Here is a 109,736-nt window from a genome sequence, read left to right as displayed (position 1 = left end):
GGCTACCGCTGGTACTTTCGGGAACGGATCCCGCAGGGGATCGCCGCGCTCATCGGCCTGTCGGCCGTCGCGCTCGTCCTCAACACGTTCACGCTCAGCGACGTGATATCCGGGAGCGGGAGCGCCCTCTTCGAGCCGGAGACCGCGCTGGGATACATCGTCGCGTTCGGCGCGGCCCTCGCCGTGACCTCCGTCGGCCTGCGCGTCGGCGACGCGACGGCCACGAACGTCTTCGCCGTTACGGGCGCGAGGGAACTGGAGGGCGAAGTGAGCAGGGTCGTCCGGTCGGTCGGCCGCGTGACGGCGGTGACGCTGCCCGAGGAGATCAGGGACATGGACGACTACGACCCCGTCTCGGACGAGAAGAAGGCCGAGATCGCCGGAAAGACGCTCCTGTTCCCGCGGCGGCTCACGGTCGCGGAGCTCCGCGATCGGCTCGCGACGCGGCTGAAGGACGACTACGGCGTCGGACACGTCGACGCGGACGTCACCGACGAGGGGGTCGTCGAGTACCTCGCGCTGGGGAGCCGCGCGTCCGGCATCGGTCCGACCCTCGCCCCCTCGGACGTCGCGGTCGCGGTCAGGGGCGACCCCGCCCGCGGCGCGAGCGCCGGCGACGCCGTCCAGGTGTGGCGCGGCGGCGCGGAGCCGACGCGGGTGGTGAACGCCGAACTCCGGGCGACCGCCGGCGACGTTGCGACGCTCGTCGTCGACGAGTCCGACGCCGCGAGGCTCGATTCCGAGACCGAGTACCGGCTCGTGACGCTCCCCGCCGAGCCGCCGGCCGACCGGGAGTTCGCCTCGCACCTCCGCGCCGCGGACGAGACGATGAGCGCGATCGTCGTCCAGGAGGGCGGTAGCTTGCAGGGGAGCACCGTCGGCGATATCGACGCGTCCGTCGCGGCGGTGCGGGCGGCGGACGGTGCCGTCGAGGCGCTGCCGCCCCGGAATCGGACGCTCGACGCGGGCGACGCCCTCTACCTCATCGCCCGACCGGCCGCCCTCCGACGGCTCGAATCAGCCGCGCAGGCGCAACCCTCATCACCCGCCGCCGGGGAGTAACTCGCATGGAGTGGAAGCTCTTTGCGGATCTCGCGGAGGCAGCGGACGGCCGTCGGGTGACGGTCGAGGTCGACGGCGGGGCGACCGTCGGCGACGCGCTCGACGCGCTGCTCGAAGCCCGCCCGGCGCTCGCCGACCGCGTGTTGGACGACGAGGGCGACCTCAGGGACCACATCAACGTCCTCCGGAACGGCGAGAACGTGTTCACCGCCGACGGCCTCGACACGGAGCTCGAGGAGGGAGACGAACTCGCGCTGTTTCCGCCGGTGAGCGGCGGCTGAAGTCGGCTCGGCGGTCGGTGCGACGGACGGCGTGACGGGTTACGGGTTGACGGGACGGTTGGACGCGACGGGCGGTGCGACCGTTCGACGCGCCGAGCCCGACGCGGTCGCTCGCGGCACGCGGAATCGAACAGAACGGAGGGAGTCGTCCGCGAGAGGACGGACCGGCTCAGTCGTCGCCCTCGGGGCGGGGACGGGCGACGAACAGCGTCTCGGTGATGCTGAAGGGGTCGTACACCGACTGGTGGCACTGACAGTAGACGCCGTTCGCCGCGCCGTACCTCGCCGCGTCGCTGCTCTGTTTGTAGCCCGGAACGCAGCAGAAGTGCGTGCACTTGTTCAGCCAGGCGATGAAGCCCTCCTGCGTGCTCGCCTGGAGCCACTCGTTGTTCTGCGCCATCTGTTGGATCCGCTCGCTGCGGAGCACCTGGATCGGGATGGTGTCCTCGGCGTCCTGCGACCGCCAGGTGCCGGTCGCGGGCATGCCGACGCCGGCCTCCCCGATGCCGTTACCCCAGCTCTTGTACTCGCTGAAGTCGTCGACGTGGAGCTTGTCGCCCTCGCTGTAGGCCTCCTGCTGCCAGGAGTACGGCGGGTTGGCGTCGGAGTGGAAGTAGTTGTCGCTGTCGTACTCCGGATTGAGGCCCTCGTACGACTCCACCCCGCAGTACTGGAACCAGTTCTGGGAGTACGTCATCCCGCCGAGCTGCATCTCGGCGATCTGGACTTCGACGCCCTCCTGCGTCACCGTCTTGATGTCCGGCCAGACGCCCTTGAGGTAGCCCTCCTCGTCGATCTCGATGGGGATCTGGGGCATCCCCCGCGGGGCGGGTCCGCCAGTGTTCTCGATCGCCATCGCCTGCGTCGAACCCCCGCCGGCCCCGGTGGAAGATGTCGCGAGGTTAATCGCCGTCGCCCCCGTCGCGCCGACGCCGACGAGCGTCGCCCCCCCGACGACGCCCTTTACGAACCGACGACGACCCGAATCGGTGGGGTACTTGTCGCTCTCGCTCATGCCGGAAGGTTGGACCGGCCGATAAAAAGGTTGACGAAGTGCGCGGTCGCCCCGCGCCGGAGAATCACGCGCCGGCGCACCGACGGGAACTGCGCGCCGGAGAGATCGTCGACGGTGCACAGGGATGTTCGTCGACGCCGAGCGAGCGCACCGAACGTCTCAATATCGGTATAGAGGGCACTTAGCGAGATACTTATCCTGCCCGCGAGACGTCTCGACCGGCGTGTGTCCGCCGGCCTTCGGCCGCGTAAGCCTGTCAACCTCACGCCACCAAAGTAGCCTGTCATCCGAGCCATTGTACCCTGTCTCGCGCCGGCGGCGCGCACCGCCGGCGCGCGGCGGTCACGTGCGCGCCGAGCAATCTATCCTCACGATTAACTCAACCCGAAGGCAATTTTTCGAAACGAGTCACGCCCTTTTACGATATGCCACCCGTACACACGGATATGAAGTTACACAACCGAACAGTCAGACAGGACGTTCGGGAACTGGGCGCACTTCTCGGAGACGTGCTCGAAGCGCAGACGTCGACCGAATCGTTCGAAACCGTCGAGGAGCTCCGGACCGCGGCCATCGGCTACCGCGAAGGGTCGCTCCCCTCGCGGGAGCCGTTACACGACGTGCTCGGTCGGCTGTCGCCCGAAAGCGAGAGCGTGGTGGCGCGGGCGTTCACCTCCTACTTCGAGCTCATCAACCTCGCCGAGGAGCGCGAGCGCGTCCGGGCGGTCCGACAGGGCTCGCAGGAGGGGACCCTCGGGGACAGCCTGAAGGAGACGGTCGCGTACCTCTCCGAGTCGGGCGCCGACGCCGACGCCGTCCAGCGGGTGCTGGACGACGTGCTCATCGAGCCGACGTTCACCGCGCACCCGACCGAGGCCCGGCGGAAGACGGTCAAAGCGAAGCTTCGTTCCATCGCCGAACACCTCGAAACGCTCGACGAGCGCCGGCTGACCGATCAGGAGCAGGAACAGGAGTGGAACCGGGTCGACGCCGAGGTGACGAGCCTCTGGCAGACGGCGCAGGTCCGCAACCGGCGGCCGGAGCCCCAGGACGAGGCGCGGAACGTCCAGTGGTACCTGGAGAACACGCTCTTCGACGTCGTCGGCGAGGTGTACAGCGAGGTCGAGGAGCTCGTCTCCGCGGAGTACGACGACGTGACGGTGCCGAAGCTGTTCGAGTTCCGCTCGTGGGCCGGCAGCGACCGCGACGGCAACCCGTACGTGACGCCCGAGGTGACGGAGGACACGCTCGAACGCCAGCGCTCGGTCGTGCTCGCGAAGTACCGCACGGCGCTGAAGCGCTTTTCCGGCCTCCTGAGCCAGGACGGCAACCGGATCGAGACGGGCGAGGCGTTCGACGAGCGGCTCGAAGCCGACCGCGAACGCCTCCCGGGCGTCGCCGCGGAGGCCGAAGAGCGGTACCCCGACGAGCCGTACCGGCAGAAGCTGAAACTGATGCGGGAGCGCCTCCGGCGGGTCGAGGACGTCCGCCCCAACGGCTACGCCGACGAGGGCGAGCTGAAGGAGGACCTCGAATCGATCGCCGAGAGCCTCCGGCGGAACGGCGCCGAGAACGTCGTCGACGCGTACCTCGACCCGCTGATCCGGCAGGTGGACACGTTCGGCTTCTGCCTCGCCAGCCTCGACCTCCGCGACCACCGGAAGAATCACACCGAGGCGGTCGCGGAGGCGCTCGCGAACGAGGGCGTCGACTACCGCGGGCTCGACGAGGACGAACGGATGGAACTCCTCACCGAGGCCGTCCTCCAGGACGAGCCCGTCATCGACCTCGAAGAGCCCGGCGACGTGTCTGACACGTCCGAGCGGGTGCTGACGCTCTTTTCGAAGCTGGGCGACTGGCAGCGCGAGTACGGCGTCGGCGCGATCGACACCTACTGCATCAGCATGACCGAGGAGCCGAGCCACGCGATGGAGGTGCTCTTCCTCGCCGACCAGGCGGGCGTCGTCAGCCTCCCCGACCACTGCGGGATCGACGTCGTGCCGCTCCTCGAAACCGAGAGCGCGCTCAACGGGGCCCGACGCATCATGGGCACCCTGTTCGAGAACGAGGCGTACGGGCGGGCCCTCGCGGCGCGCAGGAACGTCCAGGAGATCATGCTCGGCTACTCCGACTCGAACAAGGAGAACGGCTTCCTCGCGGCCAACTGGGACCTCTACAAGAACCAGCGCCGCCTCGCGGAGATCACCGAGGAGTTCGACGTGACGATGCGGCTGTTCCACGGTCGCGGGGGCTCCATCTCGCGCGGCGGCGGGCCGATGAACGAGGCGCTGCTCGCGCTGCCGAACGAAACCGTGACCGGGCAGGTCAAGTTCACGGAGCAGGGCGAGGCGATCGCCGAGAAGTACGCCAACCCGCGCATCGCGGAGCGAAACCTCGAACAGATGCTCGACGCGCAGATCCGCGCGCGGCACCGCGCGCTCCGGCAACCCGAGGAGGAGGTCCCCGACGCCTGGGTCGACGCGATGGACACGATGGCCGCCGCGGCCCGCGAGGAGTACCGCGACCTGCTCGAAACGGAGGGGTTCGTCGCCTACTTCGAGCAGGTGACGCCCATCACCGTCATCGAGAATCTGAACCTCGGGTCGCGCCCGGCCTCGCGCTCGGGCGAGCGGACCGTCGAGGACCTCCGGGCCATCCCGTGGGTGTTCTCCTGGACGCAGGCGCGCTGTATCCTCCCGGGCTGGTACTCGCTGGCGACCGGGATGCGCGCGTACCTCGACGGGGGCGGCGACGAGGAGACGCTCCGGGAGATGTACGAGGAGTGGCCGTTCTTCCGGACCACGCTCGACAACGCCGCGCTGTCGCTCTCGCGGACGGAGATGGAGATCGCCGCCGAGTACGCCCAGCTGGCCGACTCGGAGCTCCGCGAGCGGTTCTTCCCGCGCATCGACGAGGAGTACCGCGAGGCGGTCGACCTCGTGCTCGACGTGAGCGACCGAAAGCGACTCCTGAAGCGCGACTGGCTGAGCGAGAGCCTGCGCCGGCGGAACCCCTACGTCGACCCGCTGAACTTCCTGCAGACGCACCTGCTCGCGCAGACCCACCGGACGAAGGCGGAGGAGCAGACCCTGCGGCTGACGGTGAAGGGGATCGCGGCGGGGATGAAGAACACGGGGTGAGATTCGGCGAGACGGCACTGAAGCGTCGCGTCACGTCGACCCTTCGATCGTTACGAACCCGGACCGTGCCTTCTGGGCTGTCCAACGCTTCGACCAACTGCTCGAAGTAGACGAACGAGGAGTGTGTGGGTGGGGATTCGTTCACGTTCCGGTCGCAGTGGTTATCCGGAGACCGCCACCGGATTCGATGGAGATTGCAATTTCGTCTCCCGCGAGACCGTCGCCGTACGTGGTCAGTGAGACGTCCACCGAGTCGGACGTACCGTCTTTCGTTTGCGCGGTCACGTTGTATTCCCCCGGCTCGGTGATAAGCTGCTTCGTCGCCGTCTCGCCCGGACCGACCGTGAGTGTGTGGATGCTCTTCGCAGAGTCACTCCCAGAAGCGTTCAGCGGCTCGACAGTTATCGTGACAGCGTGTGCCTTCGAATCGCGATTGGTGATCTCTACGGAGCCAGCGGGGAGCGTATCTGCATTCGAGAGCCGAGCGAGACAGCCCATTCCAAACGAGACACCCCCGAGGGACGCTGCGGCGAGAAATTTCCGGCGGGGACAGTTCATGGTTGTTACCGATGCGCAGATGTGTTCCTATCGCGTCATATTATGGTTATCGACTCATGAACCGCAGATCCCTCCTGAGGGCCGCTGCGGGCACGTGTGCCGCCCTGGAAATTCGACCACATCGAGGAGGCGGACACGTGCGTCAGTGGGATTTCGGCCGACGATACCCACGTACACGTAACTACCGCCGGGAGCCCTCGCGGTCGGCTCTACGCGGTCGGGCGAGACACGGGAGAGATGGCGTGAAAGTTTCACCGCCGACTCTCGGACCGACCACCGCCGTCGTCTCCTTGCAGGGACGGTCCACCGGTGGGCGTGTCCCTCGAAACCGGGGATGTCGTCTGGGAGCACAGCACCGGGCAGGCGACGTCCCTACTCGGCGTCGCCGGGACGACCGCGTACGTCGAAAACGAGCGGAAGGAGCGAATCGACGCGCTCGACGTCGAAACGGGGGAAGTCCGCCACAGCTACCCGGTGGAGACGGCGCTCTCGCAGCCGATGGCCGTCTCGGACGGCGGTCTATAGGTCGTGAGTCGGCCCGACAAGGACTTGTGCGTCCTCTCCTGAGCGGTCGTTCGTACCGCCGAACGAGTTCCTGAGCGGTCGTATCGCCGAACGACTCGTCGTCCCTCGAAGGGTCTACGCCCGATTCCAGGGAGCCTCCTCGAAGTCGACGATCCGCTCCTCGCGGTCGATCCCGTCGATCGCCGCCGCCTCGTCGTCGGAGAGCTCCAGCTCCAGTGCCTCGTAGTTCTCCCGGATGTGCGCCTCGCTCGACGCCTTCGGAATGGGCGCGACGTTGTCCTTCTGCAGGAGCCACGCGAGCGAGACCACCGCCGGGGTCGTCTCGTGGCGCTCGGCGATCTCCTGCAGTTCGGGCACGTCCGCGACCTGGTTCCGCGCGATGGGGCAGTAGGCGACGAGCCAGTGGTCGTGCTCGCGCGCGTACGCGTGTAGTTCCCCCTGCTGGAGCAGCGGGTGCATCTCGACCTGGTGGGCGAAGAGCGGCGCGTCGAGGACGGAGCGCGCCTCGTCGAGCTGCTCCGGCAGGAAGTTGCTCAGGCCCACGTTCCGCACGATCCCGTCGTCGACCAGCTCGTCCAGCGCCGGCAGCGTCTCCTCGGGGTCGTAGCTGTCGAGCGGCCAGTGGACGTACATGAGGTCGACGGCGTCGACACCGAGGCGGTCACAGCTCTCCTTCGTGGTCTCGATCACGTCGTCGTAGCCGAGGTTGTCGGTGTCGAGCTTCGTGGCGACGAACAGGTCCTCGCGGTCGACGGCCGCGCGCTCGATGCCGTCGCCGACGTGCGCCTCGTTGTCGTACATCTGCGCCGTGTCGACGTGGCGGTAACCCACGTCGACGGCCACCTCGACGCTCTTCGCGCACCGCTCGGGATCGGTGTTCTCGTACGTGCCGAGGCCGAGTCTCGGAAGTTCGGCGTCCATACCGGACGGGGGGACGCTGGCACCTGAAAGGCTCGGGTCCCGGCAGGGCGGACCGACACCGGCGACGGGAGGAACGGCGAACCGGGCGGTCGGTCGTCCGGGCGACCGGCCGTTTGGGCGGACGGACGAAACGACCGACGGGGCGACCGACGAGGCGAACGCGACGGTCCTCCCGAGCGTGACAATCGGCGGGACGACAGGGTTTATCCGCCGGCCGGTCAGGTGACGCTCATGCCCGACCTGCTGATCTACGGATCGTACGGCTACACCGGGTCGTTGATCGCCCGCGAGGACGCGCGTCGGGGGGTGGATCCGATTCTCGCCGGGCGCGACGCGGAGGCCGTCTCGGACCAGGCCGGCGAACTCGGTCTGGACGCGCGGACGTTCGGCGCCGAGGACGCCGCGACGCCGCGGCGGCGGACGCGGACGTGACCCTGCTGCCGGGCGTCGGGTTCGACGTCGCCGCCCCCGGCGGTCGCTTCGCCCCAAATCCGGGCGACGCCGCACCCCTACGCGCTCGCCGTCGAGACCGCGCTGCTCGTCGCGGAGCGGACGCTCGACGGCGGCGCGAAGGCGGGATACGGGACTCCGGCATCGACCTTCGGTCCGGATCTGGTACTCGGCGTCGACGGGGTCGAGCGGCGAGACGAACGGTAGCGCGGGGTGCGAACCCGGACCGTGTCGTCCGCTCGGCGTCAGTCGAAGAGCCGAACGGGTTCGATGCCGCGTTCGGTCAGGAAATCCTCGATGAGCGGCGCTCGGTCGCGGATGTCGGCGGGGCGGTGGGAGTCCGAGCCGACGGCGAAGGAGACGCCGCGGTCGAAGAGCGTCTCGAGGAAGGACGGCGCGGGGTGGAACTCGCCGTACTCGCGGAGGACGCGACCGGCGTTCACCTCGGGGACCGTCGACGAGCGTTCGAACGCGTCTGCGACGCGCTCGTGGTGTTCGGGGGTCGTGAGGTCGCGGAGGGCCGGATTCCGCTCGACGAGGTCGACGTGGGCCGCGATCTCGAACAGCTCGGAGTCCACGAGCGCGATCAGCTTCTCGTAGTAGTCGTCGACCGCCGCGCGCCGTTCGGCCGTCGACTTCCCCTCGAAGTACGACTCCGTGTGGACGTTCACGCCCTCGACCGCGTGGACGCTGCCGACGGCGTAGTCGAAGCCCGCCCGATCGAGGAACGAGCGGATCTCGGCCTCGTCGGCGGGGTCGTAGTCCATCTCGACAGCGTCGAAGATCCGGAGGTCGAACTGCTCGCGGAGCGTCCGGATCGCCTCCCGGCGGCGCTCGTAGGTCAGATCGAGGTTGAACCCCAGCCGGTACTTCGCCCGACGCATCGCTTCGCGGTCGGAAACGTTGCAGTGATCGGCGAAGCCGACGCCGTCGAGCCCCGCGTCGGCGGCCGCGCGGACCATCCCCGGGAGAAAGCTGCCGTCCGAGTAGGTCGAGTGGACGTGGTAGTCGTGCGTCAGCGCCACGGTCGGCCGTACGGCACGACGATGGTAGTAGTTACCGCTCGCTCCGGGTTCGGATCGTACCGTTCTCGTCGTCCAGTCGACGCCGCGATCTGACGGACGGTCGTCCGCGCAGCGCCGCTCGCCGGTTCGCGGACGGCGATAAAAAAGGAACGGTCAGGAGAGGTCGATGCCTTCAGATCAGGCGTCGGCTTCCTGGTTCTGCTCGGCGTAGTTCGACGCGGAGGCGTAGCCTTCCTGGTTGTTGTAGTTCACCTGTTCGCTGCTCTGGCTGACCGACTGGTCGCCCTTGTTGAACACGCCCACGGACGCGCCAACCTGCGTGTTCTCGTTAGACTGGTCGACGTCCTGGTCCTGGTCGACGCTCGCCTCGGCGTTCTGGTAGTTCTCCTGGTTCTGCTTGATCGTGGTCTTGTCCTTCGCCTTGTCCTTCATCTTGTCTTTCCAGTCGCTGTGGTCCGCGGCGACGGTTCCCGCGAGACCGGCGCTGAAGACGGTGCCGACGACCACGAGGGCCATCAGGATGCGTAGTGCCTTTTTCATGGGTATCACGAGCAGGAACGCCCGGACGAAGGCCCGGTTCGAGCGTCGTCGGCCGTGACGGGCTGACTCTACCCGGGCGTTCGCTGCCCAGTCGATGTCGTCCACAGTGTCCGTATTCAATCCCGACCACGGTTGTAACAGTGATAGAGGGGGTTACCGTCCGAAGCGACGCTTTTCCCCGAAACGGTCACGGTTTCATCACCATTCACGGTGGTATGTCCTCCGATCGCGAACGCTGGGGGGGGGGGACGCGGAGATCGACCGTTTCGACGGACAGTCGCCGCTACGAGGCCAACGCGAAATCACGGCAGGCGGACACCAGGTCCGATTTGCCCACGTTCCGAGCGCGGGGAAAGGGTAAGCGGGGCTTGTTTCGCGCTTCGCCGGGCGAGACGGGCGATTTTCTGCGGTCGATCAGTCGCCCGGAACTCCCCCGTTTTCCGTCCGAGTAGCCGCCGCTTACGGCGTGAAACAGTTCGTAACGTCGCCCTAATCGGCTCAGTGGCCCCCCCGTCGGTTCAGTCGCACCGGACGTGTCGATCCGCCTGCCCTCGGCGCACGGCTTCGGATCGAGTGGCGAGAAAACGACGCATAGCGTCCGCTCGAACGCGAAGAGAGCGCGGATTTCACGGTCCAAGAGATCGTGCGCCAGGCTTGCCCTCCTCCACGCCGTGACCGACGTCGAATCCGAACACCGGGTGTCGGCTGTCGTTGCCTCCGAGGTTCCGACCCGCACTCGGAGGGAACCGTCGACATGTCGGAAGGCTGTATATTCCGACGAGTCCGCGAGAGCGAAGCTCTCGCGAGACACCGGGGGAACTCTCGTTTCCTCCCACGGAGGGCTGTGGCCCGACCAAAGAGATCCCATCGGAATAGAATCCGTGTCATCGCCGTGCGGACAACGCGGTTGTCCGCCACCCCTTGTGGTTCGGGGACGGCATCGCACCGAGTCCGTCGCACGCTGTGCTACGGAGGGCCACGACGAACCGATTCCGGCGGGAACCGAGCCCGAGCGTCGCTCGACCTCCGCCGGAAGACGGGGGTATGCGCTCGCACTCTCGATCAGCGTTCGGCTCTGGAAGCCGCGGTCGGCGCGTGAACTCGATTTCGTATCGCCGACGACCGGTCGACGCTCCCGACCGCAGTGATTCGCCCCCCGGTCCGTCTCCGAACGGCGGGGCGTTTTCTACCGAACCGTTCCGAGCCCGCGAGGCGTATCGACGCCGACGGGGCAGGCGTCGTCGACGACGGGACCGGGCGACGAAGCGCGCGAGAGGCGGTTCTCCCGCCGAGACTCGGACGGAGAGCGTCAACGGAAAACGCGGCGGAGACGCGCCAGGAGGAACGGGAAGGAGAACGGTGAACGGGGAAAACCGTGAGCGGTAAACGGGCGGAAACGTGGACGGCGAAAGAGGGGGAGTGTGGACGGTGAACGAGGAGGAGTGTGGACGGTGAACGAGGGGAGGCGCGTTCGAGGCGGCGAGAGCGGGGCGCGCGGCATCGGAGATCGGCGTCAGTTCTCGCGCTCGTGCTCGACGACTCGGAGGCCCGAGAAGAACTGCTCGTCCATCGCGTCCGAGAGGTCCATCCCTCCTTCCTCGGTCAGCTCGCCGCACTGACCCGTCGTCCGGTCGGTTTCGCTCACGACCGTCACCGAGCCGTTCCCGTCGTGGGTGGTGTGCTGGGCCGAGCGAGTCACCGACGACTGACACGTCGCACCCTCGCCCGAGCCGTTCGTCGTGACGACGGACGTGTGGCCGTCGGAACTCGTCTCGACGCGAGTGCTGTGCGTCTCCTCGACAGTGCCGTGTGTCTCGACGTGCACGCGCTGTGTGCTCTCCGCGTCGGCGTGCTGCGAACTCTCCTGGTGCTGTACGATCCGTGTCTCGCCGTCGCTGTCGTCCTGTGCGACCGTGGGGGCGGCGACGAACAGACCCGCGACGACAGCGACGACGGCGAGGGCGATTAGCGTCCGGTTCATGCGTGTCTCTCCTGGCCTGCGTCACTCCGCGCCGGCTCCGCTTCGACCGTCGAAACGGACGTCGGCGGACTGAGGGCTCCGTCCCCAACCGCGCCGCCGACTCACTTCAACGACGGACACCGTTTCGGTCAGTTCCGGACACCTTATGCGCGGACCGTCGGAATAAGCCGACGTTTCCCCTCGACCGCGCCGCGACCCCGTCGTCGCCGTCTGTCCGATCGATCTCGGCGGCGATCCGTGACTCCTCCCGGAGCGCGGACGGCGCCGCGTTACGGCCGGAAGATCCCTCCCGACGGCGGGGAGTTTCGCTCGCTGATGCGTTCGTGCGCCGCTTCGAAACGGTTTTCAATCGCCGTGGCGCACACTCGGTATGCCGACGGAACCCGACACGGGATACGACCCCGACAAGGGGAGGAAGTTCATTTTCGTAACCGGGGGTGTCATGTCCGGGCTCGGAAAGGGGATCACCGCCGCGAGCACCGGGCGACTGCTGGCGAACGCCGGCTTCGACGTGACGGCGGTCAAGATCGACCCGTACCTGAACGTCGACGCCGGGACGATGAACCCGTACCAGCACGGCGAGGTGTACGTGCTGAAGGACGGCGGCGAGGTCGACCTCGACCTGGGGAACTACGAGCGGTTCCTCGGGGTCGACATGACCTCCGACCACAACATCACCACGGGCAAGACCTACCAGCACGTCATCGAAAAGGAGCGCGCCGGGGACTACCTCGGCAAGACGGTGCAGATCATCCCCCACGTCACGGACGACATCAAGCGGCGCATCCGCGAGGCCGCCGAGGGGACCGACGTCTGCATCGTCGAGGTCGGCGGCACCGTCGGCGACATCGAGTCGATGCCGTTCCTGGAGGCGCTCCGGCAGTTCGCCCACGAGGAGGAGGACGACGACATCCTCTTCGCCCACGTGACGCTCGTCCCCTACTCGAAGAACGGCGAACAGAAGACGAAGCCCACTCAGCACAGCGTGAAGGAGCTACGCTCGATCGGCCTCCAGCCGGACGTCCTGGTCGGCCGCTGCGAGGACGAGCTCGACCCGGAGACCAAAGAGAAGATCGCCCTCTTCTGCGACGTGCCGACCGAGGCCGTCTTCTCGAACCCGGACGTGCCGGACATCTACCACGTGCCGCTCATGGTCGAAGAGGAGGGGCTCGACGAGTACGTGATGGAGCGGCTGAACCTCGCCGACGAGGCGCTCCCGAAGGTGGAGCGCGACAGCCGCTGGCGCGAGCTCGTCACCCGCGACCGAACCGGCTCGGTCGACATCGCCCTCGTCGGCAAGTACGCGCTGGAGGACGCGTACATGTCGATCCACGAGGCGCTGAAGCACGCCGGCATCGAGCGCGGCGTCGACGTCAACGTGCTCTGGGTCGACTCGGACGAGATGCACGACCACCACGCGGAGCGGCTCCGGGACGCCGACGGGATCGTCGTCCCCGGCGGCTTCGGCTCCCGCGGCACGAGGGGGAAGATCGAGGCCGTCCGCTACGCGCGCGAACACGGCGTCCCGTTCCTCGGGCTCTGCCTCGGCTTCCAGCTCGCGGTCGTCGAGCACGCGCGGAACGTCCTCGGGCTGGAGGGCGCACACTCCACCGAGATCGATCCCGACGCGCCCCACCCGGTCATCGACCTCCTGCCCGAGCAGTACGACCTGCAGGATCTCGGCGGGACGATGCGCCTCGGCGCCCACGAGACGGAGATCGAGCCGGGATCGCTCGCCGCCCGCGTCTACGGCGGCGACTCCTGCGTCGAGCGCCACCGCCACCGCTACGAGGTGAACCCCGAGTACATCGACCGGCTGGAGTCGGAGAACCTCACGTTCTCCGGGCGCGCCGGCAACCGCATGGAGGTCCTCGAACTCGACGACCACCCGTACTTCCTCGGAACCCAGTTCCACCCCGAGTACCGCTCCCGGCCGGACCGCGCGAGCCCGCCGTTCGTCGGCCTCGTCGACGCGGTGCTCGAGCGGACGGAAACCGACGGTCGCCCGGAGGAACGCGAGGTGGAGGCCTGATGGTCGACGCGGAGCGCTTCATCGAGGAGGCGACGGCGGAGATCCGGGAACAGGTCGGGGACGCCCACGCCGTCATCGCCCTCTCCGGCGGCGTCGACTCGTCCGTCGCGGCCACGCTCGCCTACCGCGCGATCGGCGAACAGCTCACGCCCGTCTACGTCGACACCGGCCTGATGCGCAAGGGCGAGACCGACGAGATCCGCGAGACCTTCTCGTTCATGGAGAGCCTGCGCGTCGTCGACGCCGAGGAGCGGTTCCTCGACGCGCTCGCCGGGGTGACGGACCCGGAGGAGAAGCGCGAGGTGATCGGCGAGCAGTTCATCCGCGAGTTCGAGCGCGAGGCCACGGAGACGGCGGCCGACTACCTCGTGCAGGGGACGATCTACCCCGACCGCATCGAGAGCGAGGGCGGCATCAAGTCCCACCACAACGTCGGCGGCCTGCCGGACGTGGTCGACTTCGAGGGCATCGTCGAGCCGGTCCGCGACCTGTACAAGGACGAGGTCCGCGAGGTCGCCCGCGAACTCGGCCTGGAGAGGGTCATCTCGGAGCGCATGCCGTTCCCCGGGCCGGGGCTCGCGGTCCGCGTCGTGGGCGAGATCACCCGCGAGAAGGTCGAGGTCGCCCGCGAGGCGTGCCACGTCGTCGAAGAGGAGCTGGAGGAGTACGACCCGTGGCAGGCGTTCGCCGCCGTCGTCGGCAAGGGAACCGGCGTCAAGGGCGACAACCGCGTCCACGGCTGGATCGTCGCGGTCCGATCGGTCGAATCGCGCGACGGCATGACCGCCCGCGCCCAGGAGATCGACTGGGAGACGCTCCAGCGCATCCAGAGCCGCATCACCGGGACGAACGAGAACGTCGCCCGCGTCGTCTACGACGTGACGCATAAGCCCCCGGCGACCATCGAGTACGAGTGACCGTGACGAGAAAGGCACTCATCGCCGGCGCGGACGAAGAGCACATCGGGGACGCGCTCGCCGCACAGGGCGTCGAAACCGTTCGGATCGACGGACTCGCGACGCGCGCGTCCATGGACGAGGCGGGGTTGGCGGACGCCGACCTGCTCGTGCTGACTGACGTCTCCGACGCGACGGCGATATCGGTCGCGAAGGAGCGCAACCCGCACGTGAAGGTCGTGATCTACGCGCGCGAGTCGCTGCCCGAGTTCGCGCGCGGGCAGGCGGACCTCGCGGTCGATCCCGCCCTGCTCGGCCCCGACGTGGTCGCCGAGGAGCTCGCCTGATTTTCGGGTCGGCTACTCCCGCTCGACGGCCGCCATCGCGCTCTCGACCGCTTCGACCGACGGATCTTCCGACGCGCTGTACGCGCTCATGAACCGGCAGGCGGCCGCGAGCGCCGCCCGCCGATCCGCGAGGCCGGCGAACTCCGTCGTCTTTCTGCGCCCCGCCTCGCGGTCGCGGACGACCGATAAGCGGTACGTCCGGTCCGCCTCGTCGGGCGAGCGCAGGTCGAGCGCGCCGACCTGGACGCTGAGGTCCTGCTCGCCGTGGACGAACAGGCGCACGGACTCGGGGTCGTGCCGTTCGACGCGCGCATCGGGGTCCGCCACCTCGTGCCACCCCTCGGGGGTCCCCTCCTCGCACTTCATACGTCGTGCTCGGCGGCGGCGCGTCCTAAGCTCGCGGGTTGAGAACTCAGGGTCGCTCGCGCGGGCGACCGCCGGCAGGCTTCCGCGCCGGGCGACGAGCGGTCGCCCGGAAAACGAACCGTTAAGCCCGATTTAATCCGGCTTAATTCGGGGAGAGAGCGCTCGAAACGCGGAGAATCGGGTTTCAGCGTGACCACCGTTAATGAGGGCCACCGGGCAACGGGAGGCCGCAATGCGACCGACCAAACTACTCGCAATCGCGCTGGCGACGCTGCTGGTGACCGCCGGGATCGGAGCCGCGGCGGCTTCGAACACGACCGCGACGACGGCAACGGCGACCGCAACCGCGGAGGCGGACGCGGACGGAAGCGCCGAGGCGTCGCTCGACGCCGACGCGACGTACGACAACGGGACGGTGACGGTGACCGTGACGCGGGACGGTGCCGCGGAGGCGAACGTGAGCGTCTACGAGAACGGGACGCTCGTCGGCACCACGGGCGCGAACGGGACGCTGACGTTCCAGACCGACGCGGACGAGGAACTCGAGGTGTCCCTCCGCGGCGACGGGTTCGAGGGCGAACTGGAGTACGCCCTCGACTCGGGCGAGCTGACGCTCGAATCGACCGAGTTCGACGCCGAGGACGGCGACCGCGCCGGTCCGCCGGAGGAGCTGCCCGACCGCGTTCCGCCCCACGTCGAGCGGATCCACGACCTCATCCGCACGTACTTCGCCGGGTTCCTCGACGGGAACCTCGGCTGGGCCGTGAGTGCCGTCGCCGGGGGGGACGACCGCGCCGACGACGAAGGCGGGGACGACGCCGACGACGGATCGGAGGGCCGCGACCGCGCCGACGACGCGCGCGAGCGGGCGAAGCAGGCGCGCGAGAACGCCGACGAGCGCGGACGGGATCACCACGACCGCGCCGACCGCGACGGTGACGACCGGGAGCGCGACGACCGGAAGGGAGACGAGGACGACCGGAAGGGAGACGACGAGGACGAAGAAGGGGAGGAAGACGATGACGACGACGGGGCGACCGCGACCGCCGGCGCGGGCGCGTCGGTGAACGTCGGCGTCGGCCGCTGACCCGGGCGGGCTGGATCGACGTGCAGTTCTGACACCCGACCCGCCGCCCCCGTCGTCCCCGTCGTTCGCCGAAGAACCGACGAGCGGTCGACGAGCGATCGATGCGGCGGGAATCCGGCGACGGAATCGCTTTTGCCGCACGTATCGACGGGGCACTGTTCAGAGACGGAAGTTACCGTCGGCGGTTCGGCGGGGGCGATCAGCCGTGATCCTGGTGGATTGAAAGGGCGAGAGCTTTCTGGTGGCCCCTGGTGGAACTCCTCGCGGCAACCGCGTATCTGAACACTACCTATCCTATCGACGGGGCACCACTGTTAAGCCGAGCGGCCGCCTCGGTCCACCCATGTCGCTCGACCGACTGAAAGCGCTCTCGCCGGAGCCGGGCGAGGTCGCCACCGCCGAGCTGGTCGTCACGGACGACGTGCTGGTGAAGGCGTTCGCGCTCGGCCCCGGCGCGGCGCTCGACCCGCACGAACACGACGCGAGCACGAACGTCTTTCACGTCCTCCGGGGGACGGTCACCGTCGTCCAGGGTGACGAGGAGGAGGAGATCGACGCGCCGGGCGTCGTGCTCCACGAGCGCGGCGTCACGCACGGAGCGCGCAACGACACCGACGAGGTCGCCGTCTTCACCGCGAGTCTCTGTCCGCTGCCGTCTTGAGGGCGGGCCCCGTACCGGGTCGGGGAGCGGATCACTCCTCCGGATCGGAGTCGGACACGGGCTCGGATTCGATCTCCCGGGTCGCCGAGCGGCCGAACGCGTCCGAATAGTCCTCCCACAGGGTTCCGATCTTCCAGACGACCGGGAAGATCAGGAACCAGATCACGACCGCGAAAGCGCGCTTTAGGAGGTCTCCGGCCCCCGCGTCCCACCACTCCCCCGACAGGAGAAACGCCGGATCGGACACCGGAAGGCCGGAATCGATCGCCGCGCGAGACGCGGCGGTCGACGACAGCGCGATTAGCGGTTCGGCGGCCGCGAGATCGACCGTCATCGAAGCGAACGGCGCCGCCTCCGGTGACCCGGCTGCCACTCCTCGACGGCCGAGGACGGTCCGCGTCCCGACGACCGTTGCGGCTCCGATCGCCCGAGCGTGCGTTTCCGAAACCACATGTTACGTTTAAAATATATTCGCGAATAAGGTAAATACTTTGTGCTAAACGAGTTATTCGACAGATTCGGCCGGGCTCGCCCGTTCACCGTTCGGCGTTGCCACCGCCGAAACCGGGATACGGCGGCCCTCCGAACGTCGGTGCATGGTCCGAGTCTCCGCCGGGGCGCGCCTCCACTTCGGCTTCGGGAACCTTAGCCTCTCGCACGAGCGCCTGTACGGCGCGATCGGCGCCGCCATCGAGGAGCCGCGGGTCGCGGTCCGGGCCGAGCCGGCCGACGGGGTCGACTGCGCGGACCCGACCGCGCGCCTGTACGCGGAGCGCGCCGTCTCGCTGCTCGATCTGCCCGGGGCCACCGTCTCGGTGGAGCGCGCGCTCCCCCGCCACGCCGGCCTCGGCAGCGGGACGCAGCTCGCGCTCGCCACGCTCTCGGCGGTCGCGCGGGCGCACGGCCGCGACCCCGGCGTCCGGGACCGCGCGCCCGCGCTCGGCCGCGGCGGCCGCTCCGGCGTCGGCGTCGCCGCGTTCGAGTCCGGGGGGTTCGTCCTCGACGCCGGCCACCCGACCGCGCGCTTTACCACCGCTCGGCCCGCGGACGGCGACTGGACGGTTCCCGCCGTCGCCGCCCGACACGAGATCCCCGACCACTGGCGGTTTCTGCTCGTGGTCCCCGACGCGGATCCGGGCCGAAACGGCGACGCGGAGGACGCGAGCATGCGCGCCGTCGTCGAGCGCGCCGATCCCGCCATCGCCGACCGCGTCGCGGGCGTGGTCGCCCGGCGGCTCCTCCCGGCGGTCGCCGAGGGCGCGGCGGAGCCCTTCGGCGAGGCGGTCGAGGAGATCGGGCGGTTGAACGGCGCGTGGTACGCCGACGAACAGGGCGGCGTCTACCGGCCGCCGGTGGGCGAACTGGTGGCGGCGCTCGCCGCCTCGCCCGCGGTGTACGGGGTCGGCCAATCCTCCTGGGGGCCGGCCGTGTTCGGCGTCACCGACGCGGACCACGCCGACGAGGCGCGTGCGGCCGGCGAGGAGGCGCTCGACGACGCCGGCGTCGACGGCGAGGTGGCAGTCGTTCGGGGCCGCAACCGAGGGGCGGTCGTCGAGGGCGGCAAGGGCGGTAAGGGCGGTAAGGGCGGCGAGGACCGCGAGGACCGCGACGGGGAAAACGGCCCGACGTAGCGCGACGCAGACCGGCTATCGCCGGGAAAGGTCGCTCAGCCGCCCGATCCCCGAGCGGCGTAACGGATAAGGACCCTCCCCGAACACGGGGTGCATGGACACCATCCCCCTCGGCGTCTCGCGGCTGGACTCGATCATCGGCGGCGGCGCGCCGCCGGGGAGCGTCGTCCTCCTCGTCGGCGAATCCGGGGCCGGCGCGCGGGAGTTTCTCCACACCAGCGCGGCGATAAACGCGCTCGCCCGCGCCGCGCCGGAGGAGTTCGATCTCCACTACGGGTCGCTTGCGGAGGGGGCGAGCGTCCCCCCCGAGGTCCACTACCTCTCGTTCACCGCCGACGAGGAGTACCTCGCCCGGGAGATGGCTCACACGATGGACGAAGCCCTCGTCCGGGCGGCCGTCGAGGAGATCCGGTTCCGCGACTTCTCCCCGGAGTACTTCCAGCTCACCCCGGTACCGCGCGACTGGTACGCCGGGGAGGCGTCGTCGCTCTCTGATCTCGGCAGGCGCCACGAGCGGACCGACGTGCTCAACGCCCTCGGCGACTACCTCAGCGAGCACGCGCCCGGCAACCTCGTCCTCGTCGACTCGATCACCGACCTCGTGGGGGCGATCAGCGACGACACGTCGTGGACGGACATCGCGATGGTGCTGAAGGGGCTGGAGAAGGCCTCTCACGGGTGGAAGGGGCTGATCCTCCTTCTCGTGAGCCGGGAGACGCTGACGTCGACCGAACTGGGCCACCTCATGGAGGCCGCGAGCGGAACGCTCCTGTTCGAGTGGGAGACGGGCGGCTCCCGGCGCGCCCGGACGATGGTCGTGAAGGAGTTCCGGGGGGCGCTCTCGCGGCTCGAATCCGAGAACATCGTCCGCTTCGAGACCGAGATCCACGAGGGCGGCTTCGACGTGAGCGACGTGAGAAAGATCCGGTGACGATCGTCCCGACCGACGCCGGGTTCTCCGGTTCGAGCCACGTCCGAGCGAACTGGGACCGCCGCCTGCCGGAGCGGGCGCGGTCGACGGCCGCGCTCACAAATACTTAAGGCGACACGAAAAAATCCTCTGACAGATGGCGGGGGAGCAGTCGGAGGCGCTTCCGGCGGAACTCCGGGAGTGGCTCGACGCGAAGGCGGCGGAACTCGGCGTCGGCCGGAACGAGCTGCTCACCCGGGCCGTCGTCGCGTTCCGCCTCATCGAGGAGGGGAGCGACGCGCTCGCGCGGTCCGAGCGGGAGCGCGAGGCGATCAGGGCGGACGTGGACGCGCTCTCGGCCCGCGTCGAGGCCGTCGAGTCGGACCTCGACGGCAAGGTCGCGGACCTGCGCGAGCGGCTCGTCCGGGTCAAGCGCGAGACCGACGGGAAAGCGCCAGAAGGGCACGAGCACCCGGCGCTGCGCGAGCAGGTCGGTCGTGCCGCCGAGACGGCGGCCGAGGCGCGCGAGCGCGCCGACGCGCTCGACGACAGACTGGATCGCGGCTTCGAGAACTACGAGGAGGTGCTCGAAGGCCTCCGCGACGAGAGCGACGAGCTGGACGAGAAAGCGGGCCGCCTCGCCCGCGCCGTCGTCGACCTCCAGTCCCGGGCCGCGGCGCTCGAAGCCGAGGCGTCGCGCCGTCGCGCGACCGCGGCGTTGCGGGAGGCGGCGAACGGGTGCGGCGTCGACGCCGCGAAGTGCGGGGCGTGCGGCGAGACGGTTCACGTCGGCCTCCTCTCGGAGCCGCGGTGCCCCCACTGCGAGCGCGGATTCGCGGACGTCGAGCCCCCGCGGGGGTTTTTCGGCTCGGCCGCGCTGACGGTCGGCGATCCGCCCGCGCTCGACGGACGGTGCGGTACGGACGCCGATCCCGATCGATCGTCCCGGGAACGGAGTGACCGCGGGCGGGGAGCGCCGAGGGGGGTCGCCGACGACGATGAGTGAGTCCGGTTCGAACGAGGAGTCAGCTCCGCTGGACGGTCTCGCGCGGGAGTTCAGAGCCCGGCGCGAGCGGTCGTCGGACGCGGACGAGAGCCTCTTCGAACGGGTCGAGGCGGGTGAGCGGGACGGGGCGAGGGAACTCCACGCGAGCGAGTCCGGCCCGACGGACCGATCCCTCGGAGATCTCGTCGCCGAAGCGAGCCGGGAAGACGGCGAAATCGCCGACGAGCGGGCGTGGACGGCCCTCGCGTCCGGCGGCGGCGACGGATCGAACGATCCCGGCGCGGAGCGGACGGATCGGGAGCCGTCCGGCGGGCGGGTCGGCGACCTTCGACCCGAACGCGTCGTCCCGAAGCGGGAGTACTGCCAGCGCTGTCGGCACTTCGCCGCGCCGCCGCGGGCGACGTGTGCGCGCGAGGGGACGGAGATCGTCGAGGTCGTCGACCTCGACCGGTTCCGGGTGCGCGGGTGCCCGATGGTCGACGGCGACGTCGGCGACGTCGGCGATGTCGCCGACGACGGCGGTGGCGACGGTGACGGCGACATCGGCGGTGACGGCGGTCCGAAGGGGGGTTGATTCGACCGGCGCGTCGGCCGACCCGAGCGACATTTGTGTCCGGGGCGAGAACGGTTCGGACATGCAATTCTGCGACGAGTGCGGCTCGATGATGGTCAATCGGGACGGAGAGATGGTCTGTCGCAACTGCGGCGCGACGGCGGACCGCGACGAGGACCTCGCCGCGAAGTTCGTCTCGACGGAGGAGCAGACCGACGACGACGTGATCGAAACCGAGGAGGGGGCCGACTTCGAGGGCAAGCCGACCGCGAACGACGTGACGTGCGACAAGTGCGGCCACGGCGCGGCGTGGTACACGATCAAGCAGACCGCCTCCGCGGACGAGCCGCCGACGCGCTTTTTCAAGTGCAAGGAGTGCGGGTACCGGTGGCGGGAGTACAATTAGTCGGATGAGTCGGCGGCCGATCAAGAGTTGGTTGCGTATGAGGGATTACCAGGAGGGCATCGGGTTTTGAACCGACGTACTCGGGCCGAGACGATCGTCCGTAGCGTAACGGGGTACGGACGGAAAACGCCTCGAAAGCCCGCGCGCTCTCGGGTCGCGCGGCTCGCTGCGCTCCTCACTCGCTCCGCTCGTTGCGGTGCTTGCGTCCCCGTGCCTCCCCGAGAGCGCGCCCCCTTTCAGTCCCGCCCGACAGCTCGCCCGCCGAAGCCTCACGCCTCCCCAACCGGGCGCTCGCACCGACGCGCTCGCGTTCCCTCGCGCGCCATCCGTCGCGGCACGGAGGCCGCGACAGCGCGCGCCGGTATCGGTAGTTTCTGCGGAACGACGGCACGTCGGCACGTCGGTACGTCGGTACGTCAGCCCAGGTGTGCGTCAGCCCAGGTGCGGCTCGAAGAACGAGGCCGCCGCCTCGCCCACGTTCCGCCCCTGGCCGACGAAGAAGTGATCCGCGCTCAGTTCGATGACCTCGGCCTCGCGTTCGCGCGCGCGATCGACCACCGGTCCCCAGTCGACGGTGTCGTCGCGGACGCCGTAGACGACCTGGAGGGGCGCGGCGACCTCGTCGACGGCGGCCGCGGCGTCCAGGTCGGCCGCGAGGCGCGCCGCGGGCGCGAGCGCGCTCACGGCCGCGAGGTCGTCGCGGCCGGCGGCGGTCAGGAGGGCGATCGCGGCCCCGAAGCTGAAGCCGAAGAGCCCGACGCGCTCGTACCGATCTGCCGCCCAGCGGAGCGCGTTTCGGGCGTCCTCGCGCTCGCCGTAGCCCTCGTCCCACGGGCCGTAGTCGAACCGGAGGCAGTCGATCCCGCGCTCTGTGAGCGCGTCGCTGACGGCGACGAGCCGGTCGTCGCCGCGGTGGCCGCGGTGCTGCGGGTGCGGCGGGCATGCGACCACGGCCGCGTCGGCTCCGTCGGCGGCGGGACCGCCGGCGTCGTCGGCCTCGCCGCCCGTCCTGCCCTCGGGTCCCTCGTCGTCCTCGACCGAGCCGCCGGTCGCGCGATCGAGCGTCGCCCGCACGTCCCGCCCGCCGGGGATCAAAACGGTGTCGTCGACCATGCCGACCTCTTGTCCGCATGAGGTTTTAAGCCCGAGGTCCATAAGAGGGAGATATGGGAATACTCTCGCGCGCGTCGTACGTCATCCGGTCGAAGATCAACGCTATCCTCAACCGGGCGGAGGACCCGACCGAGACGCTCGATTACTCCTACGAGCAGATGCGGGACGAGCTCCAGCAGGTCAAGCAGGGCATCGCCGACCTGACGACGCAGAAAAAGCGGCTGGAGATCCAAAAGCGACGCCTGGAGGAGAACGTCGAGAAGCACAACGAGCAGGCCCGCGAGGCGGTCAGCCAGGACCGCGACGACCTCGCTCGGCGGGCGCTGGAGAAAAAGCAGTCGAAGATGAACCAGATCGAGGAACTCGAAGGGCAGATCGCCAACCTCCAGTCGACCCAGGACGACCTCGTCGAGAAGAAGAACGAGCTACAGAGCCGCATCGAGGAGTTCCGCACCCGGAAGGAGACGATGAAGGCCCGCTACGAGGCCGCCGAGGCGTCGAGCCGGGTCTCCGAGGCGATGACCGGCGTCGGCGACGAGATGGAGGACGTCGGTCGCGCCATCGAGCGCGCCGAGGAGCGGACCGACGAGATGGAAGCGCGCTCGGCCGCGATGGACGAACTGGAGACGACGGGCGCGTTCGAGGACGCCCTCTCGGACAAGGACGAGATCGACCGGGAGCTCGAAGCCGCCCGGAGTTCGAGCGAGGTCGACACCGAACTGGAGACGCTGAAGGCCGAGATGGGGAAAGGCGAGCCGGAGTCGGCCGAGGGCGAATCCGAACCGGAGACCGAAACCGACGTGAGCGACGAGGAGGTCGAATCGGAGCTGGAAGAGCTCAGGGAGGAAGAGTCCCGCTCCGAGTGAGCGGGCCGGCCCCGTCGGGGGGTCGACGAGTCCGCCACGAACGATTTGTGGGCCGGCGACCGTATCGGACGTATGGAAGACGCTGACGACGGCTCGCCGAGCGACACGATGCGGGGTCGCGCCGCACAGAGTCGGTGGAAATTCTGGCTCCTGATGGACGCGAACAGGTGGATCGTCGCCGGGGCGCTCCTGCTCGGAGTGTTCCTCTCCCTGGTCGCGGCCAGCCTGCTCGACCTCGCCCCGATGCGGGCCGTCGTGGCGAGCCACAACGGCCTCTGGTGGCTCTTCTCGCCGGGTATCAACGCCATCGTCACCGGCGTCACGCTCGTCGTCACCATCAACCAGCTCGTGCTCTCCCAGGAGCTCGGACCGCTCGGAGACCAGCGCGAGCGCATGCGGGGCGCCGTCGACTTCCGCGAGGACGTGGAGCCGTGGCTCGGCACGGAGACGAGCCCGCCGGACCCCGCGTCGTTCCTCGCGGCGCTGGTCGACGCCGTCCAGACGCACGCCAATCGGCTCGGCGAGGAAGTCGAGGGGAACGAGGACGAGAAGCTCCGCGACCGCGTCGAGGATTACGTGGACAGCCTCACGGAGAACGCGCGGGAGGTCGGCGATCGGCTCAGCGGCTCGCAGTTCGGGACGTTCGGCGTGATTTCCACCGCCCTCGATTTCAACTACTCGTGGAAGATCTACGAGGCGCGGCGGCTCAAGAGCGAGCACGCCGACTCGCTCGACGACGCCACCGACGAGGCGCTCGCCGACCTCATCAACGTGCTCGAGTTCTTCGGCCCCGCGCGCGAACACTTCAAGACGCTGTACTTCCAGTGGGAGCTCGTCAACCTCTCGCGGGTGATGCTGTACTCGTCGATCCCGGCGCTCGTCGTCGCGATGGTGATGATGCTGTACGTGACGCCGGACGCGATTACCGGCAGCACGTTCGGCATCGGCAACCTCGTCTTGCTCGTCAGCGCCGCGGCGACGGTGTCGCTCACGCCGTTCGTGCTGCTGCTCTCGTACATCCTCCGCATCGCGACCGTCGCCAAGCGGACGCTCGCGATCGGCCCGTTCATCCTCCGGCAGACGGCGAGGTCGGACGACGTCGACTGGAAGTAGCGTCGTCCGTCCGGACCGCGACCGACGGAACGACTAACCCCTTCGAACGGCAACCCCCGTCCCATGGACGAACTCGTCGAGCGCGTCCGCGACTCGCTCTCGCCGGCCACGCGGGCGGAGTTCGAGCGGCGAGTCGAGCGGCAGGCCGAGCGACTGCTCGAAGACTACCGGTCGGGCCTGCTCGAAAACGCGACCTTCGCCGTCGGGCTCGAACTCGAATCGTACGTCGTCGACGACGGCGGACGGCTCCGACGGGTTCCGGCGAGCGCGTTCGACGAAGCGGGCTGCGAGAAGGAGCTCGGCGTGCACAACGTCGAGTTCAACACGACCCCGGACGTGCTGGACGGCTCGGGGTTCGACCGGCAGGCGAATCGACTCCGGACGCGGGTCGAGCGCGCCCGCGAGGTCCTCGGCGGTGCGGGGCTGCGTCCCGTCCTCGACGGGATGTGGACGATCCCGCCGCCGGAGGGGACCGAGGCGTACCTCGGCGAGCGCGCCGAGCGCGGCGGGGTCGTCGTGGCCGCGAACATGCGGTCGGACCCGCGGTACTGCGCGCTGGACAACGACACGCTCCGCCGCGCCGGCGGCGAGATTCCGCTGTCCGTGCCGGGCGTCGAGCGGACGTTCCCGTCGATCCTCGTCGAGTCCCTCACGGCGTCGATGCAGCCGCACCTCCAGGTGCCGTCGACGGCGGCGTTCCCGCGCTACTTCAACTGCGCCGTCCGGACGCTCGGCCCGGTGCTCGCGCTGGCGGCGAACTCGCCGTTCCTCCCCGCGGACCTGTACGGCGACGCCGACCCGGATCGGGTGTTGGACGCGACGCCGCACGAGCTCCGCGTCCCCGTCTTCGAGCAGTCGATCAACGTCGGCGTGCGTCGGAAAGTGTGCGTCCCGCGCGACATCGACTCCGTCGAGGACGCCGTGAGGCGACTCGTCGACGACGAGACGGTCGCGCCGTTTCTGAGCGACCCCGACGAGGAGTCGGCGTACCCCGAGCCGTACCCCGAACTCGAACACAAGCGCGGGACGTACTGGCGGTGGGTTCGGACCGTGATCGGGGGGCGGACGCCCGCGCCGCCCGGCGCGGGAGGCCGGAACGACGAGGCGTCCGTCCGCATCGAGTACCGCCCGCTGCCGGCCCAGCCGACGGTCCGAGACACGGTCGGGCTGCAGGCGCTCACCGTCGGGCTCCTGCGCGGACTCGTCGAGGCGGACCACCCGATCAAGTCGCTCGCGTGGGCCGACGCCGAGGAGTCCTTTTACAACGCCGTCGACGACGGCCCGGACGCCGAGCTGGCGTGGGTGACCGCCGAGGGGGACCGAACGCACGACCCGGCCGTCGTCCACGACGAGGTGTTCCGGTTCGCCCGGCGCGGGCTCACCGCGTTCGGCGTCGCCGGGGGGACGATCGAGGAGTACCTCGCCCCCATCGAAGCCAGGCGCGACGCCCGGACGACGCCGAGCGCGTGGAAGCGGGCGCGCGTCCGGGAAGCCGTCGAGGGCGGCGCGTCGCTCCCGGAGGCGATCACCGACGCGCAGCGCGAGTACGTCCGGCGGTCGGAGGCGACGGCGTCGTTCGCCGAGTGGCTCTGAGGGCGGGGTCGGTACGACCGTCCGGACGACGGCGACGCGCCGGATCAGTCGAGGCGGTGTGCGCCCGTGCCGCTGCGGTCGAGGTCGGCGAGTCGGATCTCGCCGCCGTCGAGGTCGACGCCGGCGTAGGGGTCCTCCGCGAGCAGCAGCGAGCCGTCGAGGTCGGCGTAGTCGAGAAGCGGAGCGAGGTGGCACGCGGCGGCGATGGCGGCGTTCGTCTCGACCATGCAGCCGAGCATGACTTCGAGGCCGTGGGCCCGGGCGGCGTGGATCATCCGCGTCGCCTCCCGGAGGCCGCCGCACTTCATCAGCTTCAGGTTCACGACGTCCGCGCGGTCGGCGACCGCCGGCACGTCCGGCAGGGCGACGCACGACTCGTCGGCCGCGATCGGGAGGGCGCTCCGCTCGTAGACGAACTTCAGTCCCGCCGGATCCTCGGCCGGGACGGGCTGTTCGACGAACTCCACGCCGTACTCCGCGAGCGTCTCGCACATGCGAACGGCCTCGCGCGGCGTCCAGGCCTCGTTCGCGTCCACGCGGATCGTCGCGTCGGGTGCCTCCTCCCGCACCGCGGCGATGAGTTCCTCGTCGCGGTCGGTGCCGAGCTTGATCTTCAGGATCGGGTAGCCCGCCTCGACGGCCTCGGCGGTCTTCTCGCGGACGCGCTCGGTCGCGTCCAGGCCGATCGTGAACGAGGTGCGCGGGCCCTCGGCGGGGTCGAGCCCCCAGAGGCGGTACAGCGGGACGCCGAGGCGCTTGGCCGCGAGATCGTGCAGCGCGACGCTCACCGCGGTCCGGGCCGCGGGGTTGTCCGCGACGGTCTCCCGGAGCCGGCGCTCGACGCGGGCGAGCGCGTGCGGGTCGCCGACCTCCTCGACGACCGACAGCAGCGACGGCAGGACCGCCTCGACCGTGTCGGCGGTCTCCCCGTAGTGGCTCGACGGGGCGGCCGCGCCGACGCCCGTCATCCCGCCGCCGTCGGTGACCCGGACGACGACGTTCTCGGCGACCTCCTGCGTCCCGCGCGAGATCGTGAACGCGTCCGCGAGCGGGAGCGACACCCGCTCGAACTCGGTTTCGAGGCTCATTCGAGATCGAGCGCCGCCAGGATCTCGTCGGGGCCGAAGCGGACCGGATCGGTCGCGGGCGCGCCGAGGTCGTCGGCGTAGGCGTCCACGGCGGCCCTGGCCGCCTTGTCGTCGTCGACGCCGACGGTGTTCAGCGCGCCCGCGGCCACCTCGGTCTCGTGGACCGGCGCGGCGAGGTCCTCGTAGAGGTCGACGTAGTCCGGGATCGGCGGGAGCGCGGTGTCCTCGTAGCCGTGGATGACTTCCCGGCCGGCCTCGTGACAGAGGACGAGCTTGTCGGGCATCGCGCCGTGGAGGATGCCGCAGGTGACCGCCGAGTAGGCGGGGTGGACGATAGAGCCCTGCCCCTCGACGAACAGCACGTCGCGCTCGTCGCCCTTCTCCAGGATCATCTCCTCGACCGCGCCGGCGGTGAAGTCGCTCACCACGCGGTCGATGGGGTTGCCCCACCCGGAGATCATGATGCCGGTCTGCCCCGTGGGTACGAACTCGGCGTCGACGCCTCGATCCGCCGCCGCGCGGGCGAGTTCGAGCGAGACCGTCATCTTCCCGACGGAGCAGTCGGTGCCGACCGTGAGCACGATCTCGGCGTCCACCTCGTCGGCGATCCCCCGGCTGACCGTGAGATCGTCGCGGGGCTTGCGAACGTCGTGGAGCTCAGCGCCGTGCTCCTCTGCGAGCGCGACGAACTCCTCGTCCTCCGTGAGGAAGTAGTGGAGGCCGGCGACCACGTCGCAGCCGCGTTCGAGCGCCGTTCGCACGTCCGGCCGCCAGGAGTCGTCGAAGCCGCCGCCGATGGGCGCGATGCCGATCAAGAGGGCGTCGCAGTCGGGCGCGTCCGCCATCGACTCAACGACGGGGGCGTCCGGCGCGTCCGGGAGGTGCTCCGAGACGCGGTCGCCCGCGCGGTCGCGGTCGAGGACGGCGACGACCTCGTCCGAGCCGTACCGGATGACCCCGGTCGCGGTTTTCGCCTCGTGGGGGAACTTCTCGTGGGCCAGGATCGCGATGCGCCGCGATCCGTCGGTGTCTGCCGTCATGTGCGTGGAGTTCGTCACCGACAGCATAAAAGAGGGACCGGTCGCGCGCGGCGGGGCGGGTTACGCCGGGCAGAGTACACCGGGCAGGGGTCACACCGGGTGAGTGTCCACCGCGGGCGGAACTGACGCTCCCGGAGCGGGTGCTCTCGCTCCCGGTCCACCCGCACCTCTCGCCGGCGGACCTGGACCGCATCGCCGAGTCGATCGCGGAATACTTCGAAGGGACGGAGGGGACCTAGATCCGGTACAGCCGGGTCGTCCAGAACTCGCGGAACGCGTCGGCGAGGGCGTCGTCCGGGTCGCCCCCGGCGTCCGACGGCGCGACGCGGTCGGCGAGGTCCCGGAGCTCGTGGAGGACGCTCCGCTCGCCGACGAGGACGAGCCGGTCGGGGTCGCGCTCCTCGATCACCTCCCGGCACCTGTCGAGGTGGTCGTCGATCTGCTGGTCGCGGCGGCGCTCGAACCGCGCCTGCGAGAAGCCGCCCTTCGAGTGGCGGTTCATCACGTCGCTCTCGAACCCCTCGGTCGTCTTCCGGTCGCCGCCGTCGTACGTCCCGAGCGCGAACAGGTCCGAGCGGACGAGCGCGAAGGCGAACTCGCCGGTCGGCCGGAACCACGCGTCGTCGAGGGCGAACCCGTCGCCCCACTCGCAGAACGGCTCCGGGGGGTGCGGCGGGGCGAGCGCCGCGCTCACGAGTCCGGCGTCGTCGGCGCAGACGACGCACGGGGCCGCGCGGGAGGCGAGCGCCGCGCGGTCGCCCAGAACGTCGCGGACGGCGTCAGGCAGGTCGAAATCGCCGTCGATCGCCGCCGTCAGCGCGCCCTCCGGCTCGGTTTCCACGCTCCGCAGGCGGGCGCGCACCTCGTCGAGGCGCGCGCCGCGGAGCGGTTCGACGCCGCGGAAGTCGAGGTCGGGCTCGTCGCCGCCGAGGCGCTCGACCCGGTCCTCGAGCTCCGCGATTCGGTCCTCCAGCCGGTTGACCCGCTCCTCGGCGTCCTGTCGGGCGCTGACGGCGTCGGCTCGGCGCTCCTCCTCGGCCTCGGCGCGCCGTTCGAGGTGGCGTTTCTCCTCCTCCAGCTCCTCGATGCGCGCTTTGAGTTCGGCCCGGCCGAGCAACTCGTCGAGCATGGTCGAGAGGCGCGGGCTGGGGACTTCTAGGTTGGGGGTCGGCTCCGGCCTCAGACGCCGGTCGACGGCTCGTACCCCGCGTACCGGAGGAGTTCGTCGGCGCGGTCAGCCTTCGCGAGGAACACCTCGCGCCGGACCGGAAGCGAGTCGTCCGTGAGCTCCCAGGGGACCGTGAGCGTCCCGGTCGGGACGTCGTCGTCCCCGAGCACGGGGAAGTGCAGCCCGTCGAGTTTCATCACGAGCGGCGCGTCGAGTCGCTCCACGCCCTCGCCGGTCGCGTAGAGCTGCTCGTTCATCCGCTCGTGGTCCGCCCGCTGAATGGCGCCGAACCCGCGGTCGCCGTCGCGCGGCTCGACGTACATTTCCCCGAGGTAGTAGCCGCTTGAGAACTGCTCGAACATGCTGTGCGTGTGAATGTCGGGCACGGGAGGACGTAAATGTTACCGGCAACCCTTTTATCGACGCGCAAACAGCGAAAGCGGACGCTCGCCGGGCCGGGGGTTCGTCGGTCGACGCGGCGAGGAGGTGAAAACGCGGTTCGCGCTACCGCTCGACGGTCACGGACTCGATGACGACGTCCTCGCGCGGCCGGTCGTTGCGGTCGGTCGGGACGTCGCCGATCTCGCGGACCACGTCCATTCCGTCGGTGACCTTCCCGAAGACGGAGTGGCGGCCGTCGAGGTGCGGCGTCGCGTCGAGCGTGATGAAAAACTGCGAGCCGTTCGTGTTCGGGCCGGCGTTCGCCATCGAGAGCACGCCGGGGCCGTCGTGGGTGAGTTCGTCGTGGAACTCGTCGTCGAACTGGTAGCCCGGGCCGCCGCGACCGGTCCCGGTCGGGTCCCCGCCCTGGATCATGAAGCCGTCGATCACGCGGTGGAAGATCACGTCCTCGTACAGCGGCTCACCCCGCCTCGTCTCGCCCGTCTGCGGGTCCTCCCACTCTTTTTCACCGGTGGCGAGGCCGATGAAGTTCTCCACGGTCCGCGGGGCGCGCTCCTCGAAGAGCTCGACGGTGATGTCGCCGCGGTTCGTGTGGATCGTCGCTGTCGGGTTGCTCATACGCGGTCCTCGTCGGCGGGAGTGAAAACCCTGGTGATGCGGCGGGCCGGGCCGGCGGGTGGGACGCGTCGGCGGCGGAACTCGTTCGCGCACCGTGATCGACGTTCGACAACATATGAAAAATAGTTAATTTTAATTAGTAAACACGTGATGAATGGTCGATGCCTTCCAGAAGAGACGCACTGAAGTTCGCGGGGACCGCGGGACTGACCGCGGTCGCGGGGACCGCCGCCGCGGGTCGGTACACCGTCGACAGCGACCTGACGAACACCCTCGCCATCACCGGCTCGCAGCTCGACGACGCGATCAGGGGCGTCCGGTCGGACAGCCCGCTCATCGGTCTCGGGGACACGTGGGTGCGCGTCGGGAACGAGCAGGGGATAAACGCCGTCTACATGGCCGCCCACGCCGCGTGGGAGTCCGCCTGGGGGACGAGCAGCATCACCCGGGAGAAGAACAACATCTACGGGTGGACGGCGTACGACAGCTGTCCGAGCGGCTGCGCCACCGAGTTCAGCTCGATGGAGGCGTGCATCGAGTACGTCATGCCGCGGATCAGGGAGAACTACCTGACGCCGGGCGGGACGTACTACACCTCCTACGGTCCGACGCTCCGCGGGATGAACGTCCACTACGCGACGGACGACAACTGGAAGTACGGAATCCGCGACGTGATGAACTCCCTCGACGACGAACTCGGCGGGTCGTCGCCGAGCGGGTGGCCGGTGTACGAGCGCGGCGACAGCGGCCGCGACGTGTACACGATCCAGTACCTCCTGCGCGCGCGCAGCTACGGCCTCAGCGTCGACGGCATCTACGGCTCGGAGACCGAGAGCACGGTCGAATCTTTCCAGTCCGCAAGTGGCCTCGCCGTCGACGGCATCGTCGGTCCCAACACCTGGGAGGCGCTGATCGTCACGGTGAGCTACGGCGATCAGAGCTCGGCCGTGACCGCGGTCCAGGATCAGCTCCGCTACGCCCACGGCTACGACATCGCCGTCGACGGCGTCTTCGGGTCGGGTACCGAATCGGCGGTGGAGTCCTTCCAGTCGTCGCGCGGGCTCGCGGTGGACGGCATCGTCGGCCCCGACACCTGGCAGGCGCTCGTGGCGTGATCCGTCGGGCGCGCTGATCCGCCGAGTGCGATAATCCGACGGATGCTCCGGGTCGCCGACGGTCGCTGCCGAGGTCGACGACCGCGCCGGCCGCAACGTTCAACCGCCGGCCCGACGCTCATTACCCGTCCGCCCGTACCCGGAGGTATGGTCGACACGGAGTACGTCACCGTCCGCGGCGTGGACGTTCCGGCGATCGGGTTCGGCACCGCGCGGATGACCGGCGAGGAGTGCGTGGAGGCGGTCGCCAGCGCCCTCGACGTCGGCTACCGCCACGTCGACACCGCGCAGATGTACGACAACGAGGAGGCCGTCGGGCGGGCGATCCGGGAGTCGGACTACCCCAGGGAGGACGTCTTTCTCACCACGAAGCTGCACCCGAGCAACCTCGCGCGCGACGACGTGCTCGACTCGTTTCACGGCAGCCTGGAGCGGCTCGACGCCGACTACGTGGACCTCCTCCTGATCCACGCGCCGCGGGACTACGTCCCCGTCGAGGAGACGCTCGGCGCGATGAACGAACTCAGAGAGCGCGGCGAGGTGCGGAACGTCGGCGTCAGCAACTTCTCGGTGAGCGAGCTGGCGGAGGCGATGGAGGCGTCCGAAGCTCCGATCCTGACGAATCAGGTCGAGTACCACCCGTACAGGTCGCAGGACGAGCTGCTCGCATTCTGCATCGAGAACGACGTGATGCTGACCGCCTACAGCCCCCTCGACGTCGGCGACCTCGCCGGCGACGACGCGCTCGCCGATCTCGGCGAGCGACACGGCAAGACGCCGGCGCAGGTCGCGCTCCGGTGGCTGATCCAGCAGGACCACGTCTCGGCCATCCCGAAGGCGTCCTCGCGGGAACACCAGCTGGAGAACGTCGAGATCTTCGACTTCGAACTCTCGGACGACGAGATGGAGCGGATCTTCGACGCCCGCGGCGGGCTGACGGACCGGGTCCGTTCGCTCCTCGGGTTCTGAAGGCCAGCCGTCAGCTACAACCCGATCCGGCGCGAACCGTGACCCGTCATGGCGCACGACTTCACCGAGGACGACCTCGGCAAACCGGTCGTCTCGTCCGACGGACGGCGCGTCGGCTCCGTGAGCGACGTCGAGGGCGGCAGGGCGCACGTGCGGGCCGACCCCGACATGCCGGGGGAGCTGAAGGAGGCGCTGGGGGTCGACGACACGCTGACCTCGACGATGGAGCACGAGCACGTTTCCAGGGTGACCGAGGACGAGGTCAGGCTCGCCGATCTCCCGTAGAGCGCTCGGGGGGCGAGTCCGCGTTCGGGCGTCGGTCGCCACAGCCCACATTCGACCGCCCGGTCGCCACAGCTACTTGACCCCGGAGGACCAGGGGAAACCATGCACACGGCAGAGCGGGTGACGCTCGCGCGTCTCCCATCGGGCGTCCCCGTCGAGACGACCGTCCACAGGTACGGCGGCGGCCGGCCGGGGCCGACGGTGTACGTCCAGGCCGCACAGCACGGCCGGGAGATCAACGGCACGGAGGCGCTCCGCCGCCTCCACGACCGGCTCGACGGCGAAGCGCTCGCCGGAACGCTCGTGGCCGTCCCCGTCGCGGATCCGCTCACGTTCGACCGCGTCTCGTACACGACGCCCGAGTCGCTCGACTCGGTCAACCCGAACATGAACCGGGTGTGGCCGGGCGACCCCGACGGGACGCTCCACGAGCGGATGGCCGCGCGGCTCTGGGAGTACGCGGGCGACGCCGACGCCATCGTCGACCTGCACACCGGCAGTCCGGAGATGCTCACGCACGCGGTCTACCTCCGGGGCGACGAGCGGTCGCGCGAACTCGCGGAGGCGTTCGGGACGGAGCTCCTGCTCGCGGAGGCCGCCGGCGAGGACGCCGACGCCGAGTGGGCCCAGCGCGACTTCGGCGGAAAGCTCCGCGTCGCGGCGACGCGCGAGGGAATCCCCTCTATCACGCCCGAGCTGGCGCACAACAAACAGCTCGTCGAGCCGGCGATCGAAACCGGCGTCCGGGGGCTCCTGAACGTCCTCCGGCACCTCGGCATGCTTCCCGGGGAGCCGGAGGTGCCGCCGGCGCGGACGATCGCGCGGAACCACCTCGGTCGCGTCACGGCCGCCGACTCCGGGCTCTTCGTCCCCGGCGACGGCGCCGAACTCGGCCGCGAGGTCGAAGCCGGCGACCGCCTGGGCCGCGTGTACGACCCGACGACCTACGAGACGCTCCAGGCGGTCGAGGTCGACCGCGACGGGATCCTCTACTCGGTCGCCCGCGAGGCGACGGTGACGGTCGGTCGGACGCTTGTCGGCGTGGCGGAACCGCTGGAGTAGACAGTAGACGAGCGTCCCAAAACGGCCGCGACGTGCGCGATCCGGTGACGGCACCGTCGCGACCGCCCTCAGACCGAGAGCGCCCGAGACGGGGTCCGGTCGTTCGACGGCGCGCGAACGCGATCGAAGTCCCGAAAAAAAAACGAAACCCGTCGGATCGATCCCGGACCGGTCTGGCCGGTCCGTTCGAAGGCTGTTCAGACGGACTGTTCACGCCGGGCGGCCTGCGGCCGCCCCGCGACGACGCCGGCCGACGTACGCGTTGTACGCGCCGAGCGCGGCGATGACGATGCCGACGACGACGCTGCTCCAGAACATGCCCGTGCCCGTCGCCGTCTCGAAGACGAACGGCGAGGCGAGCAGCCACAGCCCCAGCAGCGCGGTGAGCGCCGCGCCGCCGACCATCAGCCGCTCGTCCTCGGTCCGGCGGTAGAAGTTGTACCCCGCGATGAGGGCGACGAGCGCGCCGACGACGACGGCGCTCCACGTCATCGCCTGGCCGGCGCCGTACACGAACGGCGAGGCGATCACCCACAGGCCGAGCAGTGCCGCCGCTGCCGTGGTCCACTTGGTGCCATTCATTTACATCACTCCCCCGGTGTAGCTAGTCGCCGGAACTACTTGAATGTGAATCGCGGGCGATCGCCGCGGCGGATCGACCGCCGAGAATCAGCCCCGGCGCGACCCCTCCTCGAGCCGAGCGATGCGAAAGACGGCCAGGTGGTGCCGGGTGACGACCGCCGTGAAGGCGACCATGCCGGTCGCGAACGCCCCCGGAAACCACAGCGACGCCCCGTGAAAGAAGCTGATCGCGAGTATCGCGAGCGCGGTGAGCGGCGGGAGGATCGAGTAGATACCGGTGCGGATCGGGTGCGCCGTCGCCATCTCGACGACTCCGGGCTTCGAACTCGTCGCCATCGGGTTCAATCGTCGCGAGCGGCGGATTCACTGTTTCGGTTCGCGCCGCGCGGGCGGCGGCGCTCCCCGCGACGGCGACGCCCGTCGTGTCGGGCTCAGAACGCCCGCAGCGCTTCGAGCGTCGCCTCGGCGCTGCCGTCGGCGACGGCGGCGCGCGCCATCTCCAGGCCGGCTTCGAGGTCCTCGGCGTCCTCGCGGGCGTAGATTCGGAACGCGGCGTTGAGCGCGACGGCGTCGGCGAAGTGATCCTCGCGCTCGCCCGAGAGGACGTCCTCCGTGATCCGGGCGGACGCGCCGGCCACGTCGTCCCGGGGGACTTCGAGGTCCTCGTTCTCGAAGTCCATCCCGTAGTTCGGCGTCTCGATCTCGTAGTCCGTGAACGCCCCCTCGGTCCACTCCGCGACTTTCGTGTAGCCGGGGCGGATGTCGTCGTAGCCCTCCATCCCCTGGAACATGATGACGCGGCGGAGGTCGTGGCGCTCCGAGCGCTCGAACGTGTCCGTCACCTTCTTGGCGAAGGCGAGGTGGTAGAAGGAGCCGAGGTGGACGTCGGCGTTCGCCGGATTGGCGAGCGTCTCGATCGTGTTGACGAACGTCCGGACGCCCATCCGGTCCCGGCGGTCGAGCAGGTCGTGGACGGCCGGGTTGAACGCCGGCTGGTAGTAGAAGCCGAATCCGGTCTCGTCGACCATGTCGGCGCTTTCGTCCGGGCTCAGTTCGGTTCGCACGCCGAGTTCGTCGAGGACGTGCTTGTAGGCGCACCCCTTCTGGGTGGGGACGCGGTCGCCGCTGTGGGCGACGACCGGGGTGCCGGCCGCCGCGGCGACGATCCCCGCGCCGACGCCGAGGAGCGCCGTCCGGAGCTTCCCGTCGTAGTTCGATCCGCAGTCGACCGGGTCCGCCGCCGGCTCGGCGTACGCCACCCGCTCGCACATCTCGTCCGTGTACGCCGCCAGCTCCTCGGGCGTGTTGCGCTTCCAGCGGTTCGCCAGCCAGAACGCCCCGAGCGTGGTCGGGTCGGGCTCGCCCGCGAAGATACGGCGGATCGCCTCCGCCGCCTGGTCGTAGCTCATGTCGTCGGCCGATTTCGGGCCGGAGCCGCAGACCTCGGTCATGAGCCGCTTGAGCGGCCACTCGCCGAATTCGTCGCCGGTGTTCGCCATGGGCGCACGTTGGGAGGGACCGGCCAAAAGCGTCCCGTTTGAGCGGTCTCCCGCGCGGCGGCGCGAACCGACAAAGCGTAGTGACCCTGCCCCCTAGCGGAACCGATGAGCGGCCTGGACGCGGACCGCGACTGGCGGACCGGGCTCGACGACGTGGACGCCGCGCTCGTCGACGGCTATCAGAGCGGCTTCCCGGTCGTCGAGCGACCGTTCCGGCGGGTGGGCGCGGAGCTGGGGATCGACGAAGCGGAGGCGCTCGCGCGCGTGAAGCGCCTCCGCGAACGGGGCGTCTTCCGGCGCTTCGGCGCGGTTCTCAACCCCCCCGTCATCGGCAGCTCGACCCTCGCGGCGGTGCGAGCGCCGGAGGACCGGTTCGACGAGATCGCCGACGTCGTCAACGGGTACCGGCAGGTCAACCACAACTACCGGCGCGCCCACGAGTGGAACATGTGGTTCGTCGTCACCGCCGGCTCGCGGGGGACGCGCGACCGGATTCTCGCCGAGATCGAGGAGCGAACCGGCTGCGAGGTGCTGAACCTCCCGATGCTGACCGACTACTACATCAATCTGGAGTTCCCGGTCGTCAACTCGGACCGGTTCGCCAGGGAGAGTACGACGGCGCTGGGCTCCGCGCCGAACGGCTCGCCGGGGAGCGCGACCGGCGGCGCGAGCGGGGACTCCCGGCGATCGAACGCCGAGACGGCGGTGAACGCGACGCGGATCAGCGAGGAGGCGACCGGGGACCTCACCCGCCTCGAAGCGGCCCTCCTCATCGCGATCCAGGACGGATTCCCGCTGTCCGCGACCCCGTACCGCGACGTCGCCGACGAGATCGACGCCGACGTCGACGACGTGCTCACCGCCGTCCGACGCCTGCTCGAAGTGGGCTGCATCAAGCGCGTCGGCTGCGTCGTCAATCACGTCGTCACGGGCTTTCACAACAACTGCATGGTCGTCTGGGACGTGCCGGACGGGGAACTCGACCGCCGCGGCACCGCCGTCGGCGCGCTCCCCTACGTGACGCTCTGTTACCACCGGCCGCGCCGACCCGAGCAGGGGTGGCCGTACAACCTCTTCACCATGATCCACGGCCGCGAGGCCGCGGCGGTCGACGCGAAGGTCGACGAACTCGCCGCCGAGCATCTCCCGTTACCCCACGAGCGGCTCTACTCGACCGAGACGCTGAAACAGACCGGCGCGCGGTACGAGGAACTCATCACCGGCCGCGACGACTGAGCGACCGCCGCCGGTTTTTGCTCACCCATCTTTTCTCCTTACTCCGTCGCGTCTCCGCTGGCGTTCGCTGTCGGCCCGTCGAGGTCGACCGCTGCGCGCGAGGGAGAGTACCGGAGCGAGCGGCGCGAAGCGAACGAGGAACGCAATCGGCTGGGGAGGGCGTGGCACTTCGGTGTCGCCCGGGAGTCGCAGTCGCTCGTCCGCCGATCGAGGAATCGACTGGCTCCGACTGGGTGGGCGCTCGCTCTTCCGCGGTACCGCGAACCGCGACGAACGGACGGGGGCTCGAAGCCGACGTTTTTCAGGATCGGCGTGGGAGTCACGCTATGTCGACCGATTCGAATCGCGTGCTCGTCGCGGGGGCGACCGGACGCACGGGCCGGGAGATACTCACGCGGCTCCGGAACGCCGACCTGACGGTGCGCGCGACGACGCGAGACGCGTCGAACCGAGCCGCGCTCGAACGCCGGGGCGTCGACGAGGTCGCCGTGGGCGACCTCCTCGATCCGGCGGACGCGGTCCGGGCGGTCGACGGCTGCGACGCGATCCTCTGCGCCGTCGGCACCGGTCTCAGTCCGAAACACGCGCTCGGCGGCGAACTCGTCGACCGGACCGGGACGAAGAACCTCCTCGCGGCCGCCGTCGCCCTCGGCGCTTCGCGGTTCGTCTACGAGAGCGCGATCGGCGTCGGCAACTCCCGAACTCGGATGCCGCTCCCCGCGCGGCTCGTCCTCCGGGGATCGCTCCGGGCGAAGGAGAGCGCGGAAGCCGCAATCCGCGACTCCGGACTCGCGTACACGATCCTCCGCCCCGGCCGGCTGACGAACGCGCCCGCGACGGGGGACGTTCTCGTCGGCGAGGGCGGCGACACCGTCTCCGGATCGATCCCGCGCGCGGACGTCGCGCGGCTCGCGGTCGCGTCGCTGTTCACGCCCGACGCGGAGAACCGGACGTTCGAAGTCGTGAGCCGCCGGGGCGTCCGCGGTGACGTCCGAGGCCTCGTCGACGTCGACTGGCGGGTGCCGCGCGCGGGACCGGACGCCCCGTGACCGACAGACGAAAGTCCCCTCACTCCCGAAACACCGGTGATGAGCGACGACGGCGTCAGGAAGCCAAGCGAGTTCGGGGGAGACGACGGACCGCCGGTCGAGGAGAAGCCGTACAAGATCATCTTCGAGGCGAACAAGTGCTTCGGCGCGGGCCGGTGCGCCGAGGTGGCGGACAACTGGGAGATGGACCTCACGAGCGGCCTCGCGCGGGCGAAGTCGTACTTCGTCGGCGAGGACGAACTGGAGGAGAACGTCCGCGCCGCCGAGGTGTGCCCCGCGAAGAAGGGCGAGGGCGTCATCCACGTGATCGACCGCCGGACGGACGAGGAGATCGCGCCGAACCCCCACGGCGACGGCACGCTGAGCGTCGACTGGTGAACGCCGGCGGAGCCGACGATCGAAAACGACTTGCGGCAGACGCGTGAAGGGCCGTCGGGCGAGGGTGGCTGAGCCAGGCCAAAAGCGGCGGGCTTAAGACCCGCTCCCGTAGGGGTCCATGGGTTCGAATCCCATCCCTCGCATCGCGTGTCCGAACGCCAGTGAGGACCGCGTATCGCTCCGGATGGATTCGAACGAGAGGAGTCGCAGCCCGGGAAGCGAACGAACGTGAGCGACCCGGACCGTCTCCGCGTAGTTCGAATCCCACCCCTCGCACTCGTCTCGCCGCGAACGGACGTGAGCGCCGTGTCAGTCGTTCGAAGGGGTTCGAAGCAGTCCGGACCGGGCGGGGGCACCGCCGAAACCGCACCCGAACGGCGCGGTAGGTTCGCACTAGCGCTCTGCGATCGTTGTAACCTGCTGATAACTATACGGTGGTGATGGGTAGACGTTCGCATGAGCCTCTTCGAACTGAGCGGCTTCCAGCGCGACCTCCTCGTGGTCATCGCGGGCCACGACACTCCCTCCGGGCAGGACGTCAAAGAGGACCTCGAACGGGAACTCGGGAGCGAGATCAACCACGGGCGGCTGTACCCGAACCTCGACACGCTCGTGGACCGGGAGTACGTCGAGAAGGGGACGATCGACCGCCGGACGAACTACTACGCGATCACCGACCGCGGACGAAAGCGCCTGCGGGAGCGCCGCGAGTGGGAAGAACAGTCTCTGTGACGCGCCGCCGACGGCGGTCGGGGGCTGATCCGCCGGGAGCGCGCGTTCCGGAATCGGTAGCCGGCTACCGCCGGTTCTCGAAGAGCTCGAGCCCGGATTTGCCGCGCTGCGCTCGACTGAGAAGTTCGGGCTCCAGAGGCTTCGATCCGTGCATTTTACAGGCGCCGCCGGGCGTAGAGACCCGCTTGCGACAGAGCCGCCCTTGAGACACCGCCAGCCGGGCGCAGATGTAGTTGCCGTCCGTGTCGGTCGGGACGTAGTAGTACTCGTCCATCCGTCACCCCCCCACAGTTCTCCGTCTTCGGTCGACCCCGCCGCGTCCGCACCGTCGCGTTAGAAGGAACTCGCCTGTCATATCCACTGCCAGGGTACCTCGGAGGCGTTCATAGCTCTTTGGTCGACCGATCGGTTAATTCACGGGTAGTTCACCGTCGGTCGCGCGGCAGTCGGACGAACGCGCGATGGACGCGGGTGAACGACGCAGCGTCCCGAGACGCCGTTATCGGCGGAGGCGAAGCGGGAGTGCGGCCCTCCGGGACGCCGCCGATGTCTGACGCACGCCTGACTCATCTTTTTGCCCGAAGGGATCGACGTCCGGGTATGGAAGGCTCGTTCGGAACGCACCGCGACCGACGTGCGGCCGAGGAAGGGCGGCGCGATGAGTGAACAGTCGATTCGGATCGAACTCCTCGTCGCGGACGACTCCGAGGAGGCGCCGCAGGTCGAGCCGAAGTCGCGGATCGACGTCGCGGTGAACGGCCACATGTACCCGACGGCGAAGCTGAGAGACGGCCGCTACATCGCCTGGTGGTTCGACGTGGCGGCCCCCGACCCCGACGATCCGGTGACGACGGAGTGGGTCGCCGCCCCTACCCGGTACCTGGCGGCGGCGACCCTCGGCGAACTCTGGGACGACCCGGCCGCCTTCGCTTCGCTCACTGAGTCGGTGCATCAGTGACGGGCGGTCGCCGGTTCCGGCGACGTCCGCCGGAGCGCCGGGGGTCGAAGCGAGCCGCCGGGTCGAAAAGTCGATCCGATTCCGCGGGCGCTCGCGACGCGGCGACGACGGTGAACCGACCGATTACTCCTCGTCTCTGTCGTCCGCGGCCGACTCGTCGTCGCTCATCTCGTCGGCGATTCCGGCCGACTCGTCGTCGCTCCCGCCGAGCATTGATTTGAGCTTCTTCCGCACGGCGACGTACCCCGCCGCCGTGCCGATGCCGGCGAGTACCGCGCCGGGAACGCCGAACCGTCTGTAGCCGTACTTTGCGGCCTTCTTGCCGACCGCTAACGGACCCAGCATGTGCGTCTCCGATTTCGGTTCGAACCCGGAACAACCTTCCGGCCGAAAATGAACGGCGAAGGGGATATTCTCTCTATCTGGACAAAAGGTACACAAGTCCGGCGGTAATTAGATGTAATTACGATGGCGACGAGCATTCTCCCTCCGGCCGCGCCGACCCGCTCTGACCTCATTCTCCTCTTCGTGGGCGTCTCGCTCCTCACCGGCGGCCTCGTCGGGGCTCTGTCGGCGGTTCCGTTGGCGGTCGCCGGCGGCGCGGGATCCCTCGCGGCGAGCGTGGCGCTGTTCGACGCGCTCGTGCGCAATCCGCCGAGCGACGGGCGCGAGCCGGACCGCGACGACTGACCGCGCGACGGCGGCGCTGGCCGTCGAAGATTCGGTTCGCAAAAGGGGTAAGCGCGTCGGGCGCAATAGAACGGCGCGCGACGCGCTTGCCGCCCTGAATTGGTCCCCGCTGACGCTTCGGCCCTCCAAAGCGAAGCGTCACCTAACACCACCGACCACGGACACTTAAACGTGGCGTACACGGCAGAACGGTGGGGAGATCGACGGCTCAGTCGACGTGTGCTCGGACCGCCCGGGCGAACTGGGGGTGAAGCACGGGGTTGCCGTCGCCGTCGCGTCGGAGCAGCGTTCCGCCGTGAAGCTGCGCTTCCAGGGTTTCGACGCGCTTTTTCACCGTTCGCTCGGTGTACCCCGTCTCGTCGACCAGTTCGCCGACGGTCAGCGGGCCGTCCGCCTCGGCGAGCGCCGCGAGGATGTCCCACTCCGACTGTTTCAACCGGTCATCGAGCAGTTCGACGAGCCGTTCGACGGGATTGTCGGCCTCGGTCTGCGTCATCCCGCTGACCAACCGATGGCACGCGTAAATGGCTTCCGTGTTTCCGACGGCTCCGACGCAACGAGTTTTTGCCCGGCCGCCGCCTCACCCACCCGTATGACCGAACTCCCCGGTCGCGTCCGCCGCGCGTTCCGCGACCACGAGGCCTTCGAGCAGATCGACGACGACGCCTTCGAGTCGGTGACGACGCCGTTCGAGGGGGTCGTCCGAGTCGTGCCCGCGGGCGACGGGCGCTTCGAGTACCGCGTGACGGTCCAGGTACCCATGCTCGACGAGGTGACGACCGGCCGCGTCGCCGACGTGGTCGAGGAGGGGTGGTACGAGACGTTCGCGCTCCGGGTGGAGGACGTCGGCGGCGTCACCTCGCGCGAGCGCGACCTCGACCCGGCGGTGTACGTCGAGGACAGGCGGGCCGTCGTCGAGTTCTCCTTTTCCGAGCTGGACGAGCGGCGCGGCGCCGACGACGCGGGCGCGCTCATCGACTACGTCGAGGGGACGTTCGTCCAGGGGATCATCCCGGGGTACGACTACACCGAGCCGGTGACGACGATCCTCTCGCGGGCCGAGGAGTCGGGCGGGAGCGAAAACCGGTAGGCGGGACGGCGCGGAGGGACGCAGGGACAAAAGGCGTCCCGCGGCGCGTCTCAGTCCATCGAGATGTACGTCTGGGTGTCCTCGATCCCGTCGAGAGACTGGATGTGGGTGGCGACGACGTCCTTGACGTGGGCGGGCGTCTCGACGTCGACCTTGGCGATGAAGTCCACGTCACCGGCGACGATGTGCGTGCTTACGACGCCGTCGATCGCGGAGATTTCCGATTTGAGCCGGTCGGCCTCGCTGGTGTTCGCCTTCACCATCACGTAGGCGGTCACCACGTCAGTCACCCCCCACGGCCGCGGTCGCGGTTCCCTCGCCGACGAGCAGCTGGCGCACGTCGTCGAGCACGTCGAAGTCGGCGAGGACGGCGAGTCGGTCGCCCGTCTCCAGCGAGTCGTCCGGGAGCGGAATCCCCATCGGTCGATCCCGCTTGCCGAACGCGAGGATGCGCGCCCGCGCCGGAAGGGCCACCTCGCTGATCGTGTACCCGCGCATCGGCGACTGTTCCGTGATCGTAAAGAGGATCACCTGCAGGTTCTGCGCGATGTCGGCTATCGCCCGGACCGAACCGCCGAGCAGCGCGTTCTTCGCGCCGATGGCCCCGAGCCGCTCGGGGTAGACGATCTCGTCGACCTCGTCGGCGTACTTCTGGTAGATCTCCTCCCGGTAGTCCTCGTCGATGCGCATGACCGTCCGGCAGCCGTAGTGCTTCCCGATCATGCAGGCGGCGAAGTTCGCGTTCAGGTCGCTCGTGAGCGCGCCCAGCGCGTCGGCCCCCTCCACGTCTGCTTCCGTCAGTACCTCCTCCCGGGAGCCGTCGCCCTCGACGACCTCGAAACCGTTCGTGCGGGCCCGATCGGCGCGGTCCCTGTCGCGCTCGACGAGCGTCACCTCGTGGCCTTCCTCGCGCAGAACGCGCGCCGTTCGGAGACCGACCCGTCCTGCGCCAATGATAACGAACCGCATGGGGCTCCGTACGAGAGGGGAGGTGAATAACCTTGCCCCGATCGCCGTCGGCGCTCACCCCCGAGCCGGAGGAAGGTTTTTGCCGTGCAGATGTGTACCACAGGTCATGGTTCACGCCTTCATCATGATCAAGACGGCGGCTGGGGAGTCCGAGCGGCTGGTCGACGCCATCCGCGATCTCGGCTCCGTCGCCGAGGCCCACATCGTCGCGGGGACGTACGACATCATCGCCGAGGTCGACGCCGAGGAGGTGTACGACATCCTGAAGACCTCGTCGAGCCGGGTGCAGGGGCTGCAGGGCGTGGTCGACACGAAGACGTACATCTCGATGGACGGCTGACGACGCCGGTTCGGCGGTCGGTGCGCGTCGGTGGGGAGCGACCCCGCGCGACGGACCCCGAGGGGCTCGAAACCCTCGATTCCGTGCGGTAGGCACCCATTTCTTCCCGTAAATCGAAGCATAGTAATTACGATTCGGTATTTCGTTATCGAGTGACGTTCACAAATGAGAGACAGTGTCCGAGAAGCGAACGACGCGCGCGACGGCGAAGCGAGTATCGAAGAGCATCGAGACGGGGGTGCGACCGCGGATGTCTGACGAGGCCGACGTCGCCTGGCAGCTTTACCTCGACCGCGGGGTGATCCTGCCGGGCTACGCGGGCGAGATCGCGGGACGGCGGGTGGAGATCACCGCCGAGGCGAACCGGGCCGTCCCCTGCGACGACTGAGGGGGAGGCCGACGCCGCATCCGACAGCCCGAAGTCGGATCCGCCCGTAGTCCGGGCATGGCGACCCTGCTCAACCTCGTCCTCCTCGGGGCGGTGCTCGCGATCCACACGCTCATCGCGGCGGTGATGACGCGCTACTTCCGCATCCGGCTGAAGACCCAGATCGGGGCGGTCGTCTACTCGCTGTTTCTCATCCCCGTGGTGCTCTTCGTGACGACGCTCGTCTTCTCCGGGGCGCTGAACATCGGGGTGAACCTGGGGAGCCCCGCGGCGGCGCTCGGGATCATGATCGGGTTGCCGCTGGCGCTCGGATTCACCATCGACGTGCTGTACGTGCCGTCGCCGGACGAGTACGAGCTGCCGGACACGCGCACCTGATCGAATCGCCGGATTACCGAAGCGCGAGTACCGTTCCCCGTCGGTTCCGACGAAGATCGTCCCGTCGACGAGCGCCGGCGAAGTCGGGCGTCGATCGAGGCCGACCCGCCAGCGCTCCCCGCCGGACGCCGGATCGAAACCCGCGACGGATCCGGGCGCGTCTCCGGGCGATCGTTCGTAGGCCGCCGCGGCGGCGAGAAGCGACCGTCCGGTGGAGAGGATCGAGCGGACGGTTGACGCGATCGACGTAAGTGCGTTGTCTCGGCCGGGTCGGACCGCGGCGCGTTCGAGACGGTGCGCGGCTACGATTCGCGCTCCCTGAGCTTCCGCCGCTGTATCTTCCCCGTGGTCGTCTGCGGAAGCTCGTCGACGAACTCGATCTTTCGCGGGTACTCGTACTTGGCCAGCCGGTCACGCACGAGATCCCGAAGCTCCTCGCGGAGCGCGTCGGGATCGAACGACTCGGCGGCGGGTTGGGCGACCGGCCCGTCCGCGGGCTGGACGAACGCCTTCACGATCTCGCCCCGCGTCTCGTCGGGGACGCCGACGACGCCGACCTGCTCGACGGCCTCGTGCTCCAGGAGGACGCGCTCTATCTCGCCCGGTCCCACGCGGTAGCCGCTGGTGATGATGAGGTCGTCGTCGCGCGATTTGAACCAGAAGTAGCCGTCCTCGTCCTCGACCGCGAGGTCGCCGGTGAGGTGCCAGCCGTCGACGGTCGATTCGGCGGTCTTCTCCGGCCGGTCGAGGTACTCCCGGAACACGACCGGGTCCCCCTCTCGCCGGACCGCGATCTCGCCGATCTCGCCGGTCGGCCGCTCCTCGCCCGTCTCCGGGTCGACGACCGCGACGTCGTGGCCCGGCACCGGCTTTCCCATGCTCCCCGGTCGGGCGGCGAACCACCGCCGGCTGTTCGCGACGAGCAGGTTCGCCTCGGTCTGGCCGTACAGCTCGTTCACGACCGTGCCCGCGAGTTCGGCGTCGGCCCACTGGAGGATCTCCGGCGTGAGCGGCTCGCCGCCCGAGCAGATCGCCCGGAGCGAGAGGTCGTACCGGTCGTCCGGCGCGGCGACGTTCATCATCATCCGGATCGCCGTCGGGGGGACGAACGCGTGGGTCACGTCGAACTCCTCCGCGAGGGCGAACGCGGCCTCGGGGTCGAACTTCCCCATCGGGTAGCCGACGACGGGGCGGCCGTAGTGCCACGCGGGGAAGACGAGGTCGCCGAGCGCGCCGATCCACGCCCAGTCGGCCGGCGTCCAGAAGACCGAGTCGCCGCGCACGTCGCCCTCGAAGTACATCGAGAACGCCGGGCAGTGGCCGACCCAGACGCCGTGGCCGTGGAGAACCCCCTTCGGCGGCCCGGTGCTCCCGCTCGTGTACATGACGATCGCGGGCGTGTCGGCGTCCGTCTCGACGGCGTCGAACGACTCCCCGCCGTCGGCGAGCACGTCCCGGTATCGCGCCCACGCGGTCCCGTCGTCCGGGTCGGCCTCCTCGTCGGGATCGGCCGCCGCGTCGACGACGAGCGCGTGTTCGAGGTCCGGGCAGTCGGGCGCGACCGACGCGAGCGTCCCGGCGACGCTCTCGTCTGCGACCGCGACGCGCGCGGCGCTGTCTCTGAGCCGGTACCGCAGCGACTCGTCGCCGAACAGCGTCGACAGGGGGAGCGACACCGCGCCGAGCTTCCAGCACGCGAGGTGGGTCAGGGCGTTCGCCGGCTTCTGCGGCACGACGACGGCGACCCGGTCCCCCCGGCCCACGCCGCGCTCGGCGAGCGCGTTCGCCAGCCGGTTCGATCGCCGGTCGAGGTCGCCGAAGGAGAAGATCTCCCGCCGCCCGTCGGGATACGCCTGGTAGAGCGCGACGCCGTCGGGCGCGTGCTTGCCGAGCAGGTCGCTGGCGGCGTTGTACCCGTCGGGGACGTCCCACGAGAAGCCCTCTCTCGCCGCCTCGTAGGAGGAGTCGTCGAGCGTCACGTACCACGTCATGTGTTCACATCGCCGGGGGTGCGATATATAAATACGGGGGCGTCCCTCAGAAGATTCTAAACCGCGGACGGACCACCTCGACCTCGACGCCGGCCAGTCGCTCGTCCGACGCGAGCGCTCGAACGAGGTCCGCCTGTTCGTCGCCGCCCTTCGTGTTGTAGAGGACGAGCCGCTCTCTCTCGCCGTCCGCGTCCCACTCGAACGAGAGCGACGCGCGGCGGAGCCGCGAGCCGCGTTCGAGCCGCACCGACCGGAGCGCGTCGAGCGGGACGGCGACGTTGCGCTCGTGCCGGTCGAGGAGCTCCTCCGGCGGCAGATCGTCGAGCCGACGGCGCTTCCCCTCGGCGACGTCCGCCCGGAGGAGCTGCGCCTTGAACGATTCGCCGACGAAACAGCGCAGGAGCCGGCGGTCGGTGACGACGACCTCCCAGAACTCGAAGGAGTTCGGGCGGCGCCTGAGCCACTCGGTGAACTGACCGAGCACCCGCTCGTCGGTCGTCATCGCTCGATGAGGGCAGCGATGTCCGCCGGCACGGCGTTCCGCGCCCGCGCGCCCGTGAGCAGCGAGACGCCGACGAACAGGGCGATCGCGACCAGGAGCGCGACGGTGCCGACCGGGAACGACTCGGGGAAGGGGTACAGCCCGAGCACCGCGTCGCGGAGCGCGACCATGCCGAGGGCGTCGGCCACCCGCGGGAGGGCGCTGTAGAACAGGTTGACGGCGAGCCCCCCGACGATCGCGGCGATCGCGCCCTCCTTCGTCGCCGCCTTCCAGTTGAGGCCGAGCGCGGCGACGGCGAAGAACGCCGCCGCGAAGAAGCCCCAGCCGATCGTCCCGAGGATGCCGACGAGCGTGTCCGAGGCGGCGACGACGAGCACCGAGAGCACCGTCATCCCCGCGAGGGCGACCTGCGTGACCCGGAGTTCGGTCCGGTCGTCCTCGATCGGTCGGCCGAGCGCCCGCGGGATGTCCCGGGAGACCGCGGCCGCGCCGATGTTCAAAAAGGAGTCGCTCGTGCTCATGATCGCCGCCAGGAGCGCCGCGAGGATGAGCCCGGCGACGACGCCCGGCGTGTACTCCAGGACGAACACCGGTCCGACGACCGAGGCGTTCTGCGGCGCCGCGACCTCGCCCGCCTCGACCATCGCGCGCATCGACAGGCCCGTCGAGAAGGCGAGCAGGCTCGATACCGCGTAGGTGCAGGCGGCGATGGGCGCGCCCCAGCGGAGGATCTTCAGGTTCCGGCTCATGTAGAACTTCGTGATGAGGTGCGGCTGGCCGGCCGAGCCGATCGAAAAGAGGATCCACCAGCCCAGGGCGACGAAGACGGCCTGCTCGGGCGTCCCCAGCGCGCCGAACGGCGAGATCAGCGCGGGGTCGGCGGTCGCGAGGTTCCGGGAGATGTTCTCCATGCCGCCGCCGAACGAGAGGGCGAAGGCGAACACGAGCACCGACCCGACGATCATCGTCAGCGCCTGCACGAAGTCGGTCCAGACGCCGGCGATCATCCCGCCGAGCATGCTGTACAGGAGCAGGATGAGCGCGCCGACGAGCAGCCCCCAGGTCACCGGGATGCCGAAGATGGCGCGCATCACGTACTGCAGCGCCGCGAGGTTCGTGGCGAGGTAGGCGATCACGCCGACGACGACCGCGACCGCGGTCAGCCCGCGGACCCACTGGCTCTCGTAGCGGACGTACATCCCGTCGGGGAGCGTGAGCACGTCGCGGATGTCGGCGAGGATCCGCATCCGCTTTGCGAGCAGCGCCCACGCGACGAGGAACCCGAGCGGGGCGGTGAAGAAGATCCAGAGGGAGGTCGTGCCGAACGAGTAGACGAGCTCCGGGCCGCCGACGAAGCCGAACCCCGACTGGATGACGGAGAAGGCAGTGAGCGCCAGCACCCACGTGCCGATGCTCTTGCCCGTGATGAGAAAGTCGCTCGTGCTCTCGGTCTGCATGTAGCCCCAGGCTCCGATAGCGAGCACGAGAAGCAGGTACAGGCTGCCGAACACGATGACGTAGGGGCTGTCCGCGATGGGGATCGCCTGCAGTGGGACCGCGGCGGTCATCGCTCGCGCCCCCCGTCGCTCTCGACGCCCTGCGGAGCGAGCGGCAGATCGGCGTCCCGCTGGGCCCGCGCCGCCTCGTCGGTGATCTGCTCTATCACGTCGTCGCCGCCGATCGACGAGAAGACGAACGCGTAGTAGAACGACGCGAGCACCGGGATGATCCAGATGAACACGACGTACAGGAGCGTCGAGACCGGCAGGCCGAGGACGTACGTGTACTCGGCGGTGGTCGGGTTCCAGAGCAGCCAGATCCCGGACAACCCGACGACGAACGTGAGGGTCAGTCCGGCGACGAGTCCGTTGTACGGCGAGAGATCGAGCTCCGACGACGTCCGTTCGACGGACGCCGCCCCGATGACGCCGACGATGAGGAGCGCCGCCAGATACGAGAAGGCGCGGTACATCCCGACCGCGGCGGTCGCCAACAGTCCGACGGAGAGGGCGGCGAGTGCGCCCATCACTGTGTTGCGCGGCATCGTCTCCCACGACAGCGCATTACTGTATAACGGTTGTGTATATACTGCATCTGATACGTCCTGCAGAACGAAGTGGGACCGGCCGACTACCGCTCGTCGAGGAGTCGCTCGACCGTCCGCTCGACCGCCTCCAGCACGTCCTCCGGCGGTCGCGCCGCGTCGACGCGCACGAACCGCTCCGGTTCGAGGTCGATGAGCCGCTCGTAGTTCGCCCGCACCTCGGCGAGGTAGCCCGCCTGCTCGAACTTGTTCGACGCGCCGCTGCGCGCCGCCGCGGTTTCGGGGTCGACGTCGAGGTAGATCGTCGCGTCCGGGGCGCGCGAGAACGCCTCGTGGATGCCGCGGATGTATTCGAGGGGGCGGACCAGATCCGTCCCGGAGAGCGTTGCGGCCTGGTAGGCGTAGCGCGAGTCGGAGTACCGGTCGGAGACGACGAGTTTCCCCTCGGCGAGCGCGGGGCGGATCACCCGCGAGAGGTGGTCGGCGTGGTCGGCCGTGTAGAGGAACAGCTCGGCGAGCGGATCGGCGTCGTCGTCGCCGATGGAGCGGTAGACGGCCTCCCCGTACCACGAGTCGGTGGGCTCGCGGGTGAAGACGGCGTCGGGGTAGGCGTCCCGAAGCGCCTCCCACGCCGTGGTCTTCCCGCTGCCGTCGAGCCCCTCCAGCGTGATGAGCATACCGGGGGAAGTCGGCGGCGTCGCTTAAGCGTTCGTCCATCGGGCCGCCCGCAAACCGCCGTCGGAGAACGCCACGAAACGGCCGGCTCGCCTAGTTTTATGTCGTTTCGACGAGAAATATATCGCATGAAAGTCCTTGTCGTCGGCGGGAGCGGGTTCATCGGCACGGCGCTCTGTGAGGAGCTTCTCGCGCACGGCCACGACGTGACGGTGCTCTCGCGCCACCCGAACGAGGACGGCGTGCCGGAGGGGGTCGAAACGGTGTCGGGCGACGTGACGGACTACGGCTCCATCGCGGGCGCCTTCGAGGGGCAGGACGCGGTCGTCAACCTCGTCTCGCTGTCGCCGCTTTTCAAGCCGAAAGGGGGCGACCGGACGCACTTCGACGTGCACCTCGGCGGGACCGAGAACGCGGTCCGGGCGGCGGAGGAGAACGCGGTCCGGACGTTCTTCCAGATGAGCGCGCTCGGCGCAGATCCCAACGGGCCGACGGCGTACATCAAGGCGAAAGGGCAGGCCGAGAAGGTCGTGAAGGAGTCGGCGCTCGACTGGATCGTCTTCCGTCCGTCGGTGGTCTTCGGCGACGGCGGCGAGTTCGTTCCCTTCACGAGAAAGCTCGCCCCGCCGTACGTCACCCCGCTTCCGGGCGGCGGCAAAACCCGCTTTCAGCCGATCTGGATCGGCGACCTCGCGCCGATCCTGGCGGACGCGCTGGAGGACGACCGGCACGTCGGCCAAGTGTACGAGATCGGCGGGCCGGAGAGGTTGACGCTCGCGGAGGTCGCCCGGCAGATCCACGAGGCCGAGGGGCGGTCCGTGAACGTCGTTCCGGTCCCGATGAGCCTCGCTGGGATCGGGTTGACCGTCGCCGATCGCGTCCCCGGATCGCCGATGGGGTCGGACCAGTACCGGTCACTCAAGTTCGACAACACGACGAACCACAACGACGTTGATACGTTCGGGGTGAGCGAGCGGGAGATGAAAACGTTGCGAGAGTATCTCGGTGAGAAATAATCCCCCCGTTCCGGGCTATCGAACGGTGATCTGTCACAGGAGGGTTTTCGATCATGCCATATAAGCATCAGTAGTTCCCGGCGGAAATCGGGCGGTAAGATATATAAACCGTTTCCGCTCTCACCGCGCCGTCTCTCGGTTCTTCGGTCCGCGATCGGGAAAGTACGGTTCGCTGTCATCACAAAACTTATATTTGTTTTCGCCATGGGTTTCACGCAATGGTGAGGGGAATGGAACAATGAAACTGGCAATGATCGGATTCGGTCAGGCGGGGGATAAGATAGTCGATACGTTCGTCGCGTACGACCGGCGGACGGGGAGCGACATCGTCAGGGCGGCGGTCGCGGTCAACACCGCGAAGGCCGACCTGATGGGCCTCGAAAACATCCCGACCGACCAGCGCGTGCTCATCGGGCAGTCGCGCGTCAAGGGCCACGGCGTCGGCGCGGACAACGAACTCGGCGCGGAGGTCGCGGAGGAGGACATAGACGAGGTGCAGGGCGCGATCGACGCGATACCGGTCCACGAGATCGACGCGTTCCTCGTCGTCGCGGGACTCGGCGGCGGCTCCGGCAGCGGCGGCGCGCCAGTGCTCGCAAAGCACCTCAAGCGCATCTACACCGAGCCGGTGTACGGGCTGGGCATCCTCCCGGGCGGCGACGAGGGCGGCATCTACACGCTCAACGCCGCGCGGTCGTTCCAGACGTTCGTCCGGGAGGTGGACAACCTCCTCGTGTTCGACAACGACGCCTGGCGGAAGACCGGCGAATCCGTTCAGGGTGGGTACGACGAGATCAACGAGGAGATCGTAAAGCGGTTCGGCATCCTCTTCGGCGCGGGCAAGGTCACGGACGGCCAGGAGGTCGCAGAAAGCGTCGTCGACTCCAGCGAGATCATCAACACGCTCAGCGGCGGCGGCGTCTCGACCGTCGGGTACGCCTCCGAGCGGGTCGAAGAGAAGAAGTCCGGGGGACTGCTCTCGCGTCTGACCGGCGGCTCGGACGACGACGACGGCCTCGACACCGCCCACACGACGAATCGGATCACGAGCCTCGTCCGGAAGGCTGCGCTGGGGCGGCTGACGCTCCCCTGCGAGATCGACGGGACGGAGCGAGCCCTGCTGGTCATGGCCGGCCCGCCGCAGCATCTGAACCGGAAGGGCATCGAGCGCGGCCGCAAGTGGCTCGAAGAGCAGACGGGCAGCATGGAGGTCCGCGGCGGCGACTACCCGGTCTCCGGCAGCGGCTTCGTCGCGAGCGTCATCCTGCTGTCCGGCGTCACGAACGTCCCGCGGATCAAGGAGCTCCAGCAGGTCGCCATCGAGGCGCAGGACAACATCGACGAGATCAGGCGGGAGAGCGAGACGAACCTCGACAACCTCATCAACGATGACGAAGACGAACTGGAGTCGCTGTTCTAGCCTGCTCCTCGCGGGCCTCCTGCTCGTGTCTGCGCTCGCGACCCCCGCGGCCGCGGTGTCGGTCGACGAGCGGAGCGTCCCCGAGGAGGGGAAGGTCGGCGAGAAGGTCAGCGCGACGGTGACGCTGTCCGAGCTGTACCGGAACCCCGATCTCGAAGCGTGGGAGCTCGCGGGCGAGACGAACCTGACCGACGTGACCTGGACGCTGACGTACTACGACCAGACCGGCTCGAAGACCGGTCAGCAGTCGATCGACGGCGCGAACTTCACCGGCGCGTCGATCAGCGCGGACACGGACGTGAGCGAGGTCCGCGTGAAGGTGACCGGCACCGTCCCCGAGGTGGCGAACTACAGCTACGAGCCGGAACAGTCGTTCCTGTTGATGCGGCTGACCCAGACGCGCGACGGCGGGTCGAGCAACGAGATCGGCGCGTGGCGCGCGCACCACTACACCGACGACAGCCGGAGCGCGCGCGCGGCGATCGACGCCGCGCGGGCCGCGATCGAAGCGGCCGACGCCGACACGAGCGAGGCCGAGAGCGCGCTCAGAAACGCGATCGACGCCTACGAGAGCGGGAACAACTTCGACCACGCGTCGAACCTCGCAAGCGAGGCCGAGTCGGCGGCGAACGAGGCGAAACAGTCCAGCGAGACGAGGCGGCTGCTCGTGTACGGCGCGGGCGGGCTCTTCGGGCTCGCGGCCCTCGTCGGCGGCGCGTTCTGGTGGCGCTCCCGGCGGGACGGGTACGACAAACTCGGGTGACGACGCCGACTCCTCACCGCTTTTCCCCGTTGCCCTCGTAGCGCCGGTATGCGAATCGTCGTCCCGTTCGCGGCCGAGCGGCCGAAGACGCGCCTCGCGGGCGTCCTCTCGGCCGACGAGCGGACCGCGTTCGCGGAGGCCATGCTGCGGGACGTGCTCGCCGCGGCGGTCGGCGCGGGCCACGATCCGGAGGTGCTCGCGACCGCGCCGGTGGCGGTCGACGCGGCCGTCGCGCCCGTCGCGGTCGACGAGCGGCCGCTCTCGGAGGCGGTGAACGCGGCGCTCGCGGCCGCCGAGGGCCCCGCGGCCGTCCTGATGAGCGACCTCGCGCTCGCAACCCCCGAAAGCGTCGAGCGCCTCTGTTCGACGCCGGGCGACGTGGTCATCGCGTCCGGCCGCGGCGGCGGGACGAACGCGCTCGTCGTGCGGCACCCCGCGTTCCGCGTCGACTACCACGGCGCGTCGTACCTCGACCACCGCCGGATCGCCCGCGAGATCGGCGCGACCGTCCGGGAGGTTGACTCGATGCGCCTCTCGACGGACGTCGACGAGCCGGAGGACCTCGCGGAGCTTCTCGTCCACGGCGACGGCGCGGCGCGCGACTGGCTCGAAGACGCCGGGTTCGAACTCGACGTGCGCGAGGGCCGGGTCGGGGTCCGGCGGGTACCGTAGCGCGATCGTCGTCCGTTCGAGCGGTCGGCCGTCGGCCGACGACCGTCGGACCGGCTGGCCGGCGGTTCGAAAAAAGGGTATCGTTCCGGGCGTCGAGGGCCGAGGCGGGGCAGGGTCGAGGGGAGGGGAGCGAACGGAACCTACTCCGAGACGATGAACTGTCCGGCGATCTCCAGGACCTCGTCCATCCCCTTCGGCTCGTCGAACGCGTCGGGGAACGGCAGCTCGCCGATGAAGAAGTTCGCCGTCCCGGCGTGTCGCGCCTCGACGCTGTGGATCGACAGCGCCGCGGAGAGGATCTCGTCGTTCTGGATCATCGGCGCGGCCCCCGCGTACGCGGCGACGCCGGTGTTTTCGAGCGCCGACGCGATTTCGAGGAACTCGCTGGGGGTCTCGTAGCCGAAGTCGTACTCGGCCGCCCCGACGGGCTCGCCGCCGAGCTCCTCGATCACCGCGGTCAGCTGCTCGACGTGGACCGCCTCGTGCTCGCCGGCGACCCGCAGGTACTCGGGGAGCTCCCGGCGCGTCTCCTCGCTGAACCGACCGCAGACGAGCTCGGCGGACGCGAACTCGTCGTCCGAGAAGTCGGACAGCCCCATCTCGTAGAAGGCCGCTTCGAGGTGTTCGAGCGTCAGCGCGTAGTTCAGGATGTCGACGTCGGACGTCCCGTCGTCGGAGCCGCTCCCGCCGTCGTCGGAGCCGTCCCCGCCGTGGCCGTCAGCGGTCGCGACGCCCGCGAATCCGCCGGTCGACGCGACGAGCGATCCGCCGCCGATCGCCGCCGCGCCGGCGAGAAAGCCGCGCCGGGAGGTCAGGTGGCTCCGCGCCGTCCGGGGTACGTTTTCGATGCTGTCGGGCCGCGCGTCGTCGAGGGGGGTGTCGTCGGTCATGCTTTCACCGTGCCGCGTGGGCACGATCGGAACGACGTGCAAACGTCGGAAGTAGGTTTTCCGGATTCTCACCCAAATTCGTTCAAATTTCGCCCCCTTTCGTCGGTTAAAATGTACGGAATCCGGACGTTTCGACCGATGTCAGCGGTAACGAGTTTTCGACCCGCGCGAAACGTTCCGACGGAAGTACTACGTTTTTGTCGCTCCGGGGGCGAACTGTGCCCATGTTCCCGGGGGCGGACGAGTACGACATCGACGTCCGGATCGACGAGCGCGAGGTCGAGCGCCTGCTGTCGGTGACGCCCGACGACGTCGACCCCGCGCCGGCGCTCACCTTCTCGCGGAACGTCTTCCTCCCGCTGACCACCGCCTGCCGGTACACCTGCACGTACTGCACCTACTACGACGTCCCGGGCCAGGCGACGCTCATGTCGCCGGAGGGGGCGCGCGAGACGCTGCGGACGGGCGCGGACGCCGGCTGCACGGAGGCGCTCTTCACCTTCGGCGACAAGCCCGACGCCCGGTACGAGGAGATTCACGAGCGACTCGACGCCTGGGGCCACGACTCCATCGTCGACTACCTCTACGAGATGTGCGAGCTGGCGCTCGACGAGGGGCTGCTGCCGCACAGCAACCCCGGCGACCTGACGGAACCCGAGTTCGAGCGCCTCTCGGAGGTGAACGCCAGCATGGGCGTGATGCTGGAGACGACCGCGGACGTGCAGGCCCACTCGGGTATCCGTCGGAAGACGCCCGGTCAGCGGCTCAACACGATCCGGGCGGCCGGCCGCGCGGGCGTCCCCTTCACCACGGGGATCCTGGTGGGCATCGGCGAGACCTGGCGCGACCGCGCCGAGAGCCTGCTCGCGATCCGCGAGCTCCACGAGCGGCACGGCCACGTCCAGGAGGTGATCGTCCAGAACGTGGTCCCGAACGAGCGCTCCGACTTCGAGCGACCTCCCGTCGAGGCGATGCGACGGGTCGTGGCGATGGCCCGGGCGTGCCTCCCGGGGGAGGTCTCCGTGCAGGTGCCGCCGAACCTCTCGCCGGCACGGGAGCTTCTCGACTGCGGCGTCGACGACCTCGGCGGCGTCTCGCCCGTGACGGACGACTACATCAACCCGGAATACGAGTGGCCCGCGCTGCGGGAACTGCGGGACGTCGCCGACGAGGCCGGCGTCCCGCTGTACGAGCGGCTGCCCGTGTACGACCGCTATCTCCCCGCCGGCTTCGGCGGGGAGGGGCGATCCGACGTCGCCGAGGGCGACCGCCGATCCGACGCGGACGGGTCCACCGATGCAACCAGTCCCGTCGACGCGGACGGTTCCGCCGGCGCTGACGGCGGTCGCTCGTCCGACGCCGTCGGCGATGCGGATCGAACGTGGCTGTCGGAGCGGATCCTGCGGGCGCTCGCGGCGGACGACGAGGCGGGCGACCGGTACCGCGCCGTCCTCGGCCGCCGTCGGCCCGGTGACTCGGAATAAATTGCCGGTATCGGGTGCGCCTCTCGGCGGCGGGAACGCAGCGTAGTCGCCAGACTCGACCGGTGCGTTCGATTCCTCGGGCCGATACGCGCGTCGCGAACGCCGGAAACCGCTGCTCCCGTCGCGGAGAACTGGCAGAAGTCGCTCTAACGACGACGTACATCGTCGTCCGTGAATAACGGTACTCCGACTCACGATGATCGTTACCGAAGGACACGACAGGGCGGGGATCGTTCGGACGACCGACGGCAGCGTCGCGCGCGTCCGACTTCGCGCTCGCCGCCGCGGGTGGTTCACGTGAACGACGAGAGAGCGGGCTCTCTCGAACTCACGCTCTCCACGGGGGGGTTCGCGTGAATAACGGCAGAAACGAGTTCTCCCGAATGCACGTTCACCACGGGGTAGTTCACGCGAACAGCGGAGCGACACCGTCGCCCCGAGCCCGTCGCCGGCGGAGGTGGCCCCGATGAACAAGGTCGAGCGGTGGAAGCGGGAGAAACACCCGCTGGACGTCGTCGAGGACGTGTACGAGTACGCCGCCGAGGGGCTGACCTTCGACGAGATCGAGGCCCGTGCGGGCGACGGCGAGTGGGAGCGGCTGAAGTGGGCCGGGATGTACGCCCACGGGACGCACCGCGGGTACTTCATGCTGCGGACGAAGGTGCCCGGCGGCCGGCTCACCCCGGATCAGGCCGAGGTGATCGGCGAGGTGGCCGACGAGTACGCGACGGCCCCCGAGGAGTTCGGCGGCGAGGAACAGAACCCGACGTGGGGCGACGCCTTCCTCGACATCACCACGCGGCAGGACGTCCAGATGCACTGGATCGAGATCGAGGACGTGCCCGAGATCTGGGACCGCTACGACGAGGTCGGCCTCACGACGATCCAGGGCTGCGGCGACGGCGCGCGGAACGTCCTCGGCTGCCCCGCCGCCGGCCTCGACGACCACGAGGCGTTCGACGCCCAGCCCGTCGTCGACGCCGTCTCGGACTACTTCACCGGCAACCGCGAGTACGCGAACCTCCCCCGGAAGTTCAAGCTGACGATCACGGGGTGCCGGCGCGACTGCGCCCAGTCGCAGATCAACGACGTCGGGCTGGTCCCGGCGCGGAAGGTCGTGGACGGCGAGCCCTACTACGGCTTTCACGCGCGGGTCGGCGGCGGCCTCTCCGACGGGCCGCGGATGGCCTCGACGCTCGACGCCTTCGTCCCGCCGGAGGACGCCGTGGAGTTCTGCCGCGCCGTCGCCCAGACGTTCAAGGAGCTGGGTGACCGCCACAACCGCGGCGTCTGCCGGATGCGTTACCTCGTCCAGCAGATGGGACCCGAGGCGTTCGAGCGTGCGGTCCGGGACCGCTGCTCGGTCGATCTCCCGAGCGCCGGCGAGGACCTGACCACGGGGTACACCGGCGACCACGTCGGCGTGCACGACCAGCGCGAGGAGGGGCTCCGGTACGTCGGCTTCAACGTCGTCGCCGGTCGCATGGGCGGCGACGAGTTCGCCGCGGCCGCCCGCGCCGCGAGGGAGTACGGCACCGACGACTCCACGATCCGCCTCGCCACGGATCAGAACTTCCTCGTGACGCACGTCCCCGCGGAGAACGTCGACGCCCTCCTCGACGAGCCGTTCGCCCGCGAGTACAGCCCCGATCCGGGGCCGTTCACGCGCGGCGCCGTCGGCTGTACGGGGAGCGAGTTCTGCAACTACGGAATCATCGAGACGAAGCGGCGCGTCAAGCGCTGGGCCGAGGAACTCGACCGCCGCATCGACGTGCCCGACGAGATCGAGGTCGTGCGGATGCACATGAGCGGCTGTTCGGCCTCCTGCGCCCAGCCGCAGATCGCTGACATCGGGTTCAGAGGCGAGACGGTGAAGCTGCCCGAGGACGCCCGGAGCACGAACGCGGAGGGCGACGCCATCGTCGAGGGGATGGACTTCGGGCTCGGCGGCAGCCTCGGCTCGGACAACCGGTTCCTCGACTGGGTGGAAGCCGCGGTGCCGGCCGAGGCCGTCATTCCGGCGCTCGAACGGCTCTTCGCGGCCTACGCCGACGAACGGGAGGAGGGCGAGCGGTTCTACGAGTGGTGCCGGCGCGTCGACAACGACCGCCTGCGCGAGATCATGCGGCGGGCGGACGCTCCCGTCTCGGGGGGTGTCGCCGCCGATGACTGACCGCGACGGGCCGCTCCCCGGCGTTCCGGCGTTCGGCGACCGTGACGGGGACGTGGACGAGGACGAAGGTCGCTGCGGGGCTGGCTGCACCTGCGGCGCGGAAGGCGGAGGCGGCGACCGACCGGTCGCAGCCGACGGCAGCGGCGGCGCGGTCAACGTCCGCGACGGGAGCCTCGGGCCGATCACGTTCACCCCGCCGGCCGAGGGGGCGAGCCAGGACGTGGAGGAGGGAGATCCTACCGAGCGCGTCGGCCCCCCCAAGGGCGTCGACCTCGACACGCCGGGGTACGGCATCCGCCGGGAGATGAACGACATCGAGACGCCGGACGACAAGACCTGGTTCATGGAGCTCGACGCCGCCGTCATCGACGCGGACCGGTGCATCCAGTGCGGGACGTGCGTCGCCGCCTGCCCGTCGGACTCGATCGCCGTCGGCGACGACGGCCTCCCGGAGCTCGTGAAGATGTGCACCGGCTGCTCGCTCTGCTGGGACTTCTGCCCCCGCGGCGGGCTCCGGTACGAGCGGCAGTGGAAGATCACCGGCGGCGAGGACAACGTGACCGGGGCGGGCGACCCCATCACGGAGTTCTCGGCGAAGGTCACCGAGGAGTGGCGCGAGAACGCCCAGGACGGCGGGGTCGTCACGAGCGTCCTCTGTCACCTGCTCGACGCCGGCGAGATCGACGGCGCGCTCGTCGCGACCGAGTCGGACGAGGAGCCCTGGAAGGCCGAGAGCTTCCTGGCGACGACGCCGGAGGAGCTCGTCGAGAGCGCCGGGAGCTTCTACAACCAGACGATGGCGCTGGGAGACCTCGATCTGGACCGGTGGGCACACAAGCTCCCCGACGTACCGGTCGAGGAGCTCAGCCTCGCGGTCGTCGGGACGCCCTGCGAGATCGAGGGGATCCGCGCCCTGCGGGACTTCGACTGGGAGTACGGCTCCCAGGAGGCCGGCGTCCGCGCCATCGAGTACACGATCGCGCTGATGTGCACGAAGAACTTCAACTACTACCGGCTCATCGGCGAGCAGCTGGCGGAAAAGCGCGGCATCCTCCCGGAGGAGATCGGCAAGCTCGACGTGCTCGACGGAGAGATGCGGGTGTACGGCCGCGATGGCGAAAAACTGCTCGCCGAGGACGTCCGGAACTTCCACGGGGCCGCCCTGAAGGGCTGCGACGAGTGCGCCGACTTCACCGGCTACTGCTCCGACATCACCGTCGGGTCCGTCGGCAGCAGCGACGAGTACTCGAGCGTCATCGTCCGGACCGAAAAGGGGCTGAAGGCCTGGGAGCTCACCGCCCCCGACCTCGACTACCACGACCTCGAAGACCGGAGCGCCATCGGCGGCCTCCAGAGCTGGGACAAAAAGAAGGCGTTCAAGTCGCTGAAGCGGCCGTTCGACCCCGACGCCCCGCGGTTCATCGAGTACGCCGAGTTCGCCGAACAGTACGGAACGCCGCTGAACCCGCACGAGAGCGACCACTGAGCGGCGGGGTCGACACGCCCCTGGGCCGAGTCGTTTCGACTCGACGGCCCGCCGAGCTACCGCCGGAGTCGACTCAGAAACAGCCCGGCGATCCACAGAACCGCTCCGGGAAACCGCCCCGACAGCTGCGGGATCCGCTTTCTGGCCGCGGCGTAGCCGACGCCGACCGCGAGGCTCCCGAGCGCGACGGCGCGCGCCGGGCCGTCGAAGACGACGAGCGCGGGGACGGTACAGCAGACGGCGAGCGCGAGATCCTCGGGAGCGCCGTCGTACCGCACCCACCGCTTCGGCGCGAGCCACCGCCCCCCGAGGTGGAGGTACACCCCGCGATCGGTCGCGTACTCCCACGGGGCGGGCTCCGAACTGCCGCCGAGGAGGTCGACAGCGGGATGGAGCGCGGCGGCGAGGAGAAAGAGCCCCAGCGAGACGGACCACGGCGTCCGAAGGGCGGCCGCGGCGGCGACGGCCGGAAGCGCGAGAAGCCACGAGTAGACGGGGAAGTGCAGCGACTTGCGGTGCCGGCCGACCAGCAGGTCGAGGTCGGGGAAGACGCTCCCCGCCACCGCGGCCGCGAGCGGCGCCAACTCCGGTTTGTGCGCCGCGACCGGGGCGGCCAGCAGCAACCCTACCGCGACGTGCGTCGGTGCCATCACGTTCGTTCACCTCCGAATAGAGATACCGTCCCCGACCCTCCGTCCTCCGGACACATGAATCGTGCGCACTCTCGACGGCGGAACGTCGGCTAGCGAGACGAGGCCGCCTCGCGTCAGTCGTCGGCGTGCGCCGTCTCCGACCCGTCGGCCCCGCGACGCGAGTCGAGCATCGGCGTCCCGTCCGCCCGCGGGCCGAGCGTCGGGCCGTACGGGCCGCCGTCGAGGTCGATCCGCCGCTTCGTCCGGTAGTCCGTCGAGCGTTCGGCCGGCGGGCGGCCGATGGCGGAGATCATGTCCACGTAGTCGTCGAACGACCGGAACTCGCCGTACCGTCCGCCCGCGCGCTTCGTGATCTCCTCCGAGAGGATCGTCCCCATGAAGTCGTTCGCGCCGCAGTTGAGCAGCTTCAGCGCCTTCGCGTTCCCGTACTTTACCCACGAGGACTGGACGTTGTCGACGTTGTCGAGAAAGAGCCGCGAGACGGCGACCAGAAGCTCGTCCTCGTCGTCGGTCGCGCCGCCGGAGACGACGCCGCGCTCGTACAGCGGCGTGTTCTCGTGGACGAACGACAGCGGGACGAACTCCGTGATGCCGCCGGTTCGGTCCTGGAGGTCGCGGATCGCCTTCAGGTGCATGACGCGGTGCATCTTGTTCTCCACGTGGCCGTACATGATCGTCGCCGTCACGTCGAGGCCGGCGGCCATCGCTCCCTCCATCGCGTCGAGCCAGCCCCGCGTGTCAATCTTGCCGGGGCAGATCACGTCCCGGACCTCGTCGACGAGGATCTCGGCGGCTGTCCCGGGTGCGCTGTCGAGGCCGGCCGCCTTCAGCTCGCGGTACACCTCCTCGTAGGTCCAGTCGGTCCCCCGGCGGGCGTGGTACGCCTCCTCGGGCGTCATCGAGTGGAGGTGGACGCCGCCGACCGACATCGCCCGCATCTGCTCGACGTAGGTCCCCGGATCCGTCTCGTACGCCTCGGGCGGCCTGTAGTTCAGGTCCCGCTCGTCCGATTTCGCGCGCAGGATCTCGTGGTGCTCGTCGTTCAGCGCGAAGGCGGGGTGGAGCCCGGAGACCGAACACACCTCGTAGATCCCCATCTCCAGCGCGTCCTCGACGACGGCGCGGGACTCCTCGGGCGTCTTGGTGAACCCGCCGTGTTCGCCCTCGTAGCCCGCCTCGAACTGGTGGGCGGTGTCCTTGAAGTTGCAGAACAGACAGCCGGTGTTGCAGGCGGTGGTGACGTTGTTGTTGAGGTTGGCCACGAACGTCACCTCCTCGCCGACGACCTCGGCGCGGCGGCGGTCGGCGGCCTCAAGCACCTGCTCCTTCCGGACGGGGTCGACGCCCTCGACGTCGGTGCCGGTCGTCAGGAGCTCGACGCCGTCCGCCACCGTGAGTCGCTCGCCGGCCCTGGCCTTCTCGAGCGCGTTCTCGAACGACTGGTCCGTCTCGGGGACGTGCTCGAACTCGAAGTCGGAGTCGAACGGAGAGAGAGAGCCGGCACTGTCGCCGTCGAGATCGGAGGGCGAGGCGGCGTCGCTGCCGTCGAGATCGGAGGGCGAGGCGGCGTCGCTGCCGTCGAGATCGAAGGGCGAGGCGGAACCGTCGGCGTCGGTCATGGGCCAATCTCCCACGCCCGGCGGTAAAAAAGGGGACGGTACCGGCGGTAGGGGGAGGTATTATCACCGCCGTCCGCCACGCACTAGCACATGGCGCACGACGTGTCGTTCCTCCGCGACCTCGACCTCGCGGGCGACGTTTCGACGGGCGACTCCCACCGGGAGAGCCGCGCCGGGGACTGGGGCACGCCGGCCGACCGGCGGGTCCGGCCGGACGCCGTCGTCTGGCCCGAATCGACGGCGGACGTGTCGGCGGTGCTCGCGGCCGCGACCGACCGGGGTGTTCCGGTGACGCCCTACGCCGCCGGGACGGGGCTGGAGGGGAGCGCCACTCCCGTTCGCGGCGGGATCAGCCTCGACACCACCCGGATGGACGCGATCCTCGACGCGCGGCCGGCGGACCTCCAGGTCGACGTGGAACCCGGCGTCGTCGGCTCGGCGGTGGACGAGGCGGTCGCCCGCTGCGGGCTGTTCTTCCCGCCGCTGCCGTCGTCGGGCGACTTCTCGACGATCGGCGGGATGATCGCCACGGACGCGAGCGGGATGAAGACCGTGAAGTACGGGGAGGTGGCCGACTGGGTGCTCCAGCTGGAGGCCGTCCTCGCGGACGGGTCCGTGATCACCGCCGGGAGCAAGGCGGTCAAGACCTCCAGCGGCTACAACCTGAAAGAGCTCCTGATCGGCAGCGAGGGGACGCTCGCCGTGGTGACGCGCGCGACGCTTCGGCTCGCTGGGCTGCCGGAGCAGGTCCGCGCCGGCCGCGCGGTCTTTCCGACGCTCGACGACGCCGCGGCCGCCGTCGCCGACGCGGTCACCTCCGGCGTCGACGTGGCCACGATCGAACTCCTCGACCGGACGACGGCGCGGATGGCGAACGCCTACAGCGGGACCGACCTCCCCGACGCCCCGACGGTCTTCCTCGAATTCCACGCCGATCACGGCGTCGACGAGGAGGTGGCGTTCTGCCGGGCGATCTTCGAGAGCCACGGCGTCGAGCGGTTCGACGTGGGACGCGACGAGGCGGAGATGGACGATCTCTGGCAGGCGCGCAAGGACCTCGCCTACGCGGTCGACTCGTGGGATCCAAACCTCGAACCGCTCCACCCGGGCGACGTGACCGTCCCGATCAGCCGGTACGCCGACGTCGTCCGGTACGCGAAGGAACTCGCGGCCGAGCGCGATCTCGTCGTGCCGTGTTTCGGTCACGCCGGCGACGGCAACGTCCACTACAGCGTGCTCGTCGACCCCGACGACCCGGAGCACGTCGCCCGCGGCGAGGAGGCGTACGCGGCGGTCGTCCGCCGGGCGATCGACCTCGGCGGGACCGCGACCGGCGAACACGGGATCGGCCTGGGCAAGCGCGAGTACCTCGTCGCGGAGCACGGCGAGGCGACCGTCGGGGCGATGCGGGCGGTGAAGCGGGCGCTCGACCCGACGGACACGCTGAACCCGGGGAAGATCTTCCCCGAGACGGTCGGCGGCGGCCGCGTCCGCGGGGAGCGCACCCGCGGCGACCGCTGACCGGTCGGGTATCCACAAAAACCATTACGGCGACGGAGAGATGGGTTCGCATGACCGGCCCCTCCCGCAGGACCGTCCTCGGCCGCCTCGGCAGCGCGTTCGCCGTCGCCGCGCTCGCCGGCTGCGCCGAGGAGGACGACCCCGAGCCCTCCCCGACCCGGTCGTCGCCCCCCGACGACCCGACGCGGACGCCGAACGAGACCGCCGAACCGGATCCCCGACCCGACCCGGGAAAGCCCGACCCGGCGAGCCACGAACGGCTCCGGTGGGTCGCCGACGCCGGCGGTCGCGTCGCCCACGCCCCGACGGCGGTCGACGGGACGGTGTACGTTGCGGGGGGCGCGGGGGAAGCGGCGCCGGATGTCGGTCCCGGCGTCCGGCGCCTCAGCGCGCTCGACGAGCAGAAGGGGACCCGACGGTGGACGTTCGATCCGGAACTCCCCCCCGCGTCGTCGCCGGTCGTCTCCCGTGACGCGGTGTTTCTCGTCGGGTACGGCGACGGGGACGGGAGCGCGAACTCGAGCGCGGATTCGAGCCCGCGGTCGAACGCGAACGCGAGCGCGAGCGTGAACGGCGACGGGGCCCCGCGCGTCTTCGCCGTCGAACGCCGCGGCGGGCGGGGGCGCTGGGCGGAGTCGTTCCCGCAGGCGGGCCCGCGGCTGACGCTGCTCGGGACGACGGACGAGACGCTGTTCGTCGGGGGGACCGACGACGACGAGAGCACCGACGAGGAAGTGTACGGGGTGATCTCGGCGGGCGGAAACGTCCGCTGGCGGTGGCCGCTCGGGGACGCCGTCGACGGGACGGTGGCCGACGGCGCGCTGTACGCCGGCACATCCGGCGGGCTGTACGCGCTCAGAGAGCGGTCCGGCGAGGCGCTGTGGGCGAAGCAGGACACCTCGGAGTACTTCGGGGTCGAACCGCTGGTCGTCGACGACCTGCTCGTCGTCCGGCCGGGCGACCTCGTCGCGTTCGACCGCGAGACGGGCGACGAGCGGTGGCGTCACGCGCCGGGCGGCGGCGCGAGCGTCGCCGACCGCGCGCTCGCCGGGGGTCGGCTCCTCGCGGTGACGGACCGCGGAACGCTCCTCTCGCTCGCCCCGAGCGACGGAACGGTTCGGTGGCGGCGGAGCGCCCCCGCGAACGGCGGGGACGTCGTCGCGACCGAGCGGAGCGCGTACGTCCTCGGCGGCGGAACGCTGCTCGCCGTCGACGCCGAAACCGGAACCGAACGGTGGTCGGCGTCGATCGGACCCGGGCGACCCGAGCTGTACGCCGCCGGCGACGTCCCGATCGTCGTCCGGCGCCGGTCGAACTCGGTCGTCGCCTTCGGCGCCGACGGGAGCGAGCGCTGGCGGTTCGAGCCGAACGATTCGGTGGGTGCGGTGGCGACGACGGCGAACGGGGCGTACGTCGGTACCGGCGTCGGCTACCTGTACGCGCTGGATCCCTGAGGCGGGGCGTCCCGGCGACGCCCGGCGCGTCGCCCGCCCCGTCGGCGACGGCGTCACGGGCGGGTCGCGACGACCCGTCGCGACCCGCTACGACCCGCCGCGACGCCCGCTCAGTCGTGGACGAGCACGTCGAGCACGTCCGGCCCCGGGCGCGACAGCGCCTCGCGGACCGCCCCCTCGATCTCCTCGGGCGATTCGATCAGCCGGCCCCGCGCGCCGTGGCTCTCCGCGTTCGCCGGAACGTCGACGGGCGGCTCGAAGTCCATCCCGACGAACTCGTAGTCGTCCTCGTCGCCGCCGAGGAGCGAGAGCGTGTTGTCCTTGAGGATGCGGTAGTTCCGGTTGTCCGGAATCACGACGGTGAGATCGGCGTCGTACCGCGCCGCCGTGTAGAGGGCGTGCGGGTAGTATAGGTACGAGCCGTCGCCGACGAACCCGATCACGTCGCGCGGATCGTCGCGCTGCCCCTCGGCGATGGCCGCGCCGACCGACGCCGGGAGGCCGTACCCGAGGCCGCCGCCCTTGTTCGAGATGAGCCCCTCCGCCTCCATCGGCCAGCGGGTCACGAGCGCGAAGCGCGAGGTGACGCCCTCGTCGACGACGTAGGCGTCGGGCGCGGCCGACCGGATCGCGTCGACGAGTTCCGCCTTCGAGGCGCGCGGGTCGTTCTCGTCGCCGGTTCCGACCGCCGCCAGCCGCTCGTCGGCGGCCTCCTTGGCCGACTTCACCCGTTTGAGCCGCCGCTCGCGCTCGGCGTCGGGCAGACGGTCGGCGACGCGCCCCGCCAGGTCGGCCAGCACCGCGCCGGGATCCCCGAGGACGGCGGCGTCGGCGGGGTGGTTCTTCCCGACCTCCCACGCGTCGTCGGAGACGTGGATGCGGGTCGCATCCGGGGGGACGATCGGGTCGTCGTGGCGTGTCAGCGTCGTGTTCGTCGAACAGCCGGCGAAGAGCAGCGCGTCGGCGTCCATGATCGTCGCGGCGAGATCCTCGTCCGGCGGGACGTACGACACCCACTGGTCGTGGTCCGTCGGGAAGTCCACCTCCGAGGCCATGATCTCGCCGTGGACGCGCAGCCCCGCCGCCTCCGCCAGGTCGACGGCCGCGGCGACGGCGTCCCGTCCGGATCTGGCGACGCCGTCGCCGACGACGAGCACCGGGTCGTCCGCCTCGACGAGCAGGTCGGCCGCGCGGTCGATCTGCTCGGAGTCGCCCCGTCCCGCGGTCGGGATCGGGCCGAGGGGTTCCGGCTCGGCGTCGGTCTCGGCCGTCGTCACGTCGAGCGGGAGCGAGAGGAAGACGGGACCCGTGGGGGGCGTGAGCGCGACGCGGAACGCGCGGCGGAGCATCGTCGGCAGCGCGCGCACGTCGAGCACCTCGTCGCTCCACTTGCAGAACGGCTCGGCCATCGAAACGAGGTCGCCCGAGAGGATCGGCTCCTCGTGGCGGAAATCCGTGCTGTGGTTGCCCGCGGTGACGACCAGCGGCGCGCCGGCGACGCTCGCGCCGTAGAGGTTTCCGAGCCCGTGGGCGAGGCCGGGGGCGATGTGAAGGTTGACGACGCCGACCGGGAGCACGTCCGGGTCGCCGTGGGCGTGGTACCGGCGGGTGCTCGCGTACCCGGCCGCCGCCCCGACGGCGACGTCCTCGTGGAGGGCGAGGACGTATTCGAGGTCGGCGTCCGCGAGCGCGGTCAAAAGCGGGAGCTCCGTCGTCCCCGGGTTGCCGAAGACGTGCGTGACGCCGTACCGTTCGAGGGCGTCGACGAACAGGTCCGCGCCGGTGTAGCTGGAGTCGCTCATCGCCCGGAGTATCGTCCGGGAGGGGCGTCAATCATCTGGTACCCGTCTCCCCTTAGAGGTTTTCGGGGGCGAGTTCCTCCACGGTCCGCTCGCGCAGGTCCCCCGCCTGCATCGGCACGACGACGATCGGCTCGTCGACCGCGTCGAGGGCGGCGATCTCCCGGAGCCGTTCGCGGGCCTCCCCGGGCGTCCCGGCGACGCCCAGCGCGTCGACCATCTCGCCGGTGACGGCGTCGCGGGCGGCCGCCCGGTCGCCGCTCCGCCACGCCTCCGCAACGCGGTCGGCCCCGTCGGGGAACGCCTCCGCGACCGCGCGGCGGTACCCCTCGCCGCTGCCGACGTAGTAGGCGACGTGGCCGCGGACGGCCGCGCGGGCCTCCTCGGGGTCGTCGCTCACCGCCGACGGGACGTAGGGCGCGACGGAGACGTCCCCGGGGTCCCGTCCGGCCTCCCGGGCGGCGTCTGCGACCGTCTCGAACGCCGCGTCGAGGGTCGGAAACGGAACGTTGTGCGGGATCCAGCCGTCGGCGACGCGCCCCGTCATGCGGCGGGCCGCCGGGCCGAGCGCGGCGACGTAGACCGGAACGTCGGCGTCGAGCGCCGGGAAGTCGGCGACCGAGAACAGCTCGCCGTCGTACTCGACGCGGCCCTCGCCGGCCGTGAAGGCCCGGACGAGCTCCGCCGCCTCGTGGATCCGCCGCACCGGCCGGTCGTACTCGGAGCCGTGCAGGTCCTCGATCGCCTTCGGCGTGCTCGCGCCGAGGCCGAGCCTGACGGGACCGTCGGCGACCGAATCGAGCGTCGCGGCCGCGGCGGCGAGCGTCGCCGGGGAGCGGGAGTAGACGTTGACGATGGCCGTTCCGAGCGCCGCCTCCTCGACGCGGTCGGCGACGGCCGCGAGCTGGACGAACGCGTCCGCGCCCCACAGCTCGCCGAGCCAGAGCCCGTCGTAGCCGAGCGCCTCGGCTCGCGCGGCGATGTCGACGGGGGCTTCGCGGGATCCCTCCGGGAGCAGGAGCCCGTGGCTCATCGGGCGCTCCCCCCCGCGGTCCCCGCGCCGCCGACCAGGAACGACCGCAGGCGCTCGCGGTACGCCTCGGGGCGGTCCTCGACGACCCAGTGGTACGCCTCGTCGAGGCCGACGAGCTCGGCGTCTCCGGCGACGCCCCCGGCCAGCCGCTCGGCGTACGAGATCGGCTGGAGGACGTCGTCCGCGCCCCACAGAAGCAGCGTGTCGGCCGCGATCGCGCCGTAGTCGAGTTCGAGCGTCTGGTTCGTGTTCGTCGCCACAGCGTTGCGCGACAGCGAGACGCGGCCCTCCGGCGACCGCCACGGCTCCTTCATCCCCTCGACGAACTCCTCGCGGGGCTCGTCGCCGTACAGGCCGTCCTCGAAGACGAACTCCAGCTTGCCTTCGAGCTCCGCGTCGTTCCACGACTCGACGGTGCCGGGGACGCCGAGGCCGGCAACAAACTCGACGGGCCAGGAGTCGTAACAGACCGCGTTCGAGAGCACGAGGTCGGTCACGACGTCCGGTTCGTGCGACGCGTACCGCAGCGCGATCCCGCCGCCGATGTCGTGGCCGACGAGGGCGACCGTCTCGGCGTCGAGCCCCGCGAGGAGCGCGCTGAGCATCACCTCCTGGGCGCGGATCGAGCGGTCGAACCCGTCCCGCATCTCGGAGTTCCCGTAGCCGAGGAGGTCGGGCGCGATCACGTGCCGCTCGTCGTTCACCGCCCCGACGACGTCGCGCCAGAGGAACGACCACGTGGGGATGCCGTGGAGGAACACCACCGGCGGCCCGCCGTTGTCGCGGCCGGACTCGTGGTAGGCGACTTCCAGTTCGTGTCCGTCGACCGTGACCGTGGTCGACTTCTGCGTTTCGCTCCACTCCTCGGGAGTCGTCATCGGTCCCTCGCCTCCGGGGCGGTCCGCGGGATCGACGCTCGACGGGTGACGGGTAGCATGTGGCAAGGATGGGCGGCCCAGGTGAAGTAATCTCGGGCGGCGGAACGCGGCGTGTCGGAGGCGGTGGGTGGGGTGGCAGCGATCGGCGAGACGGCGCGACGACGCGAACCGACGACCGCGCGCCAACGCGCTCCGCCGACCGTCGGGACGCTACCCGTCCGGACGATCGGCGTCCGGACGCCGCCGTGAGAGGACAAGAACGTGCACAGAGTATTCGGATTCGGAGCACGAACAACGCACGGGAGTGAAAGATTCATACCGCGTCCCGCCGCGCTTCACAGTATGACCAGCGTCAAGGAATTCCTGATCGAGGAGGAGCCGACCGAGACGGAGCTCGGCCGCGGGCGCTTCGTGTTCACCGACGACTACTCCGTGTTCGACTGGGGGAAGATGCCCGACGCGATTCCCCGCAAGGGCGCGAGCCTCTGCACCATGGGCGCGTTCAACTTCGAGCTCCTGGACGTGAACCACGTCCCGACCCACTACCGCGGGGTCGTCGAGGACGGCGAGGTGAAGGAGCTCGGCGAGGCGACCGAGCCGCCGCGGGAGATGGCGATCGACCTCGTACAGGTGCCGAACCTGCGGTACGAGTCGGGGTACGACTACGACGCGTTCTACGACGCGGTGGGGAACAACTACCTGATCCCCCTCGAAATCGTCTTCCGCAACACCGTCCCCGTCGGGTCGAGCCTCAGAGAGCGCGCCGACCCCGCGGACTTCGGACTCGGCTTCGACGAGTGGCCCGCGGAGGCGGTCGATCTCCCCGAGCCGATCGTCGAGTTCTCCACGAAGTTCGAAGAGAAGGACCGCTACCTCGCCCGCGAGGAGGCCGACGAGATCGCCGGTCCGGCGGAGATCGACCGCCTCGAGGAGCTCGCGCTCGCGGTGAACCACATCCTCACCGACCGCGCGGCCCGGGCGGGCCTGGTCCACGAGGACGGCAAGATCGAGTGTCTCTACCACGACGGCGCGATCAAGGTCGCGGACGTGCTCGGCACGTTCGACGAGAACCGCTTCAGCTACGACGGCCAGGAGGTCTCGAAGGAGGTCGTCCGGCAGTACTACAAGTGCGAGCAGCCCGACTGGGTCGAGGCCGTCGCGGCCGCGAAGGACGAGGCCGACGAGCGCGGCGTCGCCGACTGGCGCGACCGCTGCGACGCGGAGCCGATGGGGCTCCCCGACGACGTGATTGCGGCGGTCTCGGACCTGTACGCCGCCGGGGCGAACGCCTACACGGGGAGCGAGTGGTTCGACGCGCCGGACGTCGAAGCCGCCGTCGACGCGGTCCGGAATCTGTAGGGACGCGCGACAGTTTCGGCTGTAAGGAACGAATAACAAACGATCCGCCCGGCGGGAGTTCCGACATGCGAATACAGCGCGTCGGCCTCGGGGAGTGGGCGGAGGTGCTCCCCGATACCGGGTTCGAAGTGTTCCACCGGCCGGAAGCCCTCGAAGTGATCGAACGCCACTCCGATTCCGAACTCGTGCTCCTCGCGGGGTACGAGGGGGATCGGGCCGTGGGTGCGCTGCCCGCCTTCGTCGCGGAGCGGTCGGTCGGCCGCGCGATCTTTTCGCCGCCGCCGCAGTCCGGCATCCAGCGGCTGGGGCCCGTGTTGATGCCGGCGAGCCCGAAACGGCGCAAGCGCGAGCGCGTCAATCGAACGTTCGTCCGAAGCGCGGTGGAGGAGCTCCGGGCCGACTCGCACCTCTCGCTCCTCTGGATGATAGCCGGCGTCGCCTACGACGACCCGCGCCCGCTGGGCTGGCGAGGCCTGCGCGTCAAACCGCGGTTCACCTACGTCCTCGATCTGACGCGCGACGTCGACGAGATCCGGAAGTCGTTCAGCAAGAGCCTGCGCCGGGAGATCCGCGACGCCGAGGACGCCGGCGTCGCCGTCGAGCGCGAGGGACTCGCCGGGGTCGAGCGGATCTACGACGACGTCGCGGACCGCTACGAGGAGCAGGACGTCGACCACCTCAAGTCGAAGCGGTTCGTGACGGAGCTGGTCGACGCGCTCGGGGAGCGGGCGCGATCGTACGTCGCGCGCGGATCCGACGGGGCGTACGTCGGCGGCGTCACGGTGCTGTACTCGAACGACCTCGCGTACTTCTGGCACGGCGGCACCCGGACGAGCTACGAGGGGTCGAGCGTCAACGCGCTGCTGCACTGGCGCATCATCGAGGAGTTCGCCGCGGATCCGCCGGTCGAAACCATCGCCGGCTACGACCTCCTCGGCGCGAACGTCGAGCGCCTGTCCAGGTACAAGGCGAAGTTCGGCGGCGACCTCGTCCCGTACTACCACGTCGAGTCGAACAGTCCCGTGATGGACGCCGCGAAGCAGGGGTACAGGATTCTGCACCGAGCGTGACCCCGGCCGGGGCCCGACGCCTCGGCCGCGCGACGGTCGCAGCCGCGCCGTCGATCAGTCGTCGGACTGCACGGGCGCGTCGGAGTCCGTCTCTTCGACCGCGTCGCTCCCGTTCCGAAGCACGTCCGCCTTGCCGTCGATCGGCCGGTCGGGGTTCGCCCGGTCCGCCTCCTCCGGCATCCCGAGCTGGTAGTCTCCGGCGCCGTCGCGGAGGCTCGTCCGGCCGCGGTGGACCGTCACGTCGTCGTTGAGGTGGAGCTGCACCGCCTCCAGGAGGGCTTCAGCTTCGAGCGGCTGGCCACGGGCCTTGAGCTCGTCGACGCTCGCGTCGTCGGGGACGTTGAACGCCCGCTGAGCGATGATCGGCCCCTGGTCGAGGTCCGTCGTCACGTAGTGGGCGGTGACGCCCGCGATCCGGACGCCCTCCTCCTTGGCCTGCCGGTACGCCGCCGCCCCCGGGAACGCCGGCAGCAGGCTCGGGTGGATGTTGATGATGCGGTCCTCGTAGCGGAAGACGACGTTCGGGCCGAGGATTCGCATGTACCGCGCGAGGACGATGAGGTCCACCTCGTAGTCGTCGAGGAGTTCCAGCAGGGCGTCCTCGTCCGGCGACCCCTTCTCGTCGCCGACGTCGTGGAACGGCACGTCGTAGTGCTCCGCCAGCGGCCGCAGGTAGTCGCGGTTGCCGATGACGACGCCGATGTCGGCGCCGAGGTCGCCGTTGGCCCACGCCTCGAACAGGGCTTCGAGGCAGTGGCTCTCCCTGGTGACGAGCACGGCGATCTGCTTCGTCTCGCGGTCGGCCGGAAAGCGGATCCGGATGTCGACGCCGAGGTCGTCCGCGAGCTCGTCGAGCGCCGCCCGGAGCGTCTCCTCGGTGCAGACCATCTCCGAGGTGTCGGCGTGGAGGGTCATCCGGAAGATCCCCTCCCTGACCGCCTGGTCGAGGTCCTCGATGTTGATTCCGCGTTCGAACAGCAGGGTGGTGACCCGGGCGATGAGTCCGGTCTTGTCGCCTCCGATGACCGTGATCTCGGTTAGCTCGCGCGTCATACCGTCACCTCCGGCTGTTCGGGGCCGAACATGTCCCTCCCTGCGCCGGGGACGCGTATACGCCTTCCGTTCTCCGCAGCATTCAACGATCGATCGGGGGGAATTTCACCGAGCATGAGCGGTAGTCCTCGACTCGCTTTCGGAAAGATAACTCGGATCCTCCTTAATCCCGCGGGCGCGTCTCAACCGGCGAGAGGAGCGGGCGGGCGGCGGCGCACGAGCGGCGACGCACAGACGACGCACGAACCGGCACCCCGCGATCGATACCCACGTTTTTGCACATTCGGTTGCATCCAAAACCCCTATGATGCATGACCGCGCACTCTCGACCGATGACAGCCTACACCGCGACGGTGACGGTGCGCCTGAAGCGCGGGGTACTCGATCCGGAGGCGGAGACGACGAAGCGCGCCCTCGAACGGCTCGGCTTCGAACTCCGCGGGCTCCGCTCGGTCGACCGCTTCGAGATCGACCTCGACGCGGCCGACGGCGGGGCCGCCGAAGAGCGCGCGAGCGAGATGGCGGAGCGGCTCCTGGCGAACCCGACCATCCACGACTACGAGGTCGAGGTCGCCGAGGCGGAATGACGGGGATCGTCGCTCCGCTCGTACCCCCCCGACGACGCCGCGGGAGGTGGTCGCGGTGACGGTCGCCGTCGTGCAGTTCGGCGGGAGCAACTGCGACCGCGACGCGGTCCGGGCGCTCTCGAACCTGGGGATCGACGCCCGCCGCGTCTGGCACGAGGACGGCCTCCCCGCCGACGCGTCGGGGATCGTGCTCCCCGGCGGCTTCTCCTACGGCGACTACCTGCGCGCCGGGGCGATGGCCGCGCGGTCGCCGATCATGGCCGAGGTCCGGGAGGCCGCGGCCGACGGCGCGCCGGTTCTCGGGGTCTGCAACGGCGCGCAGATCGGGTGCGAGTCCGGGCTCACCGACGGGGCGTTCACGACCAACCGGAGCGCCCGCTTCCAGTGCGAGCACGCGACCCTCCGCGTCGAGAACGCGGACACCCCGTGGACCCGCGCCTACGACGAGGGGGAGGTGATCTCCCTCCCCATCGCCCACGGCGAGGGGCGCTTCGAGATCGCGCCCGACCGGTACGAGCGTCTGGAGGCCGAGGACCGGATCCTGTTCCGCTACTGCGACGCCGACGGCGAGGTCACCGAGGCGGCGAACCCGAACGGCTCGACCGGAAACGTCGCGGGCGTGCTCGGCGAGCGCGACACGGTCGCGGTGCTGATGCCTCACCCCGAGCGCGCGACCCTGCCGGACCTCCGCGCCGGAACGGACGGACAGGGGATCCTCTCCGGCTTCCGGGTCGCCGACTGACGCCGCTCGCGCGCCACCGTCGGCGGCGGGTGACTCCGGCGCTGCGACGGTTGGGTCGCGAGACGCTGCTCGCGATACGCGCTCGCGCTACGCCGCTTCGTCGCTCCCGGCGCGCAGCCGCCGCAGCTCCCCTTCGAACGCGTCCGCCTCGTCGTCGAGGGCCGCCTCGCGGGCGAGCGCCAGCGCGTCCTCGCAGCGCTCCGCCGCCGCGGCCGCGCCGTCGAGCCGCTCCGAGACGGCGCACAGCCGCCGCAGCGCGGAGAGCGCGTCCCGCGCCGCGCCGATCTCCCGGTAGATCGCGCCCGCCGCGTCGAACTGCTCTCGGGCGCCGACGAGGTCGCCCCCGTCGCGGCGGAGCGCGCCGAGTTCGACCCGCGCGTCGGCTTCCGCGTGCCTGTACCCCTTCTCGCGGCAGATGTCGAGGCTCCGTTCGAGGTGGCGTCGTGCCTCCTCGCGGTTCCCGAGGCCCCGGGCGGCCGCGCCGCGCACCCTGAGCGCGTCGGCGACCCCCCGATCGGTCACGTCGCCCCTGAGCGCGAGACACGCCTCGGCGTGTCGCTCGGCCGCGGCCGGATCGCCGGCGTCGCAGGCGAGGCCGCCGAGGAGGGCGAGCGCCTGCGCCTCCCCCCGGTCGTCGCCGATCTCCCGGTAGATCGCGAGCGACTCCTCGGCGCGGGCCCGGCCGGTCGCCGTCTCGCCGCGCTCCCGGGCGAGTTCGCCGCGCAGCCGGAGCGAGTCAGCCTCGCCGTGGGCGTCGCCGATCCGCCGCCGGACGTCGAGGCTGCGTGCGGCGTACTCGGCCGCCGTTTCCAGGTTCCCGCGCCGACGTTCGATCTGGCCGAGCAGGAAGAGGCCGTTCGCCTCGCCGTGGGCGTCGCCGATCTCCCGCCAGATGTCGAGACTGCGCGTCGCGCGGGTCGCGGCCGCGTCGTACTCCCCGCGGTCGCGGGCGATGACGCCGAGGTTCGTCAGGCCGCTCGCCTCGCCGCTCGCGTCCCCGAGTTCGTGTCTCGCGTCGAGGCTCCGGCGCAGGTACGTCTCGGCCGCGCCGATCTCCCCGCGGACCAGGGCCACGATGCCGAGGTTGTTGAGGCAGTTCGCCTCGCCGCGGCGGTCGCCGAGGTCGCGCTTGACGTCGAGGCTCCGCGAGAAGTACCGCTCCGCCCCGTCGAGGTCGCCGCGGGACCAGGCGACCGCGCCGAGGTGGTTGAGACAGTCCGCCTCGCCCTGCGTGTCGTCGATCTCGCGGGAGCGGTCGAGGCTCCGGCGCGCGTACGCCTCCGCGCGGTCGAGGTTCCCCCGTCGCCGGGCGAGCGCGCCGAGCGACCGCAGCCCCCACGCGTCGAGTTCCGCCGCGGTCGACGCGGATACGCCGGGCGGCGGCCCCCCGGACACGGTCTCGCGGAGGCGCTCGAACTCGTGTTCCGCCCTGTCGAAGTAGCCGCCGTCGAGGCACATCCGACCGCGCCACTTCGTGCAGCGCACCGACAGGTCGGGCGAGCAGGTCGCCGGGAGTTCGATGTGCGAGTACCCGCTCTTTCCGAAAAGCGGGGCGAGTCCCGGGTGCTCCCGGCCGAAGGCGAACAGGCGCTCGACGATCCGGTCGGCCCACTCCCGCGGGGACGCCGCGATCTCGGCCACGCGCGGGGCGTCGCCTTCGAACTCCCAGTCGATCCGCTCGCGCCGCTCCGCGTCGTCCGCGAGCGACAGGAGCGCCGTGACGCACCGCCCGAACCGCGCCTGCGCCGCCGGGAGCGACTCCCGCTCGAACAGCGTCGTCAGAAAGGTCGTCGACCACGACTCGTGGACGGTCCGGTACCTCGGCCGCCCGCCCTCGGACGGGCCGTCGCGCCCGAAGAGGACGCTGCCTTCCAGGAGGGAGAGGGCGGCGCGAACCGCGCCGTGGTCGTCGTCGACCGCGTGAATCAGTTCGGGGTGGACGCCGACGCCGGTCGCGTTGAGGAGGTTGACGAGAACGCCCACGTCCATCGCGAGGTCGCCCTCCCCGTCGGCGTCGCGGAGGAGCGCGAGGGTCCGCCGGATGTCCGCCAGGAGCGACGTGGAGGTGTTCGAGTCGTACCCGGCGAGGGGATCGGCGAACAGCGAGAGCCGGTGGAGCAACAACAGCAGTTCGTCGGGGCGGGCCTCGGCGGCCGAGTCGGCGCTCGACCCCGTGCGGATCTCGCGCAGCAGGTGCTCGGCCGTCGCGTCGACGGCGCGGCCCGTGGTCTCCTCGAACCGGCGGACGAGCCGCCGACACTCCGTCTCGTCGATCCCCGGCACCCGGACGAGTTCGACGTCGTCGGTCCGGTAGACCTCGACGCCCGCGTCGATCGGCAGGCTCTCCGGATCCCGCCACTCCCCGTCCCGCGCGTCGAACAGGAACGTGACGTCCGACCGCCCCCGGAACGCCGTCGCGAGCCAGAGCGCCGCGTTCGCCTCGCTCCTGACGGCGTCCTCCACGACGACGAGGGCGTGCCCCTCCGCCCGCCGGAGGTGCGCCCGCAGCACCGCCTCGTTCGTGAACGCCGTGCCGTCGCCGCCGGCGCGGTAGAACACCGCGCCGCGGCCCTCGCGGTACCAGCGGCAGGCGACCGACTTGCAGACCGTGCTCTTGCCGGAACCGGGGGGACCGACGACGACGTGGTCGACGCCGTCCCCCAGCCGATCGAGCAGGTCGTCCGTGAGGTTCCGCCGCTCGCCGCCGCGTTCGTACTCGCGGTCGATGGCGTACCCCGCGCCGACTTCGACGAGGTCGAACCCGGTTCGCCAGCACGTCGCCGGCTCCGCGGGTCGTCGCCCCTCGAAGTACGTCTCCGAGAGCCGGACGAAGCCCTCCGATTCGAGCGCGACCCGTTCGAACTCCCCGTCGGGGACGCCGAGGCGGCCCGCCGCCGGGGGCGACCGATCCGCGTCCCGCGCCGCGGCGATCCCGCGGAAGAAATCGGGACCGCCGTCCCACTCCGTGGCGGCGGAGCCTCCGTCGACGGTCGGATCGATCCGACCGGTCACGTCCGTCGCGTCGGCGCGGACGCGGTCGTACAACGACTCGGCCCACCGGACCGCGGCGTCCGTGCCGTTCCCGAGCGCGCCGCTGACCGTCCGATCGCCGTCGTGGACGACGACGAGGGCCGTCCGGTCGCCGTCCCGCTCGACGAGAAAGAGCGCGAACGGCGGCGTTTCGGGCGAGAACGCCGCTTCGCCGTCGTTCTCGGCGATCGCCGCGACCGTGCCGGCGAGCCGGGGGCGGTACCGCGTGAACAGCGCGGGATCGGCGACCAGTTCCGTCGGGATTTCGCCCTCCCCGATCCGGGCCCGGGAGACGTCGAGCAACCGCGGATCGAGCCCGTCGGGGGCGACGATTCGAAGCCCGTCCGCGTCCCCGACGCGCCGGTGGACGTAGTCGAGCACGCCGTCGACCGTCGAGTCGTCGACGCTCCGGACGTCGGCCCCGAGGAGCATCGCGGCGTCGACGGGCGCGCCGGCGGGGAGCGACGCGAGCACCGGATTCGCGTCGAGCACGTCGGCGACGTCGCCGACGTACTCGCGGTGGCGGTCCGCGATCAGCTCGCCGGCGAGTGTCGTCTCGTAGCCGCCGTCGACGCGGCGGACGAGGTCGGCGAGTTCGAGTTCGCGGACGGCGCGGTCGACGGTCGACCGCGAGCAGTCGAGTTCGTCGACCAGCTCGCGCTTTTCGAGCCGGGACGACCCGAGCCGTTCGAGAAAGCCCAGCCGCTTCGTGACGAGTCGAACGAGCGCCGCGTGATCTTCCGCCGCCTTCCTGCGCATTTTTTCACCCGAACCGTCGTGTTCGTATCTCGGACTGTGCGGGAGAGTGTAATAAATGGTCGGCCGCCGCCTGCGCGTCGCTCCCCGCGGGCGCGACCGGAAGCCTCCGCGGTCGCCGCCCGCGCTACGTCGGGATCCAGACCGCCGCGTCCGTCGCGATCCATCCCTCCGGGTTGCCGTCCTCCCGGATCTCGAACCACCCGTCGGTGCAGTAGAGCGCCGTGAACCGTCCGTCGTTCTCGTCCATCTCCGTCTCCTTGCGGCCGGGTGCGCCGGTCGCCGTGCTGTCGGACGGGCGCTTCCAGTTTCGTTACGAGCCGCTTACGGCCGCACGATCGGTCGGTAATGGCCGCAAAACGGGGGACGAACGATCGGTAGGGCGCGCGAAACGGGAAACGGGAACAGGGATCGGTGAACGAAAAGCGGAACACGGAGGGGTCAGGGCGCGAAAGCGGGGGAGACGCGCGCCGGCGTGAGTTCGATTATCGGGCGAGCGGCATCCCGTAGCTCGTCTCCTCGTCCATGACGACCCGCCACGTCGCCTCGCAGTCGCAGGAGACCTGTTCGAACACCGTCGGGTCCTGCCGGAGGTCGAAGTCCTTGATCGCCGTCTGGACGCGGTCGTCGCACTCGCCGCAGTTGTGCGGGCCGCGGTCGGAGCCGTGGCCCACGGGATCGGAGACGACGATGGCGTCGACGTCGGCGGTGTCGCGCAGCACCTCGGCGACGGACCACAGCCACGGCGGGCGGTAGCCGCCGCGGAAGTGCAGCTCGTCGACCATCGTGTACCGCTGGACGTTGCAGGGGTTCATCGACACCGTGTGGGCGTACTCGGCGCAGCGGCGGATCGACCGCTTCATGTCCTCGACGGCCTCCGGCTCCGAGAGGAACGGCGGCTTCATGAGCAGGTACGCCTTGATGCCCGCTCCCGCCGCGTCCGCCTCCTCGCTCGCGGCGACGAAGTCCTCGAAGTCGAAGTACTTGTTCACGCAGTCGCGGCGGACGCGGTCCGTCGCGGTTTCGAGGCCGACCGCCACGTCCGTCTCCAGGCCGACGCCGGTGAAGTCCGCCAGCTTCTCGCGGGAGACGAAATCGGGGAGGGACTCGACGACGATGCGGTCGCGGTCGGCGAACGTCTCGGCGACGGCCCGCCGCGTCTCGGCGGGCACCTCGCGCTCGTCGAGGAACGATCCGGAGGTGTAGATCTTGATCAGCCCGGACTCCTCGTCGGCGTTCTCCTCCTCGTGGTCGAGGCAGACCTCGATCTGGTCCGAAAGCGCCTCGTGGCTGACGCTGCCGCCCTCGACGGACTCGGCGACGTACCCGCACATCGTACAGCCGCCGGCGCGGGCCCACCGGCAGCCGCCGGTGTTGAGGATGATCGTGAGCGACTGGTACACCCCGTCCGGGGTGTTGTCCTCGTCGATCCAGACGCGCGTCGGCTCGTGGGGGTCGTAGCGTTTCTCCTTCTGCGCGCGGATCTCGCGCATCACCTTGTTGTGCGCGTCCATCCCGCGCCCGCGCTCGTACACTTCGGGGCTCGGCTCGCTCATTGGAGGGACGTATCGGGTCGGCGGGTAAAGCGGCTTCGTCTGCGAGGTGGGGCGCGAGGCCGCGGCGGGTCGGGCGGTACGCTACCGCCGGGCCAGCAGCTCAACCCGCGTGAGCGACACCGCGACGAGCACCATGGAGACCGCGACGAGCAGGAACACGACGCTGATGACGTTCACCTCGGGGGTGACGTTGTACCGGATCTGGTCCCAGATGTAGACGGGCAGCGTCGACTGCCCCGACCCCTTCACGAAGTAGGTGAAGACGAACTCGTTGAACGAGATCGTGAAGGCGAGCAGCCCGCCGGCGAGAATCCCGGGAAACACGTTCGGCAGGGTGACCTGGACGAACGTTTCGAGTTCGTCGGCTCCGAGGTCCTTCGAGGCCTCTTCGAGCCGCCGATCGAAGGTGAGGAAGGTCGGCAGGATGACGAGCGTGGCGAACGGGATCGTCCGGACGACGTGCGCGACGACGACCGACCAGTAGCCCGAGCCGAGGTTGATCGTGCCGAAGAACAGCACCAGCGCGACGCCCGTGACCACCAGCGGAACGACGATGGGGAGCGTGGCGAGTAACTGTAGCAGACCCTTTCCCGGGAATTCGAACCGGTCCACCGCGTACGCGATGAGCGTCGACAGCGCGACAGTCACCGCCGTCGCGACGGTGCTTATCTTGAGGGTCAACGCGATGGCGCGACGCGCGGTGTCGTTCGAGAGGAACGCGCCGTACCACCGGAGCGTGAGCTCCTCCGGCGGGAACGAGAGGACGCCCCCCTCCGCGAACGACATGAGGACCAGCACCCCGATCGGGAGCCAGAGGAACGCGAACACCGCGACCATGACGACGCGCGCCAGACGGCTCCCGTGGCGCTGGACGAGCCGTTCGAGCGGGCGTAGCGCGCCGTCGAGGGCGTTCACGGTCCGTCACCCCCGGCGAAGAGGGTGCCGCCGCCGCGCGCCCCGAACAGGAGCACCGCCACGACGACCGCCGAGATGATCATCCCGATCGCCGCGCCGAACGGGTAGTTGAAGGCGGACTTGAACTGGTTCTCGATGACCATGCCGATCATGATGCTGTTCGTCCCGCCGAGCAGCCGCGGGGTGATGAACGACCCGAACGTCGGGATGAACACGAGGATGATCCCCGTGACGACCCCGTTCGCCGTCGTCGGCAGCGTGACCGTGAAGAAGGCCTTGATGGGACCGGCACCGAGGTCCTTGGCGGCCTCGATGAGGTCCGGATCCATGTTCGAGAGCGAGGCGTAGAACGGTAGCACGGCGAGCGGGAGCCAGACGTAGGTGAAGCCGATGAGCACGGCCTCCTGGGAGTACAGCAGCCCGACCGGTCCGTCCACGACGCGCAGCAGCACGAGCGTCGAATCGAGAACGCCGCCGCTCTGGAGGATGTTGATCCAGGCGTACATGCGGATGATGTAGCTCGTCCAGAACGGCAGGATGACGAGGAGGAGGAGCAGCGTCGTCCGCCGGGAGAACCGGACGATGCTGTAGGCGAGCGCGTAGCCGACGACGGTCACGATCGCGGTGACCTCGACGGTGACGAGGAGCGTCCGCCAGAGGACCGTGCGGTAGGTGTCCGACGCGAGGAAGTTCGCGTAGTTGTCGAGCGTGAACGGGCCGGTGATGCTTCCGAGTCGAAACGAAATGACGAGCATCGTCAGCACTGGGAGCGCGAAGAACAGCACCAGGACCGCGTAGGGCGGGCCGGCGACGAGCGACGTTCGGAGCCGCCGGCGGTCCCGGAGGTACGTCACGAGGGCCCGCACCCGCCGGTTCCTCCCCGTCGATCGTTCCTCCGTCGACGCGGCCTCGGCCATCAGGCTCCCTCCGGACGCGCCCGGTCCGATTCGGAGGCCGATCGCTCCGCGGTCGCGTCGGTCGATTCGGACTCCGCGTCGGACTCCCCCGCCGGGAACAGGTGCGCGTCCGCCGCGTCCCAGGTGACCGCGACCTCGTCGCCGACGGCGTGCCCCCGCTCGCGGGCGTTCACGGTGAGGGGGCCCCACTCCGTTTCGACGGTGTAGACGATGTCACTTCCCTGGTAGCTCCGCGTTCGGACGGTTCCCCTCGTCGCGAACGACCGCGCGTCCCCGACGGCGTCCAGCAGACGGACCTCGTGCGGCCGGACGCAGACGTCGATTCGGTCACCGGGCTGCCACCGGCCGTCCGTCCGGGCGCGCAGGTTCGTCGCCGTCCCGGCGTCGAGCGTGAGATGCTCCCCGTCGCGTTCGACGACCGTCGCGGAGATCGCGTTGACGTCGCCGATGAAGTCCGCGACGAACGCGGTCGCCGGCTCGTCGTACAGCTCCTCGACGGGGCCGACCTGCTCGATCCGGCCGTCGTTGAGGACGATGAGTCGGTCGGAGACCGACAGCGCGACTTCCTGATCGTGGGTCACGTACAGGAACGTGATGCCGGTCTCCGCCTGGATGCGCTGAAGCTCCGACTGCATATGCTGGCGCAGCTTGCGGTCGAGCGACGACAGCGGCTCGTCGAAGAGGACCAGGGCGGGTTCGTTCACCAGCGCCCGGGCGAGTGCGACGCGCTGCTGCTCGCCGCCGGAGAGTTCGTCCGGATTCCTGTCGCCGTACCCTTCGAGGTGGACCATCTCCAGCATCGCCGCGGTGCGGTCCTTCCGTTCGCCCTTCGGGACGCCGGACTGCTTCAGCCCGTAACCGATGTTCTCCGCGACCGTGAGGTGGGGGAAAAGCGCCAGGTTCTGAAACACCATGTTCAGGTCGCGCTCGAACGGCGGCACGCCGACGAGGCTGTTCCCGTCGAGCGTCATCGACCCCGCCGTGGGCGCTTCGAACCCGGCCACCATCCGGAGGATCGTCGACTTCCCGGAGCCGCTCGGCCCGAGAATCGAGACGAACTCCCCGTCCTCGATGTCGAACGAAGCGCCGTCGACCGCGGTCAGGTCTCCGAACCGCTTTGTGAGATTGGAAACGGTGAGCAGCGACATCGATGACTAGGCGGCCTTGACCGCGGTCCAGATCTCGTCGTACTTCGAGCGGACTTCGTCGGAGAGGGTCGCCGAGAAGACCAGGTTCCAGCTGTCTGGCCACTCGGTGAACGTTCGGTCCTCCTCGGAGAGCTCGCTGCCGATGTCCACGGCGGGCATGTACCCCATCGTCTCGAACAGCTTCGTCGCGTGCTTCTTCTCCGAAGCCCAGTTCGTGAACTGGAGGCTGGCGATCGGGTTCGGCGCGCCCTTGGGGATGACGAACAGGTCGCTCGTGTACATCGCCCCCTCGTCGGGCGCGGTGTAGTTGACCGGCGCGCCCTCGCCGAACCGGGCGGTGTACGTCCGCCCCATGGTGAGCGGGCCGGCGACGGCCTCCTCGTTGACGAACAGGCTCATCCCCTGCTGGTAGTCGCCCCAGTAGGTCTTGAGCAGGGGCTTCTGCTGTTTGAGCACCTCCTCGATCTCGCCGAAATCGTCGGGCTCGATGGGGTCCTGACCGGTGTACAGCGCCGCGATCTGACACGAAACCGTGCTGTTGTCCCACATCACGATCCTGTCCTTGTGCGCCTCGTCCCAGAGGACGTCCCACGAGCGCGGTTCCTCGTCGAAGTACTCCTCGTTGTACGTCAGGGGGTACAGCACCAGCGATTCGGGGACGGCGTACGTTTTACCGTCCTTCTGGTAGGAGCTGACGTCCTTGACGCGGTCCGTGATGTTCTCCCACGCCGGCATGATGTCCACGGGTAGTTCGTGGAGGAAGTCGTTCTCGATGGATCGCTCGACCCAGTTCGTCGTCGCGGCGATGTTGTCGATCTCGCTGTTCCCCGACTGGAGCTTCGCGTACCACTGGTCCGGCGAGGAGTAGCCGCTGTTCGTGACGGTGACGCCGAACTCGTTGCCGAACTCCTCTTTGGCGTACTCGGCCCAGTCGTCGTACCAGTTCCACAGGTTGAGGTTCCCTTCGAGGTCCTCCGGCGGCCACTCCGTGACGTCCGTCGGAGCCCGCGAAGAGCCGCCGCTCCCGCCGCCGAGGCAGCCGGCCGTACCGGTGAGCCCGGCCGCGCTCAGCCCGGCGGTCGCCTTGAGCACGTTCCGTCGATTGATATCGAGTGTCACGGGGACTCTTTCAAGTAGTGTGATAAATAACTTCCTCAAATCCGTCGGCGTTCGAGACTCGTCCTTCGCGGTCGTTTCGACGCCGTTCGGGAGGTACTGTTCAGCTCAGAGGGTTGGAGTCGACAGCGAGACAGAGACCTCCTCGAACGCCCCCGCCGTCTCGACTCGGGCGACTCGCTGCGGTCCTCGGACGCCATCCTGCGGTCCTTTCGTCGTCGGCCGTCGTCGAGACGGCGGTCCCGGTCACTCCCACCCCGCGTCGGGTGTCCGGCCTGCAATCGCCTATCTGAACACTGCCGTTCGGGAGGACGGCACGTTTATTATGCCGTTGGGCGGATCAGGGGACAGAGATTCTGCCACTGATGTCATTCACCGACCGATACGAGGACGAGCTCCGGGAGTTCGTCGAGTCGTTGCTGCGGTTCGACACGACGGCGTGTGACGAACGACCGGCCCAGGAGTGGTTCGCCGAGCGGCTGGAGGGGCTCGGGTTCGAGACGTTCGTCTGGACCGCCGATCCCGAACGGCTCGCGGAGCACCCGTCGTTCCCGGCCGACCTGGCGGACGAGGCGATCGTCGACCGACCCAGCGTCGGCGGGGTGCTGGAGTTCGGCGATCCGGAGGCGGGCCCGACGCTCGTCCTGAACGGCCACGTCGACGTCGTCCCGGCCGACCGCGAGCTGTGGACGAGCGACCCGTTCGAGCCGACCTGGCGGGGGGACGACCTCGTCGCCCGCGGCGCGGCCGACATGAAGTGCGGCACCGCCGTCGGCGTCTTCGCCGCGCGCCACCTGAAGGACACCGCCGAGGGGCTCGACGGGAGGATCGTCGTCGAGAGCGTCGCCGGCGAGGAGGACGGCGGCGTCGGCGCGGCCGCGGCGGCGATGGACAACCCGTACCCTTTCGAGCGCGACGCCGCCGTCGTCACCGAGCCGACCGAACTCCGCCCCGTGATCGCGACCGAGGGGAGCGTCATGAAGCGCCTCCGCCTCACCGGTCGATCGGCCCACGCGGCCCGAGCCTGGCGGGGGGAGTCGGTGCTCCCGCACTTCGAGCGCGTCCGCGCGGCGTTCGCGGACCTGGAGGCCGAGCGGGCCGAACGGGTCACGCACCCGCTGTACGAGCGCTTCGACAACCCCTGGCCGATCAACGTCGGCACCGTGGAGGCCGGATCGTGGGCGTCGAGCGTCCCGTCGTCGCTCGTCGCCGAACTCCGGCTGGGGGTCGCGCCGGGGGAGACGGTCGACGAGGTGGAGGCGGAGTTCGCCCGCGCGCTCGACGCCGTCGTCGACGCGAGCGAGTGGCTCTCGGCGCACCCGCCCGCGTTCGAGCGGTTCTCGGTGCAGTTCGAAGCCGCCGAGATCGCGCCCGACGAGCCGATCGTCGCCGCCCTGCGCGAGGCGATGGCCGACCGCGGGTTGTCCGACTCCGAACCCAGGGGCGAGACGTACGGGGCCGACTCCAGGCACTACGTCGCCGCCGGCATTCCGACGGTGGTGTTCGGCCCCGGCTCCGTCGACCAGGCGCACTTTCCGGACGAGACGATCGCCTGGTCGGAGGTCCTCACCGCCGGGGAGGTACTCGCGGAGACCGGCCGTCGGTTCCTGCGGTCCGAGAGCTGAAAGGTGCGGGACGTGCCGATTCGGTCGGCGCGATCTTTTTCTCGTCCGGGAGAAACGAACGTCCATGCGCCGTCGCGCCCTGCTGGCCGCCGCGACAGTCGGCCTCGCCGGCTGTTCGACGCGAATGCTCGACGGGGAGAGGGAAGCGACCGGAACGCCGACCGCGACCCCGGAACCCGTCTCCCTGCCGTACCGCTCGGACGACCCGGACGAAAATATCGATCGGCCGCTCGGGCTCTCCGTGCACAACGCGACCGACCGCGAGCGATACGTGACCGTCGCGGTCGAGACCGAGGACGGGCGGACGATCCTCTACGACAACGGAACCGTCGAGGCGGGCGAAGAGCGGACCTACGGGGGGCTCGTCGCGAAGATCGGGCTGTACCCCGTCGTCGTTGACACCGACAGCGGGGCGCGCCGGGCCTTCCAGTGGGTCGTCGGTCCCGAGTCGCGCCCGCTTTTCGTCGGGATCGACGACGAGATCCACGTCGAACAGCACGTCCTCTGCGATCCGGCGTGTCGGCCGATCCGGGCGTCCGGCGGGGCCGTCGAACTGCCGTTCGAGGACGGGGCGGACGGTCGGCGACACGGCACGTCCGGGGTCGTGTTCGCGAACCGCGCCGAAGCGCCGCGGTCGGTCGCCCTCGCCGTCCGCACCGGCAAGCGGACGCTCGTCGACTACCGCTACGAGGTGCCCCCGAGGTGCGCCTCGCCGTCCCGGTCGCCCGGGCCGAGGCGACGTTCGACCTCTCGGTGGCGTACGGCGGCGACGAGCGGGACTACGAGTGGCACGTTCCCGAGGAGGGCGTGCTGTTTTTCGACGTCGGAACGGACGAGGTTCGCCCGACGTGCGACGGGTCCCGGGGACGCGCCGACCGCCCCCGGATCGAGGCCGTCGGCAACCGCGACGACCGCGAACACCGCCTGCGGGTGCGAGTCGACGTCGACGGGGAGGTCGCGGTCGAGCGGGCGTTCGGCCTTCCGCCGCGGACGACCCGCTCTCCGGACGTCCGCCTCCCCCGCTCGGGCGGCCGCTACCGCGTCGCCGCCGAACTCGACGCGGGCGAGCGCGTCACCGGCGACTGGACGCTGTGTCCCCCGCCCGACCCCCTCCGCTTTTCCGTCGAGCCGAACGGCACGCTCGTGCTCGGCTCGGGTGGGGCCCGGATCGCGTCGAAGGCGTCGAACGCGTCGGAGATAGAGCCGGGTCCGTCGACGCGGACCGCGTCGGCGGAATCGACGGAAGCGAGCGCGAAGGCGGAGACGCCCGCGGGGGAACCGACGGCCGGCGGGTGATCGGCGGGCGGCGGAGGGAGCGGCGGTTCGGTGGGCAGCGGATCACCGCGCCGGCGGTGTGACGGGCGAGAGATCGTCGCGCCGGCGGCTTGACTGTCGAGGGGCCGGCGCGAGGATCGTCGACGTCGGGACCGGGACGCGGGGCACTGTTCAGAGACGGATACCGCCGGCGGTTTCGTGGAGTCGCTCAGCCGTCAGCCTGGTGGATTGAAAGGGCGGGGGCGGGTCGGCGACCCCCGGCGACGCAAGCACGTGAGCGACCGCCGGGAGCGACCGCGCGCAGCGAGCCGCGGGAGTCGACCCGGCCGGGGGCTTTCTGGTGGTCCCTGGCGGAACTCCTCGCGGCAACCGCGTATCTGAACGCTACCGGGACGCCGGCCTGCAAGGTTCATGCGGCTTCGGGTGATACTATCTCGCATGAACCGTCGACGGCTGCTCGCGCTCGCCGTCCTCGGCGGGCTTGCCGGGTGCGGAGCGGCGTCGAGGGAGTCGCGATCGCCCGCCGGCGGACGGCAGACGGAGGGGGGACAGTCGCCGAAGACGGCCGGACCGTACCGGGGCGGCGGCGAACCGCTCCGGCGGGCGCACGGGGTCGTCCTCCGGAACGTCGGACCCGACGAGCGGTACGTCACCGTCGCCGTGGACGACGGGGACAGCCCCGTGTTCGTCGACAGCCTCGCGCTCGACCGGGGAGAGAGCGCCGAGTACCCCTCGCTCGTCGGGACCGCGGGCGAGTACCGGGTCGTCGTCGAGAGCGTCAGGTCGGGTCGACACGAGGGGCCGCGCGAGGAGTACGCGTGGCGCGTCGGGGGGGCGCTGAGCGACCTCGAAATCGCCGTCGGCGCGGGCGTCCGGTTCGTCCCCGTCGTCCGCTGCCAGCCGGACTGTCCGCCGGTCTCGCGGGGCGGACGGGCGGTCGGATTCCCGACGGAAGCCGAGACGGCGTCGGTGCGGTACCAGCCGACGCTCCGCGTCGAAAACCGCGATTCGGTCCCGCGATCGGTCCGGCTCCGCGTCGACGGACCCGAGCACCGCCTCCGGTACCGGTACGACCTGCCCGCGGGGGCGAGGCTCGTCCTGCCGGTGGGAGAGCGCCGCGGCGCGGCGACCGTCGCGGCCGAGAGCGGCGGCGATCGGGCGCGGGGCAGGTGGTGCGAGGTCGACACGGAGCTTTTCGTCACGGTTCGGCGCGGCCGGATCGACGTCGGTTGCGGCGGCGACCACGCGGTCGGCGTCCTAGTGAACGACGACGACCGGCCGCACGCGCTCGCGGTGCGGTTCGAAACGGGCGGGGCGACCGCCGTCCGCCGGTACCGCCTCGGTCCGGGCGAGTCGCGCCGCGATCCGACGCTGTTTCGCCGGTCGGGTCCGTACACGCTGTCGCTCGGGACGGCGGCCGGCCCGGAGACCGTCTACCGCTGGATGACCTGCCCGCCGGTGGGTCCGGTGTGGATCGTGATCGCGCCCGGCGGGAGGGTCACGGCCGACCTCGCCGTGCCCTGACGAGCGTCCGGCGGACGGCCGGCACCGCCCGATCGACGAGGGTCGCGCCGACGACGGCGCCGACGCCGTTGGCGACGACGTCCGCCGCGTCGACCCGCCGCGCCGGGACGAACGCCTGGACCGCTTCGACGGCGACGCCGTAGCAGAGGGCGGCCAGCGCCGCCAGGAGGGCGGCACGCGGTCCGCGGCCGGATCCGGCGGCGGCGATCGCCGCCGCGAGCGCGCCGTAGCCGAGCGCGTGAAGCCACTTGTCCAGTCCGACGAGCCCGAGGGGACCGCCGGTCGCCGCGCCGGCGGGGGATGAGATAACCGACGCGACGAGGAGTCCGACGGCGAGACAGCCCACGACGACCCAACGAAGGCGGTTCCGCGCGGCGCGATGGAACACGTCCCGCACCGGTCCCGCGGGAAGGATAAAGGCTCCGAGATCGATCTGAGAAGGACGCCCGGGAGGGACGGTCGGTGAGTGACGGCCGGCGACGTCGCCGCCGGGCGGAGCGTCTCCCCGCCGTCCGGGCGTTCCGGGCGCGTAACCGAATCCCGTTACGTCGACGAGCCAACGACTAACACGCTTCGGCCCCAATATAACTAACGACTATTACAATGACAGAACTCGGCGGCTTCCAGGATCACGTGGCGCGGGTCGACCTCTCGGAGGGGGACGTGCGCTACGAGAGCATCGACGACGAAGACGCGAAGAAGTACATCGGCGCGCGCGGCCTCGGGGTGAAGTACGTCTTCGAGCAGGGGCCGGACGTCGATCCGATGGGACCGGACAACCTGCTGGCGTTCATGAACGGCCCGCTCACCGGCACCCAGACGGTGATGAGCGGTCGGATCGCCGTCTGCACGAAGTCCCCCCTCACAGGGACCGTCACCGACTCCCACCACGGCGGCTGGAGCGGCGCGCGGCTCAAGTGGGCCGGCTTCGACGGCCTGCTCTTCACCGGCAGGTCCGAAACGCCGGTGTACGCCCTGGTCGAGGACGGCGAGGTAGAGCTCCGCGACGCCTCGCACGTGTGGGGGACGGGCGTCCACGAGACCATCGAGACGCTCGGCGAGGAGGTCGACGGCGCGGTCGGCAAGAACCTCAGCGTGATGGCGATCGGTCAGGCCGGCGAGAACCAGGTCCGGTACGCCTGCATCGTCAACGAGGACGACCGGGCGTCGGGCCGCGGCGGCACCGGCTGCGTCATGGGGTCGAAGAACCTCAAGGCGGTCGTCGTGAAGTCCGGAACCCGGATGCCCAAGCCGAAGGAGCCCGAGACGTTCCAGAAGGGCTACCAGCAGGCGATGCAGGTCATCCGCGAGTCCGACGTCACCGCGCCGAACGAGGGGGGGCTCTCGGTGTACGGGACGAACGTCCTGATGAACATCACGGAGGAGATGGACGGCCTGCCGACGCGGAACGGCCGCTACACCAGCACCCACAGCTACCGCGACGACGGCGGCCCCGACATCGACGCCGAGCGCGTCTCGGGCGAGAACGTCCGCGAGAACATCCTCGTCGACGAGCCGACGTGTCACTCCTGCCCGGTCGCCTGCAAGAAGGAGGTCGAGGTGTCGGCGATGCACAAGGGCGAGGAGATGAACGTCCGGATGGAGTCCTACGAGTACGAGTCGGCGTTCGCGCTCGGCCCCAACTCCGGTCACACGGACCGCGACAAGATCGCGGTGATGATCGACCGGTGCAACGGCTACGGGATGGACACCATCGAGACGGGCAACATGATCGCCATGGCGATGGAGATGACCGAGGAGGGCAAGTTCGACGACCTCGACGAGGGGATCGACTGGGGCGACTCCGAGGAGATGATCGACCTCATCGGCCGCATCGCGGAGCGCGACGGCGACCTCGCGGACGCGCTGGCGGACGGCTCGGAGATCCTCGCCGAGGAGTTCGATGCCCGCGAGAACTCCCTGGGCGTCAAGGGTCAGAGCATCCCGGCGTACGACCCGCGCTGCATGAAGGGCATGGGCATCGGCTACGCCACGTCGAACCGCGGCGCGTGCCACCTGCGCGGCTACACGCCGGCCGCCGAGATCCTCGGCATCCCGGAGAAGGTCGATCCGTACGAGTGGCGCGGCAAGGGCGAGCTCTGTGCGGCCTTCCAGGACCTGCACGCCATCTCGGACTCGTTCGACATCTGCAAGTTCAACGCCTTCGCCGAGGGCATCGAGGAGTACGTCATGCAGTACAACGGCATGACCGGACAGGACCTGACCGAGGACGAGCTGATGAAGGCGGGCGAGCGCATCTACAACCTCGAACGCTACTACAACAACCTCGCCGGCTTCGACGGGGCGGACGACTCGCTGCCGTCCCGCTTCGTCGAGGGCGAGGGCGCGATCCCCGGCCAGGGTGCCTCCGAGGGCGAGCTGTGCGAGCTCGACGAGATGAAGGAGGAGTACTACGAGCACCGCGGCTGGGTCGACGGCGTCGTCCCCGACGAGAAGCTCGAAGAGCTCGAAATCGACATCGGCCCCGGCACCGGCGTCAGCGCGAGCGGCGACAGTCCCGCCCCGGCTGACGACTGAGCGGCGTTCCGCCGTGAGGGTGAGCGCCGACCGAACGGCGCGTCCGCGACTGATTTTTCCCGCCGCGCGCCCAACTCCGCGCCATGAGCGACGAGCCACGCCCCGCGAAATCCGCGGACGAACTGCGCGCGATCTACGCGGAGCAGGCCCCGCGGTTCGCCCTGGCCGAACCGATCGATCGCCTGCTGGTCGGCCGGCAGCGCCGACGCCTCTTCTCGCGGGCGGAGGGGCGGGTCCTCGACGTGGCGTGCGGCACCGGGACGAACTTCCGGTACCTCCCCGACGGCGTCGATCTCGTCGGCGTCGATCTCAGCCCGGAGATGCTCGCCCGCGCTCGAACGCGGGCCGACCGCCTCGGGGTCGACGCCGACCTCCGCGCGATGGACGCCGCCGACCTCGACTTCCCGGACGACAGCTTCGACGCGGTGATCTCGGCGCTGTCCACCTGTACGTTTCCCGATCCCGCCGCGGTCCTGCGGGAGATGGCGCGCGTCTGCGAGCCGGACGGGCGGATCCTCCTGTTCGAGCACGGGCGCAGCAGCGTCGGACCCGTCGCCCGGTTCCAGGACTGGCGGGCGGAGAAGCACTTCGAGAAGATGGGCTGCCGGTGGAACCAGGAGCCGACCGAAGTGGTGACAGAGGCTGGACTGGAGGTGCGACGGGTCCGACGCGGTCGTCTCGGTATTTTCACCGCGATGGAGGTGAGCCCGGTCGTCCGCGGCGGAGAGGGCGAGAGCGCGACCTGATCCGGCGGCGAAGTCGTCGGACGGAGGGCGCGTTCAGAGGAGGAACCGCAGCGTCCACAGCGCGACCATCCCGGCCCCAATGGTCGCGAGCACGTTCTCGGTGCGCCACGCGACGACCGCGGCGAGCGTGCCGGCGATGAGCCGGTCGTCCGCGAGCGTCCCCGTCACCGTCGGCTGCGCGTCGATCAGGGCCGGGAACACGAGCGCCGCGAGCACCGCCGGCGGGACGAACCGGAGGGCCCGCCCGACGCGCGGGGGGACCGCGTCGGTCCGGCCGAACAGCGCGATGAACGAAAAGCGGATCGCGTAGGTGACCACCCCGATGGCGACGATGACCGCCCACACCGCGAGCGGGCCGTAGCTCGTCGTCACTCGGCGCCCACCCCGACCGACGCCTCCGCGACCGTCCCGACCACGACGCCGCAGAGCGCGCCGAGCAGCAGCCCCAGGTTCAGCGGCAGCCCCGCGCCGGCGACGGCGACGACGCCGGCGGCGACCGCCGCCGCGACCGACGACCGATCCTTCATTTCGGGCATGAGCAGCGCGAGGAAGACGAGCGGGACGGCGAACTCCAGCCCCCAGGACGCCGGGACGCCCGCGCCGAGCAGCACCCCGGCGAGGGTGCCGGCCTGCCAGACGAGCCAGACCGTGATCGAGAGGCCGAGGTAGTACCAGCGCTGCTCCGGCGCGTCGGGGGAGAAGCGCGCGACGGTGAGAGCGTACGACATATCGGTGAGAAAGTACGCGAGCAGCGCCCGCGCTCGGCCGGCCACGTTCCGGAAGTGCGGCGCGATGGACGCGGAGTACATCAACATCCGGAGGTTGATCACGGCCGCGGTGACGACGACGACGGCGAGCGGCGCGTCCCGGCTCAGGAGGTCGAGCGCCGCCAGTTGCGACGCCCCGGCGAAGACGAACACCGACATGCCGAGCGCCTGAACGACGGAGAGGCCGGCGTTCGCGGCGGCGACCCCGGCGACGAGCGCGAAGGGCGCGATTCCGAGCAGGAGCGGCCCGGCCGCCCGCACGCCGGTCGAAAACTCGGGCGGAACGGAGCGGAGTCGTGACATGCTACCTACTCGGCCGTCGGCGAGTGAAACGTCTGCCGATGCGGCGTCGCGGTTCCGCCGCCGGCGCGGGGATCTCGCCCCGGCTCAGCGTCCGATCACGGCGGCCTCGCGGATCTCCAGCGCGGCTTCGAACTCCTCGCGCCGACCCTCGCGGGATCCGAAGCGGCGGAGCTGCTCCTCGTGGGCGCGCCGGATCGCGTCGGTCTCACGGCGCTCGAAACCGAGTTCCGCGCCGACCTCCTCCCAGTGGCCCCGCTGGACGAGGAACGCGCAGGCGTCGGGCGTCTCGTTGACGAGTTCGTACCGGCGTCGGTAGTCGTCGAGCCGCGGCCCGAGAGCCGACTGTGCACGGGCGACGAGCCCCGGCAGCTCCTGCGGCGGGACGCTCGCCTTCGCCGCCGTCAGGAGGAGGATCTGGCCCTCGATGGGCGATTCGTCGTCCCCGTCCGCGACCGCCGACTCGGCGCCCCCGACGGGCGGCTCCGCGTCGGGGCGGTCGTCGGACCTGTCGTCGTGGGGGCGGTCCTCGTCGGGCATCAGCCCCCCGCGCGCATGGCTTTCTGCGAGAACCGCTCGACGAGCGGGTCGATCACTCCTCTCTCGCCCTCGAAGACGACGGTCACCTCCGTGAGATCCAGGGACGGGCCGACGCCGACCGAGTCGCTGGAGAGGGTCGCCCGCCAGCCGTCGCCCTCGACGACCTCGACGTCGTCGGCGTCGTCGTCTTCGGCACCTTCGGCTGCGTCGTCGCCCCCGTCGTCCGCCGAATCGGCGTCACCGCCGTCTCTCTCGCCCGCGCTCCGACGCTCGCCGCCGAGGTTCGTCAGGTAGTGGATCGCGAGGCGGGTGGAGATGCCGCGGAAGGACTTCTCGCGTCGGACCGTCCCGCCGTCGGCGGACGCGTCGTCCGTCATCGGCCCCCCGCGACCGGCGGAAACACGCTCAGCGTGTCGCCGTCCGTCAGGTCGGTGTCCACGCCGTCGATGTGGAGCACCTCCCGGCCGTTCTTCAGCACGTTGATCTGCGGCTTGAGGCCGCCGTCTTCGAGCAGATTCCCCTCCAGCCCGTCGAACTCGTCTTCGAGCGCGGCCAGCACGTCGCCCACGGTCGCGCCCTCGCCGTACTCCCGCTCTATGGTCTTCGAGCCGACCGCCTCGCGAAAGGTGGCGAAAAAGCGGAGTTGGAGCTTCATACACCCCGATGGGTCCGCGTCGGGTAAAAAGGTGCGCGCGATCAGCGGTCGCCGAACCGGATGCCGTCCTCGACCAGTCGGGCGTTCCGCTCCCGGTCGAGATGGTCGGCGAGCCAGTCGACCTCGTAGAGCTGCATGATGAGGTCGGCCTGGAGGTTTCGCCAGGCGATGGCGTAGATAGGCGACTGCCCCCACGCGCGGAGTTCGGGGACGAACTCGTCGTACCGTTCGAGGTGATCGTTCAGGCGTTCGAGCACGTCGACGACGTAGCTCGCCGCCTCGGACTCGTCGTCGGCTTCTTCGACGGCGCGGTTGACGCGCGCTTCGATGCCCTCGACCGCGCGCCGCATGTCCTGTTCGACCGCGTCGCTCCCCTCGGGCAGCGATTCGAGGATCGGTCTCGGGACGCCGAGCGAAATCGTGTCCATGTCGCGGAATGGCGGGGCGGGGACTAAAAGCCTAGTCCGCGTTCAGGAACGATCGGAGCTCCCGGCCGCACTCCCGACAGAGCAGCACCTTCAGCTCGCCGTCGGCGTCGAGAACGTCGACCGCCGCGTACGCGTCGCGGGCGGGGTGAACCCGCGATCCGCAGCGGTAGCAGGCGTGAGATCGCATCCGCCCGGCGAGAGGGGGCCGAGGGAGAAGAACCTGGGGGTCGACGCTCCCGGGCCGGGACGCCCCGACCGCCGCGGCGGGCTCGAAACGCGCGGCGGTTTCGGACGGGCGCGAGGAAAACCCTTAGGCGCCGGTCGACGACGGGCGGGTATGCGCACCGGAATCCAGCTGTACTCGCTTTGCGCGCTCGACGAACCGCTCCCCGACCTCCTCGACCGCGTCGGCGACACGCCGTTTCAGGGGGTCGAGTTCGCCGGCCTCGGCGACGCGTCTCCGGACGCGGTCGCCGAGGCGCTCTCGGCGAACCGGTTGGCCGTCGCAGGGGCGCACGTCGGAATCGACGAGCTCGAAGCCGAGTTCGACGACGCCGTCGCCCGGTACCGGGCGATCGGCTGCGAGACCGTCGTCGTCCCGTACCTCCCCGACGAGGCGTTCGAAAGCGCGGATGCCGTCTCGCGGACCGCGGAGCGGCTCTCCGACCTCGCGGACCGCCTCGCCGACGTCGGACTCGACCTCGCGTACCACAACCACGACCACGAGTTCGTCGGCCTCGGCGACGACGTCGCATCGGCCGACGATAGCGCCGCGTCGGCCGCCGACCGCGCCGTCTCCCCCGCCGATTCCGGCGGCGAGACCGCCTTCGAGCGGCTGCTCGCCGAGACGGACGCCCGGCTCTCGATCGAACTCGACGCGGGATGGGCCGCCGCCGCCGGGCACGACCCGGTCGCGCTCCTCGACGAGTACGGCGACCGGATCCCGATCGTCCACCTCAAGGACGTCGCGTTCGAGGCGCGAACCCCGGTCGAACTCGGGGAGGGCGACCTCGACGTCGACGCGGCCGTCGACGCGGCTCGCCGCGCCGGCGTCGACTGGATCGTCTACGAGCACGACGACCCGAGCGATCCGGCCGAGTCGCTCGCCCACGGGGCCGCGGAGCTGTCTCGACTCGTCGGGGCGGACGACAGGTAACACGTCGAAAAGGGGCGCCGTCGCCGTCAGTTGGCGACGAAGCCCGACGCCGAGTCGGCGCTCGATCCGTCGTCGGGGTCGGCGTTCGAACCGCCGTCGGAGCCGCCGTCCGATTCCCTGCCGGACCCGTCGGATCGGTCGGACTCGTCCTCCTCGCGACGGTCCGGGGCGCGCCACGGGCGCTCGGGATCCCGTCCGCCGACGTCCGGCCGGTCGGCGGGTTCCGTCGGCGGCGAAGTGGCAGAGGGCGGCGCGGCGCGCCGCCAGTCGGCCGACATCGGTCGAACGTCCGGCCGCCCGGCCATCTCTCCGACGAGCGACGCGAGCGTCATCGGCGCGTCGGTTCCGGCCCGTCGCGCGGCCCGATTGATCCCCCGCATGCAGCTGAAAAGCGCCTGGATCGCAGCCTGCCGCGTCGGCGCGTACCCGAGCGACCTGACGCTGCTCGCCTCGCCCGCGGATTCGCGACACCGGAGTTCCCAGCCGTGACCCGGGACGTGCTTCGCCTCGACGGCGATCCGCCACCGCTCCGGCCGGAACCGGACCTCGTCCCTCCCAAACCGTTCGACCGTCCAGCCGGACGGCGGGATGATGTCGCTGGTCAGCGGTTCCATGGGCGTCCTTCCTCCGAGCGTGATACCGCCGAGTGACGGCCCGCACGGCCGCCGCGCGGCGTCGACCGTACTGACGTCGAGTGGTTTCCGATGGATACCATGTGTCTCCCCCCTCACAGCGGCCGTTGCATCTCACCGCACAGCGCGCTGTGGGGACGCAGCTATTTTCAGGTCACTCTAGGTCATAAACAGCCGAGATCGTACGGAAACTAATTTGCGTTTTCACCTGGCCGTCCCCTCGTAAAATCTACGCCCTCTCGCGTAATTCGCTATTTCAGCCGGTGAAACGGCACGGCGGCGCGGCCCGACCGCATCCCGGCCGCGCGGCGGTCCGCGAAGCGCGCCGTCGCGTCGGAGTGGTAAGAAGCCGAACCGTTTACTCCGGACCGCGGGGGATCGAGGGCGGTAAGCTCCGATTTACCGCGCGAAACAGTCACACCCGCGGTACAGTGCGGCGGCGAACACGGCCCTTCGGCGCGGCGAACCGAGCGACTCGGCTACGTTTCCTCGACGTGGCGGACCTCGGAGGCGACGCCGCGGGTACTTTCGACCATTTCGGGGCCGGACATCGCGGCCCGGCCGACGGCGAACGCCGTCGGCCCTTCGACGACGACCTCGTCGCCGGGACGGATGTCGTCGTCGGCTCCGACGACCCCAGGCGCGAGAACGCTCCCGTGCGGGACGAACCCGTCGATCTCGACGCGCTTCGTCGGGGCGTCGCTCTCGACCCAGCGTCGCGCGCCGTCGAGGGTGAACGAGAGGACGCCGTACTGGGGAACCATTGCGGCCAACTGGGTCCCCGCGTCGTCGCGGACCTGCAACTTCGGGTAGCGACCCGTCGTTCGGATATCGTCGAAGATCGCGTCGCCCGCCCCGGGACCGAACTGGTAGTCTGCGATGGCCCGCACCGTGTTGTGCTCGCGCTCGCGCTTCGAGTACTTCAGTTCGCCCGAGAGCGCGTCGCGCAGGTTCGAAAGCGACTCCGCCGTCGTCGGGTGATCCTCGACGGTGTACTCGAAGGGCACGTCGACGGCGGCCTCGACGCGCTCGCAGATGTCGCGGTAGCCGTGCGGCGGGACGTGCGCGACGACGCGGGAGTACTCGTTGCGCCGGAGGTACCGCCGGAGCACCTCCGCGACGAACTCCGTTTCGTCCCCGGACCAGCGGCCCGTGACGACCGAGTCGTAGTGCTGCGCCGGGTAGGTGAGCTCGAGCTCCTGCGGGACGACGCCGATCGGCGAGGTCATCGACACCTGGTGGGCGCGCCACTGGATCGCGTCGTGGTACTGCCCGTGGCTCTGAGACTCGCTGTAGGGCTTCTTCGCGGAGCAGGGGACGAGCACGAGCGGGTTGTCGAAGCGGTTGCGGTAGCGGGTCGTCACGCGCTCGGCGAAGCGCTGGATCTCCACCCGGCGGAGCGCGTCCTCCGAGGCGGCCAGGAGTCGGCTGTCGCGGATGACCGGCGTCCGCTCCTCCAGGTAGCCGTACTGGCCGTCGAACTCGCGGAACGCCGCGGTGAGCCACGCGTCGTGGCGGGCCTGTCCCTCGATGTAGTCGCGGAGCCGCCCCGCGCGGATGCGCTCGCGGACGAGCGCCAGTTCGGCCCGGAGGGCGTCGACGTTGTGCTCGACGCAGTCCTCGCGGGTGAACTCCTCCCGGGGCGTGCGACACGCCGGGCAGGCGCACGGGAGGTCCTCCAGGTCTTCGAGGAAGTACTCGCCCTCGCTCGTGAGGTACTTCCCCTGGGTCCCCTTCACCTTCGCCTTCTTCGCGTCGACGAGGTCGACACCGGCGTAGACGAGCGTCGCGACGTTCGCGGGCGTGGCGACGCCCGAGAGCGCGAGCGCGGCGTCGGCCGGGAGCGACTCCTTCGCGGCGATGATCGCGTCCTTGAACGCCGCCGCGTGGCCGACGAAGCCCGGCGCGTCCGAGAGGACGTAGGCGTCCGTTCCGGCGTCCGACGCGGCGTCGGAGGCGACGACGGCGGCCGTCGGGGTGTCGAGGTCAGGGTGCTCGACGGCGAACGACCGCTTGATCTCGTCGCGGGTGCCGGCGGGGAAGGCCCGGTGCGGGAGCACGGTGAGCGCGGCGGGATCTCCGTCGGGGACCTCCCGATCTTCGGCCCAGAGGCTGCCGGCGTCGACGAGCACGTCGTCTACGAGCGCGGGCGTCGAAAGCGGCTCGGCCAGTCGGAGTTCGCCGATGCGGGCGGCCCCGTCCCGGGAGAGAACCTCGAAATAGTCGGTCATGCGTCGCCCTCGGCGACGGAGCGTGAACTATCTTGCTTTGTCGGGGCGTCGGGGAACCATGGTCAGTGTTTCCGGCGCGTGGTCCCTCGAAGGCGTCGAGGCGTTCTTCGACGACGCCGCGATTCCCCTGCGCCTCGCCTGTCGAACCCCCGCGGACGATCTCTGGATGCTTTCGCTGTGGTACGTGTACCGCGAGGGCGAACTCCGCTGCGCGACGGGGCGGGACGCGGACGTCGTGCGCTTTCTCGAATCGAACCCGGAGGTCGCCTTCGAGGCGTCGACGAACGAGCCGCCGTACAGGGGCGTCCGGGGGCGCGGGGTCGCCGCCGTCGAACCGGACGAGAACAAGGCGCTCCTCCGCGACCTGCTGGAGCGCTACCTCGGCGGAATCGACTCCCGGCTCGCTGCCTCGCTGCTGTCGCCCGAGCGCGAGGAGGTCCGGATCCGCATCGAGCCGACGAAGCTCTACAGCTGGGACTTCGCGGACCGGATGGCGGACGCGAGCGCCGACGACGCGGAGTGAGGACCGACGCCAAACGAGGGCAGACGAAGAACGCGGACCGACTCACTCGTCGGCCGGCGGCGTCCGTCCGAGCCGTTCGACCGTCACCGAGTCGGGCACCTTCGACAGCGCCGCCTCGGGCCAGCCGGCGTGCGCGAGCGTGAACGACGCGTCGGGGTTGAGGTCGACGAGCCGCGCGACGCCCTCGGCGGCGGAGGCGTAGGCGTCCGCGTCGAGGCGCTCCGGCACCTCCGCGGTCAGCGGGTACGTCTCCGAGAGCGCCCGCGGAAACGGGCCGAACGGGGGCACGACCCGCCACGCGTCGTCGTACTCGTCGGTCGAGGGCGCGTCGCCCTCGGTGAGCAGGACGTTCCCGGACGCGGGGAGGCGATCGAGCCGCCGGCGGTGGCGGAGCACCTCGGGCCGGCGGGCGCTCTCGTTCGAGAGGTAGAAGAACGCGCCCTTCGAGGCCGGGTCGGAGCGTTCGAGCTGTTCGGCGTGGTCGAGCAGCGCGCGGTAGCCGTCGAGCATCGCGGGGTGGCCGCGGGCGCGGGTTTCGACCAGTTCGAGGAGGTTACCCGACCGGACGGCCTGCTTGATCCGCCGGATCTCCGCGTACGTGACGTGGAGGTTGTGCTCCGCGAGCAACCGCTCCGTCCGCTCGCCGTCGAAGCCGCGGAGGTCCTCGGGCGCGTGGTCGGCGCAGATCGGGCAGGCGCAGGGGAAGTACGCCAGGTCGTCCAGGTGCTCCGTCCCCCGAACCGTGAGATACCGGCCGTCGCGGGCGTACAGCGCGTACGCCGCGGAGTCGAAGAGGTCGCAGCCGAGCGCGACGGCGAGCGCGAACATCATCGGGTGGCCCGCGCCGAACAGGTGGACGGGGCAGTCCGCCCCGAGCCCGCGCTTCGCGGCGGCGACGACGTCGACCATGTCCGCGTAGCGGTAGGCGTTCATCAGCGGCACGACCGCGCCGACCGGGAACACGTCGAGGTCGGTCTCCGCGGCGCGGCTGCCGGCCCGCTCGCGGAGGTCCGGGTAGGTCGAACCCTGGACGGGCGCGTTGACGAGCATGTCGCCCGTGTCGACCGCTTCCGCGTCCGCGAGCGCCCGCTCCGTCACCCGGAGCTCCTCCTCGGCCCGCTCGCGGTCGACGTCCGGCGGGGTGGGGATGTCCACCGGCGTGCCGATGTCCGAGCCGACGTCCCGCTGGAATCGGAGGATCTCCTCGGTCGTCACGTCGATGTCGCCGTACTCCGCGAGCTGGAACGATCCCGAGTCGGTCATGATCGCGCCGGAGAAGTCGAGAAGCTCGTGGAGTCCCTCGTCGAGGGCTCGCTCGCGGAGGTCGTCGGTCTTGCGGATGATGTAGGAGTTGGTGATGAGGATCTCCGCGCCGAACTCGGATTCGAGCCGGGAGGGCGGAATCGTCACCAGGTTGGGGTTGATGACGGGCAAGAGCGCCGGGGTCTCGACGGTCACGCCGGCGCGCGGGACGGTGAGCCGCCCGATACGCCCCGCGAGGTCCCCGTCGCGGAGTTCGAAGCAGTCGCGCATATCCGCCGTTTCGACGGCCCCGCGGTAAGGGTTGCGTTCGGCCGACGCGAGGAGCGTCAGGGACGAAAAAAGCGGTTGGCGCTCGCCTAGCTGGGTCGTCCCGCCTTCATCTCTTCGTCGGCCTCCGTCGCGGACGGGCCGCGGTACGTGTCGATTCCGAGCGCCCTGTTGAGGGGGCACTTCTGCGTGACGGCGGTGACGGTCAGCACCGCACCGACGACGAGCGCCGCCGCGACGAGGACGGCCCCCAGCGTTCCGGCCGCGATCGTGACGAATCCGCCGATCGCGGCGAGGCCGACGATCAGCAGGATCGGGCCGACGACGAACCGCGCGATGCGGTCGTACCCGCCGACGTTCTTTTGCATGGATCTTTCACCGAATATCCGTACGCTTCGCGCGAGCATAACCTTGTATTCTATTCCCACGATTCGAAAACAAGCTGGCCGAGACGACACACACCGACGCCTGTACGTTCGATGCAGCGATAGATCGGGGGAGCGAATCGGCCGTCGGTCAGAAGACGGCCGGCGGCTGCATGTCGCCGAACTCGATGGCGACGTACAGGATCGCAAAGAGCGTCGCGTTGTAGGCCCCGTGGATGAGCGACGAGACGACGATGTTGTCGGTGAGTTCGTACGCGACGCCGAACACGAGCGACGGGAAAAACAGGATCGAGATGGTCGTCAGCCGCGCGCCGGAGGAGCCGCTGAGCGCGAGAAAGTGTATCGCGGCGAACAGGGCCGCGGCGACGAGGATCGCGATCGTCGGGGAGAACGCCTCACGGAGGCGACGCTGGACGATTCCGCGGAAGAGCAGCTCCTCCCCGGGACCGATGATGAGGAACGACGCCGGGATCAAAAGGAGCAGCACCTCGGGGTTGGCCGCGCCGATTTCGGCGGTCTGGTTGCTCGCCGTCTCGACGCCGAGCGCCTGGATGACGACGCCGGCCGCGATGATGAGTCCGAACGAGGCGAGCCACCCCCCGATCGCGACGAGGAGGTCGCGGAGCGAGGGGATCCGGATCCCGACGTAGTCGAGGCCGAGCCCCCGATACTGGAGGTAGGCGAGGGCGACGCCGCCGAAGGACAGGTACTGGTTCAGGACGAGCAGGAGGAGGATCGTGACGGCGATCGGAAGCTCGGCCCCGAGCAGGTCGATGGCGCTCGCGGCGATCACCACGAGGATCAGAGAGACCACGACCCCCGCGAGCCCCGCACCGACGCCGACGCCGAGCGCGCGCACCTTGTTGGACGCCGCGTTCATCGAAGGGTCCGACATACACGCGTGAGGAGGGTCCGAGGGACCAAAGCCGTTCGGACGCGGTGACGGCAAGATCCGCCGACTCGACGGCGTCGACGGTCGGCGCGGCCGATCGCCTCGCGGTCGGCGTCGTTCGCGGGGTCTGACGGGACCCGGAGGCGGAGATCCGGCGATCCGTGAGGCGTTTCGCGGCGGCGGGAGGCTCAGCGGACGGCGAGTTCGTAGTGCTGGACGCCGAGCGCCGTCCGGCCGTCTCGAACGTCGCCGTCGAGGATCGACGCGAGCAGGTCGTCGTACGCCGTCGTCGCGACGCGGATGCTCTCGTTGAAATCCAGGTCCCGCTCGCCGGTCGGTTCGCAGCCGCGGGCGACGAAGTAGTGGTGGACGGAGTTCGCGATACCGTTCGTCGGTTCGACGGTCACGAGCGGCTCGACCGTCTCCGCCTCGTACCCGGTCTCCTCCGTCAGCTCGCGCCGCGCCGCGGCCGCGAGGTCGGCGTCCTCGGGTTCGGTCGATCCCGCGGGGAGCCCGCGGTTGATCCGGCCGACGGCCTGCCGCCACTCCTCGATGACGACAACCCGCCCGTCCGGGGTGAACGGGAGAATCACGACCGCCGGCGGCTCGTCGACGTAGTGGTAGTCCGTCTCCGTCCCGTCCGGGAGGCGAACGTCGTCCCGCCGGACGTCGAACCCCGGACAGGAGTAGTCGATCGCGGAGCCCGTCGTCTCCCAGGCCAGTGGGTCGTCTTCCATACCCGTCCGTCGCGTTCGCGGGCGAAAAGTCCGGGTGGTACGCGGCGAGGGTCGAGCGATTCCCCTCCGACCCCGACGAGAGATACCGGGGCGTTCGGGAGGAGGACGAGAAGCGAGATCTGGTCAGTACCTGGTCGAAACCCGGTCGGGATCAGTCGAGAGCGGGAGCAGGATCGAGAGCGGGTCGAGATCAGATCGGGTCGAGATCAGATCGGGTCAGGATCGAAGGCGGAGCCGGAGTCGCAACGCGCCGCCCGCGACGATCATCGCCAGAGAGACGAGGGAGAGGAGGAGGTGGACCTCCGACAGCCAGAAGGGCAGCGGGAAGCTCGTCCGGAGCACCTGGAGCAGGGACGAGAGCACCGGGACCCCGCGATCGGGAGCCCCGGCTCCGTTTTCGCCGGGGGCGACCGGTCCGTTCGGAACGCCGGATTCGCCGTACAGCGGGGCGCCGACCGTCTCGCCCTCGGGGAGTCGTTCGGCCTCGTAGGGGACGTAGTCGGTCCGGTAGCTCCAGACGACCTCGCCGTCGGGATCGACCTCGACGAGCCGCTGGTTCGCCGAGTCGGTGATGAGGGTGTTGCCGTTCGGCAGGCGGTCGGCGTCGCGCGGCCAGGCGAAGCTCACGCCCTCGGCCTCGTACAGCGCCCACGCGACCTCCCACCCGCCGTCGTCGTTGCGGTGGAGTTCGACGATCCGGTCGTTCTCGCTGTCGGCGACGAGCACGGCCCCGTCGCCGAGCCACTGCGGGTTGTGCTGGTGGTTCAGGTGGCGTGGGTTCCTGTCCTCGTTGATCACGTCGACGACGCCCTTCCCGCGCTCGACGATGAGAATCTGGTTCGCGTTCCGGACGGAGACGAGGTAGCGGTCCTCGCCGATGCGGTCGACGTCGTTGATGTGGAGCCAGTCCACCTTCGTGGGATCCTCGGGTGCCTCGTAGTAGCTGCTCGCGTTCCACTGCCAGGTGATCTCCCCGTTCTCGACGGTCACGACGCGCTCGTGTTCCATGTCGGCGAGGACGTACCCGCCGCCCGGCAGGGGCTCGACGTCGTGAACTTCGCTGTTCTGTCCCGTTCGGACGGGGAAGCTGTACTCGTGAACCACGCGCGGCTCGGGTTCGGGGTCGACGATTCGGAAGCCGGTCCGGGTGCAGGGCGGTTCGTAGGGGCCGCACTCCCCGTATCCGGTGTCCATGAAGCCCGCCAGCACGCTCCCGTTGTCGAGCATCGTCACGTCGAAGTAGCTCGCCGCGCTCCACGAGCGCCACGTCTGGTTCGTCCCGTCGAGGAGGTAGACGCTCCCGCGTTCGTGGAGTCCCGCGCCGCCGCCCTGCGAGCCGACGAGCGTCCGCCGCGTCTCGTCGCCGTCGTCGGCGACGCCGATCGTCGGCGCGAGCGCCGCGCCGCCGACGAACGTCAGAACGAACAGGAGGACGCCGCCGGCGAGCAGCGCGGTGCTCGTGGTCCGTTTCGACACCATTAGTCGGTGAGATTGTGTCACCCGGGCGCAAATAGGCTTCTATCCGCACCGGGAGAGTCGAACCGACTCCGGAAGGGGCGGGCGGCGCTCTGACGCGCGGGCGAGAGCGGGCGCGAACCGTGACAACACCTATGGCGCTGACGGCCGCTAGTGCGCACATGGAGATCGCACGGCACGGCACCGGTCCACCGGCCGCGCTCCGCGCCCTCGCCTCGCAGATCCACCCCGTGTTCATGCTGCCGCCCCTCGCCACCTCCGCGTTCGGGGCGGTGCTCGCCGGCCGGTTCGCGCTCGATCTCGCCGCCCTCCACATCGCGGCGACGTTCTTCGCGCTGTACACGGCCCACGTCAAGGACGGCTACGTGGACTTCTACGTCCGCGGCGAGGACGACGACCACCCGCTGACCGCGCGAGGGTGCAAGCTGGCGCTCGTCGGCGCGTCAGCGGGGTTCTTCCTCGCCGCGGCGGCGCTCGGCGTCCTCGTCGGGATCGGGGCCGCCCTGATCACCCTGCCCTGCTGGCTCATCGCGTACTTCCACGCGCCCCAGCTCGACATGAACCCCGTGACCGCGACGGCGGGCTATCCCGCCGGGATCGCCGTCACGCTCGTCGGCGGATACTACGTCCAGACGGGCTCGATCTCGGCGACCGTCCTCGCGTTCGCGGCGGTGTTCGTCGTGCTCCTCTCCGGCATCAAAGTCATAGACGACTCGAAGGACTACGAGTACGACCGGTCCATCGCCAAGCGGACCGTCGCCGTCGCGCTGGGGCGGCGGCGCGCCCGCGTCTCCGCGTACCTCCTGATGGCGACGGCGCTTTCCCTCGTCGTGGCGTTCGCGGCCGCGGCGCTTTTCCCCCCGAGCGCGGTGTTCGCCGTGGTCGTGTTCGCCGGCGTCGCGCTCGTCGCCCGCCGGGCCGACGACCGACTGGCGACGATGCTCCTCATCAGGGGTTCGTACCTCTTTCTCGCCGTCCTCGTCGTCGCCGTGTGGTTCGAGCCGCTGTCGTGATCCGTTCGGGCGGCGGGCGGGGTCAGGGTTTTCCACCTCCCGGCCCGAACGGGGCGTATGGTTCCCGACATCGGCGTGCTGGGTCCGTACACTTACCTCGCGACGGAGATCTTCTGGGGCTCGGTCGCGGCCGCCCTCTTGTACTACGCCGACGCGTTCCGCCGGGCCGCCCGGACGATCGTCGCGCTGTACCCGATCGCGTACGCCTGGGATCGGTACACGCTCGAAGTCGGCGTCTTCGAGATCCCGCTCAGGACGGGCGTCGATCTCCTCGGCATCCCCATCGAGGAACACCTGTTCATGATCGTCGTCCCCGCGCTGGTCATCGGCGTCCACGAGACGCTCCGGGTGGTGCTGGACGAGCCGTCCGGCTCGGACGACCGGGCCGCGGCCGCGAACGACGGGGACGCGTGACGAAACCCGCGGTCGCGATCCGTGACGACAGCGATCCGCGATAACAGGATCGCGGCGCGCGTCGTCGGGTGCTTCCGCGTTGCGCGATGCGCTCGTCGCAGGCAGACAGAAGCGTCCGAACGACGTCGAAGCGGAAGCATATCGTTTTCGGGTCGCGGAGACGAATCGCACAACGTAATCCGGCCGAAGGGAAAGATCGTTATCCCCCCGCGCTCTACCGCCGGCAACGACGCCGGACCGACAGCCGGCGAACGCACCGCACACCATGTCCGATCCGTACGATCTCGACCTCGGGGCGAACTGGCGGGTCCGAGTCGGCGACGGCCGCGTCGACTACGTGGACGACTCGTCGGGCGTCCGCGTCGCCATCACCGAGTTCCAGCGGCACCTCCAGGTGTACTGGTGGGTCGACGTGTACACGCGAGAGGACGGGACGTGGATCGGGCGCGAAGTCGGCCTCGGCGACTCCTACAGGGACCCGGAGAGCGCCGCGGAAGCCGCACAGAGCGTCGTCGACGCGGTCTGTCGGGGCGACGATCTCGCCGGCGTCGAAGAGGAGTGACGGATCGGCCGGCCTGCCGGCGCGGGTTCCCGGCCGCGATCCGACGGAGCAGTTCCGCCGCCGACGCGCCGCGGGGTTCGAATCGGCTCAGCGCCGCGGACAGAAGTCCTTCGAGCCGTCGTCCGACTCGGAGTCGCCGGTGGGGGCGTCGCCTGAACCGTTGGATCCGTCCGGTTCGGGGTCCATCTCCTCGAACCGCTCTCTCTTCTCCGGCGGCTGCTCCTCGATCGGCGCGGCGTCCCCGTCGGACGCCCCGGAGTCGTCCTCGGGCGCTTCGGGCTCCTCGGACTCCTCGGGTTCCTCGGGCGTCTCCTCTACCTGCTCGTCCTCGGAGGTCTCCTCGCTCTGCTCTTCCTCGGCCGGCTCCTCCTCGGTCGAGTCTTCGCTCGGCTCTCCCTCGTCGCTTCCGTCCCCCTCCGACGCGTCGTCGCCCTCGCCGTCGGGGGCGGTTTCGTCCGAGCGTTCGGGGAGCGGACAGGTGCCGTCGGTGGAGATTCCGGAGGTTTCGACCGACGAGCCGCCGCGGGTGCGGACGGCCTCGTCGGTGGCGTTGATCGTCGTGTTCGAGACCTCGTTGTTCTCGGAGTCGTCGAAGAAGATGCCGTCGCGGCCCTCGCCCGTCTACTGGATACAGCTGTCGCGGACGACGTTGTTGTCGCGCCGGAACCGCATCGCGGCCCGGAAGGAACCCCCGCCGGTGATCGAGGTCGTCTCGATCGTGCGGGTGCCCTCGTCGGCCTCGGTCGCGTTGTCGACGTAGATGCCGTAGCTCGTCCGCGAGCCGTCCGAGCCGATGGTCGTGTAGCTCTCGTCGACGTAGATCCGGGTGTCGCGCACCTCGAACGACCCGCCGGAGTACGCGCCGACGATGCCGCCGGTCCCCTCGCCCCCGGCCATCCGGATGTCGCAGTTCTCGACGGTGACGGGGCCCGGCCCGTCGGCGATGCGGACGCCGCGCATGTTCGTCGCGATGTCCTCGGGGAGCGGCGGCTCCTCGGTGACTTCGAGGAACGCGTCGGTGAGGGAGCTCCCCCGGCTGCCGAGGCGGACCTGCGCGACGTTGTTGTTCCTGAACGTGCCGCCCTCGACCGTGATGGGCGCGGTGGAGTTCGACGCGTACAGCCCGTTGTTGGCGAACCGTTCGAGGTGGCAGTTACGCACCGTCACCGGTCCCTCGGAGTTGAGGTAGACGCCGACGGAGTCGCCGCCGTCGGTCGCCACCACGTTCTCGATGAGGCCGCTGCCGTCGGACCGAAGGATCTGGAAGGCGAAGGCGATGCCGGAGCGGCCGTGCCGTCCGACCTTCCGGATGTCGCGCAGCACGAGCCCGTCGTACGCGCTGATGTCGAACTCGGGTCCGACTCCCTCCGCCGTGTTGTCGACGGTGAAGTTCTCGATGCGAAGGTTCTCGACCTCGCCGCCGGCGATCCACAGCTCGGGGTCGTAATCGTCGCCGGGGACGAGCGTCGCGTCGCCCTCGCCGACCATCGCGAAGTTCGTCAGCCCGTACAGGATGAGGCTGTTCGCGACGTACGTCCCCTCGGGGAACTTGACGAGCGTGTCGTCCGCCGCGACCTCGGCGAACACGTCGTCGATCGGCTCCTCGCCGGTGTTGTCGGCGCCGGCTTCGACGATGTTCACGACGTTCTCGTACGCCCCTTCGTCGCCCGAAGCGACGGTCGGTCCAATCGCGGTCAGGGAGGCGACGCCTACCGCGCCGAGGTAGGCGCGCCGACTGATCGATGCCCGGAATGAAGACTCCTCCTGAGCCATACAGGGGGACCCAAACAGTCTTCCAAAATAAATTGATCGACCGCGTGAAATTCACTAGTGTTTAAGTATTTTGACGATAATGTCGGGAGTGAACGCCGGTATTTCTGAACATTCACAAAGATGGCGAGAGCCATCTCCTCCCGGACGAGCGTCCACCTCCAGGGCGCGCGTTCGAAACAGGGGTAGAAAAATCTGTCCTAGTCGCTCCGACCGGATCGTCTCGCCCCGGTTCGTCAGAGACTCGCCGCCTCTGCGACCGATCCGGCGGCATCGATCACACGACCGCGTTCCCGCTCCGATTCGACGTGGGCGTCGACGAGGCGCCGGCCGAGCGCGCGGAGCGCCGGGCGGTCCGCGTCGTCCCACCCGTCGGCGGTGCGGACGGCGACGCGCTCGCTGTCGGGCCGCCAGACGTAGCGCCACGACTCCCCGCGGACAGCGAGCGCGGGATCGTAGTTGCGCGCGAGGACGGTCTCGTCCAGGACGGGTTCGTACCCCCGACCGCTCGCGAGCGCCGGGAGCAGATCGGGGAGCCGACGCAGCGAGAACGGCCGTTCGACCCGCCCCTCCGGGCCGTTCAGGACGACGAACGGGACGTGGGTCATCTCCTCCGAGACGCGCTGGCCGTGGCCGTACACGCCGCCCTCGCCGAACGCCTCGCCGTGATCGGCGTGGATGGCGATCAACGGTTCGTCCCCCGCGTCCGCCGCGAGCCGCCGGAAGAACTCGTCCGTGTACCGGATCGTGTCGTCGTACGCCCGCACGAGCACGTCGTGGAACAGCCGTTCGAACCGGAGGTTCGACCCGCCGGCGAACAGCGACAGGTTGGCCGGGTAGGTGAGCAGCCGCGACTGCGAGCGGTACCCCGATCCCGGCAGGTACGGCATGTGAACGTCGACGAGGAAGAGCCACAGGAAGTACGGGCTCTCCGCGTCGGCGATCCACGCCCGCACGTCGTCGTAGAACGCCTCCCACGACATGAACATGTCCTGTCCCTGCCACCAGTTCAGGAGCTGAACCAGCAGATCTCCGGCGAGGCTCGTCTGTCGGCCGTCGCTGATCAGGCCGCTGGAGACGTTCTCGTCCATGAAATCCTCGAAGAAGTCGAAGTCGCGGTCGAAGTTGAAAAACCGGGAGGTCCACGGGTTCGCCGTGAACGCGGCCGTCTCGTACCCCATCTCCCGGAACCGTTCCGGGAGCGTGTGTCGGGTCCGCATGTGGTGCCGAATGCGCTCCGTGTACGGGACGCCCGTCGAGTCGGGTTCGTGGATCGGGTACTGCCCCGTGAATATCGTCGAGACGGAGCTGTTCGTCTCCGGGGCCGGGGCGATCGCGTTCTCGAAGACGAGCCCGTCGCGGGCGAGCGCGTCGAGCGTCGGGGTGACGTCTTCCTCCGCGCCCATGAACCCGCAGCGGTCCGCCCGCCAGCTGTCCACCGTAACCAGAATCACGTCCTTTCGATCCGCCATTGTCGCCTGTGCGGACCGGTGAGGACTTCGTTATGTGTCCGGTACCGACCGATCGAGCGCGTGACAGGCTTCGAGCGGCTTCTCCGACGGCGGTAGATCGAGCGTAACCGCCGGGCGCGCCCGCGGTAGTCACCGGATAACAAAGCTCCGTTCGGCGTGAATTACACCGACCGCTATGAGTCAGACAACGACGCGATCGCGGACGGTCGAACTCCCCGCGCGGATCCACAGGCGCGTCGAGGCGCGCCTCCCCCGCAGCGAGTTCGGCTCGACGGACGAGTACGTCACGTTCGTACTGGAGGAGGTCCTCTCGCGGGTCGAGGACGCGACCGAAGAGGAGAACTTCCAGTCGATCGATCGAACCGAAGTCGAAGATCGGCTCAGATCCCTCGGCTACGTGTCCGACTGAACCGCGACCGGCGGCGCGTTCGACGGTCGACGGGCACAACGATGAAATACATTCGGGGACGTACCTCCAAAACAAAGTCCCCGGCGTGCGCTCGGAGCGCGTCGAGCGACAGTCCGTCCCGAATTTTTCACCCGTCCCACGCCACGAGCAATGAGAGACACCGAAACGCGAACGGCGCGCCCGAGAAACCGCCCCGCAACCGCCGGATCCACCGTCGATCCACGATCTGCCGCCGGTCGGCGGCGAAGCGGCGGGGGCGGCTGACCCATGCAGGTCATAGAGCCGCTCGGCCACCACGAGCTGTTCGTCGTCATCCTCCAGTTCTTCGTCCTGCTGGTCGTCGCGCGGACGCTCGGCGAGGCGTTCGGTCGCATCGGCCAGCCCGCCGTCGTCGGCGAGCTCCTCGCGGGCGTCCTCCTCGGACCCTCCGTCCTGGGCGTCGCCGCGCCTGGCCTCTACGGGTCGCTGTTCGCCGTCCCGGAGGCGCAGTTCCACCTGCTCGAAATCGTCTCCTGGATCGGGCTCATCATGCTGCTCGTCGTCACGGGGCTCGAAACCGACATCGACCTCATCGTGAGCAAGGGGAAGACCGCGGTGACGCTGTCGCTCGGCGGCATCCTCGTCCCGTTCGCCACCGGGTTCGCCCTCGGGTGGTATCTCCCGGTCGAGTTCATCGCCGCGCCGGACCAGCGGCTCGTGTTCAGCCTCTTCATCGCGACGGCGATGAGCATCTCGGCCATCCCGGTCATCGCGAAGGTGCTCATCGAACTCGACGTGATCCGCCGCGACGTCGGCCAGCTCGTCCTCGCGGCGGGCATGGTCGACGACACGATCGGGTGGATCCTGCTCGCGACGGTCGCCGGACTCGCCCGCAGCGGCACGGTCGACCTCGACGCCGCCGCGACGACCGCGCTCTCGGTGATCGTCTTCATCGGGCTCGCGTTCACCGTCGGCCGGCGGTTCGTCGAGTGGCTGTTCCGCCGGGTCGACAACGCGGCCGCCGGCGAGACGGCGATGATCACGACCCTGATGGGGCTCGCGCTCGCCGCGGGGGCGGTCACGCAGTACCTCGGGTTGGAGGCGATCCTCGGCGCGTTCGTCGTCGGCGTGCTCGTCGGCCAGGTAAAGCGCTTCGGCTACGACCTGCGGCACATCTTCGAGGTCATCACCCTCGGCGTGTTCGCCCCGATCTTCTTCGCCATCGCCGGCCTCCGGATGAACGTCGAGGCGCTCTTCGACCCGACGGTGTTCGCCGTGGGGGTCGTCGTCCTCGCGGTCGCCTGCTTCGGGAAGTTCGCGGGCGTCATGGGCGCCTCGCGGCTCGCCCGGCTCTCGACCTGGGAGGGCGTCGCCATCGGCGGGGGGATGAACGCCCGCGGCGCGATGGAGATCATCGTCGCCACCATCGGCCTCGGGCTGGGCATCCTCACGACCGAGATGTACAGCATCATCGTGACGATCGCCATCGTGACGTCGCTCATGGCCCCGGCGATCATGCGCTGGGCCCTCCCGAAGATCGAGATGAAACCGGAGGAGCGCGCCCGCCTCGACCGCGAGGCCCGCCAGCGGCGGAGCTTCGTCGGCGGCCTGAACAAGGTACTTCTCCCGACCCGGTGCAGCGTCGACTCGCAGTTCGCCGCCCAGCTCCTCGGACACGTGAGCCGCGGCGAGGACATCGAGGTCACGACGATGTACGTCG

116 protein-coding genes and 1 tRNA gene (2 of these 117 cut by a window edge) are annotated in these 109,736 nt (G+C 69.9%); 58 read left to right on the top strand and 59 right to left on the bottom strand.

The window, feature by feature from the left end:
* Both CNO20_RS02220 and CNO20_RS02215 read left to right on the top strand, forming a co-directional pair.
* Positions 1-1,062, top strand: the 3' portion of a protein-coding gene (locus tag CNO20_RS02220; RefSeq protein WP_101294386.1) for a DUF8167 domain-containing protein. Its footprint begins 117 nt before the window's first position; 1,062 of the gene's 1,179 nt are visible here — the last part of the coding sequence; its start codon lies off the left edge, out of view; it ends in the stop codon at positions 1,060-1,062.
* A 5-nt stretch (positions 1,063-1,067) separates the two neighbouring features.
* On the top strand, positions 1,068-1,343 hold the full coding sequence (locus tag CNO20_RS02215; RefSeq protein WP_101294385.1) for a ubiquitin-like small modifier protein 1: 276 nt from the start codon (positions 1,068-1,070) through the stop codon (positions 1,341-1,343).
* 169 nt (positions 1,344-1,512) lie between these two features.
* On the opposite strand, the gene CNO20_RS02210 is transcribed toward CNO20_RS02215, so the two are convergent.
* Positions 1,513-2,358, bottom strand: coding sequence for a cytochrome B (locus tag CNO20_RS02210; RefSeq protein ID WP_101294384.1), 846 nt, complete (start codon positions 2,356-2,358; stop codon positions 1,513-1,515).
* A 446-nt stretch (positions 2,359-2,804) separates the two neighbouring features.
* Between CNO20_RS02210 and ppc the strand changes: the two genes are divergently transcribed.
* Positions 2,805-5,498, top strand: coding sequence for a phosphoenolpyruvate carboxylase (gene ppc, locus CNO20_RS02205; RefSeq protein WP_101294383.1), 2,694 nt, complete (start codon positions 2,805-2,807; stop codon positions 5,496-5,498).
* Between the two features lie 141 nt (positions 5,499-5,639).
* Here the strand turns inward: ppc and CNO20_RS02200 are convergent, their stop codons facing one another.
* A complete protein-coding gene (locus tag CNO20_RS02200; protein WP_101294382.1) occupies positions 5,640-5,996 on the bottom strand; it encodes an Ig-like domain-containing protein in 357 nt (118 codons plus the stop codon).
* Positions 5,997-6,371: 375 nt separating this feature from the next.
* Between CNO20_RS02200 and CNO20_RS02195 the strand changes: the two genes are divergently transcribed.
* Positions 6,372-6,581 carry a hypothetical protein gene (locus CNO20_RS02195; RefSeq protein ID WP_101294381.1) on the top strand — a complete coding sequence of 70 codons (210 nt, stop codon included), beginning with the start codon at positions 6,372-6,374 and terminating at the stop codon, positions 6,579-6,581.
* 114 nt (positions 6,582-6,695) lie between these two features.
* On the opposite strand, the gene CNO20_RS02190 is transcribed toward CNO20_RS02195, so the two are convergent.
* Positions 6,696-7,502 carry an aldo/keto reductase gene (locus CNO20_RS02190; RefSeq protein ID WP_101294380.1) on the bottom strand — a complete coding sequence of 269 codons (807 nt, stop codon included), beginning with the start codon at positions 7,500-7,502 and terminating at the stop codon, positions 6,696-6,698.
* Between the two features lie 231 nt (positions 7,503-7,733).
* On the opposite strand from CNO20_RS02190, the gene CNO20_RS02185 reads away from it, so the two are divergent.
* Positions 7,734-7,934, top strand: coding sequence for a hypothetical protein (locus CNO20_RS02185; RefSeq protein WP_101294379.1), 201 nt, complete (start codon positions 7,734-7,736; stop codon positions 7,932-7,934).
* 263 nt (positions 7,935-8,197) lie between these two features.
* Here CNO20_RS02185 and CNO20_RS02180 read toward each other — a convergent pair whose 3' ends face one another.
* The 3 genes from CNO20_RS02180 to CNO20_RS02170 all read right to left on the bottom strand — a co-directional run bounded on the left by CNO20_RS02180 (position 8,198) and on the right by CNO20_RS02170 (position 11,498).
* Entirely contained in the window at positions 8,198-8,977 is a 780-nt protein-coding gene (locus CNO20_RS02180; RefSeq protein WP_269844112.1) for a PHP domain-containing protein, read from the bottom strand.
* 177 nt (positions 8,978-9,154) lie between these two features.
* The gene (locus CNO20_RS02175; RefSeq protein WP_143423134.1) at positions 9,155-9,517 is read right to left on the bottom strand and encodes a hypothetical protein; all 363 of its coding nucleotides are present in this window, start codon (positions 9,515-9,517) and stop codon (positions 9,155-9,157) included.
* A 1,513-nt stretch (positions 9,518-11,030) separates the two neighbouring features.
* The gene (locus tag CNO20_RS02170) at positions 11,031-11,498 is read right to left on the bottom strand and encodes a hypothetical protein (protein WP_101294377.1); all 468 of its coding nucleotides are present in this window, start codon (positions 11,496-11,498) and stop codon (positions 11,031-11,033) included.
* Between the two features lie 370 nt (positions 11,499-11,868).
* Here CNO20_RS02170 and CNO20_RS02165 point away from each other — a divergent pair, with 370 nt between their 5' ends.
* Genes CNO20_RS02165 through CNO20_RS02155 form a run of 3 tightly spaced genes read left to right on the top strand, consistent with a single transcriptional unit; the run spans position 11,869 to position 14,773 of the window.
* Positions 11,869-13,530: a CTP synthase gene (locus CNO20_RS02165; RefSeq protein WP_101294376.1), complete on the top strand. Its 1,662-nt coding sequence runs from the start codon at positions 11,869-11,871 to the stop codon at positions 13,528-13,530.
* Positions 13,530-14,447, top strand: coding sequence for a glutamine-hydrolyzing GMP synthase (guaA, locus tag CNO20_RS02160; RefSeq protein ID WP_101294375.1), 918 nt, complete (start codon positions 13,530-13,532; stop codon positions 14,445-14,447). The genes CNO20_RS02165 and guaA overlap by 1 nt, the downstream gene beginning before the upstream one ends.
* Positions 14,444-14,773 (top strand): DUF7126 family protein, encoded by a 330-nt coding sequence (locus tag CNO20_RS02155; RefSeq protein WP_199174698.1) that lies wholly within the window; start codon positions 14,444-14,446, stop codon positions 14,771-14,773. Before guaA ends, CNO20_RS02155 begins: the two co-directional genes overlap by 4 nt.
* 12 nt (positions 14,774-14,785) lie before the next feature.
* On the opposite strand, the gene CNO20_RS02150 is transcribed toward CNO20_RS02155, so the two are convergent.
* The gene (locus CNO20_RS02150) at positions 14,786-15,139 is read right to left on the bottom strand and encodes a hypothetical protein (RefSeq protein WP_101294374.1); all 354 of its coding nucleotides are present in this window, start codon (positions 15,137-15,139) and stop codon (positions 14,786-14,788) included.
* A 232-nt stretch (positions 15,140-15,371) separates the two neighbouring features.
* Here CNO20_RS02150 and CNO20_RS02145 point away from each other — a divergent pair, with 232 nt between their 5' ends.
* The gene (locus CNO20_RS02145) at positions 15,372-16,226 is read left to right on the top strand and encodes a hypothetical protein (RefSeq protein ID WP_101294373.1); all 855 of its coding nucleotides are present in this window, start codon (positions 15,372-15,374) and stop codon (positions 16,224-16,226) included.
* Between the two features lie 343 nt (positions 16,227-16,569).
* Entirely contained in the window at positions 16,570-16,887 is a 318-nt protein-coding gene (locus CNO20_RS02140; RefSeq protein WP_101294372.1) for a cupin domain-containing protein, read from the top strand.
* A 31-nt stretch (positions 16,888-16,918) separates the two neighbouring features.
* Here CNO20_RS02140 and CNO20_RS02135 read toward each other — a convergent pair whose 3' ends face one another.
* On the bottom strand, positions 16,919-17,221 hold the full coding sequence (locus CNO20_RS02135; protein ID WP_143423133.1) for a hypothetical protein: 303 nt from the start codon (positions 17,219-17,221) through the stop codon (positions 16,919-16,921).
* Positions 17,222-17,483: 262 nt separating this feature from the next.
* Between CNO20_RS02135 and CNO20_RS02130 the strand changes: the two genes are divergently transcribed.
* From CNO20_RS02130 to CNO20_RS02110, 5 genes are all read left to right on the top strand, one after another.
* On the top strand, positions 17,484-18,518 hold the full coding sequence (locus CNO20_RS02130; RefSeq protein ID WP_101294370.1) for a beta-ribofuranosylaminobenzene 5'-phosphate synthase family protein: 1,035 nt from the start codon (positions 17,484-17,486) through the stop codon (positions 18,516-18,518).
* A gap of 94 nt (positions 18,519-18,612) precedes the next feature.
* Positions 18,613-19,449, top strand: a complete 837-nt coding sequence (locus CNO20_RS02125) for an RAD55 family ATPase (RefSeq protein ID WP_101294369.1) — start codon at positions 18,613-18,615, stop codon at positions 19,447-19,449.
* Between the two features lie 136 nt (positions 19,450-19,585).
* Positions 19,586-20,434, top strand: a complete 849-nt coding sequence (locus tag CNO20_RS02120; protein ID WP_101294368.1) for a CopG family transcriptional regulator — start codon at positions 19,586-19,588, stop codon at positions 20,432-20,434.
* Entirely contained in the window at positions 20,427-21,008 is a 582-nt protein-coding gene (locus CNO20_RS02115) for a DUF8135 domain-containing protein (protein ID WP_143423132.1), read from the top strand. Before CNO20_RS02120 ends, CNO20_RS02115 begins: the two co-directional genes overlap by 8 nt.
* A 61-nt stretch (positions 21,009-21,069) precedes the next feature.
* On the top strand, positions 21,070-21,393 hold the full coding sequence (locus CNO20_RS02110) for a transcription factor S (RefSeq protein ID WP_101295001.1): 324 nt from the start codon (positions 21,070-21,072) through the stop codon (positions 21,391-21,393).
* 432 nt (positions 21,394-21,825) lie between these two features.
* Here the strand turns inward: CNO20_RS02110 and CNO20_RS02100 are convergent, their stop codons facing one another.
* Positions 21,826-22,506, bottom strand: a complete 681-nt coding sequence (locus CNO20_RS02100; RefSeq protein WP_101294365.1) for a dienelactone hydrolase family protein — start codon at positions 22,504-22,506, stop codon at positions 21,826-21,828.
* A 53-nt stretch (positions 22,507-22,559) separates the two neighbouring features.
* Here CNO20_RS02100 and CNO20_RS02095 point away from each other — a divergent pair, with 53 nt between their 5' ends.
* From CNO20_RS02095 to CNO20_RS02085, 3 genes are all read left to right on the top strand, one after another.
* A complete protein-coding gene (locus tag CNO20_RS02095) occupies positions 22,560-23,372 on the top strand; it encodes a PspA/IM30 family protein (protein ID WP_101294364.1) in 813 nt (270 codons plus the stop codon).
* A gap of 72 nt (positions 23,373-23,444) precedes the next feature.
* Positions 23,445-24,485: a DUF7972 family membrane protein gene (locus tag CNO20_RS02090; protein ID WP_101294363.1), complete on the top strand. Its 1,041-nt coding sequence runs from the start codon at positions 23,445-23,447 to the stop codon at positions 24,483-24,485.
* A gap of 63 nt (positions 24,486-24,548) precedes the next feature.
* Complete coding sequence (locus CNO20_RS02085) at positions 24,549-26,078, top strand: glutamate-cysteine ligase family protein (protein ID WP_101294362.1); 1,530 nt, start codon at positions 24,549-24,551, stop codon at positions 26,076-26,078.
* Positions 26,079-26,122: 44 nt separating this feature from the next.
* Here the strand turns inward: CNO20_RS02085 and CNO20_RS02080 are convergent, their stop codons facing one another.
* The 5 genes from CNO20_RS02080 to CNO20_RS02060 form a co-directional block, all read right to left on the bottom strand.
* Positions 26,123-27,166 (bottom strand): dipeptide epimerase, encoded by a 1,044-nt coding sequence (locus CNO20_RS02080; RefSeq protein WP_101294361.1) that lies wholly within the window; start codon positions 27,164-27,166, stop codon positions 26,123-26,125.
* Positions 27,163-28,206, bottom strand: coding sequence for an N-acetyltransferase DgcN family protein (locus CNO20_RS02075; RefSeq protein WP_101295000.1), 1,044 nt, complete (start codon positions 28,204-28,206; stop codon positions 27,163-27,165). The genes CNO20_RS02080 and CNO20_RS02075 overlap by 4 nt, the downstream gene beginning before the upstream one ends.
* A 235-nt stretch (positions 28,207-28,441) precedes the next feature.
* On the bottom strand, positions 28,442-29,335 hold the full coding sequence (locus tag CNO20_RS02070) for a Vms1/Ankzf1 family peptidyl-tRNA hydrolase (protein WP_101294360.1): 894 nt from the start codon (positions 29,333-29,335) through the stop codon (positions 28,442-28,444).
* Between the two features lie 50 nt (positions 29,336-29,385).
* A complete protein-coding gene (locus CNO20_RS02065; RefSeq protein WP_101294999.1) occupies positions 29,386-29,736 on the bottom strand; it encodes a DUF5802 family protein in 351 nt (116 codons plus the stop codon).
* A gap of 142 nt (positions 29,737-29,878) precedes the next feature.
* A complete protein-coding gene (locus CNO20_RS02060) occupies positions 29,879-30,394 on the bottom strand; it encodes a peptidylprolyl isomerase (protein WP_101294359.1) in 516 nt (171 codons plus the stop codon).
* A gap of 161 nt (positions 30,395-30,555) precedes the next feature.
* Between CNO20_RS02060 and CNO20_RS22505 the strand changes: the two genes are divergently transcribed.
* The 4 genes from CNO20_RS22505 to CNO20_RS02040 all read left to right on the top strand — a co-directional run bounded on the left by CNO20_RS22505 (position 30,556) and on the right by CNO20_RS02040 (position 33,825).
* Complete coding sequence (locus CNO20_RS22505; RefSeq protein WP_143423131.1) at positions 30,556-31,509, top strand: peptidoglycan hydrolase; 954 nt, start codon at positions 30,556-30,558, stop codon at positions 31,507-31,509.
* Positions 31,510-31,656: 147 nt separating this feature from the next.
* Positions 31,657-32,478 (top strand): aldo/keto reductase, encoded by an 822-nt coding sequence (locus tag CNO20_RS02050; protein WP_101294358.1) that lies wholly within the window; start codon positions 31,657-31,659, stop codon positions 32,476-32,478.
* Between the two features lie 48 nt (positions 32,479-32,526).
* Positions 32,527-32,763: a PRC-barrel domain-containing protein gene (locus CNO20_RS02045; protein ID WP_101294357.1), complete on the top strand. Its 237-nt coding sequence runs from the start codon at positions 32,527-32,529 to the stop codon at positions 32,761-32,763.
* A gap of 102 nt (positions 32,764-32,865) precedes the next feature.
* The gene (locus tag CNO20_RS02040) at positions 32,866-33,825 is read left to right on the top strand and encodes a succinylglutamate desuccinylase/aspartoacylase family protein (RefSeq protein ID WP_101294356.1); all 960 of its coding nucleotides are present in this window, start codon (positions 32,866-32,868) and stop codon (positions 33,823-33,825) included.
* A 210-nt stretch (positions 33,826-34,035) separates the two neighbouring features.
* Here the strand turns inward: CNO20_RS02040 and CNO20_RS02035 are convergent, their stop codons facing one another.
* The 3 genes from CNO20_RS02035 to CNO20_RS02025 all read right to left on the bottom strand — a co-directional run bounded on the left by CNO20_RS02035 (position 34,036) and on the right by CNO20_RS02025 (position 35,906).
* Positions 34,036-34,407, bottom strand: a complete 372-nt coding sequence (locus CNO20_RS02035) for an SPW repeat domain-containing protein (protein ID WP_101294355.1) — start codon at positions 34,405-34,407, stop codon at positions 34,036-34,038.
* Between the two features lie 87 nt (positions 34,408-34,494).
* Positions 34,495-34,743, bottom strand: a complete 249-nt coding sequence (locus tag CNO20_RS02030; RefSeq protein WP_101294354.1) for a hypothetical protein — start codon at positions 34,741-34,743, stop codon at positions 34,495-34,497.
* A gap of 95 nt (positions 34,744-34,838) precedes the next feature.
* Complete coding sequence (locus CNO20_RS02025; protein WP_101294353.1) at positions 34,839-35,906, bottom strand: anthranilate phosphoribosyltransferase; 1,068 nt, start codon at positions 35,904-35,906, stop codon at positions 34,839-34,841.
* 105 nt (positions 35,907-36,011) lie between these two features.
* Between CNO20_RS02025 and ahbB the strand changes: the two genes are divergently transcribed.
* The 5 genes from ahbB (at position 36,012) to CNO20_RS02000 (ending at position 39,301) form a co-directional block, all read left to right on the top strand.
* A complete protein-coding gene (gene ahbB, locus CNO20_RS02020; protein WP_101294352.1) occupies positions 36,012-37,142 on the top strand; it encodes a siroheme decarboxylase subunit beta in 1,131 nt (376 codons plus the stop codon).
* Positions 37,143-37,468: 326 nt separating this feature from the next.
* Entirely contained in the window at positions 37,469-38,191 is a 723-nt protein-coding gene (locus CNO20_RS02015) for an SDR family oxidoreductase (protein ID WP_101294351.1), read from the top strand.
* Between the two features lie 39 nt (positions 38,192-38,230).
* Positions 38,231-38,569 carry a ferredoxin gene (locus CNO20_RS02010; protein WP_101294350.1) on the top strand — a complete coding sequence of 113 codons (339 nt, stop codon included), beginning with the start codon at positions 38,231-38,233 and terminating at the stop codon, positions 38,567-38,569.
* 58 nt (positions 38,570-38,627) lie between these two features.
* A tRNA-Leu gene (locus CNO20_RS02005) sits at positions 38,628-38,712 on the top strand.
* 313 nt (positions 38,713-39,025) lie between these two features.
* Positions 39,026-39,301: a PadR family transcriptional regulator gene (locus CNO20_RS02000; RefSeq protein ID WP_101294349.1), complete on the top strand. Its 276-nt coding sequence runs from the start codon at positions 39,026-39,028 to the stop codon at positions 39,299-39,301.
* Between the two features lie 64 nt (positions 39,302-39,365).
* On the opposite strand, the gene CNO20_RS01995 is transcribed toward CNO20_RS02000, so the two are convergent.
* Positions 39,366-39,575 carry a hypothetical protein gene (locus CNO20_RS01995; protein ID WP_101294348.1) on the bottom strand — a complete coding sequence of 70 codons (210 nt, stop codon included), beginning with the start codon at positions 39,573-39,575 and terminating at the stop codon, positions 39,366-39,368.
* Positions 39,576-39,959: 384 nt separating this feature from the next.
* On the opposite strand from CNO20_RS01995, the gene CNO20_RS01990 reads away from it, so the two are divergent.
* Entirely contained in the window at positions 39,960-40,259 is a 300-nt protein-coding gene (locus CNO20_RS01990) for a hypothetical protein (protein ID WP_101294997.1), read from the top strand.
* Between the two features lie 123 nt (positions 40,260-40,382).
* Here the strand turns inward: CNO20_RS01990 and CNO20_RS01985 are convergent, their stop codons facing one another.
* Entirely contained in the window at positions 40,383-40,604 is a 222-nt protein-coding gene (locus CNO20_RS01985) for a hypothetical protein (protein ID WP_101294347.1), read from the bottom strand.
* A 123-nt stretch (positions 40,605-40,727) separates the two neighbouring features.
* Between CNO20_RS01985 and CNO20_RS01980 the strand changes: the two genes are divergently transcribed.
* Positions 40,728-40,949 carry a DUF8015 family protein gene (locus CNO20_RS01980; RefSeq protein WP_101294346.1) on the top strand — a complete coding sequence of 74 codons (222 nt, stop codon included), beginning with the start codon at positions 40,728-40,730 and terminating at the stop codon, positions 40,947-40,949.
* 208 nt (positions 40,950-41,157) lie between these two features.
* Here the strand turns inward: CNO20_RS01980 and CNO20_RS01975 are convergent, their stop codons facing one another.
* Complete coding sequence (locus CNO20_RS01975) at positions 41,158-41,445, bottom strand: MarR family transcriptional regulator (RefSeq protein ID WP_101294345.1); 288 nt, start codon at positions 41,443-41,445, stop codon at positions 41,158-41,160.
* A gap of 96 nt (positions 41,446-41,541) precedes the next feature.
* On the opposite strand from CNO20_RS01975, the gene CNO20_RS01970 reads away from it, so the two are divergent.
* Complete coding sequence (locus CNO20_RS01970; RefSeq protein WP_101294344.1) at positions 41,542-42,039, top strand: DUF5813 family protein; 498 nt, start codon at positions 41,542-41,544, stop codon at positions 42,037-42,039.
* 50 nt (positions 42,040-42,089) lie between these two features.
* On the opposite strand, the gene CNO20_RS01965 is transcribed toward CNO20_RS01970, so the two are convergent.
* Positions 42,090-42,320, bottom strand: coding sequence for an Lrp/AsnC family transcriptional regulator (locus tag CNO20_RS01965; protein ID WP_101294343.1), 231 nt, complete (start codon positions 42,318-42,320; stop codon positions 42,090-42,092).
* Position 42,321: 1 nt separating this feature from the next.
* Entirely contained in the window at positions 42,322-43,008 is a 687-nt protein-coding gene (locus CNO20_RS01960; RefSeq protein ID WP_101294342.1) for a potassium channel family protein, read from the bottom strand.
* Positions 43,009-43,114: 106 nt separating this feature from the next.
* Here CNO20_RS01960 and CNO20_RS01955 point away from each other — a divergent pair, with 106 nt between their 5' ends.
* The 3 genes from CNO20_RS01955 (at position 43,115) to CNO20_RS01945 (ending at position 44,114) form a co-directional block, all read left to right on the top strand.
* Entirely contained in the window at positions 43,115-43,348 is a 234-nt protein-coding gene (locus CNO20_RS01955; protein ID WP_101294341.1) for an Lrp/AsnC family transcriptional regulator, read from the top strand.
* Positions 43,349-43,598: 250 nt separating this feature from the next.
* Positions 43,599-43,736, top strand: a complete 138-nt coding sequence (locus tag CNO20_RS22870; RefSeq protein ID WP_158237353.1) for a hypothetical protein — start codon at positions 43,599-43,601, stop codon at positions 43,734-43,736.
* A 57-nt stretch (positions 43,737-43,793) separates the two neighbouring features.
* Entirely contained in the window at positions 43,794-44,114 is a 321-nt protein-coding gene (locus CNO20_RS01945; protein WP_101294339.1) for a DUF7991 family protein, read from the top strand.
* A gap of 302 nt (positions 44,115-44,416) precedes the next feature.
* Here CNO20_RS01945 and CNO20_RS01940 read toward each other — a convergent pair whose 3' ends face one another.
* The 5 genes from CNO20_RS01940 to tmk form a co-directional block, all read right to left on the bottom strand.
* Complete coding sequence (locus CNO20_RS01940) at positions 44,417-46,105, bottom strand: acetate--CoA ligase (RefSeq protein ID WP_101294338.1); 1,689 nt, start codon at positions 46,103-46,105, stop codon at positions 44,417-44,419.
* Positions 46,106-46,151: 46 nt separating this feature from the next.
* Positions 46,152-46,607: a hypothetical protein gene (locus CNO20_RS01935; protein WP_101294337.1), complete on the bottom strand. Its 456-nt coding sequence runs from the start codon at positions 46,605-46,607 to the stop codon at positions 46,152-46,154.
* A complete protein-coding gene (locus CNO20_RS01930; RefSeq protein WP_101294336.1) occupies positions 46,604-48,175 on the bottom strand; it encodes a sodium:solute symporter family transporter in 1,572 nt (523 codons plus the stop codon). The genes CNO20_RS01935 and CNO20_RS01930 overlap by 4 nt, the downstream gene beginning before the upstream one ends.
* A complete protein-coding gene (locus tag CNO20_RS01925) occupies positions 48,172-48,651 on the bottom strand; it encodes a hypothetical protein (protein WP_101294335.1) in 480 nt (159 codons plus the stop codon). Before CNO20_RS01925 ends, CNO20_RS01930 begins: the two co-directional genes overlap by 4 nt.
* A gap of 86 nt (positions 48,652-48,737) precedes the next feature.
* Positions 48,738-49,328 (bottom strand): dTMP kinase, encoded by a 591-nt coding sequence (tmk, locus tag CNO20_RS01920; RefSeq protein ID WP_101294334.1) that lies wholly within the window; start codon positions 49,326-49,328, stop codon positions 48,738-48,740.
* A 126-nt stretch (positions 49,329-49,454) separates the two neighbouring features.
* On the opposite strand from tmk, the gene CNO20_RS01915 reads away from it, so the two are divergent.
* From CNO20_RS01915 to cofC, 4 genes are all read left to right on the top strand, one after another.
* Positions 49,455-50,342 (top strand): complex I NDUFA9 subunit family protein, encoded by an 888-nt coding sequence (locus CNO20_RS01915; RefSeq protein ID WP_101294333.1) that lies wholly within the window; start codon positions 49,455-49,457, stop codon positions 50,340-50,342.
* A 238-nt stretch (positions 50,343-50,580) separates the two neighbouring features.
* Positions 50,581-51,762 carry a tubulin/FtsZ family protein gene (locus tag CNO20_RS01910; protein WP_199174697.1) on the top strand — a complete coding sequence of 394 codons (1,182 nt, stop codon included), beginning with the start codon at positions 50,581-50,583 and terminating at the stop codon, positions 51,760-51,762.
* The gene (locus tag CNO20_RS01905; protein ID WP_101294332.1) at positions 51,731-52,525 is read left to right on the top strand and encodes a hypothetical protein; all 795 of its coding nucleotides are present in this window, start codon (positions 51,731-51,733) and stop codon (positions 52,523-52,525) included. Before CNO20_RS01910 ends, CNO20_RS01905 begins: the two co-directional genes overlap by 32 nt.
* Positions 52,526-52,573: 48 nt before the next feature.
* Positions 52,574-53,197, top strand: a complete 624-nt coding sequence (gene cofC, locus CNO20_RS01900; RefSeq protein WP_101294331.1) for a 2-phospho-L-lactate guanylyltransferase — start codon at positions 52,574-52,576, stop codon at positions 53,195-53,197.
* 140 nt (positions 53,198-53,337) lie between these two features.
* On the opposite strand, the gene CNO20_RS01895 is transcribed toward cofC, so the two are convergent.
* Positions 53,338-54,087, bottom strand: coding sequence for a ferritin-like domain-containing protein (locus CNO20_RS01895; protein ID WP_101294330.1), 750 nt, complete (start codon positions 54,085-54,087; stop codon positions 53,338-53,340).
* Between the two features lie 224 nt (positions 54,088-54,311).
* Between CNO20_RS01895 and cofG the strand changes: the two genes are divergently transcribed.
* The 3 genes from cofG (at position 54,312) to CNO20_RS01880 (ending at position 59,230) form a co-directional block, all read left to right on the top strand.
* Positions 54,312-55,571 carry a 7,8-didemethyl-8-hydroxy-5-deazariboflavin synthase subunit CofG gene (gene cofG, locus CNO20_RS01890; protein ID WP_101294329.1) on the top strand — a complete coding sequence of 420 codons (1,260 nt, stop codon included), beginning with the start codon at positions 54,312-54,314 and terminating at the stop codon, positions 55,569-55,571.
* Between the two features lie 466 nt (positions 55,572-56,037).
* Complete coding sequence (locus CNO20_RS01885; protein ID WP_101294995.1) at positions 56,038-57,744, top strand: nitrite/sulfite reductase; 1,707 nt, start codon at positions 56,038-56,040, stop codon at positions 57,742-57,744.
* Positions 57,737-59,230 (top strand): Coenzyme F420 hydrogenase/dehydrogenase, beta subunit C-terminal domain, encoded by a 1,494-nt coding sequence (locus CNO20_RS01880; RefSeq protein WP_101294994.1) that lies wholly within the window; start codon positions 57,737-57,739, stop codon positions 59,228-59,230. Before CNO20_RS01885 ends, CNO20_RS01880 begins: the two co-directional genes overlap by 8 nt.
* Before the next feature lie 56 nt (positions 59,231-59,286).
* Here the strand turns inward: CNO20_RS01880 and CNO20_RS01875 are convergent, their stop codons facing one another.
* Positions 59,287-59,880, bottom strand: coding sequence for a hypothetical protein (locus CNO20_RS01875; protein ID WP_101294328.1), 594 nt, complete (start codon positions 59,878-59,880; stop codon positions 59,287-59,289).
* A 116-nt stretch (positions 59,881-59,996) separates the two neighbouring features.
* Positions 59,997-61,502 (bottom strand): 7,8-didemethyl-8-hydroxy-5-deazariboflavin synthase subunit CofH, encoded by a 1,506-nt coding sequence (gene cofH / locus CNO20_RS01870; protein ID WP_101294327.1) that lies wholly within the window; start codon positions 61,500-61,502, stop codon positions 59,997-59,999.
* 90 nt (positions 61,503-61,592) lie between these two features.
* On the opposite strand from cofH, the gene CNO20_RS01865 reads away from it, so the two are divergent.
* A complete protein-coding gene (locus tag CNO20_RS01865) occupies positions 61,593-63,023 on the top strand; it encodes an FAD-binding oxidoreductase (protein ID WP_101294326.1) in 1,431 nt (476 codons plus the stop codon).
* Between the two features lie 50 nt (positions 63,024-63,073).
* On the top strand, positions 63,074-64,477 hold the full coding sequence (locus tag CNO20_RS01860; protein ID WP_101294325.1) for a PQQ-binding-like beta-propeller repeat protein: 1,404 nt from the start codon (positions 63,074-63,076) through the stop codon (positions 64,475-64,477).
* Positions 64,478-64,587: 110 nt separating this feature from the next.
* Here the strand turns inward: CNO20_RS01860 and CNO20_RS01855 are convergent, their stop codons facing one another.
* The 3 genes from CNO20_RS01855 to CNO20_RS01845 are packed head-to-tail and all read right to left on the bottom strand — an operon-like array spanning position 64,588 to position 68,187.
* Positions 64,588-66,279: a thiamine pyrophosphate-binding protein gene (locus tag CNO20_RS01855; protein ID WP_101294324.1), complete on the bottom strand. Its 1,692-nt coding sequence runs from the start codon at positions 66,277-66,279 to the stop codon at positions 64,588-64,590.
* A 52-nt stretch (positions 66,280-66,331) separates the two neighbouring features.
* Positions 66,332-67,309, bottom strand: a complete 978-nt coding sequence (locus CNO20_RS01850) for an LLM class flavin-dependent oxidoreductase (RefSeq protein ID WP_101294323.1) — start codon at positions 67,307-67,309, stop codon at positions 66,332-66,334.
* Entirely contained in the window at positions 67,306-68,187 is an 882-nt protein-coding gene (locus CNO20_RS01845) for an alpha/beta fold hydrolase (protein WP_101294322.1), read from the bottom strand. The genes CNO20_RS01850 and CNO20_RS01845 overlap by 4 nt, the downstream gene beginning before the upstream one ends.
* Positions 68,188-68,529: 342 nt before the next feature.
* Here CNO20_RS01845 and CNO20_RS01840 point away from each other — a divergent pair, with 342 nt between their 5' ends.
* On the top strand, positions 68,530-69,546 hold the full coding sequence (locus tag CNO20_RS01840; RefSeq protein WP_101294321.1) for a phosphoribosylaminoimidazolesuccinocarboxamide synthase: 1,017 nt from the start codon (positions 68,530-68,532) through the stop codon (positions 69,544-69,546).
* A 65-nt stretch (positions 69,547-69,611) separates the two neighbouring features.
* Positions 69,612-70,616 (top strand): lipid II:glycine glycyltransferase FemX, encoded by a 1,005-nt coding sequence (locus CNO20_RS01835; protein ID WP_101294320.1) that lies wholly within the window; start codon positions 69,612-69,614, stop codon positions 70,614-70,616.
* A 54-nt stretch (positions 70,617-70,670) separates the two neighbouring features.
* On the opposite strand, the gene CNO20_RS01830 is transcribed toward CNO20_RS01835, so the two are convergent.
* A complete protein-coding gene (locus CNO20_RS01830; protein ID WP_101294319.1) occupies positions 70,671-71,669 on the bottom strand; it encodes a formyltetrahydrofolate deformylase in 999 nt (332 codons plus the stop codon).
* 332 nt (positions 71,670-72,001) lie between these two features.
* Here CNO20_RS01830 and purS point away from each other — a divergent pair, with 332 nt between their 5' ends.
* Entirely contained in the window at positions 72,002-72,256 is a 255-nt protein-coding gene (purS, locus tag CNO20_RS01825) for a phosphoribosylformylglycinamidine synthase subunit PurS (protein WP_101294993.1), read from the top strand.
* 55 nt (positions 72,257-72,311) lie between these two features.
* Complete coding sequence (gene purQ, locus CNO20_RS01820; RefSeq protein ID WP_101294992.1) at positions 72,312-72,998, top strand: phosphoribosylformylglycinamidine synthase I; 687 nt, start codon at positions 72,312-72,314, stop codon at positions 72,996-72,998.
* A gap of 87 nt (positions 72,999-73,085) precedes the next feature.
* On the opposite strand, the gene CNO20_RS01815 is transcribed toward purQ, so the two are convergent.
* From CNO20_RS01815 to CNO20_RS01790, 7 genes are all read right to left on the bottom strand, one after another.
* Positions 73,086-76,787 (bottom strand): tetratricopeptide repeat protein, encoded by a 3,702-nt coding sequence (locus tag CNO20_RS01815; protein ID WP_101294318.1) that lies wholly within the window; start codon positions 76,785-76,787, stop codon positions 73,086-73,088.
* A gap of 124 nt (positions 76,788-76,911) precedes the next feature.
* The gene (locus CNO20_RS24015) at positions 76,912-77,034 is read right to left on the bottom strand and encodes a hypothetical protein (RefSeq protein WP_269844111.1); all 123 of its coding nucleotides are present in this window, start codon (positions 77,032-77,034) and stop codon (positions 76,912-76,914) included.
* A 235-nt stretch (positions 77,035-77,269) separates the two neighbouring features.
* Positions 77,270-78,340: an archaeosine biosynthesis radical SAM protein RaSEA gene (locus CNO20_RS01810; protein WP_101294317.1), complete on the bottom strand. Its 1,071-nt coding sequence runs from the start codon at positions 78,338-78,340 to the stop codon at positions 77,270-77,272.
* 81 nt (positions 78,341-78,421) lie between these two features.
* Complete coding sequence (locus CNO20_RS01805; RefSeq protein ID WP_233203866.1) at positions 78,422-79,255, bottom strand: ABC transporter permease; 834 nt, start codon at positions 79,253-79,255, stop codon at positions 78,422-78,424.
* Complete coding sequence (locus tag CNO20_RS01800) at positions 79,252-80,172, bottom strand: ABC transporter permease (protein WP_101294316.1); 921 nt, start codon at positions 80,170-80,172, stop codon at positions 79,252-79,254. Before CNO20_RS01800 ends, CNO20_RS01805 begins: the two co-directional genes overlap by 4 nt.
* Complete coding sequence (locus CNO20_RS01795) at positions 80,172-81,320, bottom strand: ABC transporter ATP-binding protein (RefSeq protein WP_101294315.1); 1,149 nt, start codon at positions 81,318-81,320, stop codon at positions 80,172-80,174. The genes CNO20_RS01800 and CNO20_RS01795 overlap by 1 nt, the downstream gene beginning before the upstream one ends.
* Before the next feature lie 6 nt (positions 81,321-81,326).
* Positions 81,327-82,439, bottom strand: coding sequence for an ABC transporter substrate-binding protein (locus CNO20_RS01790; protein WP_158237352.1), 1,113 nt, complete (start codon positions 82,437-82,439; stop codon positions 81,327-81,329).
* A 362-nt stretch (positions 82,440-82,801) separates the two neighbouring features.
* Here CNO20_RS01790 and CNO20_RS01785 point away from each other — a divergent pair, with 362 nt between their 5' ends.
* Complete coding sequence (locus CNO20_RS01785; protein WP_101294313.1) at positions 82,802-84,061, top strand: M20/M25/M40 family metallo-hydrolase; 1,260 nt, start codon at positions 82,802-82,804, stop codon at positions 84,059-84,061.
* On the opposite strand, the gene CNO20_RS23635 is transcribed toward CNO20_RS01785, so the two are convergent.
* Complete coding sequence (locus CNO20_RS23635) at positions 84,003-84,650, bottom strand: hypothetical protein (protein ID WP_101294312.1); 648 nt, start codon at positions 84,648-84,650, stop codon at positions 84,003-84,005. The genes CNO20_RS01785 and CNO20_RS23635 overlap by 59 nt on opposite strands.
* A gap of 113 nt (positions 84,651-84,763) precedes the next feature.
* Between CNO20_RS23635 and CNO20_RS01775 the strand changes: the two genes are divergently transcribed.
* Positions 84,764-85,357: an Ig-like domain-containing protein gene (locus CNO20_RS01775; RefSeq protein ID WP_101294311.1), complete on the top strand. Its 594-nt coding sequence runs from the start codon at positions 84,764-84,766 to the stop codon at positions 85,355-85,357.
* A 417-nt stretch (positions 85,358-85,774) separates the two neighbouring features.
* Positions 85,775-86,860 (top strand): Ig-like domain-containing protein, encoded by a 1,086-nt coding sequence (locus tag CNO20_RS01770; protein WP_101294310.1) that lies wholly within the window; start codon positions 85,775-85,777, stop codon positions 86,858-86,860.
* On the opposite strand, the gene CNO20_RS01765 is transcribed toward CNO20_RS01770, so the two are convergent.
* Positions 86,835-87,248, bottom strand: coding sequence for a VanZ family protein (locus CNO20_RS01765; protein ID WP_143423130.1), 414 nt, complete (start codon positions 87,246-87,248; stop codon positions 86,835-86,837). The two genes, CNO20_RS01770 and CNO20_RS01765, sit on opposite strands and share 26 nt — an antisense overlap.
* Before the next feature lie 215 nt (positions 87,249-87,463).
* Between CNO20_RS01765 and CNO20_RS01760 the strand changes: the two genes are divergently transcribed.
* Positions 87,464-89,398: an aldehyde ferredoxin oxidoreductase family protein gene (locus tag CNO20_RS01760; RefSeq protein ID WP_101294309.1), complete on the top strand. Its 1,935-nt coding sequence runs from the start codon at positions 87,464-87,466 to the stop codon at positions 89,396-89,398.
* 83 nt (positions 89,399-89,481) lie between these two features.
* Positions 89,482-90,144, top strand: a complete 663-nt coding sequence (locus tag CNO20_RS01755) for a class I SAM-dependent methyltransferase (RefSeq protein WP_101294308.1) — start codon at positions 89,482-89,484, stop codon at positions 90,142-90,144.
* Between the two features lie 33 nt (positions 90,145-90,177).
* Here the strand turns inward: CNO20_RS01755 and CNO20_RS01750 are convergent, their stop codons facing one another.
* The 7 genes from CNO20_RS01750 to CNO20_RS22865 form a co-directional block, all read right to left on the bottom strand.
* Positions 90,178-90,516, bottom strand: a complete 339-nt coding sequence (locus tag CNO20_RS01750) for an AzlD domain-containing protein (RefSeq protein ID WP_101294307.1) — start codon at positions 90,514-90,516, stop codon at positions 90,178-90,180.
* Positions 90,513-91,214 carry an AzlC family ABC transporter permease gene (locus CNO20_RS01745; RefSeq protein ID WP_101294306.1) on the bottom strand — a complete coding sequence of 234 codons (702 nt, stop codon included), beginning with the start codon at positions 91,212-91,214 and terminating at the stop codon, positions 90,513-90,515. The genes CNO20_RS01750 and CNO20_RS01745 overlap by 4 nt, the downstream gene beginning before the upstream one ends.
* An 84-nt stretch (positions 91,215-91,298) precedes the next feature.
* The gene (locus tag CNO20_RS01740; RefSeq protein WP_233203864.1) at positions 91,299-91,751 is read right to left on the bottom strand and encodes a DUF8048 family protein; all 453 of its coding nucleotides are present in this window, start codon (positions 91,749-91,751) and stop codon (positions 91,299-91,301) included.
* The gene (locus CNO20_RS01735; protein WP_101294305.1) at positions 91,751-92,128 is read right to left on the bottom strand and encodes a MoaD-like domain-containing protein; all 378 of its coding nucleotides are present in this window, start codon (positions 92,126-92,128) and stop codon (positions 91,751-91,753) included. Before CNO20_RS01735 ends, CNO20_RS01740 begins: the two co-directional genes overlap by 1 nt.
* A complete protein-coding gene (locus CNO20_RS01730; RefSeq protein WP_101294304.1) occupies positions 92,125-92,406 on the bottom strand; it encodes a ubiquitin-like small modifier protein 1 in 282 nt (93 codons plus the stop codon). The genes CNO20_RS01735 and CNO20_RS01730 overlap by 4 nt, the downstream gene beginning before the upstream one ends.
* A 41-nt stretch (positions 92,407-92,447) precedes the next feature.
* Positions 92,448-92,834, bottom strand: coding sequence for a DUF7971 family protein (locus CNO20_RS01725; protein WP_101294303.1), 387 nt, complete (start codon positions 92,832-92,834; stop codon positions 92,448-92,450).
* Between the two features lie 31 nt (positions 92,835-92,865).
* Positions 92,866-93,021 carry a hypothetical protein gene (locus CNO20_RS22865; RefSeq protein WP_158237351.1) on the bottom strand — a complete coding sequence of 52 codons (156 nt, stop codon included), beginning with the start codon at positions 93,019-93,021 and terminating at the stop codon, positions 92,866-92,868.
* A gap of 150 nt (positions 93,022-93,171) precedes the next feature.
* Between CNO20_RS22865 and CNO20_RS01720 the strand changes: the two genes are divergently transcribed.
* Positions 93,172-93,990: a sugar phosphate isomerase/epimerase family protein gene (locus CNO20_RS01720; RefSeq protein ID WP_101294302.1), complete on the top strand. Its 819-nt coding sequence runs from the start codon at positions 93,172-93,174 to the stop codon at positions 93,988-93,990.
* A gap of 26 nt (positions 93,991-94,016) precedes the next feature.
* On the opposite strand, the gene CNO20_RS22500 is transcribed toward CNO20_RS01720, so the two are convergent.
* Together CNO20_RS22500 and arcS are read right to left on the bottom strand one after the other, a co-directional pair.
* On the bottom strand, positions 94,017-94,604 hold the full coding sequence (locus CNO20_RS22500; RefSeq protein ID WP_143423129.1) for a hypothetical protein: 588 nt from the start codon (positions 94,602-94,604) through the stop codon (positions 94,017-94,019).
* A 497-nt stretch (positions 94,605-95,101) separates the two neighbouring features.
* Positions 95,102-96,853, bottom strand: coding sequence for an archaeosine synthase subunit alpha (gene arcS, locus CNO20_RS01705; RefSeq protein ID WP_101294299.1), 1,752 nt, complete (start codon positions 96,851-96,853; stop codon positions 95,102-95,104).
* A gap of 58 nt (positions 96,854-96,911) precedes the next feature.
* Here arcS and CNO20_RS01700 point away from each other — a divergent pair, with 58 nt between their 5' ends.
* Positions 96,912-97,376 carry a pyridoxamine 5'-phosphate oxidase family protein gene (locus CNO20_RS01700; protein ID WP_101294298.1) on the top strand — a complete coding sequence of 155 codons (465 nt, stop codon included), beginning with the start codon at positions 96,912-96,914 and terminating at the stop codon, positions 97,374-97,376.
* A 42-nt stretch (positions 97,377-97,418) separates the two neighbouring features.
* On the opposite strand, the gene tgtA is transcribed toward CNO20_RS01700, so the two are convergent.
* The 5 genes from tgtA to CNO20_RS01675 form a co-directional block, all read right to left on the bottom strand.
* The gene (gene tgtA / locus CNO20_RS01695; protein ID WP_101294297.1) at positions 97,419-98,909 is read right to left on the bottom strand and encodes a tRNA guanosine(15) transglycosylase TgtA; all 1,491 of its coding nucleotides are present in this window, start codon (positions 98,907-98,909) and stop codon (positions 97,419-97,421) included.
* 86 nt (positions 98,910-98,995) lie between these two features.
* A complete protein-coding gene (locus CNO20_RS01690; protein ID WP_101294296.1) occupies positions 98,996-99,274 on the bottom strand; it encodes a YgaP family membrane protein in 279 nt (92 codons plus the stop codon).
* A gap of 148 nt (positions 99,275-99,422) precedes the next feature.
* Complete coding sequence (locus tag CNO20_RS01685) at positions 99,423-100,187, bottom strand: CPBP family intramembrane glutamic endopeptidase (protein ID WP_233203862.1); 765 nt, start codon at positions 100,185-100,187, stop codon at positions 99,423-99,425.
* 185 nt (positions 100,188-100,372) lie between these two features.
* Complete coding sequence (locus CNO20_RS01680) at positions 100,373-100,921, bottom strand: NUDIX domain-containing protein (protein WP_101294294.1); 549 nt, start codon at positions 100,919-100,921, stop codon at positions 100,373-100,375.
* Between the two features lie 216 nt (positions 100,922-101,137).
* The gene (locus tag CNO20_RS01675) at positions 101,138-102,400 is read right to left on the bottom strand and encodes an aryl-sulfate sulfotransferase (RefSeq protein WP_101294293.1); all 1,263 of its coding nucleotides are present in this window, start codon (positions 102,398-102,400) and stop codon (positions 101,138-101,140) included.
* 158 nt (positions 102,401-102,558) lie between these two features.
* On the opposite strand from CNO20_RS01675, the gene CNO20_RS01670 reads away from it, so the two are divergent.
* From CNO20_RS01670 to CNO20_RS01665, 3 genes are all read left to right on the top strand, one after another.
* Positions 102,559-103,410, top strand: coding sequence for a UbiA family prenyltransferase (locus CNO20_RS01670; RefSeq protein WP_332888988.1), 852 nt, complete (start codon positions 102,559-102,561; stop codon positions 103,408-103,410).
* Between the two features lie 57 nt (positions 103,411-103,467).
* Positions 103,468-103,824 carry a lycopene cyclase domain-containing protein gene (locus CNO20_RS24200; RefSeq protein WP_332888987.1) on the top strand — a complete coding sequence of 119 codons (357 nt, stop codon included), beginning with the start codon at positions 103,468-103,470 and terminating at the stop codon, positions 103,822-103,824.
* Between the two features lie 265 nt (positions 103,825-104,089).
* Positions 104,090-104,386 (top strand): hypothetical protein, encoded by a 297-nt coding sequence (locus tag CNO20_RS01665; RefSeq protein WP_101294292.1) that lies wholly within the window; start codon positions 104,090-104,092, stop codon positions 104,384-104,386.
* Between the two features lie 621 nt (positions 104,387-105,007).
* On the opposite strand, the gene CNO20_RS01660 is transcribed toward CNO20_RS01665, so the two are convergent.
* Positions 105,008-106,159 (bottom strand): right-handed parallel beta-helix repeat-containing protein, encoded by a 1,152-nt coding sequence (locus CNO20_RS01660; protein WP_101294291.1) that lies wholly within the window; start codon positions 106,157-106,159, stop codon positions 105,008-105,010.
* A 233-nt stretch (positions 106,160-106,392) separates the two neighbouring features.
* Positions 106,393-107,628 carry a sulfatase-like hydrolase/transferase gene (locus CNO20_RS01655; protein ID WP_101294290.1) on the bottom strand — a complete coding sequence of 412 codons (1,236 nt, stop codon included), beginning with the start codon at positions 107,626-107,628 and terminating at the stop codon, positions 106,393-106,395.
* 175 nt (positions 107,629-107,803) lie between these two features.
* Here CNO20_RS01655 and CNO20_RS01650 point away from each other — a divergent pair, with 175 nt between their 5' ends.
* Positions 107,804-108,037: a hypothetical protein gene (locus tag CNO20_RS01650; RefSeq protein WP_101294289.1), complete on the top strand. Its 234-nt coding sequence runs from the start codon at positions 107,804-107,806 to the stop codon at positions 108,035-108,037.
* A gap of 267 nt (positions 108,038-108,304) precedes the next feature.
* On the top strand, positions 108,305-109,736 hold the 5' portion of the coding sequence (locus tag CNO20_RS01645) for a cation:proton antiporter domain-containing protein (protein WP_101294288.1). 902 nt of this gene lie beyond the right edge of the window; the window shows 1,432 of its 2,334 coding nt (coding positions 1-1,432); its start codon is at positions 108,305-108,307; its stop codon lies beyond the right edge, outside the window.

The sequence above is a fragment of the Halegenticoccus soli genome (assembly GCF_002844195.1).
Taxonomy (GTDB): Archaea; Halobacteriota; Halobacteria; order Halobacteriales; family Haloferacaceae; genus Halegenticoccus; species Halegenticoccus soli.
Note: the sequence above shows the minus strand (reverse complement) of the source record. Positions and strands in the feature narration are given on the sequence as shown.

Coding starts and splice junctions, on each gene's coding strand:
- CNO20_RS01730 (WP_101294304.1), bottom strand. CDS start 92,406: ATGAAGCTCCAACTCCGCTTTTTCGCCACCTTTCGCGAGGCGGTCGGC.
- CNO20_RS01915 (WP_101294333.1), top strand. CDS start 49,455: ATGAAAGTCCTTGTCGTCGGCGGGAGCGGGTTCATCGGCACGGCGCTC.
- CNO20_RS01910 (WP_199174697.1), top strand. CDS start 50,581: ATGAAACTGGCAATGATCGGATTCGGTCAGGCGGGGGATAAGATAGTC.
- CNO20_RS02075 (WP_101295000.1), bottom strand. CDS start 28,206: ATGACGGCAGACACCGACGGATCGCGGCGCATCGCGATCCTGGCCCAC.
- CNO20_RS01755 (WP_101294308.1), top strand. CDS start 89,482: ATGAGCGACGAGCCACGCCCCGCGAAATCCGCGGACGAACTGCGCGCG.
- CNO20_RS01885 (WP_101294995.1), top strand. CDS start 56,038: ATGAACAAGGTCGAGCGGTGGAAGCGGGAGAAACACCCGCTGGACGTC.
- CNO20_RS01935 (WP_101294337.1), bottom strand. CDS start 46,607: ATGACGACCGACGAGCGGGTGCTCGGTCAGTTCACCGAGTGGCTCAGG.
- CNO20_RS01975 (WP_101294345.1), bottom strand. CDS start 41,445: ATGACGCAGACCGAGGCCGACAATCCCGTCGAACGGCTCGTCGAACTG.
- CNO20_RS02040 (WP_101294356.1), top strand. CDS start 32,866: ATGCACACGGCAGAGCGGGTGACGCTCGCGCGTCTCCCATCGGGCGTC.
- CNO20_RS02190 (WP_101294380.1), bottom strand. CDS start 7,502: ATGGACGCCGAACTTCCGAGACTCGGCCTCGGCACGTACGAGAACACC.
- CNO20_RS01660 (WP_101294291.1), bottom strand. CDS start 106,159: ATGGCTCAGGAGGAGTCTTCATTCCGGGCATCGATCAGTCGGCGCGCC.
- CNO20_RS01990 (WP_101294997.1), top strand. CDS start 39,960: ATGAGTGAACAGTCGATTCGGATCGAACTCCTCGTCGCGGACGACTCC.
- CNO20_RS01855 (WP_101294324.1), bottom strand. CDS start 66,279: ATGAGCGACTCCAGCTACACCGGCGCGGACCTGTTCGTCGACGCCCTC.
- CNO20_RS01970 (WP_101294344.1), top strand. CDS start 41,542: ATGACCGAACTCCCCGGTCGCGTCCGCCGCGCGTTCCGCGACCACGAG.
- guaA (WP_101294375.1), top strand. CDS start 13,530: ATGGTCGACGCGGAGCGCTTCATCGAGGAGGCGACGGCGGAGATCCGG.
- CNO20_RS01785 (WP_101294313.1), top strand. CDS start 82,802: ATGTCATTCACCGACCGATACGAGGACGAGCTCCGGGAGTTCGTCGAG.
- CNO20_RS01905 (WP_101294332.1), top strand. CDS start 51,731: ATGACGAAGACGAACTGGAGTCGCTGTTCTAGCCTGCTCCTCGCGGGC.
- CNO20_RS01875 (WP_101294328.1), bottom strand. CDS start 59,880: ATGGCACCGACGCACGTCGCGGTAGGGTTGCTGCTGGCCGCCCCGGTC.
- CNO20_RS02130 (WP_101294370.1), top strand. CDS start 17,484: ATGGTCCGAGTCTCCGCCGGGGCGCGCCTCCACTTCGGCTTCGGGAAC.
- CNO20_RS01720 (WP_101294302.1), top strand. CDS start 93,172: ATGCGCACCGGAATCCAGCTGTACTCGCTTTGCGCGCTCGACGAACCG.
- CNO20_RS01985 (WP_101294347.1), bottom strand. CDS start 40,604: ATGCTGGGTCCGTTAGCGGTCGGCAAGAAGGCCGCAAAGTACGGCTAC.
- CNO20_RS01675 (WP_101294293.1), bottom strand. CDS start 102,400: ATGGTGTCGAAACGGACCACGAGCACCGCGCTGCTCGCCGGCGGCGTC.
- cofC (WP_101294331.1), top strand. CDS start 52,574: ATGCGAATCGTCGTCCCGTTCGCGGCCGAGCGGCCGAAGACGCGCCTC.
- CNO20_RS22870 (WP_158237353.1), top strand. CDS start 43,599: ATGTCTGACGAGGCCGACGTCGCCTGGCAGCTTTACCTCGACCGCGGG.
- CNO20_RS24200 (WP_332888987.1), top strand. CDS start 103,468: ATGGTTCCCGACATCGGCGTGCTGGGTCCGTACACTTACCTCGCGACG.
- CNO20_RS01690 (WP_101294296.1), bottom strand. CDS start 99,274: ATGCAAAAGAACGTCGGCGGGTACGACCGCATCGCGCGGTTCGTCGTC.
- CNO20_RS02170 (WP_101294377.1), bottom strand. CDS start 11,498: ATGAACCGGACGCTAATCGCCCTCGCCGTCGTCGCTGTCGTCGCGGGT.
- CNO20_RS22500 (WP_143423129.1), bottom strand. CDS start 94,604: ATGGAACCGCTGACCAGCGACATCATCCCGCCGTCCGGCTGGACGGTC.
- CNO20_RS01680 (WP_101294294.1), bottom strand. CDS start 100,921: ATGGAAGACGACCCACTGGCCTGGGAGACGACGGGCTCCGCGATCGAC.
- CNO20_RS01770 (WP_101294310.1), top strand. CDS start 85,775: ATGAACCGTCGACGGCTGCTCGCGCTCGCCGTCCTCGGCGGGCTTGCC.
- CNO20_RS02025 (WP_101294353.1), bottom strand. CDS start 35,906: ATGGCGAACACCGGCGACGAATTCGGCGAGTGGCCGCTCAAGCGGCTC.
- tgtA (WP_101294297.1), bottom strand. CDS start 98,909: ATGCGCGACTGCTTCGAACTCCGCGACGGGGACCTCGCGGGGCGTATC.
- CNO20_RS02185 (WP_101294379.1), top strand. CDS start 7,734: ATGCCCGACCTGCTGATCTACGGATCGTACGGCTACACCGGGTCGTTG.
- CNO20_RS01795 (WP_101294315.1), bottom strand. CDS start 81,320: ATGTCGCTGCTCACCGTTTCCAATCTCACAAAGCGGTTCGGAGACCTG.
- cofG (WP_101294329.1), top strand. CDS start 54,312: ATGTTCCCGGGGGCGGACGAGTACGACATCGACGTCCGGATCGACGAG.
- ahbB (WP_101294352.1), top strand. CDS start 36,012: ATGAGCGGCCTGGACGCGGACCGCGACTGGCGGACCGGGCTCGACGAC.
- CNO20_RS24015 (WP_269844111.1), bottom strand. CDS start 77,034: ATGGACGAGAACGACGGACGGTTCACGGCGCTCTACTGCACCGACGGG.
- CNO20_RS01925 (WP_101294335.1), bottom strand. CDS start 48,651: ATGCCGCGCAACACAGTGATGGGCGCACTCGCCGCCCTCTCCGTCGGA.
- CNO20_RS01685 (WP_233203862.1), bottom strand. CDS start 100,187: ATGTCGGACCCTTCGATGAACGCGGCGTCCAACAAGGTGCGCGCGCTC.
- CNO20_RS02045 (WP_101294357.1), top strand. CDS start 32,527: ATGGCGCACGACTTCACCGAGGACGACCTCGGCAAACCGGTCGTCTCG.
- CNO20_RS02080 (WP_101294361.1), bottom strand. CDS start 27,166: ATGAGCCTCGAAACCGAGTTCGAGCGGGTGTCGCTCCCGCTCGCGGAC.
- CNO20_RS01670 (WP_332888988.1), top strand. CDS start 102,559: ATGGAGATCGCACGGCACGGCACCGGTCCACCGGCCGCGCTCCGCGCC.
- tmk (WP_101294334.1), bottom strand. CDS start 49,328: ATGCTCATCACGCTGGAGGGGCTCGACGGCAGCGGGAAGACCACGGCG.
- CNO20_RS01810 (WP_101294317.1), bottom strand. CDS start 78,340: ATGAGCGAGCCGAGCCCCGAAGTGTACGAGCGCGGGCGCGGGATGGAC.
- CNO20_RS02085 (WP_101294362.1), top strand. CDS start 24,549: ATGGACGAACTCGTCGAGCGCGTCCGCGACTCGCTCTCGCCGGCCACG.
- CNO20_RS01930 (WP_101294336.1), bottom strand. CDS start 48,175: ATGACCGCCGCGGTCCCACTGCAGGCGATCCCCATCGCGGACAGCCCC.
- CNO20_RS02175 (WP_143423134.1), bottom strand. CDS start 9,517: ATGAAAAAGGCACTACGCATCCTGATGGCCCTCGTGGTCGTCGGCACC.
- CNO20_RS01835 (WP_101294320.1), top strand. CDS start 69,612: ATGCGAATACAGCGCGTCGGCCTCGGGGAGTGGGCGGAGGTGCTCCCC.
- CNO20_RS01700 (WP_101294298.1), top strand. CDS start 96,912: ATGGTCAGTGTTTCCGGCGCGTGGTCCCTCGAAGGCGTCGAGGCGTTC.
- CNO20_RS02200 (WP_101294382.1), bottom strand. CDS start 5,996: ATGGGCTGTCTCGCTCGGCTCTCGAATGCAGATACGCTCCCCGCTGGC.
- CNO20_RS01800 (WP_101294316.1), bottom strand. CDS start 80,172: ATGGCCGAGGCCGCGTCGACGGAGGAACGATCGACGGGGAGGAACCGG.
- CNO20_RS02095 (WP_101294364.1), top strand. CDS start 22,560: ATGGGAATACTCTCGCGCGCGTCGTACGTCATCCGGTCGAAGATCAAC.
- CNO20_RS01745 (WP_101294306.1), bottom strand. CDS start 91,214: ATGTCACGACTCCGCTCCGTTCCGCCCGAGTTTTCGACCGGCGTGCGG.
- cofH (WP_101294327.1), bottom strand. CDS start 61,502: ATGACCGACGCCGACGGTTCCGCCTCGCCCTTCGATCTCGACGGCAGC.
- CNO20_RS02210 (WP_101294384.1), bottom strand. CDS start 2,358: ATGAGCGAGAGCGACAAGTACCCCACCGATTCGGGTCGTCGTCGGTTC.
- CNO20_RS02000 (WP_101294349.1), top strand. CDS start 39,026: ATGAGCCTCTTCGAACTGAGCGGCTTCCAGCGCGACCTCCTCGTGGTC.
- CNO20_RS02165 (WP_101294376.1), top strand. CDS start 11,869: ATGCCGACGGAACCCGACACGGGATACGACCCCGACAAGGGGAGGAAG.
- CNO20_RS22865 (WP_158237351.1), bottom strand. CDS start 93,021: ATGCGATCTCACGCCTGCTACCGCTGCGGATCGCGGGTTCACCCCGCC.
- CNO20_RS01895 (WP_101294330.1), bottom strand. CDS start 54,087: ATGACCGACGACACCCCCCTCGACGACGCGCGGCCCGACAGCATCGAA.
- CNO20_RS01650 (WP_101294289.1), top strand. CDS start 107,804: ATGAGTCAGACAACGACGCGATCGCGGACGGTCGAACTCCCCGCGCGG.
- CNO20_RS02015 (WP_101294351.1), top strand. CDS start 37,469: ATGTCGACCGATTCGAATCGCGTGCTCGTCGCGGGGGCGACCGGACGC.
- CNO20_RS01995 (WP_101294348.1), bottom strand. CDS start 39,575: ATGGACGAGTACTACTACGTCCCGACCGACACGGACGGCAACTACATC.
- CNO20_RS01960 (WP_101294342.1), bottom strand. CDS start 43,008: ATGCGGTTCGTTATCATTGGCGCAGGACGGGTCGGTCTCCGAACGGCG.
- CNO20_RS02060 (WP_101294359.1), bottom strand. CDS start 30,394: ATGAGCAACCCGACAGCGACGATCCACACGAACCGCGGCGACATCACC.
- CNO20_RS02150 (WP_101294374.1), bottom strand. CDS start 15,139: ATGAAGTGCGAGGAGGGGACCCCCGAGGGGTGGCACGAGGTGGCGGAC.
- CNO20_RS01760 (WP_101294309.1), top strand. CDS start 87,464: ATGACAGAACTCGGCGGCTTCCAGGATCACGTGGCGCGGGTCGACCTC.
- arcS (WP_101294299.1), bottom strand. CDS start 96,853: ATGACCGACTATTTCGAGGTTCTCTCCCGGGACGGGGCCGCCCGCATC.
- CNO20_RS02120 (WP_101294368.1), top strand. CDS start 19,586: ATGGCGGGGGAGCAGTCGGAGGCGCTTCCGGCGGAACTCCGGGAGTGG.
- CNO20_RS01865 (WP_101294326.1), top strand. CDS start 61,593: ATGGCGCACGACGTGTCGTTCCTCCGCGACCTCGACCTCGCGGGCGAC.
- CNO20_RS02030 (WP_101294354.1), bottom strand. CDS start 34,743: ATGGCGACGAGTTCGAAGCCCGGAGTCGTCGAGATGGCGACGGCGCAC.
- CNO20_RS01940 (WP_101294338.1), bottom strand. CDS start 46,105: ATGACGTGGTACGTGACGCTCGACGACTCCTCCTACGAGGCGGCGAGA.
- purS (WP_101294993.1), top strand. CDS start 72,002: ATGACAGCCTACACCGCGACGGTGACGGTGCGCCTGAAGCGCGGGGTA.
- CNO20_RS01845 (WP_101294322.1), bottom strand. CDS start 68,187: ATGACGACTCCCGAGGAGTGGAGCGAAACGCAGAAGTCGACCACGGTC.
- CNO20_RS02050 (WP_101294358.1), top strand. CDS start 31,657: ATGGTCGACACGGAGTACGTCACCGTCCGCGGCGTGGACGTTCCGGCG.
- CNO20_RS02090 (WP_101294363.1), top strand. CDS start 23,445: ATGGAAGACGCTGACGACGGCTCGCCGAGCGACACGATGCGGGGTCGC.
- CNO20_RS01830 (WP_101294319.1), bottom strand. CDS start 71,669: ATGACGCGCGAGCTAACCGAGATCACGGTCATCGGAGGCGACAAGACC.
- CNO20_RS02145 (WP_101294373.1), top strand. CDS start 15,372: ATGCGACCGACCAAACTACTCGCAATCGCGCTGGCGACGCTGCTGGTG.
- CNO20_RS02035 (WP_101294355.1), bottom strand. CDS start 34,407: ATGAATGGCACCAAGTGGACCACGGCAGCGGCGGCACTGCTCGGCCTG.
- CNO20_RS02215 (WP_101294385.1), top strand. CDS start 1,068: ATGGAGTGGAAGCTCTTTGCGGATCTCGCGGAGGCAGCGGACGGCCGT.
- CNO20_RS01850 (WP_101294323.1), bottom strand. CDS start 67,309: ATGAGCCACGGGCTCCTGCTCCCGGAGGGATCCCGCGAAGCCCCCGTC.
- CNO20_RS02115 (WP_143423132.1), top strand. CDS start 20,427: ATGAGTGAGTCCGGTTCGAACGAGGAGTCAGCTCCGCTGGACGGTCTC.
- CNO20_RS01840 (WP_101294321.1), top strand. CDS start 68,530: ATGACCAGCGTCAAGGAATTCCTGATCGAGGAGGAGCCGACCGAGACG.
- CNO20_RS22505 (WP_143423131.1), top strand. CDS start 30,556: ATGCCTTCCAGAAGAGACGCACTGAAGTTCGCGGGGACCGCGGGACTG.
- CNO20_RS02010 (WP_101294350.1), top strand. CDS start 38,231: ATGAGCGACGACGGCGTCAGGAAGCCAAGCGAGTTCGGGGGAGACGAC.
- CNO20_RS01665 (WP_101294292.1), top strand. CDS start 104,090: ATGTCCGATCCGTACGATCTCGACCTCGGGGCGAACTGGCGGGTCCGA.
- CNO20_RS01955 (WP_101294341.1), top strand. CDS start 43,115: ATGGTTCACGCCTTCATCATGATCAAGACGGCGGCTGGGGAGTCCGAG.
- CNO20_RS01980 (WP_101294346.1), top strand. CDS start 40,728: ATGGCGACGAGCATTCTCCCTCCGGCCGCGCCGACCCGCTCTGACCTC.
- CNO20_RS02135 (WP_143423133.1), bottom strand. CDS start 17,221: ATGACGGTCGATCTCGCGGCCGCCGAACCGCTAATCGCGCTGTCGTCG.
- CNO20_RS01815 (WP_101294318.1), bottom strand. CDS start 76,787: ATGCGCAGGAAGGCGGCGGAAGATCACGCGGCGCTCGTTCGACTCGTC.
- CNO20_RS01880 (WP_101294994.1), top strand. CDS start 57,737: ATGACTGACCGCGACGGGCCGCTCCCCGGCGTTCCGGCGTTCGGCGAC.
- ppc (WP_101294383.1), top strand. CDS start 2,805: ATGAAGTTACACAACCGAACAGTCAGACAGGACGTTCGGGAACTGGGC.
- CNO20_RS01945 (WP_101294339.1), top strand. CDS start 43,794: ATGGCGACCCTGCTCAACCTCGTCCTCCTCGGGGCGGTGCTCGCGATC.
- CNO20_RS02125 (WP_101294369.1), top strand. CDS start 18,613: ATGGACACCATCCCCCTCGGCGTCTCGCGGCTGGACTCGATCATCGGC.
- CNO20_RS01860 (WP_101294325.1), top strand. CDS start 63,074: ATGACCGGCCCCTCCCGCAGGACCGTCCTCGGCCGCCTCGGCAGCGCG.
- CNO20_RS02070 (WP_101294360.1), bottom strand. CDS start 29,335: ATGCTCGACGAGTTGCTCGGCCGGGCCGAACTCAAAGCGCGCATCGAG.
- CNO20_RS01735 (WP_101294305.1), bottom strand. CDS start 92,128: ATGACGGACGACGCGTCCGCCGACGGCGGGACGGTCCGACGCGAGAAG.
- CNO20_RS01725 (WP_101294303.1), bottom strand. CDS start 92,834: ATGGACACGATTTCGCTCGGCGTCCCGAGACCGATCCTCGAATCGCTG.
- CNO20_RS02140 (WP_101294372.1), top strand. CDS start 16,570: ATGTCGCTCGACCGACTGAAAGCGCTCTCGCCGGAGCCGGGCGAGGTC.
- CNO20_RS02110 (WP_101295001.1), top strand. CDS start 21,070: ATGCAATTCTGCGACGAGTGCGGCTCGATGATGGTCAATCGGGACGGA.
- CNO20_RS02065 (WP_101294999.1), bottom strand. CDS start 29,736: ATGTTCGAGCAGTTCTCAAGCGGCTACTACCTCGGGGAAATGTACGTC.
- CNO20_RS01740 (WP_233203864.1), bottom strand. CDS start 91,751: ATGCCCGACGAGGACCGCCCCCACGACGACAGGTCCGACGACCGCCCC.
- CNO20_RS01655 (WP_101294290.1), bottom strand. CDS start 107,628: ATGGCGGATCGAAAGGACGTGATTCTGGTTACGGTGGACAGCTGGCGG.
- CNO20_RS02100 (WP_101294365.1), bottom strand. CDS start 22,506: ATGGTCGACGACACCGTTTTGATCCCCGGCGGGCGGGACGTGCGGGCG.